The sequence below is a fragment of the Paenibacillus sp. RS8 genome (assembly GCF_041956825.1).
GTDB lineage: Bacteria > Bacillota > Bacilli > Paenibacillales > Paenibacillaceae > Paenibacillus_AQ.
This window is the reverse complement of record NZ_CP168131.1, coordinates 2643493-2758835: the sequence shown is the minus strand read 5'-3', so window position 1 is coordinate 2758835 and position 115343 is coordinate 2643493. Positions and strand designations below refer to the sequence as shown.

The 115343-nt window shown below is 45.1% G+C and carries 117 protein-coding genes, 1 riboswitch and 1 other annotated feature (2 of these 119 only partly in view); of the genes, 19 read left to right on the top strand and 98 right to left on the bottom strand.

What is annotated here, in order from left to right:
- The 38 genes from ACDZ28_RS13705 to ACDZ28_RS13520 form a co-directional block, all read right to left on the bottom strand.
- A protein-coding gene (locus ACDZ28_RS13705) for a hypothetical protein (RefSeq protein ID WP_375104042.1) crosses the window boundary here: on the bottom strand, window positions 1–89 show its start. Its footprint begins 298 nt before the window's first position; the window shows 89 of its 387 coding nt (coding positions 1–89); it begins with the start codon at window positions 87–89; the stop codon falls past the left edge of the window.
- The gene (locus ACDZ28_RS13700) at window positions 68–484 is read right to left on the bottom strand and encodes a hypothetical protein (protein ID WP_375104043.1); all 417 of its coding nucleotides are present in this window, start codon (window positions 482–484) and stop codon (window positions 68–70) included. The genes ACDZ28_RS13705 and ACDZ28_RS13700 overlap by 22 nt, the downstream gene beginning before the upstream one ends.
- Window positions 485–642: 158 nt before the next feature.
- Window positions 643–924: a hypothetical protein gene (locus tag ACDZ28_RS13695; protein WP_375104044.1), complete on the bottom strand. Its 282-nt coding sequence runs from the start codon at window positions 922–924 to the stop codon at window positions 643–645.
- Window positions 925–937: 13 nt separating this feature from the next.
- A complete protein-coding gene (locus ACDZ28_RS13690; protein WP_375104948.1) occupies window positions 938–2716 on the bottom strand; it encodes a right-handed parallel beta-helix repeat-containing protein in 1779 nt (592 codons plus the stop codon).
- A gap of 5 nt (window positions 2717–2721) precedes the next feature.
- Window positions 2722–3483, bottom strand: coding sequence for a distal tail protein Dit (locus ACDZ28_RS13685; protein WP_375105348.1), 762 nt, complete (start codon window positions 3481–3483; stop codon window positions 2722–2724).
- A 48-nt stretch (window positions 3484–3531) separates the two neighbouring features.
- A complete protein-coding gene (locus ACDZ28_RS13680; protein ID WP_375104947.1) occupies window positions 3532–6426 on the bottom strand; it encodes a phage tail tape measure protein in 2895 nt (964 codons plus the stop codon).
- Window positions 6427–6438: 12 nt separating this feature from the next.
- A complete protein-coding gene (locus tag ACDZ28_RS13675) occupies window positions 6439–6585 on the bottom strand; it encodes a hypothetical protein (protein ID WP_375104946.1) in 147 nt (48 codons plus the stop codon).
- Between the two features lie 83 nt (window positions 6586–6668).
- Window positions 6669–6980, bottom strand: a complete 312-nt coding sequence (gene gpG, locus ACDZ28_RS13670) for a phage tail assembly chaperone G (RefSeq protein ID WP_375104945.1) — start codon at window positions 6978–6980, stop codon at window positions 6669–6671.
- A 60-nt stretch (window positions 6981–7040) separates the two neighbouring features.
- Complete coding sequence (locus tag ACDZ28_RS13665; RefSeq protein WP_375104944.1) at window positions 7041–7937, bottom strand: major tail protein; 897 nt, start codon at window positions 7935–7937, stop codon at window positions 7041–7043.
- Window positions 7938–7939: 2 nt separating this feature from the next.
- On the bottom strand, window positions 7940–8296 hold the full coding sequence (locus ACDZ28_RS13660; RefSeq protein ID WP_375104943.1) for a hypothetical protein: 357 nt from the start codon (window positions 8294–8296) through the stop codon (window positions 7940–7942).
- A complete protein-coding gene (locus ACDZ28_RS13655) occupies window positions 8289–8717 on the bottom strand; it encodes an HK97-gp10 family putative phage morphogenesis protein (RefSeq protein WP_094876226.1) in 429 nt (142 codons plus the stop codon). Before ACDZ28_RS13655 ends, ACDZ28_RS13660 begins: the two co-directional genes overlap by 8 nt.
- Window positions 8717–9061: a head-tail adaptor protein gene (locus ACDZ28_RS13650; protein ID WP_375104942.1), complete on the bottom strand. Its 345-nt coding sequence runs from the start codon at window positions 9059–9061 to the stop codon at window positions 8717–8719. The genes ACDZ28_RS13655 and ACDZ28_RS13650 overlap by 1 nt, the downstream gene beginning before the upstream one ends.
- 1 nt (window position 9062) lies before the next feature.
- Entirely contained in the window at window positions 9063–9347 is a 285-nt protein-coding gene (locus ACDZ28_RS13645; protein ID WP_375104941.1) for a hypothetical protein, read from the bottom strand.
- Window positions 9347–9619, bottom strand: coding sequence for a hypothetical protein (locus ACDZ28_RS13640; protein WP_375104940.1), 273 nt, complete (start codon window positions 9617–9619; stop codon window positions 9347–9349). Before ACDZ28_RS13640 ends, ACDZ28_RS13645 begins: the two co-directional genes overlap by 1 nt.
- Window positions 9620–9657: 38 nt before the next feature.
- On the bottom strand, window positions 9658–10941 hold the full coding sequence (locus ACDZ28_RS13635) for a phage major capsid protein (protein ID WP_375104939.1): 1284 nt from the start codon (window positions 10939–10941) through the stop codon (window positions 9658–9660).
- Window positions 10942–10961: 20 nt separating this feature from the next.
- A complete protein-coding gene (locus ACDZ28_RS13630; protein ID WP_375104938.1) occupies window positions 10962–11603 on the bottom strand; it encodes an HK97 family phage prohead protease in 642 nt (213 codons plus the stop codon).
- On the bottom strand, window positions 11587–12846 hold the full coding sequence (locus ACDZ28_RS13625) for a phage portal protein (protein ID WP_375104937.1): 1260 nt from the start codon (window positions 12844–12846) through the stop codon (window positions 11587–11589). The genes ACDZ28_RS13630 and ACDZ28_RS13625 overlap by 17 nt, the downstream gene beginning before the upstream one ends.
- A 25-nt stretch (window positions 12847–12871) precedes the next feature.
- On the bottom strand, window positions 12872–14581 hold the full coding sequence (locus ACDZ28_RS13620; protein WP_375104936.1) for a terminase large subunit: 1710 nt from the start codon (window positions 14579–14581) through the stop codon (window positions 12872–12874).
- Complete coding sequence (locus ACDZ28_RS13615; protein ID WP_375104935.1) at window positions 14578–14907, bottom strand: hypothetical protein; 330 nt, start codon at window positions 14905–14907, stop codon at window positions 14578–14580. The genes ACDZ28_RS13620 and ACDZ28_RS13615 overlap by 4 nt, the downstream gene beginning before the upstream one ends.
- A gap of 135 nt (window positions 14908–15042) precedes the next feature.
- Window positions 15043–15726 carry an HNH endonuclease signature motif containing protein gene (locus ACDZ28_RS13610; protein ID WP_375104934.1) on the bottom strand — a complete coding sequence of 228 codons (684 nt, stop codon included), beginning with the start codon at window positions 15724–15726 and terminating at the stop codon, window positions 15043–15045.
- Window positions 15726–16472, bottom strand: a complete 747-nt coding sequence (terS, locus tag ACDZ28_RS13605; protein ID WP_375104933.1) for a phage terminase small subunit — start codon at window positions 16470–16472, stop codon at window positions 15726–15728. The genes ACDZ28_RS13610 and terS overlap by 1 nt, the downstream gene beginning before the upstream one ends.
- Window positions 16473–16713: 241 nt before the next feature.
- Window positions 16714–17274 (bottom strand): tyrosine-type recombinase/integrase, encoded by a 561-nt coding sequence (locus ACDZ28_RS13600; protein ID WP_375104932.1) that lies wholly within the window; start codon window positions 17272–17274, stop codon window positions 16714–16716.
- Window positions 17275–17756: 482 nt separating this feature from the next.
- Window positions 17757–18134: a hypothetical protein gene (locus ACDZ28_RS13595; protein WP_375104931.1), complete on the bottom strand. Its 378-nt coding sequence runs from the start codon at window positions 18132–18134 to the stop codon at window positions 17757–17759.
- A gap of 96 nt (window positions 18135–18230) precedes the next feature.
- Window positions 18231–18440 carry a hypothetical protein gene (locus ACDZ28_RS13590; protein ID WP_375104930.1) on the bottom strand — a complete coding sequence of 70 codons (210 nt, stop codon included), beginning with the start codon at window positions 18438–18440 and terminating at the stop codon, window positions 18231–18233.
- A gap of 2 nt (window positions 18441–18442) precedes the next feature.
- A complete protein-coding gene (locus ACDZ28_RS13585; RefSeq protein WP_375104929.1) occupies window positions 18443–18745 on the bottom strand; it encodes a hypothetical protein in 303 nt (100 codons plus the stop codon).
- Window positions 18742–18933 carry a hypothetical protein gene (locus ACDZ28_RS13580; RefSeq protein ID WP_375104928.1) on the bottom strand — a complete coding sequence of 64 codons (192 nt, stop codon included), beginning with the start codon at window positions 18931–18933 and terminating at the stop codon, window positions 18742–18744. The genes ACDZ28_RS13585 and ACDZ28_RS13580 overlap by 4 nt, the downstream gene beginning before the upstream one ends.
- Before the next feature lie 53 nt (window positions 18934–18986).
- Entirely contained in the window at window positions 18987–19184 is a 198-nt protein-coding gene (locus ACDZ28_RS13575; RefSeq protein ID WP_375104927.1) for a hypothetical protein, read from the bottom strand.
- Window positions 19185–19203: 19 nt separating this feature from the next.
- Window positions 19204–19380, bottom strand: coding sequence for a hypothetical protein (locus ACDZ28_RS13570; RefSeq protein ID WP_375104926.1), 177 nt, complete (start codon window positions 19378–19380; stop codon window positions 19204–19206).
- Window positions 19381–19448: 68 nt separating this feature from the next.
- The gene (gene dnaB, locus ACDZ28_RS13565) at window positions 19449–20819 is read right to left on the bottom strand and encodes a replicative DNA helicase (RefSeq protein ID WP_375104925.1); all 1371 of its coding nucleotides are present in this window, start codon (window positions 20817–20819) and stop codon (window positions 19449–19451) included.
- Window positions 20785–21132 (bottom strand): hypothetical protein, encoded by a 348-nt coding sequence (locus tag ACDZ28_RS13560; protein ID WP_375104924.1) that lies wholly within the window; start codon window positions 21130–21132, stop codon window positions 20785–20787. The genes dnaB and ACDZ28_RS13560 overlap by 35 nt, the downstream gene beginning before the upstream one ends.
- Entirely contained in the window at window positions 21110–21916 is an 807-nt protein-coding gene (locus tag ACDZ28_RS13555) for a DnaD domain protein (protein ID WP_375104923.1), read from the bottom strand. The genes ACDZ28_RS13560 and ACDZ28_RS13555 overlap by 23 nt, the downstream gene beginning before the upstream one ends.
- Before the next feature lie 21 nt (window positions 21917–21937).
- Window positions 21938–22126 (bottom strand): hypothetical protein, encoded by a 189-nt coding sequence (locus tag ACDZ28_RS13550; RefSeq protein WP_375104922.1) that lies wholly within the window; start codon window positions 22124–22126, stop codon window positions 21938–21940.
- A gap of 12 nt (window positions 22127–22138) precedes the next feature.
- Entirely contained in the window at window positions 22139–22444 is a 306-nt protein-coding gene (locus ACDZ28_RS13545) for a hypothetical protein (RefSeq protein WP_375104921.1), read from the bottom strand.
- A gap of 147 nt (window positions 22445–22591) precedes the next feature.
- Entirely contained in the window at window positions 22592–22816 is a 225-nt protein-coding gene (locus ACDZ28_RS13540) for a hypothetical protein (protein ID WP_375104920.1), read from the bottom strand.
- Window positions 22803–23084 carry a hypothetical protein gene (locus ACDZ28_RS13535; RefSeq protein ID WP_375104919.1) on the bottom strand — a complete coding sequence of 94 codons (282 nt, stop codon included), beginning with the start codon at window positions 23082–23084 and terminating at the stop codon, window positions 22803–22805. Before ACDZ28_RS13535 ends, ACDZ28_RS13540 begins: the two co-directional genes overlap by 14 nt.
- Before the next feature lie 9 nt (window positions 23085–23093).
- On the bottom strand, window positions 23094–23609 hold the full coding sequence (locus ACDZ28_RS13530; RefSeq protein ID WP_375104918.1) for a helix-turn-helix domain-containing protein: 516 nt from the start codon (window positions 23607–23609) through the stop codon (window positions 23094–23096).
- Between the two features lie 135 nt (window positions 23610–23744).
- Entirely contained in the window at window positions 23745–24062 is a 318-nt protein-coding gene (locus ACDZ28_RS13525) for a hypothetical protein (protein WP_375104917.1), read from the bottom strand.
- Window positions 24063–24302 (bottom strand): helix-turn-helix domain-containing protein, encoded by a 240-nt coding sequence (locus ACDZ28_RS13520; protein WP_375104916.1) that lies wholly within the window; start codon window positions 24300–24302, stop codon window positions 24063–24065. It lies immediately after the preceding gene.
- A 154-nt stretch (window positions 24303–24456) separates the two neighbouring features.
- On the opposite strand from ACDZ28_RS13520, the gene ACDZ28_RS13515 reads away from it, so the two are divergent.
- Window positions 24457–24801 (top strand): helix-turn-helix domain-containing protein, encoded by a 345-nt coding sequence (locus ACDZ28_RS13515; protein ID WP_375104915.1) that lies wholly within the window; start codon window positions 24457–24459, stop codon window positions 24799–24801.
- Here the strand turns inward: ACDZ28_RS13515 and ACDZ28_RS13510 are convergent.
- Complete coding sequence (locus ACDZ28_RS13510; protein ID WP_375104914.1) at window positions 24798–24920, bottom strand: hypothetical protein; 123 nt, start codon at window positions 24918–24920, stop codon at window positions 24798–24800. The two genes, ACDZ28_RS13515 and ACDZ28_RS13510, sit on opposite strands and share 4 nt — an antisense overlap.
- Window positions 24921–25025: 105 nt before the next feature.
- On the opposite strand from ACDZ28_RS13510, the gene ACDZ28_RS13505 reads away from it, so the two are divergent.
- Window positions 25026–25271, top strand: a complete 246-nt coding sequence (locus tag ACDZ28_RS13505; RefSeq protein WP_375104913.1) for a helix-turn-helix domain-containing protein — start codon at window positions 25026–25028, stop codon at window positions 25269–25271.
- Between the two features lie 188 nt (window positions 25272–25459).
- Here ACDZ28_RS13505 and ACDZ28_RS13500 read toward each other — a convergent pair whose 3' ends face one another.
- Complete coding sequence (locus tag ACDZ28_RS13500; RefSeq protein WP_375104912.1) at window positions 25460–25717, bottom strand: hypothetical protein; 258 nt, start codon at window positions 25715–25717, stop codon at window positions 25460–25462.
- 199 nt (window positions 25718–25916) lie between these two features.
- Between ACDZ28_RS13500 and ACDZ28_RS13495 the strand changes: the two genes are divergently transcribed.
- Entirely contained in the window at window positions 25917–27269 is a 1353-nt protein-coding gene (locus tag ACDZ28_RS13495; protein ID WP_375104911.1) for a tyrosine-type recombinase/integrase, read from the top strand.
- 79 nt (window positions 27270–27348) lie between these two features.
- On the opposite strand, the gene groL is transcribed toward ACDZ28_RS13495, so the two are convergent.
- The 7 genes from groL to ACDZ28_RS13460 all read right to left on the bottom strand — a co-directional run bounded on the left by groL (window position 27349) and on the right by ACDZ28_RS13460 (window position 32771).
- Window positions 27349–28977: a chaperonin GroEL gene (gene groL / locus ACDZ28_RS13490; protein WP_042124534.1), complete on the bottom strand. Its 1629-nt coding sequence runs from the start codon at window positions 28975–28977 to the stop codon at window positions 27349–27351.
- 79 nt (window positions 28978–29056) lie between these two features.
- Window positions 29057–29338 (bottom strand): co-chaperone GroES, encoded by a 282-nt coding sequence (gene groES / locus ACDZ28_RS13485; protein ID WP_036676506.1) that lies wholly within the window; start codon window positions 29336–29338, stop codon window positions 29057–29059.
- A gap of 458 nt (window positions 29339–29796) precedes the next feature.
- Window positions 29797–30567, bottom strand: coding sequence for a twin-arginine translocase subunit TatC (gene tatC, locus ACDZ28_RS13480; RefSeq protein WP_375104910.1), 771 nt, complete (start codon window positions 30565–30567; stop codon window positions 29797–29799).
- Between the two features lie 149 nt (window positions 30568–30716).
- Entirely contained in the window at window positions 30717–30959 is a 243-nt protein-coding gene (locus ACDZ28_RS13475) for a twin-arginine translocase TatA/TatE family subunit (protein WP_042124532.1), read from the bottom strand.
- Between the two features lie 137 nt (window positions 30960–31096).
- Window positions 31097–31582 (bottom strand): molybdenum cofactor biosynthesis protein B, encoded by a 486-nt coding sequence (locus tag ACDZ28_RS13470; RefSeq protein ID WP_020429419.1) that lies wholly within the window; start codon window positions 31580–31582, stop codon window positions 31097–31099.
- Window positions 31583–31658: 76 nt separating this feature from the next.
- Window positions 31659–32132, bottom strand: a complete 474-nt coding sequence (gene moaC / locus ACDZ28_RS13465) for a cyclic pyranopterin monophosphate synthase MoaC (protein ID WP_042124529.1) — start codon at window positions 32130–32132, stop codon at window positions 31659–31661.
- 3 nt (window positions 32133–32135) lie between these two features.
- Window positions 32136–32771, bottom strand: a complete 636-nt coding sequence (locus tag ACDZ28_RS13460; RefSeq protein WP_375104909.1) for a 5-formyltetrahydrofolate cyclo-ligase — start codon at window positions 32769–32771, stop codon at window positions 32136–32138.
- Window positions 32772–33015: 244 nt separating this feature from the next.
- On the opposite strand from ACDZ28_RS13460, the gene ACDZ28_RS13455 reads away from it, so the two are divergent.
- Window positions 33016–34956: an ABC-F family ATP-binding cassette domain-containing protein gene (locus tag ACDZ28_RS13455; RefSeq protein WP_042124525.1), complete on the top strand. Its 1941-nt coding sequence runs from the start codon at window positions 33016–33018 to the stop codon at window positions 34954–34956.
- 406 nt (window positions 34957–35362) lie between these two features.
- Here the strand turns inward: ACDZ28_RS13455 and ACDZ28_RS13450 are convergent, their stop codons facing one another.
- From ACDZ28_RS13450 to ACDZ28_RS13420, 7 genes are all read right to left on the bottom strand, one after another.
- Window positions 35363–36898 (bottom strand): 2-isopropylmalate synthase, encoded by a 1536-nt coding sequence (locus ACDZ28_RS13450; protein WP_042124522.1) that lies wholly within the window; start codon window positions 36896–36898, stop codon window positions 35363–35365.
- Window positions 36899–37136: 238 nt separating this feature from the next.
- Window positions 37137–37419: a binding site (T-box leader), on the bottom strand.
- Window positions 37420–37808: 389 nt separating this feature from the next.
- The gene (tsaD, locus tag ACDZ28_RS13445) at window positions 37809–38858 is read right to left on the bottom strand and encodes a tRNA (adenosine(37)-N6)-threonylcarbamoyltransferase complex transferase subunit TsaD (protein ID WP_042124518.1); all 1050 of its coding nucleotides are present in this window, start codon (window positions 38856–38858) and stop codon (window positions 37809–37811) included.
- Window positions 38855–39379 (bottom strand): ribosomal protein S18-alanine N-acetyltransferase, encoded by a 525-nt coding sequence (gene rimI / locus ACDZ28_RS13440; protein WP_076118049.1) that lies wholly within the window; start codon window positions 39377–39379, stop codon window positions 38855–38857. The genes tsaD and rimI overlap by 4 nt, the downstream gene beginning before the upstream one ends.
- A complete protein-coding gene (gene tsaB, locus ACDZ28_RS13435; RefSeq protein ID WP_375104908.1) occupies window positions 39376–40209 on the bottom strand; it encodes a tRNA (adenosine(37)-N6)-threonylcarbamoyltransferase complex dimerization subunit type 1 TsaB in 834 nt (277 codons plus the stop codon). The genes rimI and tsaB overlap by 4 nt, the downstream gene beginning before the upstream one ends.
- A 5-nt stretch (window positions 40210–40214) precedes the next feature.
- Window positions 40215–40697 (bottom strand): tRNA (adenosine(37)-N6)-threonylcarbamoyltransferase complex ATPase subunit type 1 TsaE, encoded by a 483-nt coding sequence (gene tsaE / locus ACDZ28_RS13430; RefSeq protein WP_375104907.1) that lies wholly within the window; start codon window positions 40695–40697, stop codon window positions 40215–40217.
- 212 nt (window positions 40698–40909) lie between these two features.
- On the bottom strand, window positions 40910–41095 hold the full coding sequence (locus ACDZ28_RS13425) for an H-type small acid-soluble spore protein (protein WP_042131867.1): 186 nt from the start codon (window positions 41093–41095) through the stop codon (window positions 40910–40912).
- Between the two features lie 31 nt (window positions 41096–41126).
- Window positions 41127–41297, bottom strand: a complete 171-nt coding sequence (locus ACDZ28_RS13420) for a hypothetical protein (RefSeq protein WP_156114724.1) — start codon at window positions 41295–41297, stop codon at window positions 41127–41129.
- 140 nt (window positions 41298–41437) lie between these two features.
- Between ACDZ28_RS13420 and ACDZ28_RS13415 the strand changes: the two genes are divergently transcribed.
- Together ACDZ28_RS13415 and ACDZ28_RS13410 are read left to right on the top strand one after the other, a co-directional pair.
- Window positions 41438–42406 (top strand): Ku protein, encoded by a 969-nt coding sequence (locus ACDZ28_RS13415; RefSeq protein WP_375104906.1) that lies wholly within the window; start codon window positions 41438–41440, stop codon window positions 42404–42406.
- A gap of 12 nt (window positions 42407–42418) precedes the next feature.
- Window positions 42419–43366 carry an ATP-dependent DNA ligase gene (locus tag ACDZ28_RS13410; RefSeq protein ID WP_076118054.1) on the top strand — a complete coding sequence of 316 codons (948 nt, stop codon included), beginning with the start codon at window positions 42419–42421 and terminating at the stop codon, window positions 43364–43366.
- Between the two features lie 47 nt (window positions 43367–43413).
- Here the strand turns inward: ACDZ28_RS13410 and ACDZ28_RS13405 are convergent, their stop codons facing one another.
- From ACDZ28_RS13405 to ACDZ28_RS13390, 4 genes are all read right to left on the bottom strand, one after another.
- Window positions 43414–44217: a hypothetical protein gene (locus ACDZ28_RS13405; protein ID WP_375104905.1), complete on the bottom strand. Its 804-nt coding sequence runs from the start codon at window positions 44215–44217 to the stop codon at window positions 43414–43416.
- Between the two features lie 29 nt (window positions 44218–44246).
- Window positions 44247–45062, bottom strand: a complete 816-nt coding sequence (locus tag ACDZ28_RS13400; RefSeq protein ID WP_375104904.1) for a hypothetical protein — start codon at window positions 45060–45062, stop codon at window positions 44247–44249.
- Between the two features lie 656 nt (window positions 45063–45718).
- The gene (locus ACDZ28_RS13395; RefSeq protein WP_375104903.1) at window positions 45719–46903 is read right to left on the bottom strand and encodes a hypothetical protein; all 1185 of its coding nucleotides are present in this window, start codon (window positions 46901–46903) and stop codon (window positions 45719–45721) included.
- Complete coding sequence (locus tag ACDZ28_RS13390; protein WP_375104902.1) at window positions 46867–47445, bottom strand: RNA polymerase sigma factor; 579 nt, start codon at window positions 47443–47445, stop codon at window positions 46867–46869. Before ACDZ28_RS13390 ends, ACDZ28_RS13395 begins: the two co-directional genes overlap by 37 nt.
- Before the next feature lie 146 nt (window positions 47446–47591).
- On the opposite strand from ACDZ28_RS13390, the gene ligD reads away from it, so the two are divergent.
- Window positions 47592–48476, top strand: a complete 885-nt coding sequence (gene ligD / locus ACDZ28_RS13385) for a non-homologous end-joining DNA ligase (protein ID WP_375104901.1) — start codon at window positions 47592–47594, stop codon at window positions 48474–48476.
- Between the two features lie 217 nt (window positions 48477–48693).
- Here ligD and ACDZ28_RS13380 read toward each other — a convergent pair whose 3' ends face one another.
- Together ACDZ28_RS13380 and cls are read right to left on the bottom strand one after the other, a co-directional pair.
- Entirely contained in the window at window positions 48694–49533 is an 840-nt protein-coding gene (locus ACDZ28_RS13380) for a YitT family protein (RefSeq protein ID WP_231574223.1), read from the bottom strand.
- A gap of 240 nt (window positions 49534–49773) precedes the next feature.
- Entirely contained in the window at window positions 49774–51204 is a 1431-nt protein-coding gene (gene cls / locus ACDZ28_RS13375; RefSeq protein WP_081953996.1) for a cardiolipin synthase, read from the bottom strand.
- 207 nt (window positions 51205–51411) lie between these two features.
- Between cls and ACDZ28_RS13370 the strand changes: the two genes are divergently transcribed.
- Both ACDZ28_RS13370 and ACDZ28_RS13365 read left to right on the top strand, forming a co-directional pair.
- Complete coding sequence (locus tag ACDZ28_RS13370; protein WP_375104900.1) at window positions 51412–52530, top strand: peptidoglycan DD-metalloendopeptidase family protein; 1119 nt, start codon at window positions 51412–51414, stop codon at window positions 52528–52530.
- A 40-nt stretch (window positions 52531–52570) separates the two neighbouring features.
- On the top strand, window positions 52571–53020 hold the full coding sequence (locus tag ACDZ28_RS13365) for a polymer-forming cytoskeletal protein (protein WP_076119891.1): 450 nt from the start codon (window positions 52571–52573) through the stop codon (window positions 53018–53020).
- 8 nt (window positions 53021–53028) lie between these two features.
- On the opposite strand, the gene ACDZ28_RS13360 is transcribed toward ACDZ28_RS13365, so the two are convergent.
- From ACDZ28_RS13360 to ACDZ28_RS13340, 5 genes are all read right to left on the bottom strand, one after another.
- Complete coding sequence (locus ACDZ28_RS13360) at window positions 53029–53817, bottom strand: ABC transporter permease (RefSeq protein ID WP_042124498.1); 789 nt, start codon at window positions 53815–53817, stop codon at window positions 53029–53031.
- On the bottom strand, window positions 53810–54721 hold the full coding sequence (locus ACDZ28_RS13355; protein ID WP_375105347.1) for an ATP-binding cassette domain-containing protein: 912 nt from the start codon (window positions 54719–54721) through the stop codon (window positions 53810–53812). The genes ACDZ28_RS13360 and ACDZ28_RS13355 overlap by 8 nt, the downstream gene beginning before the upstream one ends.
- A 212-nt stretch (window positions 54722–54933) precedes the next feature.
- Window positions 54934–59529: a glutamate synthase large subunit gene (gene gltB, locus ACDZ28_RS13350; RefSeq protein ID WP_375104899.1), complete on the bottom strand. Its 4596-nt coding sequence runs from the start codon at window positions 59527–59529 to the stop codon at window positions 54934–54936.
- Window positions 59530–59892: 363 nt separating this feature from the next.
- Window positions 59893–62247 (bottom strand): YhgE/Pip family protein, encoded by a 2355-nt coding sequence (locus ACDZ28_RS13345; RefSeq protein ID WP_375104898.1) that lies wholly within the window; start codon window positions 62245–62247, stop codon window positions 59893–59895.
- A 204-nt stretch (window positions 62248–62451) separates the two neighbouring features.
- Complete coding sequence (locus ACDZ28_RS13340; protein ID WP_094871433.1) at window positions 62452–63027, bottom strand: TetR/AcrR family transcriptional regulator; 576 nt, start codon at window positions 63025–63027, stop codon at window positions 62452–62454.
- A gap of 267 nt (window positions 63028–63294) precedes the next feature.
- On the opposite strand from ACDZ28_RS13340, the gene ACDZ28_RS13335 reads away from it, so the two are divergent.
- Window positions 63295–64482 carry a glycosyltransferase gene (locus tag ACDZ28_RS13335; RefSeq protein WP_076119887.1) on the top strand — a complete coding sequence of 396 codons (1188 nt, stop codon included), beginning with the start codon at window positions 63295–63297 and terminating at the stop codon, window positions 64480–64482.
- A 69-nt stretch (window positions 64483–64551) separates the two neighbouring features.
- Here the strand turns inward: ACDZ28_RS13335 and ACDZ28_RS13330 are convergent, their stop codons facing one another.
- The 3 genes from ACDZ28_RS13330 to thpR form a co-directional block, all read right to left on the bottom strand.
- Window positions 64552–65235, bottom strand: a complete 684-nt coding sequence (locus ACDZ28_RS13330) for a metal-dependent hydrolase (protein ID WP_375104897.1) — start codon at window positions 65233–65235, stop codon at window positions 64552–64554.
- Between the two features lie 74 nt (window positions 65236–65309).
- Window positions 65310–66215, bottom strand: a complete 906-nt coding sequence (locus ACDZ28_RS13325; protein WP_375104896.1) for a cell wall hydrolase — start codon at window positions 66213–66215, stop codon at window positions 65310–65312.
- Between the two features lie 77 nt (window positions 66216–66292).
- The gene (gene thpR, locus ACDZ28_RS13320) at window positions 66293–66895 is read right to left on the bottom strand and encodes an RNA 2',3'-cyclic phosphodiesterase (protein WP_339289399.1); all 603 of its coding nucleotides are present in this window, start codon (window positions 66893–66895) and stop codon (window positions 66293–66295) included.
- An 88-nt stretch (window positions 66896–66983) separates the two neighbouring features.
- Here thpR and ACDZ28_RS13315 point away from each other — a divergent pair, with 88 nt between their 5' ends.
- Window positions 66984–67940 (top strand): D-2-hydroxyacid dehydrogenase, encoded by a 957-nt coding sequence (locus ACDZ28_RS13315; RefSeq protein WP_375104895.1) that lies wholly within the window; start codon window positions 66984–66986, stop codon window positions 67938–67940.
- 170 nt (window positions 67941–68110) lie between these two features.
- On the opposite strand, the gene ACDZ28_RS13310 is transcribed toward ACDZ28_RS13315, so the two are convergent.
- Together ACDZ28_RS13310 and ACDZ28_RS13305 are read right to left on the bottom strand one after the other, a co-directional pair.
- Window positions 68111–72883 (bottom strand): glycosyl hydrolase, encoded by a 4773-nt coding sequence (locus ACDZ28_RS13310; RefSeq protein WP_375104894.1) that lies wholly within the window; start codon window positions 72881–72883, stop codon window positions 68111–68113.
- Between the two features lie 308 nt (window positions 72884–73191).
- Entirely contained in the window at window positions 73192–74601 is a 1410-nt protein-coding gene (locus tag ACDZ28_RS13305) for a deoxyguanosinetriphosphate triphosphohydrolase family protein (protein ID WP_042124479.1), read from the bottom strand.
- A gap of 189 nt (window positions 74602–74790) precedes the next feature.
- Here ACDZ28_RS13305 and ACDZ28_RS13300 point away from each other — a divergent pair, with 189 nt between their 5' ends.
- The 4 genes from ACDZ28_RS13300 (at window position 74791) to ACDZ28_RS13285 (ending at window position 77620) form a co-directional block, all read left to right on the top strand.
- Window positions 74791–75105 (top strand): hypothetical protein, encoded by a 315-nt coding sequence (locus ACDZ28_RS13300; RefSeq protein ID WP_052414463.1) that lies wholly within the window; start codon window positions 74791–74793, stop codon window positions 75103–75105.
- Between the two features lie 42 nt (window positions 75106–75147).
- Entirely contained in the window at window positions 75148–75780 is a 633-nt protein-coding gene (locus tag ACDZ28_RS13295) for a class F sortase (RefSeq protein ID WP_042124477.1), read from the top strand.
- A gap of 52 nt (window positions 75781–75832) precedes the next feature.
- On the top strand, window positions 75833–76582 hold the full coding sequence (locus tag ACDZ28_RS13290; protein WP_052414462.1) for a polysaccharide deacetylase family protein: 750 nt from the start codon (window positions 75833–75835) through the stop codon (window positions 76580–76582).
- 66 nt (window positions 76583–76648) lie between these two features.
- A complete protein-coding gene (locus ACDZ28_RS13285) occupies window positions 76649–77620 on the top strand; it encodes a substrate-binding domain-containing protein (protein WP_375104893.1) in 972 nt (323 codons plus the stop codon).
- 123 nt (window positions 77621–77743) lie between these two features.
- On the opposite strand, the gene modB is transcribed toward ACDZ28_RS13285, so the two are convergent.
- The 5 genes from modB to ACDZ28_RS13260 all read right to left on the bottom strand — a co-directional run bounded on the left by modB (window position 77744) and on the right by ACDZ28_RS13260 (window position 82198).
- A complete protein-coding gene (modB, locus tag ACDZ28_RS13280; RefSeq protein WP_042185211.1) occupies window positions 77744–78406 on the bottom strand; it encodes a molybdate ABC transporter permease subunit in 663 nt (220 codons plus the stop codon).
- 34 nt (window positions 78407–78440) lie between these two features.
- Window positions 78441–79229 carry a molybdate ABC transporter substrate-binding protein gene (modA, locus tag ACDZ28_RS13275; protein ID WP_339289392.1) on the bottom strand — a complete coding sequence of 263 codons (789 nt, stop codon included), beginning with the start codon at window positions 79227–79229 and terminating at the stop codon, window positions 78441–78443.
- 239 nt (window positions 79230–79468) lie between these two features.
- Complete coding sequence (locus ACDZ28_RS13270; RefSeq protein WP_042124470.1) at window positions 79469–80434, bottom strand: YafY family protein; 966 nt, start codon at window positions 80432–80434, stop codon at window positions 79469–79471.
- A gap of 198 nt (window positions 80435–80632) precedes the next feature.
- Entirely contained in the window at window positions 80633–81319 is a 687-nt protein-coding gene (locus ACDZ28_RS13265; RefSeq protein WP_042124468.1) for a hypothetical protein, read from the bottom strand.
- Between the two features lie 192 nt (window positions 81320–81511).
- Window positions 81512–82198 (bottom strand): M50 family metallopeptidase, encoded by a 687-nt coding sequence (locus ACDZ28_RS13260; protein ID WP_076119875.1) that lies wholly within the window; start codon window positions 82196–82198, stop codon window positions 81512–81514.
- Between the two features lie 226 nt (window positions 82199–82424).
- Between ACDZ28_RS13260 and ACDZ28_RS13255 the strand changes: the two genes are divergently transcribed.
- Together ACDZ28_RS13255 and ACDZ28_RS13250 are read left to right on the top strand one after the other, a co-directional pair.
- A complete protein-coding gene (locus ACDZ28_RS13255; RefSeq protein WP_375104892.1) occupies window positions 82425–82892 on the top strand; it encodes a hypothetical protein in 468 nt (155 codons plus the stop codon).
- Between the two features lie 49 nt (window positions 82893–82941).
- The gene (locus ACDZ28_RS13250; protein WP_042124461.1) at window positions 82942–83646 is read left to right on the top strand and encodes an AIM24 family protein; all 705 of its coding nucleotides are present in this window, start codon (window positions 82942–82944) and stop codon (window positions 83644–83646) included.
- An 81-nt stretch (window positions 83647–83727) separates the two neighbouring features.
- Here ACDZ28_RS13250 and ACDZ28_RS13245 read toward each other — a convergent pair whose 3' ends face one another.
- Both ACDZ28_RS13245 and ACDZ28_RS13240 read right to left on the bottom strand, forming a co-directional pair.
- Window positions 83728–84183: a Dps family protein gene (locus ACDZ28_RS13245; protein ID WP_042124459.1), complete on the bottom strand. Its 456-nt coding sequence runs from the start codon at window positions 84181–84183 to the stop codon at window positions 83728–83730.
- Between the two features lie 188 nt (window positions 84184–84371).
- Entirely contained in the window at window positions 84372–85850 is a 1479-nt protein-coding gene (locus tag ACDZ28_RS13240) for a potassium/proton antiporter (protein WP_042124457.1), read from the bottom strand.
- 193 nt (window positions 85851–86043) lie between these two features.
- Between ACDZ28_RS13240 and ACDZ28_RS13235 the strand changes: the two genes are divergently transcribed.
- A complete protein-coding gene (locus ACDZ28_RS13235) occupies window positions 86044–87111 on the top strand; it encodes a GNAT family N-acetyltransferase (protein WP_375104891.1) in 1068 nt (355 codons plus the stop codon).
- Between the two features lie 99 nt (window positions 87112–87210).
- Here ACDZ28_RS13235 and ACDZ28_RS13230 read toward each other — a convergent pair whose 3' ends face one another.
- The 21 genes from ACDZ28_RS13230 to ACDZ28_RS13130 form a co-directional block, all read right to left on the bottom strand.
- On the bottom strand, window positions 87211–89916 hold the full coding sequence (locus ACDZ28_RS13230) for a discoidin domain-containing protein (RefSeq protein WP_081953995.1): 2706 nt from the start codon (window positions 89914–89916) through the stop codon (window positions 87211–87213).
- Window positions 89917–89967: 51 nt separating this feature from the next.
- A complete protein-coding gene (locus tag ACDZ28_RS13225) occupies window positions 89968–91479 on the bottom strand; it encodes a glycosyl hydrolase (protein WP_052414461.1) in 1512 nt (503 codons plus the stop codon).
- Window positions 91480–91631: 152 nt separating this feature from the next.
- A complete protein-coding gene (locus ACDZ28_RS13220; protein WP_375104890.1) occupies window positions 91632–93176 on the bottom strand; it encodes a glycosyl hydrolase in 1545 nt (514 codons plus the stop codon).
- A 12-nt stretch (window positions 93177–93188) separates the two neighbouring features.
- A riboswitch (cyclic di-GMP riboswitch) is annotated at window positions 93189–93268 on the bottom strand.
- Between the two features lie 136 nt (window positions 93269–93404).
- A complete protein-coding gene (locus tag ACDZ28_RS13215) occupies window positions 93405–94778 on the bottom strand; it encodes a sugar phosphate nucleotidyltransferase (RefSeq protein ID WP_042124450.1) in 1374 nt (457 codons plus the stop codon).
- Between the two features lie 691 nt (window positions 94779–95469).
- The gene (locus ACDZ28_RS13210; RefSeq protein WP_042124448.1) at window positions 95470–96810 is read right to left on the bottom strand and encodes a UDP-glucose/GDP-mannose dehydrogenase family protein; all 1341 of its coding nucleotides are present in this window, start codon (window positions 96808–96810) and stop codon (window positions 95470–95472) included.
- A 4-nt stretch (window positions 96811–96814) separates the two neighbouring features.
- The gene (locus ACDZ28_RS13205; RefSeq protein ID WP_042124446.1) at window positions 96815–97915 is read right to left on the bottom strand and encodes a glycosyltransferase; all 1101 of its coding nucleotides are present in this window, start codon (window positions 97913–97915) and stop codon (window positions 96815–96817) included.
- 61 nt (window positions 97916–97976) lie between these two features.
- Window positions 97977–99116, bottom strand: coding sequence for a glycosyltransferase family 4 protein (locus ACDZ28_RS13200; protein WP_042124445.1), 1140 nt, complete (start codon window positions 99114–99116; stop codon window positions 97977–97979).
- On the bottom strand, window positions 99116–100303 hold the full coding sequence (locus ACDZ28_RS13195; protein WP_339289382.1) for a glycosyltransferase family 4 protein: 1188 nt from the start codon (window positions 100301–100303) through the stop codon (window positions 99116–99118). The genes ACDZ28_RS13200 and ACDZ28_RS13195 overlap by 1 nt, the downstream gene beginning before the upstream one ends.
- Window positions 100290–101147: a glycosyltransferase family 2 protein gene (locus tag ACDZ28_RS13190; protein ID WP_042124442.1), complete on the bottom strand. Its 858-nt coding sequence runs from the start codon at window positions 101145–101147 to the stop codon at window positions 100290–100292. The genes ACDZ28_RS13195 and ACDZ28_RS13190 overlap by 14 nt, the downstream gene beginning before the upstream one ends.
- A gap of 26 nt (window positions 101148–101173) precedes the next feature.
- Window positions 101174–102502 (bottom strand): oligosaccharide flippase family protein, encoded by a 1329-nt coding sequence (locus ACDZ28_RS13185; RefSeq protein WP_231574048.1) that lies wholly within the window; start codon window positions 102500–102502, stop codon window positions 101174–101176.
- Between the two features lie 22 nt (window positions 102503–102524).
- On the bottom strand, window positions 102525–104003 hold the full coding sequence (locus ACDZ28_RS13180; RefSeq protein WP_339289381.1) for an O-antigen ligase family protein: 1479 nt from the start codon (window positions 104001–104003) through the stop codon (window positions 102525–102527).
- Entirely contained in the window at window positions 104000–104773 is a 774-nt protein-coding gene (locus ACDZ28_RS13175; protein WP_042124436.1) for a WecB/TagA/CpsF family glycosyltransferase, read from the bottom strand. The genes ACDZ28_RS13180 and ACDZ28_RS13175 overlap by 4 nt, the downstream gene beginning before the upstream one ends.
- Window positions 104770–106116: an O-antigen ligase gene (locus tag ACDZ28_RS13170; RefSeq protein WP_042124434.1), complete on the bottom strand. Its 1347-nt coding sequence runs from the start codon at window positions 106114–106116 to the stop codon at window positions 104770–104772. Before ACDZ28_RS13170 ends, ACDZ28_RS13175 begins: the two co-directional genes overlap by 4 nt.
- A gap of 9 nt (window positions 106117–106125) precedes the next feature.
- On the bottom strand, window positions 106126–107061 hold the full coding sequence (locus ACDZ28_RS13165; protein WP_339289379.1) for a glycosyltransferase: 936 nt from the start codon (window positions 107059–107061) through the stop codon (window positions 106126–106128).
- A 25-nt stretch (window positions 107062–107086) separates the two neighbouring features.
- Window positions 107087–107779 (bottom strand): sugar transferase, encoded by a 693-nt coding sequence (locus ACDZ28_RS13160; protein ID WP_042124430.1) that lies wholly within the window; start codon window positions 107777–107779, stop codon window positions 107087–107089.
- Window positions 107780–107809: 30 nt separating this feature from the next.
- Window positions 107810–108700, bottom strand: coding sequence for a UTP--glucose-1-phosphate uridylyltransferase GalU (galU, locus tag ACDZ28_RS13155; RefSeq protein ID WP_036676615.1), 891 nt, complete (start codon window positions 108698–108700; stop codon window positions 107810–107812).
- A 149-nt stretch (window positions 108701–108849) separates the two neighbouring features.
- On the bottom strand, window positions 108850–109491 hold the full coding sequence (locus tag ACDZ28_RS13150; RefSeq protein ID WP_076119863.1) for a CpsD/CapB family tyrosine-protein kinase: 642 nt from the start codon (window positions 109489–109491) through the stop codon (window positions 108850–108852).
- Window positions 109475–110215, bottom strand: a complete 741-nt coding sequence (locus tag ACDZ28_RS13145; RefSeq protein WP_375104889.1) for a YveK family protein — start codon at window positions 110213–110215, stop codon at window positions 109475–109477. The genes ACDZ28_RS13150 and ACDZ28_RS13145 overlap by 17 nt, the downstream gene beginning before the upstream one ends.
- 265 nt (window positions 110216–110480) lie before the next feature.
- Complete coding sequence (locus tag ACDZ28_RS13140; RefSeq protein WP_036676623.1) at window positions 110481–111116, bottom strand: response regulator transcription factor; 636 nt, start codon at window positions 111114–111116, stop codon at window positions 110481–110483.
- Between the two features lie 23 nt (window positions 111117–111139).
- Window positions 111140–112786: a sensor histidine kinase gene (locus tag ACDZ28_RS13135; RefSeq protein WP_375104888.1), complete on the bottom strand. Its 1647-nt coding sequence runs from the start codon at window positions 112784–112786 to the stop codon at window positions 111140–111142.
- A gap of 316 nt (window positions 112787–113102) precedes the next feature.
- Window positions 113103–113957, bottom strand: coding sequence for an AraC family transcriptional regulator (locus ACDZ28_RS13130; protein WP_042124422.1), 855 nt, complete (start codon window positions 113955–113957; stop codon window positions 113103–113105).
- 84 nt (window positions 113958–114041) lie between these two features.
- On the opposite strand from ACDZ28_RS13130, the gene ACDZ28_RS13125 reads away from it, so the two are divergent.
- Window positions 114042–115343, top strand: the 5' portion of a protein-coding gene (locus ACDZ28_RS13125; protein ID WP_375104887.1) for a glycoside hydrolase family 20 zincin-like fold domain-containing protein. 609 nt of this gene lie beyond the right edge of the window; only the first 1302 of its 1911 coding nucleotides appear in the window; it begins with the start codon at window positions 114042–114044; its stop codon lies off the right edge, out of view.

The following is a 115343-nucleotide window of genomic DNA, read 5'->3' as shown; positions in this document are numbered from 1 at the left end:
AGGAGCATAATGAGTGATACTTCTTTATGGTCTTCAATAATCATGTTATTCACTCTTTTAATCTCTTTCACCAATGACTCTTGATCCAAGGAAGAACACCCCCGTCCTCAGACTTAACAGCTTTTAGAAATGAATTCGAGGTGTTTTCCTGATCACCTATAGGTTTGTAGCGTAAATGTACAGACCATTTCGTTGTTAGTGACCAATTTTTCATAAATGCTCTGTCTCTCGCCTTCTTTATAGATAATTCTTCAGACAACCCCGCTAAATAAACAAGCGAATCAAAATGGTGTGTTTTAAACTTTTTTTCCTCTTCAGGATACTGATCTGTTTCGTAACTTTTACAAATTGCAGCTTTTAATCCGAACTCAATTATATAGCCTGAATCCTGATACGCGATATCATGAAACCCACTATCATTCAATAATTCTGCTGCGTTAAGTCTTCTCTGTGTTAAGAATTTTAATTCATCAAATGTTGGCAAAATTACTCCTCCCTTCGTCACATTATTTCGACAACAAAGAGAGGTTACCTTTAATTTCTTTTTATGTGCAAATGTTTTATTTTTAACACCCATACTCGCATTGATTGTAGAGTCAAAATTCTACTCGATCCCCTTTGAAAACTAAGATTTTAATACGGCTATTCTAGTACGTCGATAGCATTTTCAAACTTAGGTAGGGTTTTAAGGTATTCATATCCTTGTTTATGATAGTTCAGTGATCCATCAGCCACGGAAGGTTGGAATGTATGCCATTCCATTTCAAAGAAAGGTTTTCCTTCGCTGAAGGACTCTTGACTCACGTAGTAGCTCACTCCTATTGTAAGTGAGTTTTTATTTCCGTTTATTGTATCAATGCGAACATAGGACGACTCAACATCAATACCGCTGTCTAATGTTAGTTTTTCTAATGCTAATGCCACTTTAATTCCCCCTCTATGTTTGGAAAGTGCAATTTATATCTACACTCATCCCAGCAGTTATTGAGCTTGTACGTAGTTGTAAGCTTCCGCCAACTGAGATTGTAAATGCTGGAATAACGGAGTTGTTCGCAAAGGCTAACACTGGAAACGGCGCTCCTACAGGTCTGTATCCACCTGGTAGCACCGCAGCAATTGTATCTGCGGTTACACTTCCTGCAACTATTGTGCCTCTAACCCACACCTGACCTTGACCGTTTTTCCCGTAATACAATGTCCCTGTCCAACCGTTTTGAAGAGTTGCTGTGATTTGTTCCACAACATCAGCGCCAATAATAAGTCCTGCTGCCGTTACTGTGTTAGCGACTTTGTTAAGTCCGCCTGTTGCACCGATAGCTAAAATCTCTCCGCCATTATTAACGACAATATCACTAGTAGAGTCCACAGCACCTTTTCGGCAATTTGCATTTTGAACGTTGATTCGGCCGCCATTTACCGCATAAGCCCCGCGATCTGCTGCCCCGGTTACTACCGCTGCGGTAGCATTAATAAATCCGCCACGTTCTGCGTATACTCCCTGTGTTCCAGCGTTTTTAATACTGGACTGCCATACCGTAACAGTTGATCCATCCGTGCAACTAACCCCTCTTTGCCCTGCGTTATCTAGGATTGTTTTATCAGCATCCACGTTGGACGCACCATTACAAACAATACCGTTCGTTCCGGCGTAAGAGGCATCGCCATCGGGTATCGCTATACTAGACACACTGTCGCACCAAATTGCGGCTTGTGTAGCATGACTAACGTTCGCTCCTGACGCCTCAATATGCGAGTTGCTGTCAGCATACATACCGTTAACGCCTGCGTACGAACCGTTACCACCTCGGAAAGATATCCACGAACCCCGAAAAACAGATAATGCGTTTCCTTTGGAGTAACTTGCGTCAGCGCCCATTGCAACGATATGTGATGTTTGGGCTGCGTAAAGGGTCGTGCCACCCGCGTTCCTTACGCCACAATCCTTCATTACTGTTGCGCTGGAGTTGTTTATTACAAATACACCACCATACGATCCGCTGGCTCCAGTTTCATTCATTGTAAATAACGTATTTATTACGGGTAAAACAGCGTTATTTACTCCCATGAAAGCTGAGTTCATACCGATTGCTCCCGAAGATCCTGCGTATGATGGGAATTCAACACGACTTACTAAAGAAGCCCTATTTATCGTTACAGTAGCGTCTTCGGATGATATGATAATCCACCCTAGATTAATACCGCTAATGATAACTTGTTCTGCCATCACAAAACCACTTAGCAATTTAATCTCAGCCTTCAAACCTCTATTAACATACTTCAATGTTTTACGACTCAGATAGGCGAGCGCAGCATTTATCGTGGGGTAATTGCCGCCAGTTCCGACCGTTACTGTGATAGCAACATCCTGCGCAATATCCGCCAACTGCGCATCAAAGTTGTTCAAGCGATCACCCAAGATGGGGAATGCCGTACCCCCTGCCGGTTGCCTTGCATCCACGATTTCCGTGTTACTGTCGCCGGCGCTGGCAACGATGTTCGTAATGCGTTCATCCTGGTTAACAAGCTCTGTCTCAGCCTCGGCAATCCGGTTACTATGATCACTAACCGCCACTTCAGCCGTACCAAGCCGACCCTCATGGTTAACTACCTGAGTATTGATATTCGCCGTATTCTTGTTCACTTTGTCGTACATGATCGGCAGCGAATCCGATGGATTCCCGTTTGCCGCTCCTTTGATCAGCTGAATGTCAGCCATCTCCATCACCCCGCATATTTTGCTCTGAATTTAATTGCCATTGCGATATTGATCCCTGTTCCGGCAACCGACACCGCTGAGATTCCAGGTGGAAGCGTACCGAAACGAGCATTTGTGTTAAGCAGCGCATTTGTGCTGCCGATCCGGGCCGTGCTACGCTGGAAGTCTAGTACAAGAGTACCGGACATTGCCGCGCTGTATGTGGTAACCACACCGCCTACGGTCAGCGATAGAGAGGTAAAGCTGCCCACTATTTCAATGACCGGCTTAACGTTCAGACCGCCAAAATTATCAATTGCCAGTGTCGTCGGGCCAGTCAAAGCATAGTTATAGGCAGCATCTACAGATATAGGAGTATCAACCAGCACTGGAGTGTCAACGTTAATGTCGTCAGATTCGTAGGTGCTATAGGAAAACGGATCATACGCCACCAGCGGCAAGGAAAATTTACCTAAACCCGCTATGCGGTCAATAGGCAACTGACCGGATAACCGTACCATATACTGTCGATCCGGCTGATTGGCGAAGATCAATGGCAACGTGCGCGGTCTGCCATCACCATCCACTAAATGTGCGGCTAGTGCCGATACCCGCCGTTGCAACTGGTACGCGTTGCGTTCCATAAAGGCACATTCTAGTGGCAATGGTCGCGGCCCCATGTCCGCCCCGAAATCGTAGGCACCATGCATGTACGGCACCGTGTACGTCCGATCTACAGTTGGCGGCAGGATGGGCCGCTGTGACTCTCGAAGTGTTTGCAGGCCCAACTCCTGCGGGCGCTTATCGCCCAAGTATGAAACAACGCCGCTCAATGGCTACACCCCCGCTCCGCGCAGAGCACCAGTGATTTGCCCGCCGAGCAGTTGCCCCAGCACTGTCAAATCATCATCACTCCGCACATTAAAATTAGCCCCCCGGAACATGTCCGCGAGACTGATATGATTCGTTGTTCCTGATGTACTAGCTCCCGATCCCGCATTATTCATAGCAGGCAGAACACCTGTTACATTACCACTCAATTCCTGCATAGCTGCATTGACATGGCGTGCACTGTCTGCGATACCTTCGGCCATCCCAGCACCGACCATCATACCGACCTGATCACGCATGACGCGGGAAGGGGAATGGATGCCAAGCGCATCCTTCATACCGTCCACGATTCCGCCAGCAAAGTCAGATATCTTTTCCTTAATCCACCCGGTCATGTTTTTAATGCCATCCCATAGTCCGCGCACGATGTTTTCACCAATGTCCAGCATCTTGCCTGGAAGTTCCTTGAAAAAGTCAACGATAGTTTTGATTACCTTCGGGATTTCGGTTTTTGCTGTAGAAATTAGATCTGCACCCCAGCCAGTTACTTTTTGCAAAGCAGATGTTAACCATTGACCAATCTTCCCTGGCAACTCACTAAAGAAATTGACGATGCTAGAGATCAGTTTGGGTACCTCTGTCGCTATCCACGTTCCAATATTGATACCCCAGTTTTTTATACCGTTTATCGCAGAGGTTAAAGCAGATCCAATCTTCCCCGGCAACTGTGCAAAAAATTCTCCTACCTTCTGGATCAGCTTCGGTACCTCGGCAATGATCCATTTTAGAGCATCAGCTCCCCATTTAATTAGGGTTCCAAGCGCCAAACCAAGAGCATATCCGATTTTACCGGGCAACTCGTTAAAAAATTTAAAAATACTTTCGATGATTTTAGGCACTTCAGTAGTAACCCAGGTAATCGCATTGACTCCCCACTGTTTAATCTTCTCGATGATTGATGAAAAAACAGTTGATATCTTTTCAGGTAAGCTACCGAAAAACTCAGAAACTTTCTCGGGAAGTCGCTGAAACCATTCGATGGCCGTTGTAAAAGCCGCAGGAATATCCTCCGTAAAGAATTTCACTAACCAATCCCATACCGCTACACCAGCCGCTTTAATGGCATCCCACGCGCCAATAACAGCCTCTCTAAAATCTTCATTCGTGTTCCATAAAACGATCAAGCCCGCTACCAGACCCACCACGGCCGTAATGATTAGACCTATGGGGTTGGCTGCCATCGCTGCGTTCATTAACCACTGAGCAACTGTTGCACCCTCTGTAACTAGTTTGAAAGCTTTGTATGCATCTACAATGGAGGTGACGATTTTCACCGCCTCCATTGTGATCATGGCTGCTGCAATACCCGCCAGACCCGCCGCCACATTACCAGCGTTGTCCACTAGCCACTGCATAGCATTTACAAGAGGACTGAAGTCCATATTCTTGATCTTATCAATTAAATCGTTAACCGCTGGCATAACTACTTCTGATACAGGCACAGCAAGTTCAGATATCAGCGTCCGCTTAATTCCCTCAAGAGCTGAACCAATATCATTGTATTGAACGTCATTGAGCTGCTTCAGCGTGTCACGTGTCATATCGGCGTTATCGTCTATATCACCGAGTGCCTTGATTGCCTCAACACCCAAGTCTTCCCACATCGAGCCAAACAGAGCTACGCCAGCCTGATTTTGGGCAATCGGGTCTTTCATTGCACCGAGCCGCTCAACAACATCGTTAAAGGCTGCTGCTGATTCAGGCCCACCCGCTGCGAAGGTAGCGAACAATTTAGATGCATCCAGTCCCATATCTGTGAGCGCGGTCCGTGCATCGTCCGTTCCCTCACGAGTAATGATCCCGAATTCTTTGACGGCATCTCCAACCGTAGCAATTTCAAATGCACCCGACGATGCCCCTTGGATCAGGGTATCGGTAAATTCATTTGCGTCTAGACCCAACTGTGCAAAGTGAGGTGCGAATTCGTTCATGATGTCGAGTAAGTCGCCACTGGCGTTAGCGCCCATTTGTGTACCTTGGGCAATTAGTGCGTAAGCTTCGTCTGCTGTAATTCCAAAGTTGTTCATTAAGGTGTTGACCGTTTTGATACTATCAGCCACCTCAAGGCCAAATACATCCCGCATTAGCAGAGCGTTTTCAGTAGTGGCCTTTAGTTCATCCCCGGTTTGCTTGGTGACCTGGTTGATCGCTGCCATAGAATCTGCGATATCATCCACGGATTCACCAAAGTTGTCGCCATAAATATCATTGGCGACACTGCGAAACTCTTCCATTTCTGCTGCTGTCGCTCCGGTTTGAGTCTGAAGGTGGTTCATGGCCTTGTTCGAATCATCCCCAAACTTAACCAGGGATGTTATAGCAGCTATTGCAGCCGCACCAATTGCAGCAATACCGAGCGCTGCCTTTTCAGCTGCGTCTTCGCCCATTTCCCGCAGCGAATCGGAGGTTTCATCGGCGGAATCAGCCAACTCATCTGTTTGATCGGATGCATCTTCAGCGCCGTCACGAAGATCTCCAAGAGACTGGGTAACTCGTCCCAGCTCTTGCAAGTTCCGATTCAGCGCCTCCGTCTCGCGGTTGATTGTGATCTGAAGAGTTTGGGCTGCACGACTGCTTTCACCCTGCTCCGCTACAACTTGTTCATACTGTGCTGTCAGGTTGGCTACTTTTTGGCGCTGTAAGTCCGTGATACCATTCAAGGCATTGATTCGCTGTTCAAGGCCGTCCTGAGATGCTCCCCAATCATCCATACCCGCAGCAGCAGCCCGGAATCCGGTGTCTATAAGCTTAATCTGCCGATCAAGTGCAGCAATGTTTGCTTTAAAATCAGATGTATCTAGACTGACTCGCCCGCCGATGTCATTTTGATTATCTGCCATCTATTCGCCCCCTTATATCCAACTAGGCGCACTACTTGCGCGGCGATAGGTCTTGCCATTGATTACGCGGGTATTTGGATCGTCACTTGGTTTAAAATTGAGGAAAGAGAGCAAATTGTAGAAATCTGTCTCATCAATCGCATGTAGAGTCCAACCCATTTTTTTCACTAAGTTAAATTTCAGACTCAGCAGTGTTGTGCGATAACTGGCCGGGGAATCGTCTTTCGGTTGATCCCCCGGGGCTAGTTTTTTTTGACACCACTCATAACGTTTTTACACAGCGTTTGAAATACATTCATTAGTTCATCAGTTTCAACGCCTTCGTTTAGCTCGTCAAAAGTGAACTGCCTGCCGAACGCCGCAACAATGACCGTTTTGACTTCCCTGTAAAACTCTCGAACTTCCTGCATATTGGGATTACTTGACTTAAAGTTCTCTGCACGTTCTGCTATTTCAAAAACCGTGTCCATAATCCCCGTTTTAAGACTGCATGTACTGAATGTCTTCTCAGGTGCGCCCTGAGCATCTGTGAATTTGATAAATACTGCTTTCATAAATTCTCGCCTCCTGGATAAATAAAAATAGGGCAGATCGCTCTGCCCCCTCCAAATGAATTATGCCGTTGTAAAACTAATCACCGTCTGCGGTAGTATCTGTCCGTACACATCCGTCGCCCCGTTAATGATCACCGCATATTCTGTAGCTGCTGCTAGGTTTGCATTCGGGTTAATCGTCAGGATCTTGCCCGAAGCATCAAGCGTGATTGCCGAAGCAATAACATCAAACCCCCCATTAAGCAGCACGGCTGAGTAAGACGCAAGTTTATTAGCAAATGTCAGAACCACATTGGCTCCTATTGCCACGCCTGTGGCGTTGTTTGCCGGGACACTAGACAATGTAAGCGCAGCAGGCTTCCCAGAATTATCCGGGGTCTGCACTTGTGCAAACCAGCCTGAAGGATCAAAGGCTTCGTGTGTTGTGTCGCCGGAAATTTTCTTGATTGGCTTACTTTCGCCATTCACATCAAATTGCCTAGTGGTTGCCACGGCGGTATAGGTCAGTTGATACGTGCGAATGTCCACATCTGCCGTTTTCGTTGCCGCCTCTTCAGCTCCACCTGAGAACGTGCCTTTGAGATACCACGTATACCGATAATCTGATCTCCCGATATTTGCACGATATCCGAATGCTACATCTGGTGGATTGGGTTGTCCGCTGTCGATTAGTCGTCCAGTTGTCGGATCAAAATCTTTGCCCAAAAGTTCTGCGGCCTTATACGCCGGAATGCCTGAGACTGTAATCGTCAAGGTGGTTACCCCTTCCGATACATAGTTGTTTCCTGGCGCGTTGTCATAATATGACGGCGTGTTACTTGTTTCCGCTTCTGCTGAGATTTCAGCAGTTGGAGCCAAGTATTTAGGGGCTTCCGCCGTGTACGCATCTTCTGTGTCGTTGACAATGGCATAGAATGGCTTATCTACACCCACGAATTCTCCATATTGCTTTTCCACGATTATTCCTCCATTTCATAGAACCTGTAATCACAGGTATATCCATAATGTCCGGTTGCCTCCAAGAACGGCAGATCACGTCCACCAACTCTCATGAATCCAGTTTCCAGCATAACCGCCTTAATCGTCTCAGAAGCGCCTTGCTTGATGGCGGGTCTCTTACTATACAGTGACACCTGAATACGCCACACGAGAGATGTGGGCTTGTTGTCTGCATGTCCCGCAGGACTATCATCAATTACCTGATAAGTCACAAAGCTTTCTGGGAGCTTTGCATTTGGAGCATATGAGCCCTGCTCCCGCACATCGTGCCCCAGCTGCTCCAGCGTGGAACAGGTCAGCTCATAGATGTTAATCAACCGGCAGCCCCTCCCGCTTCAGCACTTCGCGCTGAATCTTCTTCACCTTGTTCTTGTTCTTTTCAAAAGCTAGTCGGATTCCCGGGTCTGCGGGTTGGGTAGGTGTTCCATATTCGACAAACGTGGAGTGCCATGCTCCCGGAGATTTGGTATCATCAATACCGACCTGGACAACGATGTTGTTCCCGTACTGCTTCGGCTCCGCGACATCTACCCCGGCCAACGTGGTTCCGGTCAGCTCATGCTTCTCTGCCCACTTCTTAATGTCTGCCTGAATAGGTGCGGCACTCTCAGTCAGTGCCGCCTTCACTGCATCATCCACACTACGGCCAGCTGCTTGCACCCGGGCAAGGTAATCCTCAACGCCTGATACGTCCAGTGTAATAGTGCGTGAGTTGGTCACTCTGCGGCTTCGTGCCATTAACCATTCACCACCCGTTTGACCTTGACGATCATGTATTGATTCCGCATTTCCACGTTTTCAATATTGGTCACCTCATAGGCAAGATCCGCATTGTCTCGCAAAAGAATGCGGTCACGCTCACTTATATCTTGTCGATACCACATAGTCAGCTCTGCTGTATCGGCAACAACTAATGTCCCTGCCGAAACGCTCTCTGAACCTCCGCGTCCTTTCCAGTTACAGCAATCTAAAGGCAGAGCCGCATCCACATAGGAGATATCCGGTGCACCATTTACCCGGACTTCATGCCTGTGCTGCACTCGGATCTGTGTGTTAAACTGCTGGACTCCTGGCTTCCACATATCAAGTCACCTCCGGCAGGCTTCGACACGCCAGTTGAGTAAGAAGCACATGAAAAACAGCGGAGAAAGAAATATCCCCGCTGCTCAAATTGTATAAGTCCGTCACACCGACCACGATTGCACCAACCGCCAAATCATTAGCCAACATCTCAGCGGATACACCCGCTCCGGCCATGTATGACTTGACGGCCAGTAGTTTCGGCTTTAAAACTCCGTCAAATTGCGTACCGTCAATGGGCATGCCTAGACCAGCCTTACACTCGGCAAGCAGTTCTGTATCCGTCATTATTCATCCCCGCCTTGCGTTGGTTCTGTTGGCAGTTCCGGTTCTGCCGCTGGTTCAGCTTCACTCTGCGTGGTCACTTCTACGTCAACGGACAACGGTACTAGTACGATTTTAATCCCACTATGCTCCTGTTCCTGCTTGAGCTTGATAGAAAGCTGTTCGTGCTCGACTTCGGATAATTCGCGTGTGGCCTTCCAAAGCAATATAGTTTCACCTGTCAGCGAAGATGCTTCAACGCCGTCAATCTTCGTAGCCTGTGGCTTTTTAGCCATAGTTTTCACCACCTTTATGGGGCCATGTGGCCCCTTAATTAGGATGCAGCACCCTTCTTGACAATGACCACACCGTTCGGGTCGATCAGCTTACCATCAGCAATCAGGATTGCCTTGTCTACCCATTCGTTCGTTTCGTGGTCGAAATACCGGAACATGGTTATTTGCATATTGCTGTTCCATCCGTAGTTTTTCAGGTTTAGTAAAATAGCGACAACATCACCCGCCACCGCCGACTCATAAGGAGCAATAACATCGTCCTCAACTTGAATGACTTCCTTTCCAGCAAACCTTTCTTGTGGACCTTCTGTAATACCGTAGTTGACACGACCAATAGGCTGACCGTTATCATCTACCATGCCGTCAATGTATCCCTCGAACGTACCAGAAGCCATCATCCAAGTTGCTCCAGCTTTATAGGCAAGAGGCAGTTTGGAGGTAACTTTCTTTTTCCAACTCTCCCATGATGCAAATTCAGTAGGTGTCATGGTAACGACCTGTGAAGCCGGAACACGAGAGTCAACAGTAATGCCTTTTGGTTGACCAGTTCCTGTTCCTTTGACTACAGCTAGATCAATCGCCCTAACCATTGCTTCGACGATAAGATCTGTGATCACTGTTTCAAATCCAGCCAGCGTTACAGTGTCCGCCAACAACGAAATAGAAACTTTGCATTCCAGACCGAAATACGTAAAGGATACTTTGGTATTGGCTTGTGTCTTCTGCCTATCAGATACGGCAGACTCGCCGATCCAAGTAGCGACTGGTTTCAGTGCGCCAATCGGTATCTCTACACCGCCCTTGATATTGAGCTGCCGAACTCGGCTGAATACTTGCCCGTAGACCGTAAGCTTCTTGATGATCTCATTCAAGATAGTTGTCGGAATAACTGCCGATACATCTGCCGTGGTGGTTGTCGCGTTAGCCCGAAGCTCCGGTTTGATCTCGCCTGTCTTGGCGTAGATCATAAAAGCGTTCCGGTATTCAATAGTGCTGTATGGATCAGCCGGTTCGTTGGAACGTTCTTGCGATTGTGATCCAATGTTGAATGATTTCAAAAACTGTGCCATAGCCGCATTCCCTGCAGGAGGCTGTCCCGCTCCCCGTTGTTCTGGATCTGTCTGTGTATTTCCACCAGCAATCGGATCATCAGGCATTGACTCCAGTTGTTGCCGAAGCTCAGCGATTTCAGCATCAATAGCTTCCACTTGTGCACCAATCGAACGCACTTCTACAATGTCATTGCTCTTCAAGCCCTTGTCTTTAAGAGCAGAGCGAGCCTCTTCTTTATTTTTCAAAAGCTTTTTCAGGAAATCTTTCATTTTCGATAACCTCCAGTTAATTAGATGAATTTCAATTTCTCTTTTGCTAAATCCAAATCGCCCAATGAACTATCCAGTCCAGACCTCGCACTCTCCAGTGCGGTGCGGGCGCTATCCAGTGCCTGCTGGTCACGAGCATTTATATCAGTCCCGTCATAAGCCGGGAAGGATACCGCAGAGATTTCAATCACTCTACCAATGTCTTTAATGCGGCGGGTAGGAAGTTCTGTATCAAGCCCTTCCCAGGTTTCGTCCCGTACAGTAAAAATAAAGGACATTCCAGAAATGTCCCCTCGCCCAACTGCGCTGTATAAAGCTTTAGCCTCCATGTTGTTCTCAACATCCAGTTCAGCCCTCGTATTCAACCCCTGCTCGTCCACTTGAAGTTGAAGCGTGGAATTTGCATTGTTATTCCGGCTTCGAGCTAAGGGAATCCGCTTCAGATCATGATTAACACTCATGATCACATCCTTAAAATCGGTTTTGTCGAATGCTCCGCGCTCAATGATCTCCTTGAACCAGCCACCGATAACGGTTACCTGTTCAAACACAGCCGCATGTCCTTCCATGATATTCCCAGCCGGATCTGCTCGAAGGTCATTCATAACAAACGCCCGGCGCTCCGGTTCATGCATAACCGGTAGCTTATTCTTCTGCATCATCGTTCACCGCCTTTGTAGGTTGAGGCTTGGTGCCATTCAGCTGATAGATATTTATGATGGCACGATCCACATAGTTAAGGCTCTGCGTAATTCGGTTGCCGTCCGGGAGTGGAGGGTAACCAAGCAGAGCCAGCTTTTGGTTATCGTTGAGTAGCCCCTGCTCCCCTGCCGTCTTGATCAGTTCAAGCTTGGCCGCTGTACTGAGGTACATCATGTCCCGCTGATAAAAAACGATCTCATTCCCCATATCAAGCTCCCGGGGGCTGAAGATCGTTTTTGAAAAGGCTTGACTGAGTCCGATTAAAATAGGTTCTAAGGTGCTTTCGTAGAAAGCCTGATATTGCTCATCATTGTAATCGCGGGCAAGCATTGGTAAAGAAACGCCGAACCATTCTTGAACGCTGGTTTTAAGAAAATCCATTGTATCCTTATCCACCATCTTAGGATCAATGGATACGGGCGTGAAATCTCCCTTAAGGTCAATTGGAAGAATGCCAGAATCACCAGAAGCCATCAGCTTTTCAAAGCGCTCCCGCTCCTTACGCTGCGTCTCATCGTCCATCATGGTTGCTATCTTCAGCACTCCCCGGATGGACATGCTTGTCTTGATGCCTTTTTCGATACCTTGCAGCACGGTGTCATTAATGCGCAATATCTTCAGCAGCGCCTCATTATCCGGTTGGCCGTTCAACCCTCCGCCCATGATCTCATTCATTGAATAACGCTTTCGAATATGAATTACATCTGAGTAAGGAACCGTAAAGTTCTCGCCGGATGAAAAAAACATTTTTACATACAAGCTACCAGCTGGGTCTTGAAGGAAATCAACTTGGTAAGGGTTAAGCGGATAAAGCGCTGAATAACTTCGACTCTCTGAACCGTCTTCCCGCCGCTGTACGGTGTACACTGGATATACGAACACATTAAAATTCATGTAGAGCAACCAAACGATTTTTTCCAAAAAATCTTTTGTTGTCATTAACTCATTAGGCCCAAATTTGAAGAGTCTGTTCAGATTTCCGCGTGGAGTTGTCTGGATACCATTGTTGTCAGTACGGATATGCCTTGGCTGTAGCTTACTAATTTCCGTTGCAATTATATCAATACAATTCTGAACCACATCGGAGGCATAAATGTCGTTGCCGAATCGACTGAAAACAGGCATGTATCCGCTCAGCATCTTGGCTCTGATGAATTCCTTCGATTTTGTAACAAGCCCTTTCAAACTATCAATTAATGCCACATTTCAGCCCTCCTTTCTCCAATCGCTAAGCACACAAACGAAGAAAATCACTGCGGTTGTCAATATACACTCGATAAACAAAAACAAGTGTAACTGCACCGTCAATTTTCCTGTCCTCTTTACCCTGCACCTTGATTGGCATTTGCTCCATCTTGGAATTGACTGTAATCGCAGTGTTTTCCAAACACCATTTATCAAGGCTGTCATTGTTGTAATGAATAAGATCACTCTTCAAATCAGCCTCAACCAGCTTCATTGGTTCGGACATTGGTGCCCAATCCTGGACAACCCGAACCATGTCAAATCCATACTCTTCCATCTCCTTTACCCAATAGATCGCTGACCACTTGTCATATCCGACCTTTAAGAAGCGAATGCCGTATTCCTTGACTAGCTTTTTGAACCAAGCGGTCACCAATCGGAAATCATTTTCATTACCAGGACTCACCGTAATCCTGTCCTGACGAATCCATTCCTTGTACTTCTCTAAATCCTCTTTCGATAAATTAGACAGCTTTGACTCTGGAATGAAGTATTGCGAAACTGTAAACTTCTTTCCATCCTTCAGGAATAACGCCCTTGCGCAAGCTAAGTCACCAGACTTGGATAGATCCACGCCACCGATAGCTACACGTCCGCGCATTTCTTCCAGGTCAAAGGCTTGATCCTTGGCATTGACAATATCATTCATAGTTAACCAGGAAGCAGCATTGTTCTGCTTGATGTTAAAATCCTTCGCTAGAACGAAAATTCGAGTAGCCTTGTTGGTCTTAGACTCTTCCATCATCCCTCGAAGGAAGCTCCATTTCTTGATTGTTCCCAGCCCCGGATTACTCTTCATCCAAGTGCGTTCATCCTGCCAAACTTCCTGTTCACTATCCTGCGTGTACATCCACACTAGCCAGCGAGGGCGATGCAGCTCCCGGCTAAGCACCTGTCTAGCCTCAATCATCCGGCCATCAAGATAACCGTCATTCGTGAATCCCTCTGTCGTCAACTCATAGTATAGTGGCTCGTCCTGAGTGGATAAGGATTGGCGGATCGGCATCACCCCGCTGTTGTCCTTCATCTCGTGGACCTCATCCGCAGCACCTACAGCGATATTCCGGCCTTCCTTCGCGCCTGTCTTCGCGGATATCTTCTTGATGTGGCCCTTATTGCGGTAAGAAAATTTACTATTCTTCTTCCGGCGCTTCGGGTTTCCAAAGTAAATTCCGGTTAGGTTCTTCCGTGTAACCTTTTCAAGGGAAGGACTCTCTTCGCGCATGGCATTGATGGCATCAAACATGAGGGAAGCCTGCTCATAATCGTTGCTGGAGCAAAGGATCTTGATTCCCTCCGGCCCGCAGAAAAATTCTGCTAGGTTCATAGCGCCGATCAGCGGCGTTTTTCCATTCTTCCGGCCAACGACAAATAGTACGTCTTGGAAAAGACGTACCCAGCGCTGAATTTCCTCTTCGAACATTTTGAAAGCATGCAATGCAGTGATAAACGCCTTCTGAAACAATACCAGCTTGAATGGCTTTCCCGCATACGGCGCTTCAAAGTGACGGCATTTTTCTTCAATGAATCGAATTCGCTTGGTCGCATCTGCCGGTTCAAATCGGATGTTAGGATCTCTCAAATGTTCGTCCAAAATATCGAACGTCTGGAGTAATTCCTGACCAACTAATATTTCGTCACTTCGACATAGCGCCATGTATTCATGTAGCCATGAAGCATACGGCGCACTCACTCAAAATCCTCCAGATCATCATCATCTTCATCCATGATGTTCTTGTTCAAGATGCTATTAAGCGTCTTAATAATGACCGAATAGGAATTGACGTTCTTCAGGTATTGCCGAGCTGCCTCAACCGGCTTCTGTAGATCCGGGTTAGTGGGGTGAATCTTCACCATTCCCGTTGCTTCTAGCGCCTTCTTAAGTACGGTGTTTTCAGCCTTCAGGAACGCCGCATCCTCCAGCAGCCCCTCTACCAACTGGGCTTTTGAAGGATCAACATCGGCAAAGATGGCCTGCAACTTCGCCAACTCTTGACTGTAGACCTCCGATTTTTCCATAGAATTCAACACCTCGATCCAATTTCAAATTTTTTGGTCATGCACTAAAATTGTGTCCCCTCTACGGTTGCCCACGGCTTAAAAAATATTTTTGACCCGGGGGGTCTGAGAAAAAAATAAAAAAATATTTTTTATTTATTCCTGATATTTTTCAAACCACTTGTCGATATAACCACGCCATTCATCCTTCCGATACCGCAATGACTCGTCGTTCTCCAATCTTGCAAGGCAATCCTCTCGGCTAACTGGACAGTAGATCAGTTCAGCACCAGTGTCTTCGGCAAGCCGTTCCCGTTTGAACTTCTCAGGAAACCCACCGATGATCCACGCCGTACCCCATTTGCCCAGTCGTGTCTTGATGTTGTCGAGAAGGAAGTTATGCACTCCCATCACATTGGAGAATAGCGCATCCGGCTTGTCATAGTCAGGCAGGCCGGACAGCGCAGAGTATAGAAGATCCATATTAACGATCAGATCCCCGCGACTCATCTGCTGCCGCACAAATTCCACCATCCCAGCCATCGGTGGGCCGTAGACTAAGAACACCTCTTTCAGCGACTGATAGCCGAATCGCTTATGCTCCTTGTTGTGGCAATCGTAGCAGATCAGTTCAACCAAGTCCGGGTTAAGACTGATTGAATGATCATGAACATTCTCCGGTGTCAACTCCACCTTATGATGTCCGATGATATCTACGGGCCTAGCGATGATACAGCCGCAGCGCTGACAGGAGTTGCCGCGCTCCACGATCAGATTAAGCCGAAAGACTCGCCACTTCTCTGATGTGTAAAACGTCTGGAGTATTGCATACCTAGCCATCACCACGCCTCCGATCTGAGTTTATTCACTTCAAGTTGCATGCGCTCGATCTTCAAGCGCAACTCTTCATTGGTCAGCTCATTTCGATCAAACTGGTCAAGCAGTGCAATGCAGCGCATCTTCCTGCCCTGAACCGCCGTAAGCGCGTTATGTATCTGAAGGATACGTTCCAGCTGTTGCGGCTCTTTGGTCTTCTCTTCAACGATCTGCTTAGTCACAACCTTGACTGGCTTAAACTGCGGAACACCGTCTACAAACCGTAGTTTCTCAGCGCTGCTGTCCTCTGCTGGCTCTTCAAAGAACTGATATTTGCGCTCAATACTCAGCCTGTCCTTGCCCTCTTCGATATCCTTCATGTTCTTCATCATTAGGAACTCGCGGTATTCAAGAAGGGCAATCTCATTCAACAGAATCTCGCGCGGGTCTGTCTCCATCTTCATCAATTGCAGCTTATGCTCTACTGCAACCTGACTCATCCACATAGACTCATAGTTACCGTTCTTCCAGGCGTTTGAATTACCTGGTGGAGCAGCACCGCCCTTGTTGCCCACGGCATTCACGTTGCCAGGCTGACCGCCACGTTTCCGGCTTGGCTTCGCCTCCCATGCATCCTCATACTTCCACTTACGAATGAGTGAAGCTGATACTCCTAACCGCTTGGCAATATCGACAAGTGGCAATACCCTGCCGCTTTTTTCCCACAATTTAAACGCTTTGTCCCGGTTCTCACTTCGCCCCCTACTCACTCATCTCACCACCTCCGAACGGCATTCGTGTTTGAACAGTACACTTTTAACAGTTATTTACAATCGTTACTTTAACTAAGTAAAGCCTGCTGCTGCTAAACCCCTCAAAAACAAGCTTTGAGTGAACCATAAAGGAATTCTGGTGCAGTAGAACATTCCTCTATTTTTTCTGTTCCTTCATATAATGCATCTGGCTTCTCTTTACTGAGTGCGACACACGTCTATTTATGGTGCGGTAGAATCAACGCATACGCATGGTTGCACGGTCCAGAAGGTCTTGTGTCAGGCCAATATACCGTAATGTAACCCGCATATCGCTATGTCCGAACGCATCGATTAGTAACGGTAGGTTTCGCTCATCTTGATGATATAGCCTGTACCCCCACGTTTTACGTAGCGTGTGGTTGCCAAACTCTTCAAGCCCAAAATGTTTAGCTGCCTCGTTAAGAAACCGATAAGCCGTTGAACGATCTATCGGCTGTTGCTTGAGCTGGCTTATTGTTTTCTTCTGCCTACTCGCGAACAAAAATTCGTCATCCGCCTTGCCTGCAATGAATGCATCCAAATCTTCACGGATACTAGGATGGACAAGGAACCTCTTATTGTTCTTGTTCTTTTGTTCCACTTTACTAATATAGTTGTGCCTAGCTTCTCTGACCGAAAGCGTAAGTAAGTCTGAAACCCGAAGCCCTGAGTAAATTCCTAGGCAAAAGAAAAGATAATTTCGCATACTCCGACTCCGAAAATAATACTTCATACCATCAATGATCCGTTCATCTCGGATCGGCTGAACTACCTTCATACCACCACCCCGATATTTTGCACATAAAAAAGAGCCGCATTTAAGCGACTCTATAATCATAGTTTCAAACTTTATATTCTATTGTTAGTGAGGATTACCAACATCCCACACCTATTGTATAATTCCAAGTTACTTCCCGTATTTGCATGGTGACGGACGGTATTACCGACAAACATCCCCTATGCTAATATCGCGCCCAGGTGGAGCGCGTTGAGAGTGGTACTATAACTCTCTTCCCCCGTAACAGACCGCCGCACCCACTACTTGCTACTTGTGCTATCAGTTCCGCCACTAATATCGTTGCTATTGCAACAGGCATCATCACCGCTCAGCTCTGACGAGTCCTGCGGCGATAAGGGGCAGCAGGGACACCCGAGAAGAACTTCTTCTCTATGTCCCTACTGTAAATCCAATATACAGACGTAATGTTGACGCGAAACAGACGTAAAACAGACAGGTTACAGACGTAATACAGACACGTTTTAGATAATGCCGAGCAGTTTAAGTGTCCCGGCTACCGATACTGTTCCTTCCAGAATCTTTCTATCCAGCGAACGACCAGTGAATGAAGACCATTTAATTACAGCTGCTTTGCGTGGATAAAGATCAACAAAACGATATTTCATTATTTCTCTAATTTCAGCATCCGTTATGGATTTAATCGCTAACTCGATATTCATTATTATTGGATTCCATTTTTTTAACGTGGCTGCTTCTTCTGCTGTAAGCTCACTTCTACCCTTTAGGTCATTAACAATACCTGCCATTTTGGGATATTTGCGAAGCAGCACTTTGGTGACCATTACATCCGCCTTATTTGCCCTCGGAAACAATTCCCCTTGTTCCCACACCATTGCCATTCCCCTCGCCCCTTTATGTTATAATGGGTTCGAGGTATAAATTACCGTTTATTGACCCCCGAGCCGGCCAAGGATTAGGGGGTCTTTACTTTGTCATTATGCATATCTAGATCCACGCGGCATTTTCCCATCTTCGTCCAGAACAATATCACTGAGTATGATTGCTGATGATGCCGAAATATACTGACCTTTGAATTCTCCGAATGTTATGCTGTATCCACCTCGTTCACGTTGTGCTCGGAATGATACTCCAGAAACAATGCTTCCAGCTGATGAATTGATATTTTTTACTGTTTTGATGATCACTTCTACGCCTCCTTTTGCCGATTTTCTGTAATATTCGCCGTTTTTGGATAGGATACCCAGGCAAACCCTATCTCCTCGGCGATCAAATCTTCTCTTATATAAGAATAGCCTTTTGACAGGTACTCACTTGTACAGATCCGCAAATCTCCAAATGCCGTGTTTATTATTTGATGCTGAGCCAGTTCAGATCGAGGGCATACGTAAAGCTGCATGCGTTCGGCCTTCCTACCTTTACGGATTACGTCGGCAAGCGCCTTATTGATCATTTTCACGGCTTGTGGATGGATTGGGGATAATGTGCTCATGGCCGCACCACTTTTTCGCCCTTCCAAATCGTGTAGCCGGTGATGATGTTCCTTTGCCGATTTACTTGCCAAGTGTCTTTGGACTCATCATAAAATCCATCAAACATTTCATTCATTTCAGTAGAATTACCTTGATCCCAATAAATCAAGCGCTTATCTTTAAATACTGATAGAGTAAGTGTTTTCATGATCTCGCTCCTTCATAAAATCTTCGGACTGCGACACAAACTACCGATGCTTTTCAGTCTTCTAAATAATGAAGATCCCTTGAAAACATTGGAACTACCTTTCCGTCAGCGTCTCGCTTTACGCTATAGGTCGGAGCATGTGCCGCCACTACCTCTCCAGTCCAGGGCCCAGGCGGAACCTTTTCCTCCGTGGTGGTAGCACCCCATGACGAGAACCCAACTCTTGTACCTACTTTTGGTCTAATAGCCACATTGAACCCCCTATTCTGATCATTTAATTACTTGAACACTATCGTTTTCTATCCCTATAATCTCTTCATTTTCATCTGCACAAGATTTAACATCAGCGTAGTCGAAAAAGCATTCTGCTTCTCCCATATCTGGTCTATAAAAACCATCAGGATGTAAATACATATCTCGCCCCTTGAGTTTAAGCACGTAAATCATGATTTGAACCTCCTTCCTTGATGCGCCGTATGCGTCTACTCTGCACCAATGCCCGGCTTTCTTTATTTTTAGGCTGGCTGTGGCAAGTTATTGGCATGCGCCCGTTCGTAATTCACGAACTTATTAAAATTCTTGAGGAACACAAGTTCAACAGTTCCAGTAGGACCATTACGCTGCTTGGATATGATGATTTCGATAATGTTTTTCTTCTCGGACTCTTGGTTGTAATAATCATCCCGATAAAGGAAAGCAACAATATCGGCATCCTGTTCAATTGAACCTGACTCACGAAGGTCACTCATCATCGGACGTTTGTCCTGGCGTTCTTCAACTTTTCGACTGAGCTGAGACAACGCGATAACCGGCACATCCAATTCACGGGCAATCTGCTTCAACACTCGGGAAATTTCTGAAACCTCTTGTTGTCGATTTTCCCCACGCTTTCCACTACTTCCCTGGATCAGCTGCAAGTAATCAATGATGATCATTCCAAGACCTTGTTCTCTTTTCAAACGACGACACTTGGCTCGAATATCATGCACTGTGACAACTGGATCGTCAGCAATGAAAATGTTCTTGTCTGCAAGAGAAGAAATACCAATGGTCAACTTACCCCAATCATCGTCACTGGTGATATCGCCCATTCTCAGGTCATTAGCGTCGAGATTAACCTCAGCGCACACCATACGTTGCATAAGCTGTTGCTCTGACATCTCCAAGCTAAATACAGCAATAGGTTCATCATTTCGAGTTGCTGCATTCTGTGCAATATTTAAGGCGAACGCTGTCTTGCCAACAGAAGGACGAGCCGCAACGATAATTAAATCCTGTTTCTGAAACCCGCCAGTAAGCTTGTCCAGATCTGTAAATCCAGTTTCCTTACCACTAGTAGTTCCATTCAATCGATTACTTACACGCTTTTCAATGGTGTCGATATACTCAAGACCAATTTCCTTCGTGCTTTTGAAATCCTTTTTCGGCGCTGTCTGATCGGACAATGCCGCCGACTTGGTTAAGGCATTTGCTACCACGGTTCCAGCATCGTCACTGTCATACACAAGTTCGATCTGCTTATAAGCATCCCGAAGAGCTTGGCGTAAGGTGAATTTATCCGCAAGTACACCGATAAAAAAATCAATATCAGCCGCAGTAGGAGATGAAGAAGCGATTCGAGAAAGGTAATATGTACCCCCTACCTTTTCCAGACTTTTTTTATGATTCAGTGTGGATACAAGCGATCTGATATCCACCTGCTCACCATCGTTGTGCAAATCTCGCATAGCAGAAAAGATTGTCCGATTAACAGGGTTGTAGAACATTTCAGGATCTACAGAAATTGCTGTATCCATGGCATTACCTGTTTCGTCAATCAAAACTGCGCCAATCACCGCTATCTCTGCATTCTCATCGTGCGGAAGTTCCCTTATTGATCCTTGCATATAGTTCCTCCTTCCATCCCGGAGGTACTGGCTTAGCGGCAGCTCGGGATTTGTCTCTTTCGGCAAAGTAGTCTGATGTCTGATCCTTGAGTCGTCCCTTATCTAGTTGATCCCCCACCCCTCCACGAATTTGCGCAATCTTCGGAGGCCATGGATTAGTTAGCATGTGTTGACGAACATTCTCACAAGCAACGTCAAAAGGAAAATCTTTCAGGTTATCATAAAGCCGATTAATCTCTAAATCACTGGTGTCAACCTGGCTGTACTCTTCTGCAATTTTGCACAGTAAATCAATGACTTGCGCTCGCCTCAAGTTTCTCTTCCTCCTTCGCTTTCCGCCGCAGTTCTGCAATCCTGTCTACCTTGCCGCCCTGCCTTTTTGGTGTGTTGCCCCCCGATTTCGGCACCCAGGTAGTCGATTGCTGGGAAGCGTCATACGCAGCATCCAAGGCAACTGCAGCGGATAGCGTAATCGCCCCGGCGTGAAAGTAATCATCTAAAATCGTTGTAATAAGATTGAACCGGTACCCCTTGGAGGCTAAGCCAGCTCTTTCGATAGCTCTTATCACGACAGATTCTTCCAGACCGTCTTGGTCTATGTACACACCCAGTTTATTTGCCTGGAAGGGATTACACTCGAACCCGAACACTCTTTTGTGAGCCATGTAATAGGATTCGTATTCCTGCTGATCAGCAGATGAAGAAGTAGAAGAAGATTTAAGGTCTTTAAAAGATCTTAATAATGCTGAACCTTTTACCTCACCTTTTACCGCATACTTTACTGCACGGTTTACCTCACCTTTTACCGCATTATTTGAGGTAAAGAGGTTTAAACGATACTTCCCGGCTTGTTGCTTTCCTTGATTCTTGTATTCAATCCGACCTTTTTGGATCAGCGTGTTTCTGTGCTTGGTCAGTGAGTTTTCCGAAATGCCCACCTTCGCCATTAGCAGGGGATTGGTTACGGCAAACCACTCTGGATATCCACTCTTATTTGCAATCACCATGAGGTGCACGAGCAAAGTTTGTGCGGATGGCTCCAACGGATTTGTTTCGAGCCAATCTGTAAAGGCAGTCATTTCGTTTGCAAAATCCATAATCTCACCTCTGCTGTCTTTTCATCGTTTCCCTTTCTTAGCCGGAGGACGCTTAATAATCTCGGTCACATCCGTTCGAAGGATAAAGGCTAGCTTACCACCGTCCTGCCGGAGTTTAGCCCATGGACGAGCGATGCCCCATATATCCGTGATTTCACCTGATAGCCCGGAGCTTGTCCGAACAGTGTCTCCCTTGAGAACAAGTAGCATAAGCCCACCTCCTTATCTCGCTAAGCGAAGTAGCAGGGCTTCTTGCAGTATTTCCGTGTTCTTGTCGTCTAAGCGATCAGCTTGCGGGATGTCGATGGTGTTAATACCATTGAACAAATGAAGAGCACATGTGAGCATAAATCTCTCGGAAGGACTCCAACCTTTTGAAGCTTTAATCAATTCATCCACATGGACAGTAAGTTCTTCAAAATCAACAAATTCCGGCTTCGACAATAATTGCTTAAGCTTGTTATGATTCATAAAGATGTGAAGCAGCCCCCGCCAGTAACGATCCTGATGTAAATGATCAGGTATCATAATGCCATTCCCCTTTCAAATTAGTGTGATGCGTCAGCCGCATCTTGCAGCGCCAAACCGGAGGAAGGTTACTTCTAAGGTTCGACGTTACAAGATACAGCTGCGGCGGATATCCGCGACCCCTTACGGGGTTTCGGCCTGTATCCTTCAGGCCTCATCAGGCGGGAAACTATCGTTGAAAGCGTCATTCATAGCTCTAATTTCATTAAATTTTTCTTCATCCGATATATTTGTTCTCACAAAAACACTCTTGACCTTAAGAACAAAAAATCTGCTGCACATAGACCTTGCCTCATATTTACTTTCGTAAGCATCTTTGTACTCACTAAAAGTTTTCAAACTATGCCCATAATAAAATTCATAGTCCAACATATCCCTTGCCTCCCTTGCGCTCAGCGCGATCTACGGTTAAAATGGACACAACGAGGCTCATTAGGTGGGTTCTCAACTGCGATCGCCCTGCCAGGCGGTCGTTTTTCATTTCTGATTTTGCAATACGAATCATGGTATTCAGGTAAACTTCTGCATCCCCGATTTTTCCCGGTAACATCTTGTCCGGCTGCTTGCGAATCACCCTCAAATTATGCGTGGCGGTCTTCCCGGCTGCTCTCGCTTCGGCAACCAATGCTGTTCTTTCCATCCCTCTACCTCATTTCATATAATTTTTGAGCTTCAGCTCGGCGCGATGCTCTGTCCAAAGAGTTATGTATGAGAATTCATATTTGTGGCAAAGTGCGGCGGCGTTATGAGTGAGTGCCGTTATTGCCTCAAGCTGTTCCATGATGCCGTTTTTGATATTCTCTCGTTCCCCATCCTTTAGTTGTTCAAGGCTCTTAGTGATCGGTAGGGTAAGCAGCGCCTGCAATGCTTCCTGAATCTCTTCGATAGTTTTGATATGTGTTGAGCTGGGATGAAGATCGGCGTTATTGAGCCAGGGGACCGAAGCGCCCCCGGTTACCTCAGCTGCCGCTGCCAATAATAATTGAGCATCATCATAATAAGTCGCTGCTGCCTTCATCACCTGTTTAGATGCTTTACGGCTACCATTAACGATCTTGCCAATCTGTGATCCGTCAACATGGGCGGCTTGCCCAACTTTAGCCAAGGTGACACCCTTGCGCTGCATGACTTCTTTTAGCGCTTCTGGAAAATGTCCAACTGCCATATCAATTCCTCCTATATTTGTCCAAGTTATGGGGATTCTATTGGACAGAGGCATGATGTATGATTAATTCAAGCAATTCCCCTTGCCGAAGCCATTCCCCGCCCGCCGTTGCTTATATGCACGGCGGGATTTGTTCTATCCAATTGCACGTTTATCCCTGAATTTCCCTCCGGTGTTCGCTTCGACCCAGTCGGTGTGCTCATCGATCCAACGAAGCAACAATCCTGTAGGGATTCGTGGATTTCCAAACTCGCGATTTACGGGGAAATCTGGACGTTTCATCAGTTCAGTGGCTTTTGGAGCACTAATGTCTAACAGGTTCATGAATTCCATTCTATTCAGCACTGGCGGTAATGCACTGGGAACCTGAACGGCATATGCTTCAATTGCTCGGGAGACTACTTTATCGAGCAGGCGTTCCAGATCGGATTCTTCCATCACGATAAGAGCCATTTAGAACACCTCCTGGACATTTTCGTAACTCTTATTTTCTAAGAGTTTTTGATTAAAAAAATAACCCGGTTCAACTTTTAACGATGAACATATTTTTTCGTATTCATCAGTATCAATTTTTTGCTTCCCAGTCATCATTCGAGAAAACTTTTTCATATCAATCTTCGATTCGTTAGCTATATAAGTAAACTTAAGACCATTTTTCTTTATAAATTCACGAATATACTTATTGATTTCCATTGTCAATGCCCCTTTCTCTTAGATATTAAGATTTCATACCCATAATATAACTCTTAGTTTCTAATACGTTAAGTATAATATCTATATTTCTAAGAGTTAATTCTTTGTTACTAGGAATTTAGTTATAATTATTGAGTCAAGGAGGTGAGTGGATTTGTCAGTTGTATCGGATAGATTAAGAAAAGCAAGAAAAAAGAAGGGATACACACAAGTTGAAGTACAGAAGAAGACAGGCATCCATAACAAAACCTTAAGTGGATATGAAAATGAGGTTAGCGAGCCAGATATCGGTTCAATAAATTTATTGTCTGATCTTTATGAAGTATCTGTAGATTGGCTTTATGGCAAGACGGATGATCCCAAAAAAAAGAATGCTCAAGCATCATTAGAGATTGATCAGAACAGAAAATACCTCATTGATAAAATTATGCGCGCTTCTGATAAAGACTTACCGGATCTTACAATTATAGTGGACAGAGTTCTGCCGGATAAGGATTAAGCATCATCGTATCTTTCTTTTTTTTTAATCTCGTATTCTTTGAATAGCAATACAAGTTCATTGATTTCTTCATCCGTAGCAGCGTCAATTTTATTAATTAGATAATCTCTATCATTCATGTTGCACCATTCCATTCACAGGTGGATTATTTTATCATATTAACATACGAACTCATGTTCGTAAATGTTCCAGAAAAATAGTATAATAGTAAGGTGGGCAGTGCGATGGAACTTGTTCCCGTGCGCTGTCACATTCCTGCTTTACTCAGACGATTAGCGGCAAAGCAACCATCTAATAGCGAAATCAAAATTAATCAACAATGGCTTGCGGGTAAAGTAAACATAAGTAAACAACAACTCTCCGATTATATTCATCTCAGAACAAAAAAAATGAGTATGCCGCGAGCCGCACTAATTGCATATTACTTGGATTGCCTTATTGATGATCTGTTTGAATGGGAATGGCGATAGCTGAGTGGCTAAGCCGCTCTTACGGAACAAGTACCGATGTATCAGTACTGACGAATTCGTTCGATCACCTCTTAATATGTATTGTGCCGCTGTAATACATAGATTAACAGAGATATAAAGAAAACGTTGTCGAAAAAGGACGAACGAAAGCACCCCCTAAACACCATTGAAGGGGTTGACTTCCAACACTAAATTTGCTTTAGCACATACAATTCACTGCCATCCTTGAACTTGATCAATGATCCATTATTCTCAATCGAAATGATTTGAGCAATTTTGCATTCTTGAACTAACGCGGTCCTTCCTATCAGAACAAACCCTTGGCCTTTGTATGCCGCAGCTGCTTCAGCGAGAATATCAAAATCCTGAAATGATCCATTGCTCGTATGATATGCAAGTGCAGAATGTGAATTCCCTGTGCGCTGCCACTTGTCTATATAATTCACATCTTTGAGATCTACATCCCTACATTCAAGCCTATCCCTCTTCTCAATCTGGAGCCTCTTCATTCGTCTAATCATAAATGCACCTACCGATTCTGGATGATTACAAAATATGATACGACAAAATTCGACCTATATCATTGTATAAATTATTACAATCTTTAGAAACCAATAAATTTTATTAATCAAGGGAGTGATCAGCATGAGCAAGCAGAAGAAGAACCCACCCGTTCCGACTGCAAAGAAAGACGCTGATAATAATAAAGAGAGAAAGAGATCATCCGTTCCAACTCCAAAGAAAATACCCGCCAATAACAAGCAGGGATACAAATGGCGGCTTGTTATTGATGGGCCCCCTGATCCTGTTACCGGAAAACGTAAACAAATACCACGGGTAGGAAATACACAAGCAGAAGCTAGAGCTGCCTGTCAGAAAGAGTATGACCGACTGGCTGGAGGCATAAATGTCAAAAAGGCTAAGAAGACCACCGTTGAAAGTGCGGCCTTAGAATGGGTTGAAGAGATTTATCCCGCACGTAACATAAGTAAAGGTACTCTTCGTGTGCGTAATAAGGAAATAAAAATCATTAACAGGTATATGGGGAAATCCTTAATTGATTCAGTAACCAAAAAGCAACATCAGAAGATGCTCAACGAAATGGATTCTATCGGTTATCGTGTCAAAGACAAAGAAAATCCTGGACAGTTTATTTACAAGCCATACGCAAAAACAACCATCGAAGGAGTTAATACCACCGCTGGTATGATTTTTGAATGGGCCGTTTCAGAGGGGCTGCGGAAAGACGATCCAACTGTAGGTGCCGTTATACCCGTAAAGGCACTAACTGTAGAGGAAATCGAAGAAGATGACGATCTAACAACATCATATTTGGAGCGTCATGAACTGGAAGAATTTCTATTTGCGGTTCAATCCCACGGATTGGAGGGTGATCTGGAGACTTTTTATTTGTTGGCATTCAGTGGTATGAGATCTGGTGAAGTTTGTGCATTGAAGTGGTCGGACGTTAATTTCGATACAACCATGTTGCGTGTAACCAAATCATTGTATAACCCTGATAACAACATGATTAAATATGAGTTAACGCCCCCAAAAACAACAGGGTCCATTCGCAGTTTTAATATCGATGAATTCATCATTGATATGCTCCAGGCGTTGAAGGAACGCCAAGCTAAAGTTCATACACGATACAAAGCAGAATTTGAAGATTATCACGATAAGAATTTTATATTCTGCCGACCGAATGGTTATCCGTTCATACAGAAGAGTATCATCAACCGCATGAATCGAATTTTAAAATTCACGAGCATCACTAAACACGCAACACCCCATATCTTTCGCCATACCCATATCAGTATGCTCACAGAGGCTGGTGTGGATCTCGTAAATATCATGAAGCGAGTAGGCCATGATGATGCAAATACAACCATGAAGATATACACTCATGTCACGGACAAGATGAAACAAGACGATGCAAATAAGGTCAAAATAGAATACAGCAGTCTTCTAAAAATAGAGAAACCACCGGAGTTGTGATTTTCCTGTGATTTTATCAAAAATAAAAACCCTTGAAACGCCCGTAACACTAGGCCTATCAAGGGTTTTCTGAAAATTATTACATCATGCCGCCCATTCCACCCATGCCGCCCATATCAGGCATACCTGGTTTTTCTGGTTCTGGCTTGTCAGCAATTACTGCTTCAGTAGTCAAGAACATAGCCGCTACAGATGCAGCGTTTTGAAGAGCAGAACGAGTTACTTTAGCAGGGTCAACGATACCTGCTTCGAACATGTTCACCCATTCACCAGTAGCAGCGTTGTAGCCGATACCTACTGCTTCTTTTTTCAAGCGGTCCACGATTACGGAACCTTCTTGACCAGCGTTAGCTGCGATGGTGCGAATTGGCTCTTCAAGCGCACGAAGCACGATGTTAACGCCTGTTTTCTCGTCGCCAGTTACATCTACAGCAGCAACAGCACTATATACGTTCACAAGAGCTGTACCACCACCAGAAACGATACCTTCTTCAACCGCAGCGCGAGTTGCGTTCAGGGCGTCTTCGATGCGAAGTTTACGCTCTTTCAATTCAGTTTCAGTTGCAGCGCCAACTTTGACAACGGCTACGCCGCCAGCCAATTTAGCCAAACGCTCTTGCAATTTCTCTTTGTCGAACTCGGAAGTTGTTTCTTCCAGTTGAGCACGAATTTGGCTTACGCGAGCATTGATGTCCGCTTTGTCGCCGCTTCCGTCTACGATTGTAGTGTTTTCTTTAGTTACGCGTACTTGACGTGCGTTACCCAGTTGTTCAATGGAAGTGCTCTTCAGATCAAGACCGAGCTTCTCAGTGATCACTTGGCCACCAGTCAGAGCAGCGATATCTTGCAGCATAGCTTCGCGGCGGTCGCCAAAGCCAGGAGCTTTAACAGCAACAGCGTTGAATGTTCCGCGCAGTTTGTTCACGATCAACATAGCTTGTGCTTCGCCTTCGATATCTTCAGCGATAATAACAAGCGGTCTAGCTTGTTGAACGATTTTTTCAAGCAATGGAAGAATTTCTTGAGTGCTGCTGATTTTTTTATCAGTGATCAAGATGTATGGGTTCTCCAGAACAGCTTCCATTTTGTCCGTATCAGTAATCATGTACGGGGAAATGTAACCGCGGTCGAACTGCATACCTTCTACGACTTCAAGCTCAGTAGCGAATCCACGGGATTCTTCAACAGTGATTACACCGTCTTTACCTACTTTTTCCATAGCTTCAGCAATCAATTGACCCACTTCTTCGTCAGCAGCAGAGATAGCAGCTACTTGAGCGATAGCTTGGGAATCTTCGATTGGCTTAGCAATTTTTTGCAATTCTTCAACAGCTGCACGAACTGCTTTGTCGATCCCTTTGCGAATAACCATTGGGTTAGCGCCTGCAGTTACGTTCTTCAGACCTTCACGGATCATAGCTTGTGCCAGAACCGTTGCAGTTGTAGTACCGTCACCGGCTACATCGTTAGTCTTAGTAGCAACTTCTTTAACTAGTTGAGCACCCATGTTCTCGAATGCATCTTCAAGCTCGATTTCTTTAGCGATAGTTACACCATCGTTAGTGATAAGCGGGCTACCAAATTTTTTCTCAAGCACCACGTTACGGCCTTTTGGTCCGAGTGTAACTTTTACCGCATTTGCCAAAGCATCTACACCGCGCAACATAGAGCGGCGAGCTTCTTCACTAAATTTAATTTCTTTAGCCATTGTGTAATTACCTCCTAGAATTTTTTGTATATCACGTTACTTTTAAGTAGTTTAGATTTAGCTTATGATCGACTCTCGCTTAGTCAAGAATCGCGTGAATGTCGCTTTCTTTCATAATCAAATATTCTTTACCTTCGTATTTGATTTCTGTTCCTGCATATTTTGAGAAAAGAACACGGTCGCCTTCTTTTACTTCAAGCGCTACACGTACTCCATCTTTCAAAGCTCCGCTGCCTACTGCAATAATTGTTCCTTCTTGTGGCTTTTCTTTCGAGGAGTCCGGAAGCACAATCCCGAATGAAGTGGTTTCCTCCTGCTCGCTCGGTAGCACCAATACGCGTTCACCTAAAGGTTTGATCATGAAAAAATAGCCTCCTTTAAAATTATGTTATTTTGCTTCAAAACATAGTTTAGAACTTGCCGGCCTTACTTCTAACTCTCTGATGTTTATGAAAAATATCAATTGGACGCTACAAATCTCTGGTCCATCTCATATTTTTCATAAGCGTTAGCACTCGACGGTCTGTAGTGCTAACAACAATTTTTATGATACTCAACTTGAGCCCGAATTTCAAGTCCTTTTACACAAATTCGCATTTGTTTTCGTAAAAACAACGTTTCACTGGTTGTCCTAGGCGCACACTCTATAACATTCTATCCACAGGGTGTGAAAATATGCGTTTGATTCCCCGTAGTTTCAACTGTACCACCTACACTCGAACATTTCAAAAAGACTAAACACATCTTTACTTTGACGGCGTTTTAAAAATAAAAGAGCTGTCTCTTTCGTAGAAATATCTACTTAGCGACAGCCCTTAATCATTCTTCCTCACTCTTGACATACTGTTCTTCCCGCGCTGCATCCGCAGCAAGCTGTTTGCGATAGACAAATGCAGATAAGAATACACTGAACTCATACAAAATGAGCAGTGGAATGGTCACCAGAAAGTCCGAGATGAAATCCGGGGGAGTGATGACTACGGCGATAAAGACAAGCGTGAAATAGGCGTATCGACGCATTTTACGCAAGCGTATCGGATTAAGAACCCGCAGTTTGGTCAGAAACATCACCAGCAGCGGAAGCTCAAACAACAATGCTAAAGGTAGTACCAAACTGAACATGAAGTTAAAATATTGCGCAATTCCGTAGGTCTCTTCCAGCCCCATACTCCGGGTGATTGTGATCGTGAACGAAAGCGCCATTGGAAATACAACATAATAAGCAAAAGAAAGACCGATTAAAAAAAGAACAAAAACATATGGAACATAACGCAGTGTTGCACTACGCTCTTCCGGTCGAAGGCCTGGACTAATAAACGCCCACAATTGATAAGCAATAAAAGGGATTGAAATGACAAGCGAAACTGCCATCGCGATCTTCATATACATCCCGATACCATCCCAGAATGAGAACGCATGCAGAACAAAGCCCTGTGCTAGATCTGTACTAATTAAATAATCGTAAATGGGCTTGGCGCAGAACAGACCTCCTACCAATCCAAGAATAAATACAATCAGCACATAAATAATCCGTTTACGCAGCTCGGTGAGATGATCCACCACCGACATTTCTTCCGTTTCGAGAGACATCCTGACACCATCCCATGACAAGAGTAGAAACATTACACCAGCTTGTGTAAAGCTGTGCCCGTTTCTGCAGAAAGCAACAAGCAAATTAAAAAAGGGGCGTCTCCTAAGTCTATTAGACTTGTGAGATAGCCCCATTGTTAAACTTATTATTATTCCGGCAGGCGTTTGTCCTGAGGAATATCTGCAGCGACCGTCTGCGGGGCCGTCGGCACAGGAGCTTCGCTCTTCTTCACCGGATCAGTATCACCGATGATTTCACGTGCGCCTTCCTTAAATTCACGGAAGGTTCGTCCAACTGCGCGGCCTAACTCTGGCAGTTTATTCGGGCCAAAGAGGAGCAGTGCCAGTATAACCAACAAGATAATACCCGGAGTTCCAATTCCACTAAACATTATTATTCCTCCTTGTCCGTCTATCCGATCATGGCATCGATTACGATAATCTAATAATACCATAACTTATGTCACAGTTACATCCACTATCTTCTATAAATAGTTTATCCTTGTGACGTGACAAGAATATGACAATGTTATTGGCGGTATTGGCCAGTTACCATTAGTAACGCTTCCGGTAATTGATCCATAATGGCTGCCAAATTCTCATGAACACCCTTCGGTGTACCCGGTAAGTTGACAATCAACGTGCGTCCACGAATGCCGCATATCCCGCGGAACAGCATCACCGCACGATTTTTTTGCATCACCGTACTTCGCATCGCTTCTGAAAGTCCAGGTACTTCCCGCTCGATTACACGCCGAGTAGCCTCCGGAGTCACATCGCGTATCGCTAGATCAGTACCTCCGGTCGTCAATACCAGATCCGCCTGAAAATAATCTGTCAGTTCTATCAAAGCTGCGATAATCTCATCTTGTTCATCGGGCACGATTCGATATTCAACAATCTCGCCCCCAAGCTCCTCTTCCACCAGCTCCCGTATAACCTGGGCGCTCGTGTCTTCCCGTTCGCCCCTGGCCCCTTTATCGCTGGCCGTTAGGATTGCTGTTTTCCACGCCATAGGTTTGTCCTCCCTCTCTATGTATAATTGGCTGTACAGTGCAGCCCGCTTGCTTCAGCGCATCGAACAGATCTGATCAAGGTTCAAGCGCGTAATCTCCATTCTTGCCCCCGCTTTTAGACACTAATAGCGTTGGTCCGATAATCATGTCCTTCTGAAGAGCCTTGCACATGTCATATACCGTTAGTGCTGAGGCAGAAACAGCGGTCAACGCCTCCATTTCAACTCCGGTCTTTCCGGTAGTATGGACTGTTGCTTCTATATAAAGTTCATCTTCGCTGTTATCGGAGAAGCTGATGTCAATACCGGTAAGCGGGAGCGGATGGCACATCGGAATCCAGTCAGACGTCTTCTTGGCCGCCATAATCCCAGCGATCTGCGCAACGGCAAGTACGTCTCCTTTACTGATCTTACCTTCCTTGATGGCACTAAGCGTCTCCGTTGCCATCTTGATCTTACTCCGCGCGACAGCTGTCCGCTTCGTAATCTCCTTCTCACTCACATCCACCATACGAGCTCTTCCCTGCTCGTTAAAATGGGTCAATTCCACGGCTCACTCTCCTTTTCGGCAGTGCACTATGCCATTTTCAGTAATCAGCATGTCCATAAAGGCATCATGCTCATCCATGGGCACCTTCGGAACCAGCTGCATACCATAGGCTAGCCCGACCCAGACAGGCGGCTTCGCAGCGGCATACTCTTCCGTCTCCCATGTCGCACGCAATCGATCATAGTATCCTCGGCCGTAACCAAGCCTACCCCCCTGGAGATCAAAAGCCAGCCCCGGAACAAACACAACCTCGGGTAGTGTAACAACTTCAATTTCTTGTGAATCTTTGCCGGATACAATAGGTTCATGGATACCATACGCCCCCGGCTCAAGCTCACTCCACGCGCTCACCCTATGAACACTTATTGCACCACTTGCCGGAATAACACGCGGCAGCAGTACCCTGCGCTGATCCTTCCACGCCTGTGTAAGAAGCGCGCTGGTATCGAGTTCAGAACGGAAAGATACATAAGCCATCAGTGAGGCGATGTCCTTCGTCTTCACCCACTCTGATGCATGCTTGCAGACCAGAAAAGACAATTCCCTTCTCTGGTCCGAGGAGAGCTCGTTTCGGGCGATGGTCTTCTCAGTTCTTAGTTGTTGCTTTATTTTGGAGATCACCGACCCCTTACTTGACATCGTCGGTCACCCCCATATATTTATCCCAAGCTTATCCTTGTTTGTAAATCCAGTTTACCACTCTTCTCCCCGGTTCGCCAAGGTGGATAGGACTGTGTTTCCGAGCCAGGTCTTTATTCCTTGCTTCCGATATATCGAGCTCTCGCTTGGGAAACGCTTTTCATGTAAACTATAGAATAAGTTGTTCATACGGCTGAGGTATAAATACCAAGGCGAAATATGCAAGGGTGGAGGTTTCATCGTTATGCTTCTTCAAGCGACAGGAATTACAAAATCATATGGTATACAGAACGTACTAGACGGCATAAGCCTCCAGGTAAATGAAAAGGAACGTGTCGGACTCGTAGGTGTTAATGGTGCCGGCAAATCAACTTTTCTACAAATTCTGGCTGGTGAAATGTCCTACGACAGCGGTCAAATTCATAAATCAAAAGAAACTACAATCGGGTACTTAGCGCAAAATAGCGGACTTCAATCCGACAAAACTATTCATGAAGAGATGATGGCCGTTTTCGCACCGTTAATCGAAGCCGAGGCTGAGCTAAGAGAGATGGAAGTAAGCATTGCTGATCCTAAGCTGGCAGAAGACCCAAAACGGTACGAAGAGCTGCTCGAACGATATGCCCGCCGATCAGATTGGTTCAAGGATCACGGCGGTTATGAAATGAATACACGAATCCGAAGTGTCCTGCACGGCATGGGCTTCGGCGAGTTCCCACCGGATACACCCATCGCCACTCTTAGTGGTGGCCAGAAGACTCGGCTCGCATTAGCCCGCATTTTGCTTCAGGCTCCCGATCTTCTAATGCTGGATGAGCCTACGAACCATCTGGATATTGAAACATTAACTTGGCTTGAGGATTATCTTCGCAGTTATGCTGGCGGAATTCTGGTTGTTTCTCATGACCGTTATTTCCTGGACCGGCTTGTGACTACTATTGTAGAGATCGAGCGTCATCAATCTCGACGTTATACAGGCAATTACAGCCGGTATGTAGATTTGAAGGCTGCCGAATATGAAGCACGAATGAAACAGTATGAGAAACAGCAGGATGAGATTTCAAGAATGGAAGATTTCGTACAGAAAAACATAGTGCGAGCATCTACCACGAAACGTGCGCAGAGCAGACGCAAAGCGCTTGAGAAGATGGACCGCATAGATCGACCAATGGGCGATCTGAAGAAAGCCAGCTTCTCCTTTGAGCCTGACTTCATGTCTGGTAAAGAAGTGCTGCAGGTTCGCAATGTAGCCGTTTCCTTTAATGATGGTCCACCTTTGTTTAAGGATGCTTCTTTTGAGCTGCGGCGTGGAGAAACCGCGGCACTCATCGGTCCCAATGGTATCGGTAAATCTACACTGCTGCAGTGTATGACCGGAACCCGGGAGCCTTCCGCTGGAACCGTGAATTGGGGCACGAAAGTCAAGGTTGCTTATTATGATCAGGAACAGACACGCCTTAATCCGAAAAATACGGTAATGGAAGAGCTATGGAGTGAATACCCAATGATTGAGGAAGCCAGAATCCGTACAATTCTTGGCAACTTCCTCTTCAGCGGTGAAGATGTTCTTAAGAAGATCTCCGCGCTGAGCGGCGGCGAAAAAGCACGCGTGGCATTATCGAAGCTCATGTTGCGCGGCGCAAATATGCTCATTCTCGATGAGCCAACCAACCATTTAGATTTGGTCAGTCGTGAGGTGCTGGAATCAGCTTTAATTGATTTCGAAGGTACATTACTCTTCATTTCTCATGACCGTTATTTCCTCAACAAAATGGCTGAACGCGTGCTGGAGCTTCATCCCGAGGGGATCGACCAATACCTAGGTAACTACGATGACTATATCGAGAAAAAACGAGAATTAGAAGAGATTGCGAAAGATGCCGCCGAGTTAGCCTCCAAGAACGTCAACAAGGATGCTGCAGTTCCTGAAAAAAGCACTGTTTCCTCCTTCGAAGCGGATAAGCAAGCCAAGCGTGAAGAGCGCAACCGGAAGCGGCGTATCGCTGAGCTCGAGGAAGGCATTGCCTCACTAGAGGAGTCGATCGCTTTTATAGAGAATGAAATGACTAAACCTGAAGTTTATCAGGATTATTTAGCACTTCAAGGTTATGAAGAGGACCTAAAAAACAAAAAAACTCAGCTTACAGATTTATTTAACGAATGGGAAATCCTTGCTGACGAATAATGTAAAATCCACTTCATAAATATTTTTTCATATTTCTCGATTTGTTCATAATTAGTTATCCACAGCTCTATACACAGGTTTCGTGTATAACTACCTACTAAAAAAGCCCCTTAGGGGCTCTTTTTATGCGTTAAATCGGTATTTTCGAAGTACAGGAATTATTATCCACCGAATTATCCACATTATCCACAATTCCCACAAGGTTTCATTGCTAACAAAAATGGTTATAAGGGCATTTTAAAAAGAGCTGACATTGCTGATTTTACGCACTTTTTACACAACTGAGACAGAATATGTGGATAACGTTGTCCACAACTTGACAAAAGACGTAACCGCTCCAAAAACCCCTCATTTTATGATAAAAAAGAACCCGCTATCTCTAAATCAGACAGCGGGTCTATATATATTAAACAATTTGTGTAGAGAGCAGCGCAGCGTTACAGGCTGCAATGTAAGCAATTCCTGCTGCCATGATAATATCTTGATGCGTAGCTGTGCCTCTAAATTTAAGCCCTTCCCACTCTACCATCACAGCCGCTTCCGCTTGGGCATTCTCTCCACTTCCAAGTGAATGCAGTTCAAGTCCCGCAAAATCTATGTCCTCTGTTATCCCTTGGCCTATAGCAGCGATAATGGCCTCAAGCGGACCATCCCCAGTACTAGTATGTGAAGTTTCCTGTCCAGACTTCAAATGGCGAACCGTAACAGCGGCCACCCGGCGCTGGGCGCTACCTGCCAATACCTGAACCTCGCCCAATTCATAAACCTGAGCTTGTTGTCCAGTAGTAGTGCTTACCATTTGCAGCAGTTGGTCATCACTGACAACCTTTTGACGGTCAGCGGTCTCTTTAAACGATTCATACAATGCATCCAGCTCCGCAGGCTCAAGCGTAATGCCATACTTCGCCGCCCGGTCCTTCAGCGCATGTCTGCCAGAATGCTTGCCCAGAATGATCATGCTACGTGGGATGCCCAGCCGTTCCGGATCCATGATCTCATAGGTGCTGCGATCCTTCAGCAAACCGTCCTGATGAATCCCTGACTCATGCTGGAAAGCATTTCTTCCGACGACTGGCTTGTTATAGGCAATTGGAAAATGCATTGCTCCACTGATCATCCGCGAAGTATCGTACAACTTATCTAGCACAATGCCTGTCTCTGCCCCAATCGCATCCCCGCGGGTTTCGAGCGCCATCACAAGCTCTTCTAGTGCACAGTTCCCGGTACGCTCACCTACTCCGTTCACAGTGACTTCGATCTGTGTCGCGCCTCCATCAATCGCCGCCAGACTGTTGGCTACAGCCAGCCCCAAATCATTGTGACAGTGGGCACTATAGCTTACTTTGTCCCCGCCTCTTGCTCCCAGCCGCACTCGTCGGAACATTTCCCCGTATTCATGTGGCAAGGCGTAACCGACCGTATCGGGCAGATTGATAATAGAAGCGCCTTCCTCAATGACAGCTTCAACCATTTCAATCAGATCATCGATTCCTGTTCGCGCAGCATCCATCGCCGTGAATTCAACGACATCAGAGAATTGACGCGCGTAAGCCGTCATCTCGCGGGCTTTGGCTACGACTTCAGCTCTGCTCATACGCAATTGATGCTGCAAATGAATATCAGAAGAGGAGATGAACAGGTGAATCCGCCGCCGTTCAGCATCTTGGGTTGCCCGGACTGCCGCGTCAATATCCCCTTTAACCGCCCGTGCAAAACCGCAAATTTCCACATTTCGCACCTTACGTGAAATCGTCTGTACTGCTGCAAAATCACCAGGGCTCGATATCGGGAATCCAGGTTCCATCACATCAACACCCAGATCTGCGAGCTTATAGGCCAGCAGTATTTTTTGCTCTGGGGTCAGACTTGCGCCCGGAGCCTGTTCACCGTCTCGCAGAGTCGTATCGAAAATTTGTATACGTTTCTTTACTGGAATAATCATCTGAATTCCTCCTGTTTTCCTCTTATTAGATTCCTTACCCTAGCCTATGCTTCAGCGCAGATCCACACGTCGACTTGTAGTCCTGCTAAATTCCCCACCCACTGCTGCCGGCAGCTGATACGAATGAATCCACTGCACAATTTGGAATGTGCTGAGGGTTCACTCTTGGCGTCTTATGTAGCGTTGAGTCCGTAACCGGAACCGCTTCTATAAGAACGCAAAAACCCGCCGTCTCTAATAAAGAGACGGCGGGTTACCCCTCCGCGGTACCACTCTTTTTGACGCATAGGCTATTAAAATAATTCAAGCCGTTAAGCTGCGTCCAGCTCTTCTTCCCGGTCCATCCTGAGGATATCAGGAAATCTGGGAAGGTCCGATAACGGGGACAGCCGTAGGCAGCGTACTCTTCTTTCCGCCGCTCCGCTCCCGGGCGAGATTCAAGACATCCGGTGACTGCGTCGCACCACCCCGCAGCTCTCTGTTCACCATCATTCTCTACTACTCCCGTTCCTAGCGTGTTGTATATAAGTTACTCACTACTCTAAATCCATACAAAAAAGCCTGCCATCTCATTCAAGAGACGACAGGCTGTTAACCTTCGCGGTACCACTCTTGTTGATGCTCTGTACCGGTTAAATTACTGCCGATCCCAATTGAACATCCACTCTACGGTCCAGTATGTTAGATACTCGACCACCTTTTCACGGAGGTTACCCGTAAACAGTGTACGAACGTTCCGGCGACAATTGCCGGTAATGTTTCCACCGCTCCGCTCCTAGACGAGTTCAGGTCTCCTTCGACTGCGTCGCACCTACCCGCAGCTCTCTTATCCCAGAGTATCCTTACTACTTCTGCTCATCGCGTTTCCTTGTATAATTGAACTGATTATACTCGCTAGCTCCAAATGATGTCAATAGGCGGATACAGACCATTGTTCCAGTGAGAACCCTGGGTCTGCAACCATATCCAGCGGCGTACCGCCATCATGCTGCCACTTAACGTAAGCAGCCGCTCCAATCATCGCTGCATTATCCGTGCAGTATACCGGAGGTGGAATAATTAGCTCAATGCCTTCCGCTTCACAGCGCGAGATCAATGCCGAGCGGAGTCCAGCATTAGCAGCAACGCCTCCACACAGCAATAACTGCTTGGAGCCAGTAGCTTTAACAGCACGTACTGCTTTTTCCACCAGAACCTCAACCACAGATTCTTGGAACCCGCGGGCAATACCCGCCACATCTGGTGTGAGACCTTTCATCTTACTCTGATTCACAACGTTCAGCACAGCCGACTTTAGGCCACTGAAGCTGAAATCATAAGAATCCGGCTCAAGCCATACTCTTGGCAACGTTACAACCTCCGCCGCTTCTCGTGCAAGACGGTCTACATGAGGTCCGCCAGGATAAGGGAATCCCAGTGCCCGTGCCACTTTATCATAGGCTTCGCCTACCGCATCATCACGGGTGCGTCCGATAATTCGAAACTGACCTTCCCGCTCCATATGAACCAATTCAGTATGTCCGCCGGATACCACTAGTGTCATGCAGGGATACTGCAACTCTGCCACTAAACGGTTAGCATAAATATGTCCTGCAATATGATGAGTGCCAATCAGCGGCTTGCCCCATGCGAGAGCAAGACTCTTGGCTGCTACTACCCCGACAAGTAAAGCCCCCACCAAACCCGGGCCTTGCGTAACTGCCACCGCCGACAATTGATCTGGTGTAACCCCTGCTGTAGCGAGTGCTTCCTCTATCACCAGCGTAATCACTTCCACATGCTTACGGGAAGCTACTTCTGGTACCACGCCCCCGAAGGCGCGATGCGTCTCAATCTGACTCGAGATAATGTTGGATAACACTTCAGAGCCATCTTTGACCACAGCGACCGACGTTTCATCACAACTCGTCTCAATAGCAAGTATAAGTACAGGCTGAGCTGCGCCCGTTTCTGTCTTCATTTTAATTCCACGCTTCCTTCCATATTGCCATGCTCCTCGTACTCTGGCAGATCCGCCCACATAATGAGCGCATCCTCGCGATTATCGGAGTAATATCCTTTGCGTGTGCCGGCAGAACGAAAGCCTTTTTTACGATATAAATTCTGTGCTACCTCGTTCGATACCCGTACTTCAAGCGTAATCGATTTCATCCCCACATAAGACGCCGTCTTCATAAGCTCTTCGAGCAGGCGTTCGCCCCATTTACGTCCACGATAGGCTTCGAGCAAGGCTATATTCGTCACATGCGCCTCATCCACGATGGCCCACATACCGGCATAACCGATAATATGACCTGCCAGCTCCATAACCATATATTTTGCAAAATGATTATGTGTCAACTCGTTTCGAAAAGCTTCCTCCGTCCAAGGCATCGTGAAGGCTTCCCGTTCAATGATAAGAATGTCAGGAATATCCTCCAACTTCATCAAACGAAAAACAAGTTCAGCCTCCTGAGCTCCCATTGATTCCGCTTCCGTCATTGTTTCTTTAAGCCTCCTTCTCTGCTTAACCGCAGATTGGCCTCCGCTTCTGAAATCTGAGTATAGTTAGGGATCAAACTATGGATATCATCATTCTCTACCAGAATCCGCGCTTCTCCAAGAAATCCTGTCCAGCGGCCTTCCATTTCATAAGGAACTGCAATAGAAGCACCAAGATCCTTCAATGGACGAAGCGATTCCTCGCTGCCATGCACAGCAGTCTCCCCAACAAACCAAAGAACAGCGGGCTTATTACCCTCAACTGACGCCTGTTCTAAACGTTCAGCTAAATAATCTACCCAGTCTGCCATCAGACGGATGGCATCAGGTTCAAGACGGCTAGGAGCGTTATTTCTCTCAGCTGCGAAAAGTCCGGTGTATACCTGTCCTCGACGTGCATCCATCAGTGGAATGATCCAATCAGGCCCGAAGCCACTGTTCTCATTAGCTTGTCCTAACTCTTCTTGCACCTTATTCTTGAGGGCTGTTTGATATCCGCCCCATGCCACTGCATGTAGACTCGAAATACCAACTACCGGGACATTCCATGCCCATGCCAGCGTTTTGGCTGCAGTAACTGCGATACGTGTTCCCGTATACGATCCAGGACCCACACCTACAGAAATCCCTCCCAGCATTGCAGCAGTAGTTCCCGTAGCTTGCAGCGCCTGCTCTATAATCGGCAGTAAATGTACTGAATGATTCCGTTCTCCGGAAGCATTAATTTCATGCAGTAGTTCCCCATTCTCTGTAATTGCCACGCCTAATACTGCAGTTGATGTATCCAGCGCTAAAAGCCGCTTGCGCGGCTCTGTATTCTGATTCGTCATCTTCCTTAACCCCACTTCTGGATCAGCTTCCGGCAAAGCTCACCATACGGCTCCCCAATTCCGGTCACCGAAATCATTCTTTCATCCGGCCCGACTGTTTCCATGTATATGTGCATATGCCGCGGCGGCATTAAATCCGTAATAATACTGCTCCATTCCACCAAGCAGACGCCTTGCCCGTAGAAATACTCATCTAGTCCAAGCTCGTCCGCTTCCTGAAGCGAAATCCGATATACATCCATATGATATAGCGGTAGACGGCCCTCATACTCTTTAATAATTGTAAAAGTAGGACTGTTTACGATCCCCTTTACGCCGAGATGCCGAGCGTACCCTTGCGAGAATGCCGTTTTTCCTGCGCCCAGATCGCCATCCAAACCTATAACCATCCCAGGCGACGAAGCAGTAGCTAGAGCAGCTGCAAGCAACTCTGTATCCTGGAGGCTGTATGAACGGTAAGTGAACACCGTTTCGTCTGTATTGTCCAACTACAACTACCACCTTTTAATATATACCTGCCAAAAACCATTACATTTAATTATATCGGTATGCTCCATCCACCGCAACAACTGTCCCTGTTCAATCTTACATGTCAGTATGCTTACAATAGAAAAAGAGACCTCTACGCAAAAATAAGCATAAAGAGTCTCTTTTATACAGGTTTGATTTCGCTTATTCACACACTCTGAGTAGTCATTCGTTAATGTTCTTGCTCCTCTAACCGTTCCACGCCTACTGTATGCGTATTGGTTGGTCTTGAGCCTACTTGCACCGTAGCCATTCCGTTCTGTGCATCCACATGCTCAATCCATACAGGTTCTCCATCCAAATGTACACTTACCGTCTCTTTTGAAGCATAAATATCCTGTGCTCGTTTGACGTCCACCACTGTTCTCCTCCTTTATTGTTCTCAAAGTTTACGATTCTAAGGGTGATGTATCTTCGATCGTTCGCTCTGCATCCAGCTTCTCCGAATCGGATACCTGACTAGCCTCCGGGGGAGCAATTATGCTGTCCCAATCCACTACTGTTGCCGGTATATCCTGCTCGCTCAGCGCATCGCTCCAATCATTACCTCTTGGTTCCATCCCTTTGTATTCTCCTCCTCAGCTTTAAAGGCCTGATTTTATATTTTCCCATGCTTCTCAAAAAATGCACCCGGCTAGAAAAGCCTTTCCTGCCTCATACTAACCCAAAGCAGAATAACTTAGATCAGGAGGCGTTACTCATGCATACCGTTTGGAAAGGAGCCATCAGCTTCGGGCTAGTGCATGTTCCAGTTAAGATGTTCTCCGCTACAGAAGACAAGGACATTTCTCTGCGTTATATCCATAAGGAATGCGGCAGCCCACTGTCGTATGTACGTAAATGTCCGGTGTGTGACAAAGAGGTGGCTTGGGAAGAAATCGGCAAGGGTTATGAGTATGAAAAAGGGAAATTCGTTCTCTTCGACAAGGAGGAACTGGATCAATTAACTGACGAAAGCAGCAAAAGCATTACCATTCTCGACTTTGTTGACCTGACGGAGATCGATCCCATTTATTTTCAAAAAACCTATTACTTATCCCCCGATCAGGCAGGCACAAATGCCTATCGCCTTCTTATGGAGGCCATGCGTCAAACTGGTAAAATTGGCATCGCCAAAATTTCGATTCGCTCTAAGAGCAGTCTGGCAGCTATTCGTGTGCTGGAGGATTGCCTCGCCATCGAGACTATTTTTTATCCTGATGAAGTGCGTCCGGTCTCGCAAGTGCCTGGCCTGCCCGAAGCAGGGACGGTGAATGATAAAGAGCTGGATATGGCCAAGTTGCTCATTTCACAGCTATCCACGCCTTTTGATCCGGCAAAATATACCGATGATTATCGTCAGCGCATGCTTGATCTAATCTCACATAAGATAGCAGGCGAGGAATTTCATATCGCTCCCGCTAAACAGGAGTGCAATGTGATTGATCTAATGGCTGCATTGCAGGCCAGTATTCAGGCTGTACAGCATATCCCTACAGATCCTGGACCTTCCTTAGCAGGTACCAAGAAGACCAAGACTAAAGCGGCTCCGGCTGCCAAAAGAAAAACTTCCAAGACTAAGACAGCAGCTGAGCCTGCCGATCAGCAAAACGAAGCTTCCGGACCAATTCCAGTCATCACCCCAAAACCGAAACGCCGCAGTCCAAAAAGCAAAACCACCGTATCGTAGGAGGCTCTGCCCATGAAGCTTCAGCCCATTATTCCTTTTGAACCCATACTGGCTGAGCAGCTTCCAGCAGGCAACCAGTGGATCGCACAAATTAAATGGGATGGCGTGCGCATGTTGTCCTATTCCGACGGAAGCAATGCTCAGCTAATTAACAGACGTGGCAATTACCGTACCACGCAATATCCTGAGCTTACTGATGTAGCTGCTTACTGCAAGGCTGATTCCGTTATTCTTGATGGTGAGATCATTGCACTCAAAGACGGCAAGCCCTCATTCCATGAAGTAATGCGGAGGGACAGTTTAAAGAATGGTTCCACGATTTCCGTCGTTAGGCATCAGGTTCCTGTCATTTATATGATTTTTGATATTCTGTTCTACAATGGTCAATCGACGATGGATCAACCTTTATTCTCGCGGCAGCAGCTACTAAGCGATATTCTGCTGCCGCACCCCCATGTACAGGCCGTACCCAGTTATACCGATCCTACAGAACTGTTCGCGGCTGCTCAGAGTCAGAGCTTGGAGGGTATCGTCTGCAAGGACATCAACAGTACTTATGCTCCAGGTGGAAAAGATAAGCGCTGGCAGAAACGCAAAATCATTTCGGATATTACGGCAGTAGCCGGGGGTGTAACCTTCCGTGACGGCATCGTCAATGCGCTACTTCTTGGGCTGTATGATGATAAAGGGAATTTGCATTATATCGGACATGCCGGGCCAGGCAAATTGACTGTACAGGATAAACGCGACTTAACTGCAGAGGTACAGCATTTAAAAATAGATCAAATGCCCTTTACAGCTGATCCCCAGCGAGGGAAGGGTGCTTTTTGGATAAAACCGAAGCTTGTCTTCAAAGTTCATTTTTTGGAATGGAATACCTCAGGCACTCTTCGTCAGCCGGTTACTCAAGCGAGGGTAGATCTTCCTCCCGAATCATGTACCATGGAACAAAAAGGATAAACTCTTCCCCAAAAAACGTCCTCCCGAATTTATCGAGAGGACGTTTCTTATTGCGCTGTAAGAGTCGTCACAATAGCCTCCAGCTCTGCTTTAGTCTGCGTTGTATTTTTCGTATTCGTCAGAGTATAATCAATACTTCCATCCGCACTGGACCATACAAGCTGAACTTTTAGATCTCCATGGTGAGGACCAAACACCGTGTAGACTGCTTCAACCCCGTTGATGGTCAAATTTTCATCCTGGTCACCAGGCAGCTGCGCTAAAGTAACCCCTTCCGGAAGCGTATATGCTGGAGCTGATTTTAAATTTAATCTCTCCCCATTTCGTAGATAAGTGATAGAGGTTTCTGTATCACTCCACTTAAAGCTTTGTGAAATCACTTTTTTACCAGCAGCTTGTGCTTTAGCTTTTACCTGATCTCTGAGGGCTTTATACTCTGCACTGAAAAACTTCGGAAGCACTGGATTTAAAACGACATCCTGCAGCTTATAATCCTCCGGGAGCGAAACTGGTATCAAGAGTGACTTTCCGCTTAATGAGGATAACTTCTGCGCCGCTTCATTTGTAGAACTGAATCTGTACGGCATATATCTTATACTCAAGGTTTCATCTGGATTAGATTTCTTGTCGTTTACATAAAGGACTTTAACTTCGCCCGCTTTTAAGGGAACTATATTTTCTTTGGCAATCAAAGCTTCAATCGTTGGCGATACCGGCGTGTTCTGTTCAATGGGTGCAGTAGCTTTGCTTTTATTATTACTCCCTGAAGGCACTGCGCCTGCCGTTCCACTTACCGCGCTCATTAACACTAGCAGGCTCAAACCCGTGATGGCCGCACTTTTTTTAATCATCTTTATAATATCCTCCTTTAACTTCTTGGTTATTTGATCATGCTTTTAGCTACAGCCAACATTTCATTTGTCGTCAGTTTACTGACCCGATTGTCTGAAAGGGTATATTGTATCGCGCCTGATTTATCCAGCCACACTAGCTTAGTGTTGAAGCTTGCATCTTTAGCCGAATCGGTTGTAAAAATTACTTTCCTACCGTTGACCGTCATTTCTTTCTTAGTTTCCGAAGCTCGTACAAAAGGCACAGCTCCTTCGGGGAGTTTGGCGGGCGGCACTCCAGTTACAATGCTAAAACTGGCCTTTCCTTTGGCATACAGCTGCATAGACAAGTTCGTTTGGCTCCAACTGATGATCTTGCTAAACAACTGTTTGTTGGGATCACCTGCCGCCGCTTCTGCCTTTAGTTCCTGCTCTAATTGTAAATACAGCTCTGAATCGTTTGCTACAGACGGTGGATAAATGATGGCTGTCGCCAGAGCGAAGCCCTTAGGAAGATTTCCGGGCTGTGGAGTAGCCGGGCCCTTCAACGCTTTGAATTTAGCAGCAAAGGATTTGTAGTCTTTAAAAACAAATCCTTTGCCAGAGAAGCTGATCGTATCCTGAGGGTTAGAGACTTTGTCACGTACGTAGTAGGCCAAGTACGTACCTTCCTTCAATCCTGCAACCAGGGTCTGCAGTTCCTTCTGGAGCTTCTGATCGGTTGGTACTGCAGTCAGCTGTCCAGAGGCAGCTGCGATCGAAAGGGACAAGCCAGACGCACCCCCACTCACAACTACTCCTGTTCCTAACAAGGTTGCTGCCGAGAGCACGATCAGTGTTTTTTTGAGTTCATCATTTAGCTTCAATTTCTAAATCACCTCCTTCTAATTACACTTCTATAACACTCCAGCATGAGAAAAAGGGACATTTTCTTACAAAAAAAAGAAGCCGCTCCAAGCAACCATCATGGCTTTTGGGACAGCCTCTTTTTTTGTTCTTAACATTACAAGTGACGCGCCAAGGGATGCAATATGTGAAGCACCTATAGAGTAATTGGGAATTCCTCCCTAAAATTCAGAAATTTCTGTTCATCGGACTTATAATTAGGGAAAACTTCCCTGAAATTTGGCCTATTCGGCAACGAATAAAGAAATTCCTATGATTATTAGGGAGGAATTCCCTGATTCCGTTCATTTAGAGCGAATATCGGTTATTTTTAGGGAGTTTTTCCCTAATTAATTTAAAGGACTCTATACATTGCATAGACACAGAACGTATCGCCCATAGTCCACCGTCACATATATCAGTAATCCACAAATCATCTACTGCAAGCCGCAAGTAAATCATACATAGCACATCGCCCACCGCCCCAACCAGTAGCATAGAACACTACGCGTGGCATATTGTCACATGGTACAGTAAAATCCATTACTTTTCCTATTCCATAAAAAAAGCTGCCTCCCAAGTAGATTTCACTACTTTTGAGACAGCTTCTCATATTGTACGAATAGAACAACAGTAGCTAGCGAATAAAACTGTTAGCAATCACTTGCCATTGTTCACGGGTTAAACTCTCATTCAGTCCATCATTTAGACTACGAATCGTCTGGCTGGCTTCATCATACCAATACAAAAGATTCCGGGAAGACCAAGTCTGCTCCCCCTTCTCTGTACTCGCTGCGATAAAAACTGCTTCTTTACCAGTACCTGTCATTGACCATTTTTCGGCAGTCTGACCTTCCAAGATAGACACTTGCGATATACCACCCATATAGGCGCTCTGATTTAAGGATAGTTCAATTGTTTGATCCCCCTTATGGTAGGTAAGCTCAGCACTCTCTATGGCATTCACAGCTATCTTCTCTATAAATAGCTTTTGGCCTGTTTTATCGACCTTTGCTTTTTTTTGAAATTGTTCAAGCATTTCTTTATATTCCTTGTCTATCGGCCAGTAAGGAGGAGCAGCTTTAAAAGTGGCGTACTCAAATTCATAACCATTAGCGAGTATGGAAGGCAGCTCGGGCCAGAAATCCCCAGTCCCTTTTAATTTTTTCACGAAATCTTGATGATTAGAATACACCGGAGAACTGAAAGCGAACTGCAATTGATTTCCATAGCCTAAACCTTTGGCCAACTTAGTAAACTCAGTATCATTCACATAATAAGCAGCCATTTCTCCAGCATTCAAGTGAGCAAGCACCTGCTCTTTATAAGTCGCCAATAAACTCAGATACTTCTCTATCGCAGGAGAGGTCGAAGGAATAGGAGTATTATAGTGCACCGTCTGTACAATAGCCTTCCCTCCGCTGTTCACTAGCGTAATAGCTCCATCCGGAGGTTGCGTGATATCAATTGTAGACTGGCTACCATGTTCCGTTAAATCTCCAAGTCCAGACAGCTGAAGGGCACCAAATCCGAGCATCCCCAGCAATACAGCTGCGGAGACCCCTGAGAGAAGTCTTTTTCTAAATTTAGATGGATGCGGGAGTATCTTCGCTTGCTTCTGCATAACGGGATCTCCCGTCTCTGAGAATGGCTCCCGTTCGTCTCTGAGATTCGTCATTTCTCCGCCCATCGTTTTCTGTTGATCATGAATTGCCATTACCCGATTCATAACTGCTGCTTTTACATCTAGTTCGTCGCAGTTCCTTAATGCGTCCATTTTCTTTATCATTTTCTCTTCAACACAGCTTCGTTGCCCCACCATTCCTTCCCCCCTTTCTGAGCATTCATCGTTTTGCCAAGCTTTGCAATCGTACGCCTGTATTTCTTCTTCACAGCATCCGTATTCTTATCGAGGATCTCCGCAATTTCCGGAAAGCTCTGTTCCTCAAAGATTCGCAGCACTAACAAGTTTCGCTCCTCTGTCTTCAGCTTCGCGAGGGCAAAAGTCAGATGTTCGTTAAATATGTAACGGTCCATCAACTGTTCCGGGCTTTCTGCAGGCGGATCTGGTTGAAAAAGCGCCATAAGTCTCAAATGTCTTTGACGTTTGCGGATCAGGCTGAGGCAATGATGATAGGCAATTTTATATAACCAGGAAGAAAAGCTCGCGATGGGACGATACGTGCCTATATGCTGATATGCCTTCACCAGAATATCCTGCACCGCATCCTCCGCTTCCGTGCGGCTCCCAAGTAGCCGGCTGCAATAGCGGTAAATCGGTTTTTGAAAAGCTTCGACGATAAGGGCAAAGGACTCTACTTCGCCTGCCTGTACCCGAACGACGGTGTGTTCTATCCCGTCCAAAATCAGCAAACTCCCCTTTCACATAACCGTATAACCTTATAACTCTTATGATCATCCAAAAGGGACACTTTGGAAATATTTTTTTCATGAAAAGAAACAGACTGGCACATAATACCCTCATTCCTATAACAGAAAGGAGTTTCCGAATGCCAGCAGCCATCAAAGGCACAATTACCGTAGACGGCCAAGAGATAACCATCACCAACCCAGAGAAGCTGCTATGGCCGGATTGCGGAATTACAAAACGGATCTATCTGGAAAAGCTCGCCGCCCTCTCTCCCTACCTGCTGCGCTATTGCCGCGATCGGCTGCTTACCGTTATTCGTTATCCGCACGGTGTCTCGGGAATGTCCTTTTATCAGAAAAATGCCCCTGATCCTCTGCCGGCCTTTGTCCAGACCGCTGTTCACGAGAATATTAATTATATCAAGCTGCAAGGTTTAGCTGAGTTGATCTGGCTGGGAAATCTGGCTGCTCTGGAGTTTCACCCTTCTTTGCATTATGTAGGCAGCGATCTGCCTTGTGAGTGGATGATTGATCTAGACCCGTCACGTGAAGTCGAGCCCCGGATCATGGAAGCAACTGCAATCGTAGGGACGGTCTTAACCTCTCTTGGTTTATCTTCTGTGCCCAAAACCTCCGGCGCTACGGGGGTGCAGATCATAGTCCCTATCGAGACCAGTGTTACTTTTGACGGATTGCGAAAAATTGGACACTTTGTCGGTCGTTATGTCACCGAGAAGCACCCCAATTTATTCACCTTAGAGCGTCTGAAGAAAAATCGCGGAGATAAAATATATTTTGACTACCTCCAGCATTACAGTGGCAAAACATTAGCTGCACCTTATACACCACGCGCTAGGCCGCTCGCTACTGTATCCACACCATTGCTCTGGGAGGAGGTTCGGCAGAACGTATCCCCTACTGATTTTCATTTGCTCAATATTGAGGAACGCTTGCAACGTATGGGGGATCTTCTGGAAAAAGTGCCGCCGCAGCCTGTCCAACAGCTCATCGCTAAGCTTCCATAGGGGTAAACCCCACAAACAATAAACCCCAAAAACAGCAATAAGCCCGCAGCATCAATTCACGCTACGGGCTTATCAGGCGTCCCACTCAAGGACAGAAGGTATATTGTATAAGAATACGGCATATCGAGTCTTGTTCACCGTATTTATTGCTCCATTATTCGTAAAAATACCTTCTTTCAGATAATAATACTAAAGTGCCAAGCTAACATAATTTAAACTAATGAATTGCTTTCTTCTTGAAGCGGCCGCCTTTAACATCATGAATGTTACCTATTGCGATGAATGCACCTGAATCCCAATCCTCAACAATGGATTTAAGCTTAGCTTCTTCCAAACGGGTGATAACCACGAAGATCACTTTCTTGTTCTCCCCGGAAAATCCGCCTTCTCCATCTAAATAAGTAACACCACGTCCAAGACGCTCCGTCAAAGCTTCACCGATATCCCGGAATTTATCACTGATAATCCATACCGATTTCGACTGATCGAGACCCTCAAGTGTAATGTCAATTACCTTGAATGCAATGTAATAAGCAATTAGTGAGAACATCGCATTATTCCAACCGAACACAAATCCAGCTCCGGATAAGATGAACAGGTTGAAGAACATAACAACTTCACCTACAGAGAAGGGAAGCTTCTTTGCTACTAGAATAGCAACGATTTCTGTACCGTCTAAAGATCCGCCAAAACGTACAACTAACCCTACACCAACACCAAGAATAATACCGCCAAACACGGCAGCAAGCATGGGCTCAACCGTAAAGGCACTCACATGATGCAACAATGAAGTCCCAATAGACATAAGTATGATTGCATATAAGGTAGATAAAGCAAAGGTCTTACCGATTTGCTTATAACCAATTAACAAGAACGGAAGGTTTAACAGCGTCAATAAAATCCCCAGAGGAATATCGAAAAGATATGATAAAATAATGGAGATACCTGTAATTCCACCATCAATCATTTCATTCGGTACGAGGAATATTTCTAGTGCAACGGCCATCATTGCTGCCCCGATGGATAACATGATCATTCGCTGGGCGAACTTAGCCATTTTATGTGTTCCAGTCTTCTGGAGTTTGCTCTGTTCCTCGTTGGCAATCATTTGTGGACTCACATTCATAGAACTCCCCCTACAATTTAACAGTATAGTTTTGAAACATTCGGAAGTATAATTATTATCTATACTTTCTTACATTTCTTCTTATACAATTATTATATCACAAAATAAGCCCTAATAATGAATGGAACACGATATATCCTTCGAAAAATTCAGATTAAGTCCCCTTTCCAGTCATAATAGCGGAGATAACAACTGACACAGCCCTTCACCGAGTTTGACAATTCTCCCTCTCTCCTTAAACTTTACAGGATCAATAAATTCACTGTGCTTTTGATCCTTCTCAAATCCTCTGACAAGTGGAGATATAGCATCCGGATGCAGAAGCACAGCAGTCAATTCAAAGTTAGAATAAAAGCTGCGCATATCCAGATTTGCACTCCCCACCGTAGCGATCAGCTCATCGATAATCATGATCTTGGCATGCATAAATCCTTTCGTATAGCGGTAGAATTTCACCCCTGCGTCTTGTAAATTTTCTAAATAAGACAAAGAAGCATGATAGACAAGCATATTATCAGGCTTCGCCGGAATAATAATTCTTACATCCACTCCACGAAGTACTGCGCTTTTCAAAGCCCGGCAGATGGAAGGATCAGGAATAAAATACGGAGATGTGATCCAAATCCGATGTTTTGCTGCGCATAAAGCGGCAAAATACATCTCTTGAGAAGCGTCAATTGCAGCATCTGGGCCACTCCCAACAATCTGCACGGCTTCTTGCGCCTCACAAGCATGTTTTGGGAACAGACGCGGATGGCTCATACTTTCGCCAGAGGCCAATCTCCAATCCTTTAAGAAGACATGCTGAATATAATATACCGAGTCTCCTTCTAGACGCAGATGGGTATCACGCCAATATCCCATTTTGAGATCCTTCCCCAAATAATCATCCCCTATATTCATTCCACCCGTGAAACCAACGAGCCCATCCACCACCAGAATCTTCCGATGATTGCGGAAATTAAAACGACGCTCCAATAAAGAACTAATCGGAGGTAAAAAAAAGTGAAACTCTACTCCCGCATTTCTCAACACACGAATGAATCTTCGGCTTAAATGATGGCTGCCCAGACCATCACAAAGTAACCGCACCTTAACGCCCTGACGCGCCTTCCGAATCATAACATCTTGAAACTGCTCCCCAATTTCATCATCCCGATAAATATAGAATTCCATGTGTATATGTTCTTTCGCCTCTTCCATTGCTTCAAGCATAGCATCATATGCTTCTCTAGCAGTTGATAATACCCTGCTCTTATTGTGACCAGTAATCGGTCCTTCTGCGATTTTCGAGAGCAAATCCAATAGACCTTTATTATTCTCAAACTGAGCGTTTCCACTCTCAGTAACATCCTTTACTACCTTAATATTGCCAGAGACATGCGAACGAATTTCACGAAAGAGTGAAATACATCTTTTATTTAATTTTCGATTCTGTCTATAATCACGGCCCAGAAAATAATAGAATGCAAGGCCAAGCGGTGGACAACAGAATGAAATGAACAGCCATGCCATAGCTCTTTGTGGGCGACGGAACTCCATAAATACAATTACTGCGATCTGTATAATAAAAAGACTTAGAATTATCGCAAAGGTCTTCAATTCACTACCTCCTCCATTAATAAAACAGTTGCAATAGACTCGCTGCGACGACTCTAGTACAGGTTTTGCCGTAACTCTCTTTCTTTATTCAAACAAACCGTTGTCATGTTCCCGAAAGATATGGAATACATAGAGTAGTAAGACAATTCGGGATGAGCCTAATGGAAGTAAGGTCGTTAGCTTCGTGTATCGTAAGGCGGCTGCCATATGCCGCAGAAAGGAGAAGCCATGAAGAGTCAGCCAGATCATAACCGGATTACGCTGCTCGTCGTAAGGGATGCCGGGCGCCCCGTCAAACAACTCCAGATCTCCAAGCCACTTGCGTTCGCCCTGCCGGCAGCAGCAGCCCTGTCCCTCTCCAGTCTGGTCACCTCTATGCATTTCCATGCCTCGCAGTCGATCTCACAACTGGAAGCTGAGGCAGCCGCACTATCACTAACCAATCTCCGCATGGAAATGAAGGTCGCTGATAAGGATAAAGATCTTATGCAGCTACGTGATCAAGTCAGCGAACTATCAGAAGAGGCAGACAGTATTAAAGACAAGCTGAAGAGTGTAAACGCGCTGGAACAGGAGCTGCAGTCATTGATTAACAAAAGCAAAGACTCCGCCGCAGAAACCAATGAATCAAAAACTGATTCAACTGCTTCAAATTCAACCTTAGGCTTATCAAGCCGTAATGCTGTACCCATACCTAATGAAACATCCTTTAAAAGTACAATAACACCACAGGTAGGCGGAGAATATATCGCGGCCTATCAGAACGAATCGCTAAATCTGGTGGAAGAAACAAAAGACGACTTTGAAGAGATCCACAGTATGCTCGATGAAATGGTGGAAAGTATTACGCAGACCATCACTCAAGCGGAGCATGAAAATAACGTACAAGCAAATCAACAAGCAAAAAAGGCTAAGGCAGAACAAGCCAGACTAAATGCAGCAGTGCTCTGGCCTACTGATTCCAGGGTCATCTCCTCAAGCTTCGGCTATCGAACAGATCCCTTTAAGGGCTTATCAGCGTTCCATTCGGGTGTTGATATTGCCGGGAACTTAGGCGATCCTGTATATGCCGCCTTAGATGGAGAGGTCGTTACCGCCGAGCAGATGGGCGCAAGAGGCAAATATATCGTGATTAAGCATTCCAACGGTCTTGAAACCTGGTATATGCATCTGAAGGGAATGATTGTATCTCCAGGGGACAAGGTTAGCAAAGGCCAGAAGATCGGGCTACTTGGAAACACGGGCCGCAGCACAGGACCTCATCTTCATTTTCAAGTAGTGAAGCAGAATAAAACTGTGGATCCATTGAATTATGTTAAACCTTAAGCATTAATGTCTTAACTATATGATTAGGAGGAATATATACATGTGGAACAAGCGGCAGCAACGAGTCCCTTTCAAGTCTACTGACTCTCTAATCGGGCACGGGGGTACGCTCGAGGGTAAAGTGCATTGCGATACGAACCTGCGGATTGAAGGTACCTTTAGCGGTGAAATTATATGCAGTGGTGTAGTCACTGTAGGTGAGGAAGGCACGGTGCGCTCCAGTATTAGAGCAGAAGAAATCGTTATCGCTGGTAAAGTATATGGAGATGTTACTGCGGATCGTAGGCTCATTATGACTGGTACCGGCGAGCTACACGGTAATATTTCTGCAGGAGCACTCAGCATTATGGAGGGCAGCCTGCTTAATGGGTCCATCGCCATGCAAGAACAGCCCACCTCTGAACAAGCAGGTGAGCTCAAAAGTAATACGAAAAAGGACAAGACAGCCAAACGTTCCTCCAAAGCAGAAGAAACGCTTGAAGCCGGTTAAGTTTATTTTTATCCAGCAACGTCCCGTTTACGGAAGACAAACCAGGAAACTGCTAAGAATATCACATAATACACTGCCAGCACAGCAATGGAGAAGCCTAGTGTAGCACCACCTGGACCAACATCAGATCCCATGTAGACCCTTAGATCCATATGAGTGAAAATTAAATATCTCGCCCATTCGAACACATCCGGATTAAGCAAAGCCGCGAAAATACCTTGGGCAAACATAATAAACATAGATAAACCAATCGCCAATCCACTTGCACGGAATACGGAAGAGATCATAAAAGCAAGCGTAACCGTCAAGAAAAGAGTGACATAGCGGCATAGGAGATCCATAAAGGAATACTCAGCAGGGCTCCAAGCTACAATTGAAGACAGTGTGTCTCCAGTTGGCGAGGCGAAAACAAACGATGCAGCTAAACCAAAAACAATCAATACTGCAGTACAAAGCAAGCTAAACAACACAATGCTAATGTATTTTGAGAGCAAGATCTGGGAACGACTCCACGGGCGAATCAGCAGCATTTTTATGGTTCCCCAGGTAAATTCGCCCGCTACGGAGTCAGCGGCTATAACAACAACGAAGATCGTATTCAGGAAGAATACAACACTCACTATCATTTGGAAGCTGTCCCAAACGCCTAAACGTGATGCAGGGTTATCCGTTGTGAAATACATAAGAGCCGGAAGAAACGCACTAAATACTGCTAGAATAATCAGCATAATCCATGTGCGAGCACGACTATATATCTTGATGTTCTCATTATGTATCAACGCTGTAAAATTACTCAATTCCTTCACCTCCTGTAACCTCTAAGAATTGATCCTCTAGCGTACGGGCAAGTGATTTGATACTGTACACTTTAATCCCGCCAGCCACTAGTCTGGCATTAAACTCAGCAATATCTTCACGTGCCGCCTCAACTACAAGTCCACCGCTCTTAAATGTTCCTTGTCCTATGAGAGCAAGTGCAGCTTCGGCATCGTCAACCTCAAACAAGGTTTCTCCGATAGGCATTGTAACATTGCCTACCTCTTTTAGCTGTTTTACCTCAAGCAGTTGCCCATTCTGAATAATGGCTACACTGTCACACATGAGCTCCATTTCGGAAAGTAAATGGCTAGAGACAAATACAGTTGTTCCTTCTTCACGACAGAGTAGGCGCAGATAGTCACGAAGCTCACGTATGCCTTGTGGATCAAGTCCATTGGTCGGCTCATCTAGAACCAGTAGCTTCGGTCGGTTTAGTAGCGCCTGAGCCACTCCAAGTCTCTGACGCATACCTAGGGAATAAGTTTTCACTTTGTCATGAATTCTTTGACCAAGCCCGACCAGCTCCACAACCTCGTCAATTCGTTGCTTACTGACTCCCGGTACCATCCGTGCAAATTGTTTAAGATTCTGATACCCGGACAGAAACTTGTACATTTCAGGATTTTCTACAATAGCCCCAACACTTGCGATAGCCTCTTTATAATTATTTTTAATACTATGACCACTGATCAGGACGTCCCCACTGCTAATGGAAATTAATCCTACCATCATCCGTATTGTTGTCGTCTTCCCTGCTCCGTTTGGTCCCAAAAAACCGAATATTTGACCCGGTGGGATATCAAGTGTTAAATCGCTCACAAGCGTCTTAGAGCCTATTTTTTTGGTAACTCCCTGCAAACGTGCAACAGGCTCAGACATCATTTCTGTATTTGACACAGTATCACTCCCTTTCATTTACAAACAAGTTTACCATACCGTTTTTTTCAGAAAATTACAAAAAAGAAACAGTCTAACGTTGTTTAGACCGAGGCATTGATTCGATTTGAACAAAAAGGACCTGGCCTCCGCAAACGGAAAAGACCAAGTCCCTAATCTCACTTCATTCAATATTTCGTTATTTCAGCGGCAACTAATTAGCCACCTACACGTGCAAGCTCACGCATATTCGCTTCAAATGCAGCCATCAAAGCAGCTTCTCCGGTCAATCCGGTTTGCTCCACTTTGCGAATCTGCTCCATCATCCGTTTGTAATCCTTCGGAATAACACGAACAAACTTCGGCAAGCTATCTGCCCACTGATCCAGAACTCGCGCTCCTGCCTCACTGCCTGTAAGCTCTACATGACGGCTAATCAGCCCGTGCAGCTCTTCGATCTCTTCAAGCTCTTCTACTCTTTCGAGCAGTACCATTTCGAGATTGCAGCGGCCGACGAAGGATCTATCTGGGTCGTAGACATAAGCGATACCGCCAGACATCCCAGCCGCAAAGTTACGACCTGTTTCGCCAAGGACAACCACACGGCCTCCAGTCATGTATTCACAGCCGTGGTCGCCCACGCCTTCTACAACAACCTTCGCTCCAGAGTTACGAACGGCAAAGCGCTCACCAGCGATACCGCTGATATAAGCTTCTCCGCCTGTTGCTCCATAGAATGCAGTATTTCCGATAATGATATTGTCTTCAGCAGCAAAGGTAGCTTTCGGAGAAGGCTTGATAATAATCTTACCACCCGACAGTCCTTTACCAACGTAGTCATTGGAATCGCCTTCCACCGTAAGCGTGATCCCCTTAGGCACGAATGCCCCCAAGCTTTGACCAGCTGAACCAGTGAAATGAAGACGAATCGTATCGTCAGGCAAGCCGGATGCCCCGTATTTACGAGTCAACTCGCTGCCAAGGATGGTTCCAACAGCACGATTAACGTTCGTAATCGGCAGCGATGCTTCTACAGCCGTACCAGACTCTAGTGCAGGTGCAGCCAGATCCAGCAGTTTGGAGACATCAAGTGTCTCTTCCAGACCATGATTCTGACGTTTACTGCAGAAGCGTGTGCTTCCCTCTGGCATTTCAGGTGTATGCAGCAGACTGCTCAAATCTACGCCCTTCTTCTTCCAATGCTGCGAAGCTTGAGCAGCGTCTAAGCAATCTGTACGGCCAACCATCTCTTCAATCGTGCGGAAGCCAAGACTCGCCATAATTTCGCGTAAATCCTGCGCCACGAAGGTCATAAAGTTAACCACATGCTGCGGATCACCCGTAAAGTTCTTACGAAGATCTGGATTTTGTGTCGCAACGCCAACCGGACAAGTATCCATTTGGCAGACACGCATCATGATACAACCTACAGCTACTAGTGGAGCAGTAGCGAAGCCATACTCTTCAGCACCCAGTAATACAGCTACTGCCAGATCGCGTCCGCTAAGCATTTTTCCGTCTGTTTCCAGAACAACACGGTCACGCAGATTGTTCAGCATCAACGTCTGATGCGTTTCAGCCAAGCCAAGCTCCCATGGAAGACCTGCATGACGGATGGAGTTCATCGGTGAGGCACCTGTACCTCCGTCATAACCGCTAACCAGGATAATATCAGCGCGCCCTTTGGCTACGCCAGCAGCAATCGTACCTACTCCGACTTCAGATACGAGCTTAACATTAATGTTTGCACGTGGATTTGCATTCTTCAGATCATAGATCAGCTCTGCTAAATCCTCGATCGAATAAATATCATGATGCGGTGGAGGAGAAATCAAGCCCACACCAGCTGTTGAGCCACGCACTTCAGCCACCCAAGGATAAACTTTACGACCTGGAAGCTGTCCGCCTTCCCCTGGTTTAGCACCCTGAGCCATCTTAATCTGGATCTCATCAGCGTTAACAAGGTAGTTCGAGGTAACCCCAAAACGTCCGGAGGCTACTTGTTTAATCGCACTGCGACGGGAATCGCCATTGCTATCCGGGATATAACGGGCTGGGTCTTCTCCGCCCTCACCAGTATTACTCTTACCACCGATCCGGTTCATTGCAATAGCAAGTGTCTCATGCGCTTCCTTACTAATGGAACCAAAGGACATCGCGCCTGTCTTAAACCGTTTCATAATAGATTCAACTGGTTCTACTTCTTCTATTGGAATCGGTTCATAAGCGGACTTGAACTGCAATAAGGAACGAATCGTCAGATGCTTTTCACTTTCACCTTGAACAAGTGCAGCATATTTCTTGTAAATCTTATAATCTCCACTACGCACAGAGTGCTGAAGCAGATGAATCGTCTGTGGGTTGAACAAATGCTCTTCCCCATCATTTCGCCATTGATAATCACCACCGGAATCAAGCACTTTATCATTTCCGTCTTTATCCGTGAAAGCACGGTTATGATGAATAAGTGCCTCAGTTGCCACTTCCTCTAGGCCAATACCGCCAATGCGGGAAGGTGTCCAAGTAAAGTAACGATCCACGAATTCCGAGTTCAGACCCACAGCTTCAAAGATCTGTGCCCCCCGGTAGGATTGAATAGTCGAAATTCCCATTTTGGAAAGAATCTTAACTACGCTCTTAGTCGCAGCTTTAATATAGTTCTTCACAGCCTTCTCATGCGAGATTCCACGCAGTAAGCCCTGGCCGATCATATCATCCAGGCTTTCAAATGCCAGATATGGATTCACTGCACTCACACCATAACCGAGCAGAAGTGCATAATGATGGACTTCACGAGGTTCACCGGATTCGAGCAAAATACTAACTTTTGTCCGGGTTCCTTGACGGATTAGATGGTGATGCAGACTCGATACCGCAAGTAGAGCTGGAATCGCAGCATTCTCACTGTCTACACCGCGGTCCGTCAGAATCAGAATGTTATGCCCTTTAGCCATAACGCGATCAGCAGCCTCGTTCATACGTTCAAGCGCGATACGCATTCCTTCTGCACCGAGCTCCGCTGGGAAAAGAATTGGAATAGACATCGACTTGAAGCCCGCACGGCGAACATGACGAATTTTAGCAAAATCTTCATTCGAAAGAATCGGTGTGTGCAGCGAAATTTGGCGACAACTTTCTGGTTCTGGTTTTAGCAAGTTACGCTCAGGACCAATCGTAGTTGTTGTGGAGGTAACCAGCTCTTCACGAATAGCATCGATTGGAGGATTCGTTACTTGGGCAAACATTTGCTTGAAATAGTTATATAAGCGCTGCGGACGGTCCGAAAGCACAGCGAGCGGTGCATCATAACCCATGGAACCGACAGCTTCAGCACCGGTAGATGCCATTGGCTCAAGCACCTTGCGCAAGTCTTCAAAAGTATAGCCGAATGCTTGCTGTAGCTGCTGCACATTGTCATGCTTAGGATTTGGCAGCTCAGGCGCATCTGGAAGCTCCTCGAGACTGATCAAATGCTCATCCAGCCACTGGCGGTAAGGCTTCTCGGAGGCGATAGCCGATTTGACTTCCTCATCGGAGATAATACGGCCTTCTTTGGTATCCACGAGCAGCATGCGTCCAGGTTTCAGACGGTCTTTATATAAGATGTCCTCTGCTGGAATGTCCAGAACACCCGCTTCGGAGGAGAGAATAATCATATCGTCCTTCGTTACATAATAACGAGCAGGACGTAAGCCGTTACGGTCTAGAATAGCGCCAATTTGTACGCCATCCGTAAAGCCCATTGCAGCAGGCCCGTCCCACGGCTCCATCAAAGTGCTGTGGTATTCATAAAAAGCTTTTTTGTCAGCGTCCATACTGTCATGATTGCTCCATGGTTCAGGAACCATCATCATAGCTACCTGCGGCAAAGAGCGTCCGCTCAAGTACAGAAATTCAAAGGTATTATCGAACATTGCAGTGTCCGATCCATCCGGGTTAATAACAGGTTTGATCTTGTTCAAATCTTCGCCGAACACTTCACTCTTGAACAGCGACTGGCGAGCATGCATCCAGTTCACATTACCCCGCAAGGTATTAATCTCACCGTTATGGATCATAAAGCGGTAGGGATGCGCACGTTCCCAGCTTGGGAAGGTATTTGTACTGAAACGGGAGTGAACTAACGCGATCGCTGATTCCAGCTCTTCGTTCTGCAAATCCAGGTAGAATTGTCCGACTTGTTCTGTAGTCAACATGCCTTTATATACGATCTTACGGCATGATAAGCTTGGAATATAGAAGGATTCAGCCTCTTCTACACCACCGTAGCGAATCGCAAGCTCTGCACGCTTGCGGATGACATAAAGCTTACGCTCAAAAGACAATTCGTTCGTAACTGAGGACGAGCGACCGATAAACACTTGGCGCACAAAAGGCTTAGCAGCTTTCGCTGTCTTGCCAAGCATTTCATCATAGGTAGGTACATCACGATAGCCGAGTACTTCCTGACCTTCTTCAGCAATAATTGTGCTTAAGAGAGTTTCATGTTGAGCCCGAACCTTTTCATCATGAGATAAAAAAATCATACCCACGCCATAATGGCCTTGTTCAGGCAATGCAAAGCCTAGCTTCTCAGCTTCACTTGCAAAGAAACGGTGCGGAATTTGCAGCATAATACCTGCTCCGTCACCAGAGTTGGGTTCGCTACCTTGTCCTCCCCGATGCTCCATGTTAAAGAGCATTGTCAAAGCGTTACTAACGATATCATGGGACGGTTTGCCTTTAATATGGGCTACAAATCCCATGCCGCAAGCATCTTTTTCGAACTGGGGATCATACAGGCCCTGTTTTCCGGGCAGTTCAGTGTGTCTCATCGAACGCAACCTTTCTATTATAAAGTATGGCGTAATCTTAGGAAAATTTTTCAGATTAAAATTTTAATAATTATTCAAGCCAGATTAGTGCTATTATTTTATCACCGAGGTGACAACAGCGCAATTTAAACTTTTTTATGATGCTGATTAACATTTCTTTTTGCGACACAGCTTTAGTGGACAAAAGTTTAAAAAAACCTCACTCTGCATAATTATGCACAAAGAACGCATAAGAACTTATGCAATGAAAGCGTTTCAAGGATTTTCATCACCTATGAATGTTTGCAAGAAAAAGGGTTTTAATGATTTGAACTCAAAAAAAGCGCCTCCCGAAGGAGACGCTTTTTTTATACTTTTTTCAAATTATACAGTCATAGCTTGTTCACTTTTCATTCCAGCTTCATTGTCCCGACTGCGGGTCATGAAGTAAGCGAAAGTAAGAGCAAGGAATCCAAGACCGAAGATTGCAAGTACACCTACGTCACTCCACATTGCACTGAAGTCCCCTGTAGAAATTACTGATTTAAGACCACTAACTGTGTAAGTCATTGGAAGCAGTGGGTTAAAGAATTTCATCCAGTTCGGGATCAATTCAAGCGGGAATGTTCCGGCACTAGTTGTTAATTGGAAAATAAGAATAACGATAACAACAAAACGTCCCGGTTGATCCAGCCAAGTAACAATGGATTGAACTACCCATGTGTACACTAAACTAGTCAAGAATGTAAATAGGAAGAACAATGGAACACTTTGTACTTCTAGTCCAAGTCCGTACAATACAACCACAGCAGCCAGCATAGACTGGATAAAGCTCATGATTGAGAAAGTAAGCGTACGGCTGATAAAACGATTCAGGCGGCTAGCGCCAATAACTGCTGATTCACGCATTGGAATAACAATCGTAGAAATCAGAGCACCTACGAACAACCCAAGGGATAAGAAGTAAGGAGCAAACCCTGTGCCGTAGTTCGGTACATGATTTACAACTTGATCCTCAACTACAACTGGTTGTGCGAACATTTCCATCATCTTATCTGACTTATTCACGCTGCCTGTTTGTTCAGCAGCTTCACCAAGCTTAGTTGCTAGTTCTGTTGATCCAGATTTCAGATCATCCATCCCATTCTTCAACTCGCCTGCACCGTCAGCCAATTGTTTGGAACCGTCAGCTACAGCACCAATACCGCTGCCTAGTTCACCAACACCACTGAGTAATTTCGTTGTACCATCTCCGAGAGCTTTACCACCCTCAGCAAGTTTGCTACCCCCAGCTGCAGCTTCACTAAGCTTCGCGCCGAATTGTTGCATACCTGCTTGCAGCTTATCGCCACCCGTTACAAGTGCAGATGCACCTTGTGCTAATTTTTGTTGTCCTGCCAAGAGCTGAGTGCTACCAGCATTTAATTGCTTTGCTCCGTCATGCAATTGAGTTACACCAGCATCAACCTGCTGCGAACCAGCATGCAGCTGAGTGGCACCTTGTACAAGCTGCTCTTGCCCACTGTGAAGTGCGCTTGCTCCTTGTACCAACTGTTGTTGACTTTGTTGCAGTTGTTCACTACCTTGTGCAACAGCTGCACTGGCTGCTAGGAGCTTCTGTACGGCTGGATTTTGTGCCAACTCAGGACTAGCCTGTGCCAATTGCTGCAAACCTTGAGCGACCGCTTTAGCGCCCTCAGTAACCTTAGTGCTGCCTTCTGCGGAAGCCTGTAATCCTGCTTCTAGCTTCGCGCTGCCATCAACGGAAGAGGTTAGACCTTCTTTCAGCTTCGCGCTGCCGTCAACTAAAGATTGTGTTCCTGCTTGTAGTTTAGTAGTACCATCTACAGCAGACTTCGTTCCTGCTTGAAGCTGTGTAGCACCTGTTACAGCTTGCTGCAAGCCATCACTAAGCTGTTTACTACCGGCAGCACTTTGTGCAACACCATCTTGAAGCTGTGTATGAGCGTCTGATAATTGTTGCAAACCGCCTGCCAATGTACTAGATCCAGTTTGCAGAGCCGTAGCACCTGCATTCAAGTCAGATACACCTTTAGTAAGTGGTTCTAAACCATTTTGAAGCTTGCCGGTTCCTTCAGTCAGTACAAGAAGATTCTCTTTCAGCTTCAAAGCGCCGTCATCCAGCTTGCCTGCACCGTCGGCGATCTTATTAGCTCCATCTCCCGCTTCACCGAGTCCTTTAGATACATCAGTGATCTGATTGAATACAGACTCTACATAAGCCTCTGTTACCTTAGCGGATACTTTAGATTTAATTTCTGCTACAGCCGTTCCACCGATTTGACCGGCCAAGAAGTTGTAGCCTTCATTTGGCTCATAAATAATTTTTGCCGGCTGTGGTTCATCATCCAAAAGCGTAGTTGCTTTAGCAGAGAAGTCTTCTGGAACAATAATCGCCATATAATAGGTATTGTCCTTCATTCCTGCTTGCGCTTCTTCTAGTGAAACAAAGTTCCATTGAAAGCCATCGGTTACCTTAAGCTCTTCAACCAGATCATCTCCGGCCTGAAGTTGTTTTCCTTCATAATTAGCACCGACGTCTTGGTTGACCACAGCAACCGGTAATTCATTCATCTTGCCATACGGATCCCAGAATGCCTTTAGGAAGAATCCGCTATACATCACCGGAATAAATAGGATGGCAATCATCGGAATCAGCACCTTTGGATTTCTCAGGGCTGCGCCAAGATCCTTGGTAAATACGGATAATGATTTCATTCTGGTTCTCTCCTTATGAGCTTATGCTCTCTTTAAAATGCTTTGTTTACGAAATATTGCGTAACACTAAGTGACTGTTTTCCCCATTTGGTCAATTTAGGGGATAAAAAAACGCCTTTCGGCTCTTCTTCAATGCCTAAAACAGCTTGAAAATTGTTAAGGGAAAGCGAATCTGATAACGCCATCCCTATCCTGAATCAACGCTTACTGTGCCAATCCTTCGGCGAGAAACAAATGAAAATACATCTTAATCTGTTCCTTGTCCAAGGGAGTATGTGTTTTATTCAGTTCAGCAGTCAATACAATATATAACCTGAACATGACTACAGATACGATTTTAGGATCGCAAGGTTTAATTTCTCCCTTTTGGAGCGCTTGTTGCACCTCCCGTTCTAAATATTCTAAAACTAAGTTCTCGATCTTCTCGAGCCCTTCTCCTGCCTGCGGCGTTCCGAATTCGCGACTCTCCTGGGAAAGCTTGATGAATAACTCCTGCTCACTTCGAAATTCCAGCAGGGCATCCAGCACACGATGCAGGTTATCAAAGAAAGGTCTGTCTCGCCTGATCTCGCGATCAGCAATCATCTTCATTTCTACCATCATATCGCGCAGGATCTCATCAAACAATTGCTCCTTGTTTGTAAAAAAGGTGTAAATGGTTCCTTTTCCAACATTTGCGATCTTTGCAACCTGATCCATGGTAGTCGCCTTATAGCCGAATAATGAAAAGGATTTTGCTGCGGCCTGAAGTACCTGCTGTCTTCGATCCACCACTGCCACCCGTGCCCACTTCCTTTCTCCAGAAAATATCATTACCGCCGACTTTCTGACCACTTTACTAATCCGGTCAATTGGTCATTCATTACTTTAACATGTAGCTCAGCAGTTTGCAATACTTTAGAAAATCTTTTATTTTTTTATTTATTGCAGGGTTTTAACTTTCTATTTACGTCTTATTTGTATAATGTGAGTAGAGAACAGTTTTCCCTAATCTATGTTAGAAGAAATTCCGCATTTCTATTGAAAAGGAAAGTAGCAGGTGAACTTATGCGAAAGAAAAGAGTACTGCTGTTTTCGGAAGGCTTCGGTACGGGCCACACAGGAGCAGCCTATGCTCTGGCCGAAGGGATAAAGCTACTGAATCCGGATGTCCAGTGCCGAGTCATCGAGCTAGGTAAATTTCTTAACCCGATGGTCGCCCCATGGATTCTTTCCGCTTACCGAAAAACAGTTAGCAGCCAGCCCAAGCTGGTCGGCATGATGTATAAGACACAATATCATAAATCATTGAACCCGTTGACTAAGATGGCACTTCACCGGATTTTTTATACACATGCCTCACAAGTAATCGAGCAGCTAAAGCCTGATTTGATTATTTGCACCCACCCCATTCCAGCCGCTGTCATTTCCAGACTAAAGCGTCGCGGATTGGAGGTACCGCTGTATACGTTAATTACAGATTATGATGCACACGGTAGCTGGGTAAATTCCGAGGTCAACCGATATCTCGTCTCTACCCCGCGCGTCAAATCTATTCTGACAGGCCGTGGGATCGCTCCAGAGCTTGTAACAGTCACCGGCATTCCAGTGCATCCGAAGTTCTGGGAACGTTCCAACAAGACGCAGCTCCGTAAGGAACTAGGTCTAGCAGATATCCCTACTGTACTCATAATGGGTGGAGGCTGGGGACTGATGTTCGGCAAAGAGATTATGAATTCACTCACAGCTAGAATGGATAACATCCAGCTTATCTTTTGTATGGGTAGCAACGAGAAGCTTATAGCCAAAATGAAGTCCAATCCAAGACTCAATCATCCTAACGTCAGGATTCTTGGATACACCAGTGAAATCAATAAACTGATGGATGCTTCCGACCTACTGATCACAAAGCCTGGAGGCATGACCTGTACGGAAGGTCAGGCGAAGGGAATTCCAATGCTCTTCTATAAAGCTATTCCAGGCCAGGAAGAGAAAAACTGCCAATATTTCGTAGAGCTAGGACTAGCAGAGGTGCTCGACTCTGAAGTAGTGGACAAATGGTTCTCTATGATGCTCCATGAGTATTCTGTTCTCGAAGAGCAGCGTAAACGCCGTCTTGCTCCAGATAAGCATCAGCCGCAAACCTGCGCGACTACTGTTCTGCAGATGTTAGGCAATCCGGTAGACAAAACAGCTGACATCAGAGGGGCAAGAGCTCAAGCCCGAGGCGAAGAAGCTGTGTGTATTACACCATAAAGAAAAGCAGGTAACCGGGGAACTCCCTAGATACCTGCTTTTTTTGTGTTAACATGTAATCTGGATTTACTATATTTCTATACCTTCGCCAGCTTTAAGCGGGAATCCTTCTACCCCTTCTTGACGCAGCCGATCACAAAAACCCACAGCATCCTGAGCAATATCCGGAAATGTATTGTAATGAAGCGGTATGACCTTATCTGCTCGCAGCCAGCGTGCAGCAAGGAGCGCATCATCCGGTCCCATGGTCAGCATATCGCCTATTGGCAGAGCTGCCAAGTCAATCGCAGTTCTCTCACCAATCAGACGCAGATCGCTGAACAGTGCAGTATCACCTGCATGGAATACCGTCTTCTCCTCTATCGTCAATAAAATCCCAGCGGGCTGTCCAGCATAAATCCAAAGGTCGCCTTCCTGAATCGATGAGGAATGAAACGCCTGAGTATATTTAACGGTAATGGCACCATAAATATGACTGCCACCTATATTCATATGTTTAACCTTGGCACCCTTCATTCGACAGTATTCTGCAAGCTCAAAAACAGCAAAGATCGGACAATCATTCTGTTTGGCAATTTGCACAGCATCTCCAAAATGATCAGAGTGACCGTGTGTCAGCAGAACAGCATCTACAGTAATGTCATCAGGTGAAATACCGGAGTTCGGATTTCCTGACAAAAAAGGGTCAATAATAACTTTCGCTTGCTCTGTCTCTACCAGCAGTGCTGAGTGTCCGTAATAAGTGATCTTCATGACAATTGTTCCACCTCCAGGGTTATATAGTCTAGTTTACCCTATAAATAGCTGAGGTTCACAGAATCGGTCATTTATTTATAAAAAGTATGATTGCCAATGGTCTTAACATACTCCTGTGAATGATGCACGGTAAGATCCTCCGCAAGCTTAAGTGATAGGAAAAAATAAGTATCATCGGGAACTTCTTTCACGCCAGAAAGCGCAGCGTTCACCGCTTTAATACTATCATCATTAGGCTTCACACGTTTAAGACGCCCGTTAGCTACAGGACTGAACTGGTGCTTTTGATAAATGACCTTATATATCGTGTCGGGGAAATTGGCTGACCGTAGCCTATTCAGAACAACGTTGGCAACTGCCACCTTGCCCTGGTACGGTTCACCTTCCGCCTCTGCCATTACAATTTTTTGTAGCAGAAGCAGTTCTTCTTCGGATACTGCGTAGCGCCGGGTTGCTTTACTTTGCTGCTCCTGGCTTAATAGCTCGGTCCGAGAGAAGTACAATGTTGTGAGGGGGTTTTTCTGAGATGCTGAGGCTGTCTTAACTACAGTCTGAGCACTCTTTGTTGCTGTTTCCGCCAATTGCGTCGCTTTCTGCGCAGTTGGACTAGATTGTACTACATCAGCCTTTACCCGAACTATGGAAGCTTGCGATGTATTTTGTAGCTTTATTTTATTCTTACTAAGCCATTCTACACCCTGCTCTGGTTTCCAAGCGGAACTGAACAGGTTAACTGTGTTATAAAGCTTATTCGTTTGTGAAACTTTATTAGTGCCCCTCGTCTTACTAGCTTTTGATTCTTCTTGCAAATAACTAATTATCGATGCTCGGCTGGTGGATTGCAACTTATCCATCTGCACACTATCTATTTTCCCCTCGGCAACCTGGTTAGGTTGCATTAAGCTTATGGCAGAGAAACACACTAGTATAACGCCAACAAGCAACGCGATATAGCGGTTTTGTTTAAAGATTAACATGATATTCCTCCTATTTCACGGCACATTCCTATTGTATGTAACCGAAAACGGAAGCTTTGAAAACTAAAAAACTGATTTTAAAATGTAATATTTTCAATCATTTCATACATAGGAATGGCATACATTCTGGTAGCATACAACACAAAACTATCAATCGTCCAGTCTCTATGAAAGATTTCTGATCTTTTTTCATCATCCAATTTCAGTAAGTTTTCCAGCAATTTATCATCAAATGAAATTTTTCCAAGGTACTTTCGTGCCACTGTGAGATGCGGTTTGTACTCCCTAGATTCGGCTGAAAATCCTAATGGAAGTGTCGCAGTGTGTACTCTCTCAGCTAGTAAATTCAGCTCCTCTAATTCGCCAGAAACCCCTACCCATAACACTCTTGGAGCCTTTGGAAGACCAAATGTATTCCATTTGTCCAAGGATAGTTTAAAGGGGCGGCATTGCCCTGCCATCTGCTTCAACGCCATGATTAAATCCGGGATCTTCGTCTTTGGAGTGTCTCCCAAAAATTGCAGGGTAATATGATAATCCGCTGGATGAGTCCATTTTGCAAAATGAAACTCTTGAGATAGTTTAGAGCACTCTTCCGCCAAAACTTGTTGAAGTGCTGAGGGTAATTTCACAGCAATAAACAACCGTTCTGAATCTTTATCCGACACGTTAGCGTTCATATCAATTTCACCTTCTCCTATAGATTTGGTATCCTTATCCTATAACATTATCCATTTTCATCAAACCGTAGAGCAGGAGGAATACATCATGACTAAGTCCATAGTATGTTTACAACCACTTACCGCCGAGCAACAAGAAAGGGTCAAAGCAGCAGCACCCGGTTATACATTCACTCAAGGAGACGGGAAAAATCCGGATTTGCAGCTGCTCGCTGATGCTGAAATCGTAATCGGTTGGGGCAAAGGCATCGCCGATACCCTTCTTCGTCCAGCTTCTCCCCTTCGCTGGGTTCAATCCTGGTCTGCAGGAATTGAGAAGCTTCCGCTGGAGCGTTTTAAGGAACGTGGAATCCTGTTAACTAGCGGGAGCGGAGTGCACGCCGAACCTATTTCTGCGGTAATCTTCGGCTTCATGCTTCTCTTCACGCGTAATTTGCATACAGCTGTTCGTAATCAGATGAACCGCTACTGGAATTCTGACGGCAGTGAAAGTGAGTTATTCGGTAAGACAGCCGTTATTGTCGGGACTGGAGCCATCGGCAGCGAAACAGCCAGAATTGCTAAAGCTTTCCGGATGAAGACGATCGGAGTAAGTCGCTCAGGCAAGCCACTCGCTGATTTTGATCAAGTGTATACCACGGACCACCTGCCAGAAGCTGTGAGCCAAGGTGACTTTATTATCAATATACTCCCAATTACCGATGAAACTAAGCATTTATTCGATACTGCAATCTTCTCTGCCTTCAAACAAGGCTCCTACTACATTAACGTTGGACGTGGTGCAACTACGGATACTGAGGCTCTAATTGATGCACTGAACCGCGGGCAGCTTAGAGGTGCCGGATTAGATGTATTCGAAACCGAACCGCTTCCGCAGGATCATCCGCTTTGGACTATGGACCAGGTAGTCATCACTCCTCATTCCGCTGGCGTAACCGATCAATACGCTAATCGGATCGTAAATATTTTTACCGAAAATATGAATTCCTATTTATCTACTGGCACTCCATCCCTGAATCTCGTTGATTATGCCCGCCAATATTAAATTTAACATTTGATTTTTAAGAACACTTGTTCTATAATGAAAAAAATCCTGGGATCACACTTAAAGAGAGCTTAGCTATAAACTAACCATACGAAACAGTCCCTGCTATCCATTAGGACAATCCTAATGGATAGCAGGGACCCTTATTTCACACATTAATCGCAGTGCTCTTATTTAGAAGCTATAATCTCGTCAATATAAGCTGTAGCCGTACCAGCTGTAGAAGGTGTAACAAACTGAATGCCAATAGCGTCTACTTTTTTCAAATTTTCAAGAGATAGATTGCTGAGATCAATTGTGAACTCCGTGAATCCATCTTGAGAAGCTATCTTAGCACCCGAATCTACCCATACTGCATAGCCTCCTAATTGAAGATACAGCTTAGCTTGTACGTCAGGATGATCGGAGACGATTCTAATTTTAGCAGCAAGCTTAGAGAATGAGCTCAGATCAAGAGCAGCTGCTTTTGAGACTGCTATAAAAGGATCTTTATCCTCTCCGTTCCACGTGAAATCAAGTTTCAAAGATTGCTTCCCTTCCGCATACACATCAGAAGATACTGTAGCTGAACCAGAATTCAAGGACCAGCCTTCATTTCCTGTTTCGAAGCCATAATGAACAGCTGGGACAGCTTTCTCCAGAGATACTTCCTTCAGATATAGATTCGAAGTTCCTCCATCATTGGAAACTTCTTCAATGATAATCCCAATCGTCTTCACAGCAGCCAAGTCTACTCCTGCGGTCGGTAGTGAGATAGATAATGTCGTATAACCCGTTGAATCTACAAGAACAGGATTGCCACTATCGGTCCATTTCCAGTCCGCACCTGTCTTGATGAACAGACGCGCTTTAGCTGTACCACCCGAAAGCTTAATCTTAGCACTGATTGAATCCAACCCTGTGATATTTAGCTTCTCAGGATTAATAGCAAGTTCAAAGGATTCTTTGGAGCTGCCATTTGCATTATTACCGGTATTAATCAAATCGAATTGTACGCCTACCGCTTCTTCATTGGCATCAAATACTGGAAGCTGAGCATTGGCAGACGAGTGGTCTATAACCCATCCTGCAATATCAGATTGTTTAGTGAAGGCGTATAACACGCCAGGCGCATGTCCCTGTGAGCCTCCATTTCCTTCTTCCGACATATCCGGAAGTGTCCCATCATAAACCGCTTGAATATCATCAAAGTAAAGCGAACCTTCGTGGCTCTGTCCGTCCATCGCATTCACATACAAATTGAAGCTCTGAACTTGCTTCAGTCTTTCCTGAGTAAGCTCTCCGGCTTTTCCCCAGCTCATCTCAGTCAAATTCTTCAGACTTAGTACTATTTTACCGTTCTTGTCAGGATTAATGACCGGATAAGCTTCGAAATATCCTCCATCAATGACAAGCTGTACTACTAGCTTAAGCGGCTCACCTTTCTCAGCATAAGCGTTGTCTCCATCAGAAGCTACCCACATACTGAGTGCATTATAGTCGGACCAGTCCAATGAACCAAGACTTTTACCTACTCCGGTATAACCTGCATTATTAATCGTATAGTGCAACTGCATCCCGTAATCCCCGGATGCTTTATGCTCAGTGCTTAAAGATACGCTCACATCATCTCCACCAGCCTTAGGATATTTCGCTGCTAAAGCTTCATTACTGGAGCCATAAGCTTCAAAATTATCCACCAGCGCCTTATCAGCAACAGGAGCAGTATACGTATTATAAAGACCGATTTGATCTACGTAGATTGGCAATTCACCTTCGACTTCCAAACCACTGCCAACAATAGATATTGCTAGTCCTGTCGCTTCCGCTGATTTAGCGGCATTATCCAGATCAATCGAAACATCAAATTTATAATATTGTGTTCCATCTACGATAACTTTCTCTAAATCGGACAAAGATTTATAGGATGAGTCCATGCCATACTTCGTATCCCAATCTGGCGGCAACTGAATCACACTGCGTACCGCAGCATTGTTAGCGCCATTTTGTGCAGTCTCCGGAATCAACACTGTGAACTTCACACGTGTAACTTGGGAGAGATCTACTCCATCCAGCGCCAGATCATTCAATTGTAGCTTCAATTCCTGCCAAGTATCCTCGGCGGATAGCCCTTCTGTAATGTTAATAACGAGCTTACCGTCAGCATCAAGTGACGCATGTTGTAATACAGTCTTGATCGTTTCTGCGTTATTTGTAAGCCCAGACCAAGTACCATTGTTTTGGATTTGCTCCAAATCCTTCTCCGTATCAAAAGTAATCACTTTTATTGGCACTTCTTTGATTTTTAAGAATACGGAGTTAGTTTGCGTAAGAGTAGCATCTCCGGTTCCGTATGCTCTCACTGTAATCTCAGTTGAACTGCCGTTGAGACCAGCGTCTGGCTGCCATGAAGCGCTATAGTAACCATCCGCACCTAGCGTCATTTCCACCTCTACTCCAGAATCAGCCACAGTATAAGTCACTTTGCTAGGCACTGCATTTAATACCTTGGCCCGAATGACGGTTACGGCATCTGTTATTGTACTGATATTATTTGGAGTTACGACGTGCATGAAAGGTTTCTTTCCTGCTACTTCAACCTCGAGATTGTACTTATTATCATCCTTCACATCACTCGCAAATGCCGTGAAATCATCTTTATAGAAATTCACAAAATCGGGAAGCAACTCATGATCTGCTTTGTTAGGAACACTCTTATAAGGAACATACAGATTATTACCTTCACCGAAGTTTGCCCAAGTCAGCATATACGATATTTTTGCCGCATCAGGGTCAGCCTTGATCGCATTTAATACTTTAGTGAACCATTCCAGCTCATTATTGCCTGTTGTTTTCATACCAGCAGCACTATAACCATATTCAGATAGGGTAACAATCTTACCTTTGTCTTGAGCAAGCTGAGAAATCATCTTAAGGTCTTTAACAAGACCACCCAGGAAAGCTTCCGAACCGGCATTCTCCTTATTGTCATACTGGTCCATTCCAAGAATATCAACAAACTGATCACCTGGATAAGTCGTTAAATATTCACTTTCATTTCCATTAAAAGATCCGTTTGGTGAGAAGACATAAAGGAAGTTATGAACGCCCTTAACATCGCGCAGGTATTCAACTGTATATCTGTACAGTTCCGCGTATTCACTCTTCGTCGTTGTAGCCGCACCCCACCAGAACCAACCTCCGTTTTGTTCATGGAAAGGTCGGAACAGGACCGGAATCAGGTCGCCCTCATCATCTTTTAGATTATTGGCAAAATTAGCGATACGATCGAGGTATTTATTAAGCTCTCCATTCTTATCTCCGCCCGGCAATATACGCGATACCACCGAATGACTCGCTCCCGGAGTATTACTAGTATCCTTAAAATCTCCACCCGTCACCATGTTATAAGGATGTGTACTTAGCGTCACAATACCACCCAAATCATGTGCCTGCTTCATGGCAGCGGATAGTCCTAATCTACTCGCTTCATAATCTCCGCTAACTCCAGGAGGATTCTCATATCCATCTAAGCTAAGTGTATCCCAACCAAAAACTGCAGGATAATCACCGGTGGAGCTGTATACGTCAGAAATAACATTTCCATTCTTATCCTTACCAGCAAAAGAGACAGTAGTATCATGCTGATGCCCGAACATGATCTGTTTGCCGCTCATGCTGTCCAGATAAGCAAACAGCGATTTGGTAGCGGCCGATGCATCAACGTCAACGATATGAATTCCAGCTTCCGGTGTTGCCGTTGGAGCAACTGTTGCCGTAGGTTCTGGAGTAATCGTCGGTACTGGTGTTGCTGTAGGCGCTATACCCGTACCCCCTGAGCCACCAGGTGCTGGCGTGCTTGTTCCTTGTCCAACAAGAACTCCATCCTTCACAGTGTATGTTCCCGCTACTAAAGTCACTCCATTCAAGACAACAGAGGAAGCACCTACTACAAGCTTACTAATGGTACCTTTAGTTGTAATCAATGTTCCCGTAGCAGCACTACCAATCACAAGCTGATCAATTATAGAACCTGAACCTACTTCTATAATAGAAACGCTATCAATAGTCAACTGAGTGATTACTGTCCCGCCATCTACAACGACCCGTACTTTCCCTTCAGGACGATTCACTTTTACAGAAGCCAATTTAGAGTTTTTCAAATGAATCGAATGCTCTCCACCACCAGATACAAAAACATTACCTTTCACAGTTGCATCCTCTAAAACACCCTCACCATTACCTATCCCGGAGGTTAAATAAAGATTACCTGAGACAGCCGCATTCTTAAGTTCAACCCCACTACGGTTAATGACAACATTCCCTTGGATATCTCCTCCAGTGAATGTACCCGCTGTATTGTAGTAGCCGCTAACCAATCTGTCCACGATAGTAACTACCTCTGCTCTTGTAATCGAGTCGTTTGGACGAAATGTACCGTCTGGATAGCCGGATAGAATTCCGCTCAATGCCCCGATCGCATCTTTAGCATAAACGCTGATGGATGCTTGATCTGCAAATGTACTCGCTTTAGTCCCTGGCTCCAGTGAAAAAACAGAAGCAAGTAATGTTGCAGCATCTTGACGAGTGACTTCAGCATCCGCTTTCGCTTTATTGTCAGGAAAACCTTTATAATAACCAGCTTGTTTCGCAATAGATAAAGCGCTTGCATACCAAGCTTTAGCAGGCACATCCGAGAATGACGTTTCCGAAAGAGTGCTAAATCCAAATAGCTTATTAATGATACTTACAAGCTCAGCACGCGTAACTTTATGATCCGGCTTAAAAGAACCGTCCGGATAACCTTGAACAACACCGTTACCTTGCCACTTATCTACACTTTCTCCAGCCCAGTGCGTCTTGAGGTTTTCTTTTGTTTTTCCGTTAGCTAACGCAGGTGCAGCCATTGTAACAAGCATTATTGCTGTAAGAAATAGAATCAAGCTTTTTTTGAACCTCTTCATTCAATTTACCTCCTGTTTTGTAAAGGTTTTCATTTTGTTCAAGTACAAAACTCGACTTCTTTATCAACCTCCCAATTTATTTCCAATAACAATTTAGTTATTATATTAGCACCAAATACCTATATTAACAATAACTTATTCACAAAAATAATAGTTTTGTTAGAAAATAGAGTCGTTAAGCGGGTTAATTGGCATTTATACATTTAAAGAATAGATAACAAAATACTAACAAAATATATATGGTTCACCAAAAGACAAAAAAACAGGTCTCCAATTCATTGGAGACCTGCTTTAATCTTCACCTTTATTTAATCCAAATCATAAATCGATCCGACTTTCAATCCATATAGCTCATTATATATTTTTTCAGCAAAGGCATCCGTCATCCCTGCGATATAATCAATCACCATATGTTCCCAAGTCCAGATGGGATTGGCTTGTTTCTGATCTTTCTCGAAGCGTTGCAGCCAATCTGAGGGAATAATGGCTTTGGACGTCTGCGGATCAAGAAAAGCTCCCCATAAACGGCGTAAAATCCACTCACTACGCTTCTGTAGCCGCTGCACACGTAGATCACGAATCATCGTAACCCAAGCAAAGCTTTTCAGCACGCTTACGGTCCGCAGCATATCCTCATCTTCTTTTCCTTCCTTTATAAAGGTGACCTTCTTCCAGTCTCCATCAGGAATCACACCTAAACTTGCAACAAAGGTGCTTACCCAATAAGCCTTAACTTCACGCCGAGTTCTGGAATAGTCATTCTCGCAAGTTGGCATCTTTTCCATCCATACTCTAAGAAATGAACTAAGCACCTCTTCAACCTTAGCGCGAATACCTTCCTCCTCCCAACCCTTCCAAAAGAAATCCTCTAACGTTGTGATCTTCTCCACGATTAGTCGTTGAATATAGGAATCATGCATAAAGTGTTCATGCACTTCAATCTTTCCAGCCTTAATTCCATCCTCCAAATCATGTGCAGAATAGGCGATATCGTCGCAAAGGTCCATCAGTTGAGCTTCCAACGTTTTCTTCCCTGCCGGGATTCCCCACTCTTTGCGAATCTCCGAAATATATGCCCACTCATGAAGGTACATCCCCTTTTTTAACGAGGTGCCGGGAAAAGGATATTTGTTAACTCCGAGGAGCACGGCATCCGACAGATTTAGTCCATCAATGTTCTCACGCTTCTCTAGAAACATAATCAATCGAAAGTTATGAGCGTTGCCTTCAAAATGTTCATAGCGCTGCTTCATCTGCTCATGAATGAACAACTTATCAGCACCAGTTGCACCAGCTTGTTGTGCAGCCTCATTCGTCTTTTTTTCAATTAGCTGCTCCAGTATGCTATCCAGCACCTCTTCCCCTTTATGACCGAAGGGCGGATGACCAAAGTCGTGTGCTATGGCCGCGCATTCTACGACCTCTGGATCTATAACAAGCCCCGGATTCTCCGCCTTACTTGTCTCCACCTCTGGGTAAGATCTAAGCAGACTTTTCGCTGCCTCTCGAGCAATTTGTGCGACTTCAAGTGAATGAGTTAGGCGTGTCCGGTAATAATCACCCGTGCCAGCCCCGAACACTTGAGATTTGCCTTGCAGCCTACGAAAAGTAGGCGAATGAATCAAGCGTGAGTAATCACGCTCATAAGCAGCTCTCGACGTTTCTAGGCGGGTAATTTCCGGATACTGCCGGTGTTCTCTTTTCTCAATAAGTGTCATATTCCCACCCCTAACCAAATGTCTGTATATTGAACTTCATTATAAGGCATTTTCATAACAATTTTCACATCAAAATACAATTGCTATGCCAATCCCAAACTCCAATGGAAGTAATCCACCAATCTAAAAGCAACTGAAATGGAGATATTAATCTTCGTAGGGAAAAAACATCTAGGAGGAATCCACTAAATGATTATGAAGAAATTGTCCGTAGCTCTTTTATCCACTTGCTTAATGCTATCCGTTGCTTCTGCGGCTTCCGCTGCACCAGTCGAAACGAAACATGAGAAAAAAGTACATGCTGAGAAAATAAAGAAAGAAAAAGAACATAAAATGCATGAAAAGAAAATGAATATGAAGAGTCACTCCACTAAAGGAATTCATGCAAAGAGCATGAAGGCTAAGAGCTTAAAAGCAAAAAGCATTAAAACTAAAAGCATTCAAATGAAAGCAACTAAAATGCCAAAAACAGGCCACGGCGGTGCTAGCGAACAAACTGAATAGGGAGGATGAAAGAGGGGGAATCCCCTCTTTCTTTTCTTAAACATGAAAAAATGGATATATTCATTAATCTTGATTGTCATCACTTTAACCACTGCCAGTTGTAATGACTCACACTCACAGGAAAGCAGTCCAGAAACTAAGCCGTTGCAAACAAAGCAACAAGAAATGATAATAACTCCTACTACAGCTATTCGAAAGAATGATATTAATATTAAACCATCATTACCCAAACCTATTATGCCTACTCAGCTAAACATTCCAGCGATTAAGGTAAGCGCCAAAATAGAACCGGTTACTTTGCTCTCTGATGGACAAATGGACGTCCCTACAGACACCAATATTGCCGGAATTCTATACCCAGGAATTTTGCCAGGTGCAAAGGGCAATGTAATTATAGACGGACATGTGGACAGTTATATAGGTCCAGCTGTCTTTTTCAAACTCAAAAAGCTCAAGCATGGCGATGAAATTACCGTCTCTAATTCAGACGGACGAAAACTAACTTATATTGTAGAGTCTGTAGAAATCTTCAATACTGCTGAAGCACCCTTGGAACGAATTTTCGGAAAGTCTACTGAAGCTAGAATGAATCTTATTACTTGCACAGGCAGATATAGCAGAAAGAAGAAAGAACATGAAAAAAGGCTGATTGTCTTTGCAAAACTGAAACTATGAATATTTTGACCATTCAAAGGAGCATTCTAAAATAAAAAAAACAGGTGAATTCATGAAAACTAGCAGCAAAATTATGATGACTACCCTCTCTCTCTTGTTATGCTTCACGAACTCTGCTCTAGGTAGCCCAAGTAAAAACCGCGACTACTACGAAAAAAGAGGAGACATGATTTGGGAAGTACATACTAACCAAAAAGTGATTGCATTGACGTTTGATGACGGTCCTGACCCTTCTGAAACCGATCAAATATTAAAGGTATTGAGTCAATATCATGCAAAATGCACCTTTTTTGCTATTGGAAAAAGAATTGCAACATATCCAGATGTGGCGAAACGAGTCATTTCCGAAGGGCATGAATTAGCTAACCATACCTACAATCACGTTTATTTTAGAAAACCTATTAATAAGGCCCAGTTTGAGCGAGAGCTGAAATTAACTGAGGAAGAAATTATAAAGGTCTCTGGAAAGCATAGCTCTTTGTTCAGACCTCCAGGTGGAATGTATGATGAGACACTAGTTGATATTTCGAATAATATGGGATTAAAGCCTATTTTATGGTCCTGGCATCAGGATACACGCGACTGGAATCGCCCTGGGGTTCAGAGTATCGCGAATAAGGTTATTCGAAATGCACATAATGGCGACATCGTTCTGTTTCATGACCATGTACATGGTCAATCTCAGACCAGAGAAGCGCTTAAAATTATTTTACCGGAATTAGAAAAGCAAGGTTATCGATTTGTCACCGTATCAGAATTGATCAAATTATCCAACACACAGCAGGCGGGTAAACCACAATAGCCTAATTGCACAGGACTTCAAAATAAGGTAGTCTTGTCCTATTATGAAGTTCTGGAGGCTTTTATCATGTCTGATAATACATCCTATACGGCTGAGGAAATTGCCCGCTTACTGAAGATCTCTAAATTAAAAGTATATGACCTGATCAAAAAAGGGGAGCTTCCCTCCTACCGTGTAGGAAAACAGATGCGAGTCGATCAATCCGATTTAGAAGCTTACAAACAAAATACCCGGAGTGGCATTGCCCCATCGAAATTACCACTGACTTTTGCTGGGGCGAATCTAACTCAAGTTGCCTCATATTCTGGCCACGTTAACAGTAAAGCTGCAGGACATAGCCTCGTGATTACGGGTCAGGATATGTCACTCGATATTCTAGCCACATATTTGGAACGTTCCTTACCTACTGAGCGCCCTCTTCGTTCCTACGCGGGCAGTCTCGATAGTTTAATTGCCATGTATCATGGAGAATCGGACATCGTCAGTACTCATCTGCTCGACGGAGATACTGGAGAATATAACATTCCCTATATCCGTAAAATACTTGTGGGCTTCCCTTATGTTGTAGTCCGTCTGTTGACTCGAAGTGCAGGACTATATGTTCAAAAGGGAAACCCTAGAGGTCTCCATGAGTGGTCTCATCTCCAACAGGATGGACTTACACTGATCAATAGAGAACGAGGCGCAGGCGCACGCGTGTTATTGGATGAACAGCTTCGATTGCACGACATTCCTGCTGCAAGCCTATCTGGATATGAGCAGGAAGAGAATAGCCATTTAGCGGTCGCTGGTAAAGTGGCACGAGGAGAAGCCGATGTGGCCATCGGTACCGAAAAAGCTGCCAAAATTGTCGAAGGCATTGATTTCATCCCCTTGATTCAAGAGTGTTATGATCTCGTAATGCTAAAGAAACCGGAGCATGAGCAGTGGATCACCGCCGTAATTGATATTTTGCGCTCGCCAGCCTTTCAAAGTGAGCTTGGGTCCATTCACGGATACGATCTCACTGAAACAGGGACGATTATTTACGAGACTTGATAAAAAGGGTACATCCGTTAAAAGTACAAAGGAGCTACTCTCCAAATTACCGGAGAATAGCTCCTTTATTATTCTAATGATTGATGGAGCAACAGTTCGCGGAGCGACTTCTCACGCCGCAAATTAAGTACGCCGGTTCACAAACATCAACATCACAGCAGACATAACAATGATGGAGCACACCCACATCCAAGCAAGCGTCATGTTGCCGCCATCCACCGCGACATAGATCGCTGTAGGAACAGTCTGCGTACGGCCAGGAATATTACCAGCTACCATGATCGTAGCACCGAACTCTCCTAGCCCTCTGGCAAAACCCAGCACATACCCTGCAGCTAGTGAGCGACCTGCAAGAGGCAATGTGACATATCGAAGTACCTGTAGTTCACTCGCTCCCTGTGCACGCGCCGCATCTTCAAGATCTGCTTCCACGCCTTCAAAGCCCGCCTTCACCGTGCGGTAGACGAGGGGAAAGGCTACAACAACCGCGGCGATAACCGCAGCCCCCCATGTGAAGAGAATCGTATGCTCCGTCATCTGTTCATACCATCTACCAATCCAGCTGCGTCGACCTAAGACGACCAACAGAACAAATCCTACAACGGTCGGCGGCAATACGAGAGGGAGTAGCATTACAGTCTCGACCAAGCTATAACCTGGGAATTTCCGACCTGCCATAGCCTTCGCTGCAGCTGTTGCCAGAATGAACACAATAATACTGGTAATTACTGATATTTTAACGGAAAGCCATACCGGGGCGAAGAAATCAGTCCAGTTTATTTCCATCCTTATTCACCCCGCTTCTACTCATGATTTCATATTAAGGAAGCAAGAAGCCATAGCTTGTAAAAATATCACTGGCTTCCTTGCTCTGAAGATAACTGTAAAATTCCTTAGCTTCCTTCTGATTCTTCGAATTCTTCACGATACCTGCCGGATAATTAATGGCTTTGTGAACATGCGGACCCACGGTAAGAGCAATCTTCGTCTTCTTTGAAGTCAATGCATCTGTCTTATAGACAAAGCCTGCATCGACATTCCCCGTTTCGACGTAAGAAAGAACCTGACGGACATCCTTTGCAAATACAAGCTTGTTCTGCAGCGTATCCCATACCTTCTTTGCAGTTAACGATTGCTGAGCGTATTGACCTGCGGGTACAGATTCAGGCTGTCCTACCGCTATCTTCTTAAACGATTTGTCCGTAAGCTGAGTGATCGTATTTAATGAAGCTTTTGAATTCGAAGGGACGACCAGAACCAACTGATTCTTAAGCAGCACCTTATGGTCAGAGATCAGTCCAGCATCCACTAACGCATTCATCTGTTTATCCCCGGCAGAGAAGAATAGATCAGCCGGAGCACCTTGTTCAATCTGCTTCTGTAATGTGCCGGATGCAGCATAATTAAAGACCAAATCAATATCGGGATGCTTCTTCTCATAGAGAAGCGCCATTTTATCTAAACTATCCTGCAAGCTGGCTGCAGCCGATACTATAATCTCTGTCTTCTTGGCGGCTGCCTCTACCTCTACCACTGCGCTCGCAGATAAATTCACAACCAAAAAAATTGCTAATGCGCCAAAGATCCGGATTGACCATTTCTTAAACATTTCCATTCCTCCCATTTTCATATGTATATATGTAGATGCTATTCTAGCATACGTTTTTTCGATTTTCTATAGATTGAGTTGTGTTTAGTTATGTTTAGTTATATATTGTTATGATTAGAGAGTTATAAAGGATTACATCTTCGACCTACTCGCAAAAAAAGGATGCCTCCGGCAACCATTTAAATGGTTGCACAAGCACCCCATCTTTCGAATTGAACGAAGGTCAAATGAGCGTATCACTATTTATAGTGCGAACTCCATTTTTCCAACTGCTGCCTGATTACTTCACGATAATAGTACGGTTCAATGATTTCCGCTTCCTCTTCAAATCTCTTAATCCAGCGGACAAATCCTATATCTTGTTCCACTGAAACCTTAAAGTGAAAGCATCTAGCTTGACGATCCACTTTACTTGGCTTAAAAGGCAATTCGTCCTTCTTAATTCCTTCCATTATCCGTTCCGAGAATTTCACTTTGAATTCTACCTGTAAACTATCCCGATCGAGTGACCATTTCTGCTTCATAAAGGCTTGCACATCAAATGCTTCCTTCGAAAAAAAACGATTTAATGGCTTCACATTAGAAAAATCGTTGATATGATATGTACGAATAACACCCTGGCGATGACAAAATCCTATGAGATGAAAACGACTTTCCAGCGGGACCAGACAATAAGGATCAATAGTGATCCCTTTCTCTTCTAATGCATTTTCACTATAATTCGCTTGTATACTCTTTTGCTTTAATAAAGCCTCCAGGATCGGAGTAAGAAAAGAGTGTTGTTCCATCTGCGAACTGTTCCTTTCTGCCCACCCCACCCCTACTTCTCTTCTTGCACGTTCTATTGTTTCTTCTCTTTCCGCCTTCCGTTTATATTCAGCTGCGACTACTTTTTCATACGCGCTTTCAAAATCTATAGGTAGTACCGGTTTTATATCTTTCATAATATAGCGTAATTGCGAAAATGCGGTTGCTTCTTCTTCCGACCAATCCAAGGGATAGAGTGCAAAATTCCCAATAAAAGCATAACCTTTTCCATGCCCCAGGTGGGTTATGGGAATATGCATGGCGCTAAGCGCGTCCATATCCCGGTATATCGTTCTCTCGCTGTTGCCGCAGCGTTCCGCCAATTCACGGGCTAATATCCCTGGCTTGGCTTGAACAAGTGTAATAATGCGCATCAGTCGGATTAATCGGTCTGTCATATTCAGTTCCCCTTGATTTATGGTTAAATAGACCCATTATTTTATGAAAAAAAGTAAATTGTGATAGAACTTTTTTACTATGTTACCACATTTTATATTACAATTCTTCTGAATATTTTCCGCCGAATCCGCTTGAAAATCCAATTTATGTATAGGTCTTTTTTCGTTTATGTGCATCCCCGATCAGCATGTCCTATATTAAATACCACCAACGGCTTTACTACGAAGCTGATGCTCGAAACCTATCTGCTTATACAACATTTCAGCCTCTTTCAGCAGCAAAGGATCTCCAGAGCGTACCGCGAGCAGCAAAAGCTTATCCGCATGACGATTGAGCTTCTCCCGAGCTTCACTATACTGTCCTTTATTTCGTAACGCAGCAGCCTCCTCAACCGTTTCAGACGTCTTTAGCAGTTCCAGATGCTTCTCAACATAAAAGCAGCAAGTATCGCTCAGAATGCGGGTATGATGCGCGTACTCCAGCTCAAGCACCTTCACAGGGAGTTCACGAACACGCTCTACAGTTGGCTTTTTATACTTCCATTGTAGGGAGAGCGCCTCATATTTACCGGCTACAGAACTAGAGGTACTGAACTCCAGCCCTATGAATTTGCGTTGTCCTGTTTTTATTTTGCCAAGTTTAAGCAAGAGCGAATGACCTTCTCCAGCCTCCATCTCACATCCATAACAGCGCTTAAAAGTTAGATGCGGCTCAAGCCAAACTTGTAGTTCAATATCACGTGCTACCACCTTATGGCTCATAGGTCGGCTATGTTCTGAAGGCATATTTCCTTTCCATTCGACAAGCAAAACAGCATCGCGATTGCCACCTGCAAAAATACGATCTTGACCCCACGTAAATGTAGGATGAATACTTTCCATCATATTTTCCACCTCTTTCTTTTTTTGGGTCTTCTATTAATGTACCAATATTGGCGGACAACTCCATGTCATGGAATGTATGTTCGGTTCTATATTATCGACAAAAAAAGAGCCATTCTACATACTAAGTAGACTGACTCTCACAAAAATAACCCCTTTTGTCTGTTTATGACGAAAATTTTAAGCTTTTTCTCTTTAACGGCTCTGAAGTTTAGGCTGCACTCGTTCTCGCTTAAAAAATAGGCCCAGCGCCCATTTGGCGCAAAGCAGAGAAAACATAAAAAATAGGATCGCCCAAAATATGGCCGGCACCGATGTCATCCTTGCTAGATTACTGGCATCTCCCGCGCGAGAAGGAGATACAGCGGCCGCGTATACCAGAAATAAACTCCCCATTACAGACTCTTCCAAGGTCAAAAAAGCTAATAACAGATAATAGAATTTGCTGGCCTTTTTCCAAACCACCAGCATTAAAACGTTCAGCGCAATAAACCCACTCAACCACGTCATTCCGAAGCTTCCCCGAACGTACATTAACAGCATTATCAATGCAACCGTAGTAGCCAAGATAAGGCCCCAATCATGCCGTCCTTTACTATAGAGATAGAAGAGCAGCAATGCGAATAAGGATGCCAGCAAATAACCGGACAGCGATACCAGAATCGCTCTGCCTCCATCTTGAATAGCTGAATAAGTGACACCGCTATGGTCCGCGTATAGCTCAATCCGCAGCACACTGCCTGACAACAGTAAAGTCACCAGCGCATGACCAAATTCATGTATCATCGTATCTAAATTCCGAAACAAAGATGAGAACGGAATCAACCTCGTCAAAAAAGCAGATCCGACCAAAAATAACATTGTCTTAAGCCATTTATTCATTTCGCAGCAGCCCCTTCCCGTCCAAAGTATACGATAAATAGTCCCTCTTCTCAATCATGAAGACTCCGCCAAATAGAGCTCTATAAGGAAGTGCAACATCGTATCTAGCAGGCAAATATTACTGACACTAGATACACCATTCACGCTTAGCGTACGCTGTCAGAAGCTGTCAAGCTGTGTTAAAATAAAAGAAATAAAAGGCCTAAATCGGGTGGTGATTATATAGATGAAACAACATAAATACCGTAAATATCTACAGCTGTTATGTTCGCTCCTGCTTCTGCTGACCGTTTCCATAGCACTTCCAGCCCCAGCAGCAAAAGCAAATATATTCAGTGATATCTATAATGGATTCAAAAGTTTCTCTGAGCTTCCAAACGAAGTCAATGAATTGAAAGAAGGATTTCAGCAGACAGCAGAAGAGCTACAGCAAGCTAAAGATAAGCTTGCGAATACCATGCAGGAAATGGAAGCCTACCAGACACAGAACGAAGCCCTGCAGGAACAGAATCGCCAACTGACGCAGATGGTTGATGCATTGCAAAATGACCGGACCGCACGCGAAGAATATTTTCATAAAATTAAAGTGACTATTTTTACGGGGATCGGTCTGATTCTAGGGTATTTTATACTCATCCGGATTATCCGTTTCAGCATGCTTCACCGTTCTAGAAAAGGAGACCGTCTGCGCTAATCTTGAACATTTAGTAAAGCTAACGCCTACAGCATGAGGGAGATGAAATATGAACATCGATGTCCAAGATGAAAGCGACAGCGGGAGCGGACAAGCCGTAGCCTTCACTCTCGTGGAGAAGGAAGAGGTTCATGTGCTGCACCCACAGCAAATTATCGCTTATCAAGGGCCTGCCACTGGACGAGCAGACAGATTTATGGATGTGAAGGGCATCTATCGCAAGCAAAAGTTAATTCGTTCAGATATGTCTGGTCCTTGCCATTTTGTCGCCGCCCTTCCACCGGGTTATCGGGTAAAGATTCTACAGCTTGATGGTAAGAGCGATTTGTTGTACGACTTTAAACATCTCTTCTTCTACAGTGAAGGAGTTACGATGAATACACGGGTACTGAGTATGAAGAATGTGCTCGTTACAAGAGATATTGTGAAGGTTAAATTTACGGGTAATGGTATCATTGGCATACTGACTGAAGGAACGGTTTGTGAAGCTGAGCTTCATCCGTACAATCCACTCTATGTGGATGCAGGCAGCATAATTGCCTATCCTGAGAACGCGAAGCTGGAGCTTACCGTTTACGGCAACCATTTAGCTAGCCAGCATATGAGTTATCACTGGAAGATGACGGGCCATGGACCTGTGCTTTTTCAAGCTGGACGCCAGAATCGCCGATTTGAAAGAGATAATAACGATGATGGTATTATTAAACGATTCCTGCGCGAAGCCGTGCCATTTGGTGGAGTATTTATTAAATAGAAGTATTCAAAAGAAAGAGCGCCATGCGTTAACGATACGCAGGCGCTCTTTGTATGTTCTATCCCTTATAAGGATATTGTCTTAACCGATAAAAGCATTCAGCATCCAAGCATGTTTCTCAATGCTGCTTCTGATGCCAATCAACAGATCCGCAGTTGGTTGATCACCTAGTTCTTCTGCAGCTGCAATTGCTTCTTGCAGTTCTTTAGCAACCGTCTTAAAGTCTCTAACGAGCTCGAGCACCATACCCTTAGCATCTTCGCCACCGCGTGCTTCTTGTAGGTCGGACAGTTCAAGATATTGCTTCATCGTGGAGGCTGGTTGTCCACCAATAGAAAGCAAACGCTCAGCCAAATCATCCGCATAACCTGCAGCTTCATTATATAACTCTTCAAACTTCTCATGCAGTGTAAAGAATTGAGATCCGCTAACATACCAGTGATAATGATGAAGTTTTACTCCGAGCAGGAACCAGTTTGCGGTTTGGCGGTTCAATGCAGCTTGCAGTTCAGTATGGCTCTTTAGTTGTGTTGTCATTAATAAAACCTCCTATGGTTCATTTATTGTAATTGTATTTAGACTCGTTCTAAATCTATATACAATTTAACACACTCTTTTGCGTTTTGCAACTATTCTGGAGATTATATATATTGTGCCGATTCTAGCACAACTTATGTTATTAGGCCTATTATGTGTGTCACACTTTGGAAAAAAGGTCCTCTTCTTTAGATTAAGGAAACATCCTCCTCCGCGGTCTTTCCTTTTCTACTGCGGAAGAAAGCCCTCATCTCATCGCGTTTGCTCTTTGGACTTAGTACATACACAGTATCCCCAGGCTCAATAACAGTACTGCCATGAGGGGTGACAATCTTTTTGTTGCGGATAATTGCCGTAAATAAGATATCGTCTGGCAGACCTATTTCTGAAATTTTCTGTCCAGCAATCGGCATATTAGGATTAATTCCAATATGATTGAACTCCGAGTCTGTCTTGCCAAGAGCAACCAGCTCCATCAGTGAAGGCTGATCTGAATCTTCTTGCCCCACAAGCTTCAATCGGGAAGCTAGCGGTGAAATACTAGTTCCCTGAATCACCGCCGAGGTCAGCACGACAAAGAATACAACATTAAAGAATAGTCGTCCGTGTGGCAGATCAGCCAGCAGCGGATAAGTCGCTAACACAATCGGAACGGCTCCACGTAGTCCGGCCCAAGAAATCAATGTCTTTTCACGAATTGAGAATTTGGAAAAATGCAGGCTTATAAATACACCGATTGGCCTTGCTACAACCATCAGAATGACGGATAACAAGATGCCTTGCCAAGCCACTTCCGCCAGTTCCTGAGGAAATACTAACAAGCCCAGCAGGATGAACATGAATATTTGCATCATCCAAGCAAAGCCGTGACTAAAATTCATAATGGTACGGTGATACATGAGCTCGGAATTGCCAAGAGTAAGGCCCATAACATAAACAGCCAGCAATCCGCTGCTGTGTACCCATGCAGATAAACCATAGGTCAGAACAGCAAAACCAATAGCCATTACCGGATAAAGACCTGTTGAATCCAGATTAATTCGATTGATGCAGTAAACTGCGATCTTACCCAGCACAAAACCCAGTACTAAGCCAATTCCCATCTCCCATATAAAAGACAACAAAAGCCCCCATATCGCGATATCCGGATGCTGTATCCATTCGATCAGCGATACGGTTAAGAAAACCGCCATTGGATCGTTACTTCCTGATTCCGCTTCTAACGTAGAGGTCAAACGTTTATCAATGTTCTTACCGCCAAGAACCGAGAAGACTGCAGCCGCATCTGTCGATCCAACGATCGCTCCAAACAGAAAGCTTTCTGCCCATGACACATCGAGAATTAGCTTGGCGAATACCCCTACGATGACTGTCGTCATTATTACGCCTACCGTTGATAAGGATAATGCTGGACGAATAACAGGCTTAATATCCTTAATATTCGTCTGCATCCCCCCCTCGAATAGAATGACAACCAGTGCGAAGATCCCGGCCATTTGTGTTAAGGAAGCATTGTTAAAAAAAATAAATTGGCTCAGCACCATACCCGCAGCAAGGAACAGCACTAAAGCCGGCATTCCAAATTTAGTGGAGAACTTGGTGGAAAATACGCCTACAAGCAGGAGCGCAGCCAGTAATAATATAATATTATCTGCAAGTTGGGACACCGATTATTCACTTCCCTTTCACTTCTAGCTTAAAATATAAGAAGCTTCCTTATTTATGTACTTTATTACCCTTATCCATATCCTTTTGAGACATTGAATAATATAAACAAGATTGGAGATTTCATTCCCCTGGCCTTATACTTTATGTAAATGCTTTCTCCCCATCGTGTGTACATATAGGAGGCTGAATGTTATGCAATTGAGATTAATTAAACCTGCGGAGCTGGATCAAGCAGCTCTGCTTGCAGATTCCATCTTTCGTGAACCGGGTGCCATTTCAATGAAAGAACTGTTTCCACTTATTTTCCGCCCGGGACTCAGTCATTCGTATGCGGCTATTACCGAGGACGGAACGGTTGCAGCTTTCATGGGACTCGTACCCTCTACGATCAAAACTGGTGATGCTATTCTGAATGTATTTTCCATAGGTGCAGTCTGCACCGCACCTGCATTTCGTGGACAAGGACTAGCCGGTCAGCTACTGGAGAAATGCCAGGCCCATGCTGCGGAAGCGGGCGCATCGCTGATTTTTGTCTCGGGTGATCGCTCACTGTACACCCGAGCAGGATGCGTACCGTTCGGAGGTACGCAATTTGCCGAGCTGAACGAAGGCTCGGCTCAGGCACTTGCAGCCGCAGCAGGGGAAGAATGGACCCTGCGGCCGATGCAGCCGGGCGACTTCTTCGCCGTCAACCGGCTGCTGAATGAACGCGAAACCGGACATGTGTATAGTCCGGGTGAGCTGGCGCTGCTGCTGGGGACCGAGGCTTACGCGGGTGTGCTGGGCTTAGCCCAGCGCACACTCGTAGCCGTTCGGGACGGCAGCATCGAGGGGTTCGCCGCGGTGGCTGTGCCAGCGGCGGCAGATGTGCCCGCGCCGAGCACGGCGACGGCGGTGGAATGGGCCGGCCAGCCGAGCGCGGTAGCGGCGCTGCTGGCCAAGGCGGCACTGTGCGGCGGCGTAGGCGCGCTGCAGGTGCCAGTGCCGTGGCAGGAGCGCGGCTTGCTCGCGCTCCTGCGTGAGGCCGGCGCCTCCTTAAGCGCCGGCGCGAACAGCGGGACGGTCTGCATCGCAGACCGGGCAGCGCTTTTGCGGCAGACCGAAGGCTGCCGCAAGGGTCACGACTTGTCGTCCGTCCAGGACGACAAGGAGCTGATATCGCTGCTCTTTGATCCAGCGAGTCCGCTTCACACCTCTGATCCCTCGGGGGAGTCAGAGGCAATTCCCTTACCTTATATGTCAGGTCTCCATTTTATTTAGAAGCAACTTAAAGCATAAAAATAACCTCTGCGAGAGAATTGTCTCGCAGAGGTTATTTAGTATGCGCTATAAATGATTACATAAATTCAAATGGTAGCCTTATTCTCTGGAATACACCTGAAGCTCTTGAATGGACCAATAATTCCCGCCAGCTCCGTTCTGTACAATCTTGATATACCTCGTCTTCACTTTAGAGAAGGATATTTTAGTAAGCTCTTTCGTGCCTTTTCCAGAGGTAAGTTTGTTCCAGTTCTGAGCATCGTCAGAAATATAGACTACATAGTCTCTTGGATAATCAAAAGGTGAAAGCGTGCTATCCAAATCTATTCTTTCAATTTCATGTGCTTCACCCAGATCAATCTGAAAATACTCTCCGGAAACCTGATGTTTCCCCGTATCCCAGCGCGTGCGCCGATCCCCATCGATGGCAAGACTCGGAGCTGAGGCTGCCGTATTCACATTTGAGGTTACCTTCCATTTCGTACGATCCAGAGGAACCAGTCCGGTGGCTGTAATCTGAACTTTATCGGACAGTAAATTGGAGCCAGATACCCTTACCGCGTAGGTATATAACGTCCCTTCACGTAAATTATGATCCGTATATTCTGTAAGCTTCACATCAGTAGCTGCCACCTTCATTTCCCCACCGCTACCTTCAGCACGAAGCAGCTCGTAGCTTGCTCCCGGTGCCTCCAGCCAATTTAATTTCACAGATAAACCTTTTGTTGCCGCGGCTTTGAATCCCTTAGGCGCCGACGGTTTTACTTCAGAGGAAGGCTGCAAAATATACTGTACAGCCTCTCCCGGAGCAAGTTTCTCCGTAAAGGTTAACGTGGGAGTAGCCTTTTTCCCTGTTACATAACTTCTTGCTTTTTCATACGTATCCCCGTTTCCAAAACGTTCCCCTTCATATATAACGTTTTTCGGCATAGTCACATTTACACTCACGGTCTGCGGAGTAGACTCAAAGTTAACGAAATTAACCAGTACCTTATTCGAGGTCGCTCCGCTTCCCGCAAGAGGCTTCAACGTGGAAGTATCCACGGCCCGAACATAAACCAACTTATCGGCTAACACATCTTTATTTGCAACTTGATAAGTTAATGGAGCTCCATGCGTAGCATAAGCAAGACTAAGCCTTCTCATGATGCTGACACGTGAATCCTCATTTTCTTTTGTATAATAAATCTCTGTGGTCGCCGGATCATGTTCTTCTAAATTAAACCCGTATTTGAATAAACTGAAATCCTTAAAAAAAGCAGCATGCTGCACAAACATATCCGCATAACCGATATGTGCACGCATGATCCGATCGAATACCGCGGCTGTCCGCTCCGTTGCCCCGTATTGATAGGCGTCCACATGACTGTCCGAGGTACCAAATTCAGTGGTCAGCATTTTTTTGCCGAGTCCATTGTCTGCGCCAGCGAAAGTCTTCAAATTCTCTGTAAAGCTTCCCCCGTTACTAAAAATATAAGAGTCGCCGTACGAGTGTCCATTGGTCAAATCCGTAACCTTCTCCAGCTCCATACGCTGCTCTGGATCACGTTCCCATCCATCCGGATCTCCACATGCCTTCTCAGTTCCCTTCTGATTACCGCAGGAGTCCTCACTGTAGCCCGGCCAATACGCCCATCCTGGAGCAACAGTTTGTAAATGGGGCGCGATTTGCTTGCCCTTTTTATTTAGCCAGTCCGCAATCGCCAAATTTACTGCCTTAGAACGATTGAATAGCCCTGGCTCATTATCTACCTCATAGTATTGAAAATAGGGGCTATATTGTTCAAAATAATCTGTCAGCTTTTTCTCCGCATCAGCAGGCAACGATCCATCTGTCTTAAGCTTAATATCACCAGTATGCAAATACAGAGCAACCGCCTGCATGTTGTAATCCTGCAATACCTTGTAATATTCCATCATATTCGAGCAGGATCTCCCGACATCACTAGCACAGCTGGTACGCATCACATTACCGCTATAAGCCATACCTAGCCATTTGATAACATAAGGCAAGTGCGTAACTGCACCTTCATCAAAATAAAACTGCTTATTATTCACTACTGTTCCGGTCAGTGTGTAGCTGCCATGAATAGGCTCGGAAATTGGAGCGTTAAGAGACTCTAAACGGAGATTATCCCATGTCCACCAGGAATATTCGTCTTCTTTGTCACTGCAATATAAACAGCGAACCGTTTGCAGCTTCAATTCGTTTGATCCTATCTTTAATTGCTCCTTGGGGATATATAATTCATAGGTCTTTTGAAAGCTATATTTACTTTCTGTGCCAGCAACGCCCGCAATTTGAATGATCCCCGACAATTGATGATTGGAAAACACACTCATTTGCGGCACAGATTTATAAGCGTCTAGAATACCTACGCTAAATAAGACCCCGTTCTCCGGGATCTTATTTAGCTGATATGTGATCGTTAATTCCGGCTGGGTCTTTCCATTCAAGCCTGCAGGCAAGCTCTGAAAAGCCGATGATTTGAGCACTGAAGAAGTAACATTAAATTCCTTCTTGCTGCCGGAAGTGCCACTCGCAGCAAATTCAGCTGCTGAGCCATCATGTTGTCCCAGATTCCAGATCACAGTACCATCCGGTATTTCTGCTGCAAGATCACTTCCTGTAGACAGTCTCGGTATATTGGCACCTACCTTATAATCATTCGTTCTATTCGTTCCGAAAACTGAGACAGACAACAGAAACAAGACGGTTAATGCGGCGAATTTTAGTAATAACAGTAATGGTTTGTTTGCTGATATCTTATTTTTTCTATTAGATATTCTCCTCGTTATTCCCATCCATAGGTCCTCTCTTTCTTTCGGAATGTCTTGCCCTATCATTTCATTAGATTAAGGAAGGTACAATGCCCCTTGTGGAATCACCTGCTGCTTCTGGCTGGAACTCTCCCATAGCAAGCGAAGATTGGCATCCCCTTCATTCTCATAATATTCAATTTGGATATCATAAAGCGTTCCTGCTGTGAGCGGGATACTACCTTTATGAAGGGTTGAACTTTGATTTTTCCAATTGTCGATAATCAGCTTTCCGTCAATCCAGACACGGACTCCATCATCAGAGGATGCCGAAATCATATATTTTTCACTGAATTTGGGTTTGAGTTTCCCTTTCCAGCGTACAGAAAAGTGATCTTCATTTATCTCTGATGCAGGTGACCCACCATGCCAATTAAAATCAATCTTACGGTCATTGCGGATAAGCACCGGTTCTCCCTCTAAATCAGTATTGTTATAGTATTCTCCAGTTAAACCCGTTGGGGTTACCGGTGCTATCGAAGGGACTTCTGTTGTGAGAACATAATCCTCTCTCGATACTATAAACGAGTTATTCATGAAGCTTTTGATGGACTGTGGCGTATTATTTTCTGTCAGCAATTTGCCCCAGGTCATCATATAAACCCATTTATTTTGTTTGTTGGTTAATACATCCGGGTTCGGCAGCTGCCCACTTTCCCCGATTCCGATAGGTTTATCTTCAGCAAGTGTGAGCAGGTCCTCATAGTAGGACTGCTTATAATCATTATTGTAGATATCCGCAGCCAGAACATCGACTTTATCTGCACTGGGATAATAGGCGGCATAAGAATCTGCCCATTCATTCGGCGCGTTTGGATTCCACACCCACAGTAGATTATTCAGTTTGTGTGTGTTTACAAAACGATCATAGACAATATTCCAAAGCGCTGAAAAATTGTCCTTTTTCCCCCACCAAAACCAACCGCCATTCATTTCATGGTAAGGTCGCCATAAGACTGGAACCCCAGCATCACGCAGCTGTTCTAAATATCCAGCGATCTCATCTAGATCAGAGATTAGACTCTTATACTGAGCCGTCCCAGGCGTAACATAAGCATTAAACTTCTCTTGACTGAGACTTCTGTTTACATTGGACCATTCTGGAGAAGTTCCTGGCAAACTCTGATGGAATGTCATGGCTACAATGCCACCCGTCTGATTCCACTCCATTGCACTGTCAATTACTGCTTGCCGCTGTTCGGCGATTGTCCTTTTGGATTGATTATTAATCGCCCCTAATTCATAACCATGTAGAACGGCATTTTGTCCCGAAGTATTCTTCAGCTTATGAACCAGTTCATCTGGACTTTCTAGATAATCATGCTGACCAGACAGGATACCTTTGCCACGTAGATTCACCAAATTACTCAACAGTTGCTTGGCTTCTTCAGAAGCTGATGGATTGCTTGGTATAGCCGGGGGAAGAGAGGAAGAAACACTCATAGCCTTCGGAAGACTCTTAACCTCTCCCCAAGGCAGCAAGGAAAAAATAATAAACACCGGTAATATAGTAAACAACAATCTGTTTTGCTTATAATATTTACGCAAATAAATCCTCCTTTCGGTAGCTGTACTGCCTCCACAGGTAATAAATAACATACCTGTTATCGGACAATCGTCTTCTGACCTAATGAGGACTATAGCTTAGTAGCTCTGCAATAACGCAGAGCTACTAAGGATCGACCTTTAATTTTCATCAATCAGGAGACATCCGGAAGAAAAAGCGCACTTGCTGGAACTGTCTCTTTAACTTGACTAGCACTTTCCCACATCAAGCGGACTCTCGCATCGCCTTCATTTTCGTAATACTCCACCTTGATATCATATAGCTGACCAGCCTTCAGCGTAATATTGCCCTTACGCTCAGTGCCACTTTGCTTCGTCCAACTATCAATCACAGATTCCCCATTCACCCAGACACGGATGCCATCATCTGATGTAGTGTAAAATGTATATTGTTCATCATATAAGGGCTTAACTTTACCGCTCCAACGTATGGAGAAACGATCAATCCCAAGGGCGGCATCCGGCGATCCTTGCCGCCAATTGAAATCGATTATTGCATCGGTTCTAATAAGAGCTGCTGCTCCCGATAGCTGCATGTTGTTGTAATACTCTCCTGCAAGCCCCTTCGCGAGAGGAATTGCTGCCTCTCCCTCTTCTTCGGGAGGTGCCGGTGCGGCGCTAGGTGTGGGTACCAAGCTATTATTTAATTTATCTCTAGTCAGGGTATAGCTGCTATTCATAAAAGTTTTGATTGTATCTGCACTGTTATTCTCATAAAGCATTTTTCCCCAGCTCATCATATAAGTCCATTTACTTTGTGATTGTTGAAGCTTCTCCAGATTAGGCATTTCACCATTTTCCCCGATCGCAATCGGTTTGCCCGTGGCTAGACTCAACAAGCTATCATAGTATTTTTGCTGGTAATCATTTTCGTATATGTCTGCTGCCAGGATATCTACTTTATCAGCTCCTGGATAAGTTAACGCATACGGATCTGACCAAACATTGGGAGCATTCGGACTCCATACCCATAACAAATTATTTAATTTATGAACGTTAACAAAACGGTCATACATAATATTCCAAAGTTTAGAAAAGTTATTTTTCTTCCCCCACCAGAACCAGTTCCCGTTCATTTCATGATAGGGTCTCCAAAGTACCGGGACGTTCGCATCTCGCAAGCTTTTTAGAGATACTGCCACCTTGTCAAGTTCAGCAATCAGACTGTTATATTGCTTGGTACCCGGTGTAACGTAACTATCGAATTCACTTTGGCTAAGCGTTTTTTTAACATTATCCCAGTCATAAGAGGTGCCCGGCAGGTTAGCATGAAAAGTCATAGCTACGATCCCGCCCGCTTTATTCCAGTTGATGGCGCTGTTTACCACATTTTGACGCTGCCAGGACATCGTTCCTTCAGACTGGCCACTGATCGCACCCATTTCATAACCGTGAAGAGCTGCATACTGTCCGCTGGTTCCCTTAAGCATATTGTTAATTTCATCTGGACTTTCTAAATAGTCATGCTGGCCAGCAAGGATTCCTTTTCCTGAGATTGAGTAAAAATAGTTAAGCAGCTTTACGGCTTCAGGTGAGGCTCCCGGGGTAACTGGCGTTCCAGAATTTGAAGCAGCTATGACAACAGACGGCGAAATTCCAACAGTAAGCGGAAGTGCAGTCAGAAACAGGACGAGTGACAGAAATGCACCAAACAATCGATACGTACGGTAAGCTTTCAAAATAATCTCCCTTTCGGTAGCCAGGCTGCCACTCTTTCGAAGGCCCTATAGCTTTGCGTCCCTACCTTTCGATAGGTTTGCCTTTTCAATTTAAGAGAAATAATCTCTCTTACCGTAAGTATCGACGACAATTAATGATATATTTAGTGTTTTTATGACTTTTTTTGATAATTGAGTCAATTTACCTGTTTTAAGAAATTCCGAATTGGTTAAATAGATAGGTTAGACCTATGAAATGAATTGTTGTAGTTCTATATCATTCCAGTCTAAAGTAATACGAATATTATCTTCTTCTACTAATTCAGAACCCGTCTGTACCTCTATAAACTCAACATCCGTCAAAGCAAGGATTGCGTGCTTCGTTCCTTCCGGTATACGTACCACGTCCCCAGCCTTCACATTATGTTTTTTCTCATTCAGCACAATACTTGCTTCGCCGCTGACGATTGTCCAAATTTCACTACGTTTGCGATGTAACTGATAGCTGATATTATTCCCCTCGGATATAAAAATCCGTTTAGTCAGCACTTCATTGCCCTCGTCATATTTCACATAATCAATAACTTTGTAATGGCCCCAGCGGCGTTCCTCGTACATCGGTCTCTGTTCAAAGGTCTTCAGCACTTCTTTAATCCGTGGACTCTCGGCTTTATGGGTAACTAGAATCCCATCCGGGCTAGCCGCGATGATCAGATCCTTCGCACCAATTACCGTAATTGGAATATCCAGCTCATTAATCAAGCAAGTCCCCTCAGAATCCGCCGTCACAAAACCCTTGCCTACATGCTTGCTGCTCATTTCCTCTGTTAGCGTATTCCACGTTCCAAGATCCTTCCAGAATCCATCATACGGCTGTACCACAATATGTTCTTCTTTCTCCACCACTTCATAATCAAAGCTGATGGAAGACAATAGCTTATATTGCTTCTGCAATTCTTCATATCCTAAAGGCAACCCTTTACGCTGCAAAATATCTAACAAGTACCCTAGACGGAAGGCAAATACTCCGCAATTCCACAATGCATTTTGCTCGATAAGCTGTTCTGCTTGTATGCGGTCTGGCTTCTCTTGAAAGTGACTCACCTTCATAAAACCGTTCTCCCCCGCCTCTTCGGTGGTAGGAATGATATATCCGTATTTCTCTGAGGCGTGTTCAGGAATAACACCCATTAGAGCCAGATTTGCTCCACTTTCTAGCATAGTCCCTTCAAGCATAGCTATGGTATCGAAAAAGGATGCTTCTACATAAGGGTCAACAGGCAAAATCGCTACCGTCTCCGCTGGAGAAACACCTGCAACCGAATAAAGATAGGTAGCTGTTAAGGCGATAGCCGGAAAAGTATCCCGACGCTCCGGTTCAACGATAATCGGCACATGACTTCCCAGTTGGCTTTGTATCATTTCTACTTGGCCGCGGCCGGTGGCCAGATAAGATGATTCTGCCATCCCCGCTTCCTCCAGCTGTCTCCATACACGTTGTACCATGGATTCTGGTTCACCTTGAGGGCTTTCAAGTACCTTTAGAAATTGCTTTGAACGTGAGTCGTTGGACAACGGCCATAACCGTTTACCTGAACCGCCTGATAGAAGTACCATTTTCATAGATGAACCCTCCCTGAATTATGGAAATCGAGCATATTTGAATTGTTATCAAAACGTCAGCTTCCGCTTAGCCTTATTTCGAGCGGATGCATTAAAAAAATTTGTTAGGTATGAACCACTCCAAGGGATTTTGGACTTCCGATCGCTGTTATCCTCAGATTTCCTGATTGAACCGCTTCTCGCGGTAGAAATCCGAGGATAAAGGCGAACGCTAACGCTTCTACAGTTCCAAATTCCCTTTCCGTTCTTTACCTAACCCATTCCAATCCGTGCTGCACCGGGCTGTGCCAGCCGGAAACGAGCACGTTTTTCTAAAGATTTGCTCCTGCTCCGGGGGAGGCAGCAGCAGCAACTGCAAGAACAACGGCAAGAGCAAGACTAGTTGCCACCACGGGACAAAGACAGAGACAGAGACAATGACAACTACAAATGCTACTGCTACTGCGGTATATAATCAGAGTACCTAACTTTATAAATTGCTTAGAAACTTAAGATAAGGGAACGGAGTGGCGGGGGATAATTTTGGAACTGGAGGAGCGATAGCGTCCGCCTTTGTCTGCGGATTTTAACCGCTATTAGCGGTTAAAATCAGGAAATCTGCAGACAACAGCGGCTGGAAGTCCAAACATTCTCTGGAGTCACGCCTCATCCTTAAATAGAAAAATCACAAGTTCAATCAATATAACTCAGATTAAACCGCTCCAGCCACACTAGCAGAATAACCGCTCAATCCACCCATCTGCGGGCGGCCAACAGAATGATAAACGAGGCCGGTACCCTCGATTTGCTCCTTGGAATACACATTGCGTCCATCGATCAGCACCCCATTACGCATGCTTTTCGCCAGCTGATGCAGATCAATGTCCTTGAGTAGGCTCCAATCGGTAAGCAGGCATACGGCATCGCTGCCCTCAGCCGCTTCCTCTGGCAGATTGCACCAACGAAGCTGCGGATGATCATATTGCTGCCTGAAATTTGTAGCTGCGATTGGATCATACAGTTTAACCGTAGCCCCTTCAGCCACCAGCGCCTCAACAATCTCTCTGGCGGGAGCTTCGCGGACATCATCAGTGTTAGGCTTGAAAGCAAGCCCCCAGATCCCAATCGTCGAACTGCGCAGACTGCCAAGTGATTCATGCAGCTTGGAGATGATCATAAACCGTTGTCCTTTGTTCACTTCGACTACAGATTTCAATAATTTGAATTCGTAATCGACGTTGCCCGCAATTTGAATGAGCGCATTAGTGTCTTTCGGGAAACAGGAGCCTCCATAACCGATGCCAGCCTGCAGGAAGGATGACCCGATTCTTTGGTCCATACCCATTCCTTGTGCTACTTCGGTTACATCAGCTCCCACTTTTTCGCAAATATTGGCGATCTCGTTAATAAAGGAAATCTTCGTGGCCAAAAATGCATTCGAAGCATATTTGATCATTTCAGCACTGCGTATATCTGTTACAAATACATTTACTGTGAAACCCTTATGAAGCTCGCGCATAGTTGGTTCCAGCTCTGGATTATCGAGACCAATGACAATTCTATCGGGATGGAGGGTATCGCGAATCGCTGACCCTTCACGTAAAAACTCAGGAGCAGACACGATATCAAAAGAATGATGGGTAGATTTAGAAAGTATGTTGGAGATTTTCTCATTTGTTCCTACGGGAACTGTAGATTTTGTCATTATAATTTTGTGCCCTTCCATCGCTTTAGCGATTTCAACAGCTGCATTCTCAATGTAGGTTAAGTCTGCTTCACCATTAGGCAACGATGGCGTACCTACTGCAAGGATGATAATATCTGAACGACGTACCGAATCCTGCAGATCCGCAGAAAAGGATAATCGTTCCTCACGAAGATTCAGTTCAATCAGTTCCTCAATTCCCGGCTCATAGATGGGTGATTCCATCCGTTTCAGCTTCTTAATCTTTTCCTCGTCCTTATCCACACAGATGACATGATGTCCGCCCAGTGCAAAACATACGCCAGATACAAGACCCACATACCCAGTACCGATTACTGTCAGCTTCATACAATCATCCTCCTTTTAGAAAATTGACGTAGGCCTGCTCAACATACTGCTTGAACTTAACCATAAACGCCTGCTCATCAAATTTACGTGCATGCTCCATAATTTGATCGATATCCCAAGCGTAGGACTCTACCTCGTAAATAGCCTTTAGTAGATCCTCCACTTCTTGATGCTGAAAGAACACACCATTTACATAAGGAATAATAGTATCTAGTGCACCACCTGCTTGATAAGCAATGACCGGTCTTCCCGCAGCGTTCGCTTCCAGCGGTGTGATTCCAAAGTCCTCTTCTCCCGGAAAAATAAATGCTCTACACTGTGCCATCATTCCGGTTACTTGCTCATCTTCTAGCCGGCCTAGAAACGATACATTGTCCTTAGCCATGCCTTCGAGACGTTTACGATCTGGTCCATCCCCTACGATGTACAGCTTAAGACCGTTACGGTTAAAAGCCTCTACAGCTAAATCAATCCGTTTGTAAGAAACAAGTCGAGATACAATTAAATAATAGTCACCAATACTAGAAGAGCTTGTGAAACGAGCTGTATTAATCGGTGGAAATATGACATCTGCATCCCGGTGATAATAGTTCTGAATCCTCGTCTTCACTACTGAAGAATTGGCTACGAACTGATTCACATTTTTAGAAGTCCGCTGGTCCCACGATTTGAGCTGCTGCATGTATACCTTAAGCATTTTCTTGAACAACCCGGAATTCGACTGACGTTCCATGTAGGTATCATAATCCCATGCAAAGCGCATAGGCGTATGGCAGTAACAAAGATGAAACGTATGTTTAGGAACTTGAATACTTTTCATAAAAGCACTGCTCGAACTCAGGACGATATCGAAACCGCGAAAGTCCAAATCACGGATGGCCATTGGGTAAAGTGGCAGCACCCCTTTAAAATTGGTCTTTACCCCCGGTATCTTTTGCAGCCAGGAGGCACGTATATCCGCATCTTTGAGATTGTCAGTAAGGCGGCTTCCGTTAAAAACCGTTGTGTAGATTGGAGCCTCGGGATACATGTGATGAAAGACTTCCACCACTCTTTCCGCGCCGCCCATTTGGATTAAGTAATCGTGCGCTATCGCAATTTTCATGTGAATCATCCTCAAAGTTTTATGGAGCATCATCTTCAGAATTACCGTGTCATCTCATCTGTCAGGTGCTCGCCAACAAACCTTTATAGTAGTCAACGATGTCCTTGACCGTATTCTCGATAACAAACTGCTCTTTCACTCGTTTCATCCCATTGTCCGCCATCCGCCGTCTTTCTTCTGGGTGATCCAGCATCCATTTAATGGAGTCTGCCAGTATCGCCGCGTCTCCAGGCTCTATCAGTAATCCTGTCTCACCTGGAACTACAATTTCTACCGGCCCGCCTTCATTGGAGGCAACAACCGGTAATCCTGCTGCCATTCCTTCAACGATCACTTGGCCAAAAGGCTCAGGAGTTACCGAAGTATGAATCAGTAAATCAGCGGTATTCATAAGGCCTTGAATATCATCCACATGCCCTAGCATGCTTACATTAGTAAGCTCGTCGTTTTTTATCTTTTGAAGCAACTCCTGCTTATAAGCCTCTTCTCCAAAGAGAGCGTCTCCGGCCAGCCAGAACTTCACGCGAGGTTCGTTCTTAAAGCTTTTTGCGGCTTCCAGCACAATATGCTGGCCCTTCCAATGCGCCAATCGACCAACTAGCAATACGTTAAATTCCTTCTGATCCCGCATGCCGATCCCATTACCAATCGCTTTAGCGAATGCGGAGTATACGACCAGCGTTTTCTTCGAACGCGGCAGCTCCAAAGCATTCAGCGTAGAATGTGAATTCGCGATGACTCCATTTGGGAGCAGGCGCGACAGTAAACGAATTCCTTTAGCAACAACAGGCTTTAAATAAGGAGCTCCAATATGGTCCCGGATGTGCCAAATCAATGGAACGCCCGCTATTTTAGCAGCGATGGCTCCGTATAATGCAGATTTCAGAGAATTGGTGTGCACGCAATCTACCTTCTCCGCTTTTAAGAGCGGAGCAAGCTTACGACCGTAAGCCAACAGCTTGAAGGCTGCAGCAGGTGCTCCCAAGTTGACTGCATTTCTACCACGACTTCTGATGCTCTCATCTAGCGGAATAATACGGACATCCATTCCCTTTTCACGTAGCCGTTCAGCCAGCGCACCATCCTCGGCCAGGATTACAAGTGGATCAATCTGTTCTCCAATATGGGTAAGGATGTTAAATAGGGCAACTTCTCCACCACTCCATTTAGCAGTGTGATCTATATAGGCCACTCTAAGCATTACGTGGTCACCTCCTCTCCTAAGGCTTGTAGGAACACGGATTCTACTTGATCCGTAACATGCTCCCAGGTATATCTCTCCAGTACATGTTCTCTACATTCATCCCGGCTCGGAAGCAGCTTTCGATTGCTAAGCATATGGATCATGCCTTCGGCCATGTGGTCACTACTTGGACTCTTAAATAGCAATTCCGGCCGGAAGCCTTGCAGGATTTCCTTATTGCCGCCAATCGGTGTAGCCATCACTGGCAATCCTGAAGATAAGGCTTCAACGGTAATCAAACCAAAGCCCTCCAATGCCTGTGAGGGAACCACGAACATGTCCGCTGCCTGATAATAAGAGGCTAGTTCATGATCGGGAATGTAGCCTAGCAGTCTTACCTTGTTGCTTAAGCCATAGTCTGCGATCTTTTCTTCAAGTTCCCCCCGCAGCGGCCCTTTGCCACCAATCAGCAGCATCGCATTCGGGAAACGCTCCGCAACTTGCTTCCAAGCTTCAAGCAGCTGGAGTAGTCCCATCCGATTGACCAACCGCCGGACAGTCAGCACGGTTGTTGCTCCCTCAGGTAAATTTAAGCTTCGGCGAATCGCCAATCGATTCGTAGCGGGAATAAAACGTTCCACATTAGCTGCTCCTGGTATCACTATAATTTTGTGTAGAGGCACTCCGTGCAGCTTATGGAGAATATCGCGGAACGTCTCACTAAGCACGATGAACTTATCCGCTAGCTTATAAGCTCTATGTTCAATGGATTTGGCGATAGTTGTCTTGACCCGGTGCTTAATGCCTTGGCCTTCAATTTTCATTTCTTCATTCCATGGACCATGAAAAGTCATCACTACAGGAATCCCACGTTTTTTTGCTTCCAGCGCTGGACCAATACCGTAAGGAGCGAAGTGAGTGTATAAAATATCTATACGGCCACTGCCCTCTCCCATCAGATCAGCCGCTTTACGCTGGAAAGCATCCTTACGTTTCCAGATCCCATCCTTTGGATCTCCGGCATTGTGAATAATCAATTCCTCGGGTGTAGCAGGCGTTTCTTGACTGCAAATCAACGCATGCACCCGATTACGTGAGGAGAGTTGCTCGCAAACGGATTTGAAATACGTGTTAAGCCCACCCGGCTGTAGCGACGGCCAGCTAAGACCAGTCGTCATAATGTTCAATCCGTCACTGTACGGCATAGCTTCTCTCTCCTTTATTCTCCTTCTCAATCTGACTCTTCTTCGCATTGTGCTGAGTCAGCTTTCCCGATCTAATTAATTCGTAAAGCTTGAAGCCGACCATGAATTCATACATGACCCAGAATACGGATACACCGAAACCTGACATTCCCTTCTTGAACAACCCGTGTAAGAAATACTTTTGCAGGAACCGGGCTGGCGGTCTTACCAGCAGATGACTGACCCGAAATCGTTTGCCCTTGGCATACGCACTTTCAGCTTCCAAGTCAGTGTACTTATTGAAGCGTGCCACATGATCGTTAATACTGCGGTACCCATAATGCCAGAGCGTTCCTGTCAAACGTATAGTTCGCTCTTCAGAAACCTCGGGCATTTCGTGCACCAAGCTGTTTCGAATGCCATAAGCTTTACGGTTGTAAAGGCGCACTAGATATTCGCCACGATCCAGCCATCTGCCCATAAAGTCGCCGATCCGATAGATAGAATAGGCAACCGATTGATCGATAAGCCCCGGTTTCAGTTCAAGAATACTTGCGGCCAACTCGTCGCTCACCACTTCGTCAGTATCAATAAGGAAGACCCAATCATGAACCGCGCGTTCTACTCCGAACTCCCTCTGTTTCGCATATCCGGGCCATGGGTTGACATATACTCGACAATTTAAGCTTTCGGAAAGCTGTACTGTCCCGTCCTTGCTGCCTCCGTCAATCACAACCACTTCGTCGGCGAATAACCTGCAGGATTGTATGGCTTTAGATATTCGAACTTCGTCATCCTGAGCGATAATGACAGCCGATATTGGATAATCGCCTTGGCCGCCTACCACGCTTTTTACTGAATCCATGAAGGTTTCCTCCTTTGTCTTTCGCATTATCCATTCATATCCATCGGTTTCTTGCGAATGTAAGAATTCATCGTCGTCTTCATCCACTGGATGTCCTCCCGGGTAATGAGTAACCGTGGAAGTTTAACTTTTAAGGTGTACTTTATATTGAGAACAATGAAGAAGAATCGCAGGATTGATGATGACAACATCGCTATCCCTGCTCCGAGTAAGCCAAATTTAGGGATGAGCAGGAACAACATTGGGATAACCAAGAGTAAGCCGAAACCTTGAAGCATCGAAACAATTTTCGGCTTGCCTAGCGCCATAAAGGCCTGCGCCAGAATGATCGTCCCTCCGCTAATGGTCACTTCAAGGAGCAACAAGCGAAACACGGTTAATGCTGCATTGAAGTCTTTGCCGTACATCAGCGGAATCACTAAAGGGGCTAAGAGCATCAGGACTACTCCGCCAAACATGGTGAAGGTCGTACTTATTCGGAAGGCTTTGAATGTTAACTCAACTGCCTGTTCTTTTGACAGCTCAGAAGCCTTAGGAAACAACACGACCGTAATCGAGCTTGAGAAAAAATTAACCATTCGCGATAGACTCACAGCCACTACATACAGCCCCAGATCAGCAGGTCGTAACAAACCGGCAATTACGATCTGATCGATATAGGTAGAGAAATTACCAAGCAAGTCATTGCCGTAAGAACCCAGCCCGTAAGTGAATAATCTTTTTAAATTCTGAAAGGCCCCTCTCATCTTCACCTTATAGGTGCGAAGCAAGGAAATCGTCATTCCGATAAACAGTGGCGCTCCCGGAAGGAGATAGGCAACTGCAGTTGTAAAAGGATTCATCTGATCCAGCGCGATCAATATCCCAATCATTATCAGTGTAAGCAATGGGACTAGATAGCGAATCCAATTAAACCTCTTGTATTCTCCTCTGAATTGAAAAGCTGCATTGTTAATTTGAGAGATCACTATAATCGGACACAGAATCATAGACCACTGAGCAAAGGTCACGACCTCCGGACTGAAGGATTTCAGCCAGTAAGGCAAGACCACGATACCAATAATCATCGCTATGACCCCAAAAATGATACCAAGCAGCAATGCCATACGATAAAGCACTCCGGCATCATCCGGGTTTTTCTTAGCGTTATAGATCAGAGCTGACGGAATCCCAAAGCTCATGCTAAACGCCAGAAACTGTGACCAGTTAATCATTGCCGTCTGTTCCCCACGCCCTGTCGGCCCAAGATAACGGGCGGTCAGTACACCCGTTAACATGTTAATCAGTAGGATCATGACACTGACAAACATAGTTTTTACGGCTGCCGAGCTGTTGTCCTTACTCTTTGTGAACATTCTAAAGGATGACCAGATTGTTCTAGTGGGGAGAGACTTTGCATTCAACTGCTGCATACGGTGTTCCCTTCCTTCTACTCTGAGTAATCTCCCTTGCGCTGAGGCCAAGACCGATTAGCATCCAGATTAAGTATCCCTTGAGTCCGGGAAACCCATTATCTGACACCAGACTGACTATCGCACCGGTCCAAGTAGCTAACGCAAGTCGGGCGTATGGCTGCAATTGGTCCCTTCTGATTACTCTAGCGAATATCTGTTTGACAACTGCGCCTAAAGCTCCGAAGAAGAAAATAGCACCCAGAACACCAAAGGTTAGCAGTAAGGCGATAACTCCGTTATCCATAATTCCATACTCTCCAAGCTCACCGTCGTTACCAAGCTTAGTCCCTTGACCTACACTACCAATTCCCTGACCTACTGGATTGGCGGCGACCATCGGCAGCATGTTTTGCCATAAACTTAGTCGTTCATTATAAGAGTGATCTTCCTGAACAGAAGAAAGTGTCTCTACCCGGGCCACCAGTCCTTCGGCACCAGGCAATTTCGGTACTACCCAGAACAACGCAGCAGCCACAAAAGCTAATTGGATCAAGGTTTTCCATTTTCCCTTAGAAGGAGAGGTTCCAATGTACATGAGCAACATCACCAGAAGTATCAGCCATGCCGCGCGTACTAAGGTAGTCAGAAGGCAGATTACAACCAGCAGAACACCAATCCAGCGCAATGTTCCCCGCCATTTTTTCTCCAGTATCATTGGAACTAAAGCAAATGCTAAGAATGTTGCAGCCGGACCCGGTGAGTTGAGTGTGGAGAACACTCGAATTTCCAATGGATATGGATTTCCGATGGACATCATGTCCGCATGTTTCATCCAGAACACATCCCAAGGTGGCACAGTCAAATACTGAACAATCCCGTAAATGGCAACTAGGACGGCAATATTGGAAAAAGCCTTAAGCAATCGATCGATATCCCTCGGCTTGAACTTTGTGACGGCAAAGTACGGCAATAGCAGCAGTGGCACAATATAATTCGCTAAGTCATAAACTGAGCCCATACCATTCTTGGCCAAGCCGATTAAAGCTCCATAACCCAGCGCAACTGCGAACAGTAACATGATCCGCGTGGAGGCTTTTTGAATATTGTGAATCTCCTTCAGCAGCGGAATAATCAAGGTTACACCGGTTAACAAGGGGGCTAAACTTAGCAAGGATACAGAGTGATACACTCCTTCTGACCAGTCAGCAATGCGGCGTAGCTCTGGAGCAACTGCCCAGATTAGCAAGGTATACGCAACCAGCATTTTGGGTCTAAGTATGGCTAACAAGAAGGCTGGGAATAGGATGGCTGAGAGAATGGCTCCCTGCAGACTGTTCGATGAACTCAGCAGCGCACTGGAGAATCCGATGATCAGCGGAAGAGAGACACCTACAGCAACAGTTCCCCCTGTTATACCAGCTGCCTTGATAAACCTAACAGATGGGGGCGTAAATACACTCATTCCAAGCCTCCTTCCTTCACCTTATCCCGCTTACGCAGTTCCTTAAGTAATAAAAGTAGAAATTGTGCATCATCTACAAGATATCTTTTCCAGAGTCGACCCGGCTCTTGGCTAAGCCGCCAGAACCATTCGAACCCTGTTTTTTGCATGAAGCTAGGCGCTCGTTTCACTGAGCCTGATAGAAAATCAAAGGTCGCTCCCACTCCGATCGATATCGGAGCTTGATAAGAGGTATAGTGGCGATAAATCCACTTTTCCTGCTTAGGCGCTCCTACACCAACAAACACGATATCTGGCTGGCACTCAGTCAGCATCTCTATAATGCGTTCATTCTCCTCCTCATTGTGCTCGAATCCATAGGATGGAGAATAACAGCCAACTACATTTATTCCGGGATGCGCTGTTTTCAAATTCATCGCTGCCCGTTCCGCTACGCCTTCAGCTGAGCCTAAGAAGAACAGCCGGTACTTCCTTTGCTCAAAGGCGTTGCCCAATCGATTAAATAGATCCGCTCCGGATACCTTTTGCTTAAGCGGCTTGCCTAGCATTTTGGATGCCCAGATCAGTGGCATTCCGTCAGCAACAACTGCGCCTGCCTTCGAATACACCGTTTGAAATTCTTTATCCTTACGAAGCTTGATCACATGGTCTACATTGCAAGTGAGGATATAAGACTGATTCCTCTCCTGAATGGTTTTATCAATGTAATCAAGCAGATCCATAAAATCATAATTATCAAAATTGACATCGAACATATTCACTTGATTCATCGTATCACTTCTTTTTGTGGGGAATCGGTTGGCTGTGAAGATCGATACAGGCAGTTCAGGTACCAACAGAACGGAATAATAAATTGGACCGTCGACAGCGTGTTATCGGAGAATGAGTAGATTAAAAACGCTGCAATAAATAACAGATAATAAGGTTTGATCGGCGGAGCCAATGCTCTGTACACCAGAATAAATACAGCCAATAAAGAGAACATCAACAGAATAGCGCCAATATATCCCCCATCGAAGTAAAAGCGGATATACTCGTTGTGCGGAACTACAAAACCCTTGTACAACGTTCCATCATTTGCTACCGTAACTGCTCCAAGCCCTCTGCCAGACCAAGGAGAATCCGCAGCCTTATTTAAGAAATACTCCCATGCCTCCGACCTTCCTGATAAATCAACAGCCGTATCTGTCTGTCTCTCAAAGGAACGTTTCTCAAAATTATCGAGCTGCCAGAAGACAGCGACCATAATCAGGAAAAATGCACCCAACAACGGAATTAGCAGATAGGTTCTGCCCTTCAAATATTGACGAAGAATATCATAGAAGTAATAGAGAACGGTAAGTCCAAGTGCCAATATAGGCCCTCTTGTTCCTGTTCCAATCAAGATAAAGAAATTTAGAACTAACATGATATAGAAAAAGCGTGCTTGCTGCGGATTCCGCTTCACCTCTATAAATGGAATCGCTACTCCCATAAAGGCCAGCATCGCTAGATGCGCAGGAATATTAGCCCCCTGAATCCGTACAGCGCCTGTATACTCGATGTTGAGAAAATTATGAACATGCGCAAGCTGCAGCAACAAACCAACCACTACGCTAACAAGGGGAAGCATACAGATAATTTTGATTTGCAGCTCGGCTACATTCTTTTTCCAGTTAATTAATAAAAATACGAATGGAATAGATAGACCGATAAAAGCTTTAACTGCAATGGATGAGGTCATTTCTGGCAGCCAAATCGAAGATCCAAAGGTAATCACTAGAAGCGCCACCATTGCCCACAAGGGGTGACTCAGACGAAACCGCAAACCATTGACCAGAATACAAGGAACAAGCAGCATCACGATAACCAATTTATAAAGTGACAGTATTTCCATTCCGAACATGCTGCCATCATATAAAAAGTTAATCGATATTGCCGTCGTTATTAAAACGAAATAACTGATCCACTCCGGCCGTGAAATCGAGATTCCCAGCAAAATAATCAGAAGCACGGCAGCTATCGCAATCATCGGCTGGTAGATGACCGCCGTTCCAAAGAACAGGGCCGACATGAGATAGAGCATCCCGTATGGCAAAACATTTAATTTGGAGCCCCACTCAAAATTAGTCATGTTAATCCCTCACCCCGCTGCGGAATGCCTCTCCCGATTGAGAATCATATGAAGCGTTCCACGAATACTCTCCAGCCTGCATTTGTTCAAAAGTCTTCTCCCTTTGCTTCGTGAAAGAATAGAATCAGCCAGGATATACACGAGCTTAGCGGCTGTTTTTCCCATTAGAAGCAGCTTGCCTTTTATTCCTTCGCTTTTCATAGCATTTGAGATTCCTTGGCTATAGTACCGCCTCATGATCCAATCTTCCGTCAAACGAGCCGCTGGAACAAAATGATCAACGGCCATTTCCGGATGATAAAGAATGGAATGCCCTTCTTTTTGAATCTGTCCGAATAACCAAGTCTCTTCCCCAGAGAGGAGAGAATCTCCCTTCCTTCCTAGGTCTAAAGGAAAAAGACTGATGTCGAATACAAGCTTCCGCATTGCCATATTGGCTCCACAAGGGTGAAGCTGCTTGGGATATTCCTTAATCCGGCTGCCTAAATCAACAATGGTGTATGGAAGTTCGAAGGGCTTAATCAACCAATCCGGACGTTTACTTTCGAAGATAGGAGAGATTTTGCCTCCCATAGCCATAACCTCCGGTTTACTCTCAAAAGTACTGACAATCGTTGTAATCCAACTCCGGCAAGGTATCGCATCATCATCTAGGAAGGCGATCAGCTGGGATTTGGAAGCCAGAATCCCTGTATTCCTAGCCGCTGACAGCCCCTGTATAGGTTCCATCATGTAGCGGATATCCACATCAGCTCCATGTGTTCTTATGAACTTTTTGACGCACGCTTCAGTATCATCCTTGGAACAGTTATCCACAACAATGATCTCCGCCTGCTCTAAGTAATCCAACTTTAAAAGTGACTGAAGCGTCTTGATCAATAAAGGTGCTCTGTTGTAGGTACAGATGATAATGGAAAGCTTAGGAACGTCTCCGTATTCACGCATCGGCATTCACCTAATTTCCACATTATTAATAAGCATCTTTTGAACCGAGTAACATCAGCCCAGTTTTAGCAATGATTTTTAGATCCAGCATGGTACTCCTAATATGAATGTAGGTTAAGTCCAGCTGAACCATTTCGTCGAAGCCCACACTGTTTCGGGCATTTACTTGCCAATACCCGGTACAGCCTGGTGTAACCGTCAAACGCTGTTTGTCATATTCCGTATATTGGGCCACTTCTTCTGGCAGTGGAGGACGAGGACCAACCAGGCTCATTTGCCCTATCAGCACATTCCACAGCTGAGGTAGCTCATCGATGCTCGTCTTGCGCAAAAATCTCCCGATCTGTGTGATCCGAGGATCGTTCTTAATCTTGAACATTGCACCGCTCACTTCGTTATAGGCCATCAGGTTTTCCTTTAACTCCTCAGCGTTGCTAACCATGGATCTGAACTTATACATAGGGAACTGCTTTTCATTCTTGCCAACCCGGTTTTGCCGAAAGAACACTTTACCCTTCGGATCTTCCAGCTTGATCAGAATCGCCACGACAACAAATAATGGCATTAACACGAGAAGACCAAGAGCGGAAAAAAAGATATCGATCATCCGTTTCATTATCAGATAGGACTCCGCTTCTTTCCTTCTCTCATCGGTATGCAGCATGTAAAGTTTCGGCAGGACCGCCTCGTAGTCTTCCGGCAGTTTTTGCATGCTCATCCTCCTCATCTAAAATTTTGCGAACTCAACTTAACTACTCAAGCTGGTTTGTCCCATTTTATTCAGCCATTCCGACATTGCGTCCATTACCGGATAGCGCAAATCTTCGCTCTGCAGTGCAAATTCAAGTGTGGTCAAAATATATCCAAGCCGCTCGCCGACATCATATCTTGTTCCGTCAAAATTATAGGCATATACCCGTTCGCTCTGATTCAGCTTCTGAATAGCATCTGTCAACTGGATCTCTCCGCCAGCACCTTCTTCCATCAAATCGAGATACTTAAAGATCTTCGGAGTAAACACATACCGGCCCATGATCGCCAGATTGGAAGGTGCCGTACCCAGTGGCGGCTTCTCTACAAAATTGTTAACCCGATACAATTTACCGTCCTGCAAATCCGGTTCAATAATACCGTAACGATTCGTGAATTCATCAGGAATCTCTTGAACTCCGATAACCGAGTTTTGTGTTTCTTCATATTGATCGATCAGCTGCTTAAGGCAAGGTACGGCTCCTGTGACGATATCATCGCCTAACATGACACCGAATGGCTCATCTCCGATAAACCGTCTTGCACACCATACGGCATGACCCAGACCCTTTGGTTCTTTCTGGCGGATATAGTGAATTTCCACCTTGGCTGAACGCTGAACCTCTTTAAGCAGATCCAGTTTTCCATCTTCCAGAAGCCTAGACTCCAGCTCAAACGCATTGTCAAAATGATCCTCAATAGCTCTTTTACCTTTACCAGTAACAATGATGATATCTTCGATACCGGAAGCAATAGCTTCCTCCACAATGTATTGAATCGTTGGTTTATTGATAATCGGAAGCATTTCTTTAGGCATGGCTTTCGTTGCAGGAAGAAAGCGCGTACCTAGTCCTGCCGCGGGTATGATTACTTTTTTTACTTTTTTCATCGCACTTTACCTCCTAAAAGTTTTGTGAGCATTAGCTTCAATGATCCCACTTCATACAAAACTCACTTCGAAAGCATAAACTTAAGTTTTGTAAGTATTAGCTTCAATGATTTCACTTCGGGCAAAACTCACTTCGAAAGCATAAACATTTACTTCGCCTGGTTCATGGCAATTCCGATTAGATTAGAGCCGGTCTGTTCAAGCAGCGTCTTCGCTTTGCGAATCGATTCCCGTTTGGACTTTCCGTATCTGGCCACCAGGATTACGCCGTCCGCTTGTGGCGCCAATATACGAGCATCACTGAAGTCGACTGCCGAAGGAGAATCCAGTAGGATCAGATCGTAGTTTTCTTTTAGTTCCTCGAGCAAAGCGGTCATTTTAGGGTTACCTAGCAAATCCGGCGGACTAACCTGAGTCTTACCCGCCGGGATGACCGAAAGATTGGCCAGATTTCCGAGGACAGCGATGTTATCCGCTTCCTCTTGCCCACTTAAATAAGCCGCAAGCCCGTCACTACCCTCTACTTCAAACACTGTATGAAGACCGGGATGTCGCAGATTGCAGTCCACCACCGCTACCTTCTTCCCATCCTGGACGAAAGACACCGCCAGATTCGACAAAATCGTCGTCTTGCCTGCTCCAGCTTCTGCTGACGTAAAGAGCAGCACTTTCCCTCCGCTATCCTGTGCTAATCCAAGGTGGCGTATATATGTGCGTAGCGATCGGAACGATTCCGAGATATGCGAGGATGGATTAACGTCCGTAACCAGACTCTTATTTAGCCGTAACATAAGCACCCTCCTTCACTCTTGTGTTGCCGCCTGCCGCCTTACCCAAATCGCGTTTACGAATGGTTGCGATCGAAGCAATTACCGGAAGACCAAGGTCATATTCCGCTTCCTTTTCAGACCTTAATGTGCCGTTAAGTGTTTCCATCAGCAAAATAATTCCTAGAGCAGCCATAAGCGATACAACAAAGCTTATAATGAGATTCATCGCAAACCCGCCGTTCGAGGGCCCTGGAACATCAGTCGGATCGGCCGGTGTCAGCAAGATAACATTGTCTACCCTCATCAGCGATGGCAATACACGAATGAATGTCTGCGAAACCGCATTTACGATCCCGGCAGCTTTGGTGTAGTTTTCATCCTGTACATTTAGGTTGATCACCTGACTCTTCTCTGAAGTTTTAATCTCAAGCTTCTGACTTAGTTCATCAGCCGTCAGACCAAACTCCGTGTGATTTTCTATTACGCTTTTCATGATGGTCGGTGATTTCATAATTTCCTTGTAACTCTCAATTAAATTCAGGCTAAAGCTCAAATCGTTAAGTTTGTTGCTCTCGGGAGCCTTGGCAATGTTGTTGACAAGCAACTGTCCGGAAGCGGAATAGACGGGTTCAACGAAGTTTTTACTAACATAGTAAGTCGTAGCACAGGAGATCAAAACGAACACCATGATGAGCCAAAACCTTTTTTTAATCAGGTTAATGTAATCCAGAATCGTCTTTTCCACAGTAACCCTCCTTCCGCATAAATTACATTCTGAAATAATTCATGAAAGTTTCAGTTGTTGCTTTAATTCTATCAATCCACATCATTCGCCACATGGGTCATATCATTACTTTCCTGTTCACTTTGGAGTAAGGTGTTTTACACCGTAAGAGGGGGTGATGGTATACCTTAGTACCATATTTAGGGCTAATTTAAATTTTGACGTACAAAAAAACACGGACATCCTGTCCGTGTTCATGTACAATGCTTATGAATTATTTCAATTTTCACTCATAAGACATTTCATATTTGGTTAAACCGACAGCATTTGCATAAAGCGCCGCCTGTGTACGATCAGCCACCTGTAATTTTGCTAAAATCTGACTGACATGCTTCTTCACCGTAAATTCGCTAATGAAAAGGCGTGAGGCAATTTCTCTGTTGCAAGCGCCCTGTCCCAACTCGATCAGAACTTCCTTCTCTTTGGGTGTCAATTCATCCGTTGGGCTGCTTCCGCTCATGCGCATTTTATCTTCCATCAGACCAGGATCGTAATACTTCCTGCCTTTGTGCACTAATTGGATAGCAAACAGTAACTCCTCCGGCAACGCCTCTTTCAGTACATATCCATCTACCAGTACTTCTTCAGCCTTCAGGAAATCTTCTCTGCTCGCAGATGACGTCAACAGAATGAACTTACTAACGATACCACGAGCACGTGCTGTCTTGATGACATCCAGCCCCGATTCATCTGCTAGCTTAAGATCAATCAGTACGAGATCAGGCTGCGTCTCCTCAATCACAAGAAGCGCTTCTTGACCATTCGTTGCCTCACCCGCAAACTGCACATTCGGTTGCATGGAAATGACAGATGCCAGTCCTCTTCTAACTAAAGGATGATCATCAACAATGACGATTTTCACAGAAACGACCTCCCGCCTAAAGTTTATGCATTCTTTAATTCAGCTACACCGACAGGAATTGAAATCATAATTCTTGTTCCTGAACTTTCATTACTGGACAACTGAAAGTCGCCACCGAGCGACTGGGTCAAATATTGCATATTCTTCATGCCAAGCCCGCTTACACTATCTTCGGATTCAATCCATAACAAATCAGTATCAAAACCAACACCATTGTCACAAATCAATAATCGGATCCAAGTCGGCTTCAGAGATAGCTCTACATCCACTCGACTGGCAGCGCCATGCCTGATGGCATTTCCAGTGGCTTCAGAGATAATCCGAAAAAGCGCCTTGTGGTAAGGATAAGGGAGACTAAAATCATCTCCCGTTATTTTTAAATCAATATCAACATCATTTAATCTGGATAAGCTCTTCAAATGTGATCTTACCATGCCCAACCATGTAGGCCCGCCGCTCTTCTTGGAGCTAAGACTGTAGATCGTGATCCGCAGTTCTTTAGCAACCTTGGTAGCAGAGTCATGAATAAGCTCAATTTGTTCTTCTAGCTCATGATCTGACATTCTCTTCCACGATTCCTTCAGCGAATGCGTCGCATACACAATGCCAAAAAGGCTCTGCGATACACTGTCATGCATTTCATCCGCAATCCGGTTCTGTTCGTTCGTGATGATCAACCGGTTCTCGATCACACCAAGCTCATGCCTTTCAAGAATATTCGCACTTAGCTCAGATAAGAATATCAATTGTTGAATATACCATCTGCGGCCTTCCAGCCCCTCTGCAGACTCCAGCCTGAGTCCAATCATCCCTACAAAACGGGTGCTCATCCGTACAGGCATCAGCAGGAAATCTCCTAATCCCGGAAGATTTCTAAAAATAGGCTCTCGCTGCAATCTCCATTCATGCTCATGTTTTCCCAGCTCTGAGAATAGGAACTGTTCCTCTTCCTGCTGCCAGCCGGTCTGCCTGCTCTGCGGAGCTGGTTCTCCGCTTTTCTTGGCGAACCAAAACAAAGCCTTGTCTAGCTTCGTTAGCTTAACAACATAATCGGTGATCACTTGACCGATATTCATGAAATCATGTTGGCTTGAGGTTTCCACGATATGGTACAGCGATTTGATATGCTCCATCGTCTCTTTCGTGCGAGCATTCGATTCTTCACGTTGCCACTTCATCCGATTAACGATCTGCATTATTATAACCGTAAGTACCAGTGTTAGAAACAGATTCCCATTTACAAATACAATTTCTAGAAAAGTTTTGTTCGCAGAATTGATAACAAAATAACAAAGCACCGCGAAAATACTGATGTAACTTAAGAGCAGCGACCATCCAAAATAAATGGACAATGAGCCCGCAGCAATCAATACAGGGTTTAGCACATAGAGCCTAAACGAACTCTCGTATCCACCGGTAAACAAGGTCAATGCAATAATTCCCACCATCTCTACACTAACAGCCAGGACGAGACTCTTTGGCCTGCTTCGTAACCTCCGATAACAAAATGAGAACGTTTGTGCAAACAGAAAGAGTATGGCAATAACAAGGCATTTATAAATTACGGAAGGTCCCGTTTGATCTAGAAGATACATGAGCGATGTGAGGGACAAAGAGAAGTACCTGTAATACGCAATCAGTTTGTCTTCTGCAGTTGGCTTGATTCTCATCCCACCACCCTATTCTCCAGTTTTTTGGAAAATGCGAGATTGTACTGTGTTCGATAAAAGCATCATACATGAGAAAAATCACAATAACAAGTTGACATTATCCATGTTTGCGCTTCCATTTGAAAAATAGTTACAAAAAATTTATTATTTTTTTAGAAGGATTTATTCCTAAATTTTGGTATTTATTCCGTTATAGTTAATAAGAACTAACATATATATGTAAAATACATCCATTATTTTCAACATAACTTATAAAACGACACCATTATACAAATTTAAATAATTGTCAATGGGACTCTAGTAGAGTCATGTCGTTTTATATGTTGCTTCGGCAAAGTTGGGGCGCGATCCCCATATATTTTTTAAATAAACGTGAAAAATAGAACGGATCATTATAATGAAGCATACCAGAGATTTCTTTCACTTGTAATGAGGTGTTGAGAAGCAGCTTTTTAGCCTCTGCCATTTTAAGACGGTGAATATATTCATGAAGCGGATAACCGCTACTACGACGAACAAGACGACGAAGTGTAGACATCGAAATATGATGTTTAGCCGCAATTTGTTCTAGGTCCATTTCACCATAAATGCATAAATTAAGGTCCTCACGGATTTGACGCATATAATCTGCCTGGGCATTCCAACTTTTTTCTTCTATTATAAATGAACACTCCAATAGCATTCTTTCAACGAGTAATGCGGCCCGATCCGCATCTGCAGGTTCTCCACTCTCCATACGCTCTAGCACTTCTTCAAATAAGGTCGAAAGACCCATGATCGAATTTGCTTGGAACACATTCCCGCCAGCAATTAGACCCGACTCCAGCCATTCCGATACACGTGTCCCATTAAAGTTAATATAATACTCATCCCAGCTCCCTCCAGATGGTGGACCGAAATTGTAACTGTATCCTGGGCGAAAAAAGAATAAGCTGCCCTCACGCACCTGCTGTTCTTTACCCGAAGTTTCCATATAAGTGCCGCCACCAGATACTATGTAAACAATTGCCCAGTGTTCAAAGATTACGCCCGACCGGAATAACGTTCTTCCCGGCAAATGACCGGCTTGTCCTACTCTTATATTTTTAAGCTTCAGCTTGGAGGACTCAACCTTCGGATCAATAATTCGTATTGGATATGGACTGATCATATAATCCATGTGCTTGGACATTATAGACATTCCTCCCCTTGTTTAGTAGTGATAAGGTTATTGTGAAGTTGATCATATTCTACATGAATAAGAGGTGTCCACGCTATGCTTAATCATTCTACACTACTGCTTGTACCTAATCCGCGTGAAATCACATTGTCCGAAGGTTCATTCCGTTTCCCAATAAGCGGAAGCATCGTGCTTCCTAGTACGGGAGAACAAGGTGCAATGCCGGCTGCACAAAAGCTGCAAGCTGTGATTAAACAAGCCTTAAATCTTCATTTAACCTTATCCATTGGCACACGCCCAACGGTAGTATCCGCTTGTATCTTTAGCTATGTGCCATCCTTATCTGAGCAGGCATATGAGATTGTTATTGATCAAAGCGGTATCGTTGTCTCCTATAGTTCACCTGTCGGGGCTTTCTACGCCGTAGCAACCCTGAAACAAATTATTGAGCAAAGCGGAAGATCTATTCCTCATCTGCATATTCACGATGAACCTGATTTTGGAGCTCGCGGGATTACCATTGATATCAGCCGCAATAAAATTCCGAAGCAAGAAACCTTGTACCGAATCATTGACCTTATGGCCGATCTGAAGATGAACCAAGTTCAGCTATATATAGAAGGTGCTCCGTTCGCGTATGAATCTTTCCCTCAAGTGTGGGAGCTTGAAACTCCGATTACTGGCGAGGAAATCTTGCTTCTAGATGCCTATTGTAAGGCGCGATATATTGAGCTTGTTCCCAACCAGAACAGCTTTGGACATATGGAAGGCTGGCTTTCCCGTCCTGAATTCAATGCTTTGGCGGAAATTCCAGAGGGATTCATGCTTCCTAAGGAATTGTACATGGCAGATGTATATCCAGAAGGGTTATTTATGCATCCCGGTACGTTTGACACCGAAGACCCTGCCGTACTCCCTCTGCTAGAAAAAATGTTCGATGATCTGCTTCCTTACTTTACCTCTAATCAGTTTAATGTAGGCTGTGATGAGACGTATGAGCTAGGTCTTGGCAAAAGCAAAGCGCTAGCTGAATCACAAGGCAAAGGTCAGATCTATTTATCTTTTCTTCAGAAGATTTATGAACTCGTTACGAAACGCGGCAAAACGATGCAATTCTGGGGTGATATTATTATCCAGCATCCTGAGCTGATTCCTCATCTTCCTAAAGATATTATTGCAATGGAATGGGGATATAGTGCGGAACATCCTTTCGAGTCGGATACCCTCAAATTCCGTGAAGCAGGTATTCCTTTCTATGTGTGCCCAGGCACCAGCTCATGGAACTCCATTACAGGGCGTAGCGACAATATGTTTGCCAATCTGCGTAGCGCTGCTATTCATGGCAAGAATAACGGTGCCATCGGCTATCTCATTACCGATTGGGGGGATCACGGACAC

Bases quoted from the DNA above. Each gene is read 5' to 3' on its own strand.
- ACDZ28_RS13585 (WP_375104929.1), bottom strand. From the start codon at position 18,745: ATGAGCACATTATCCCCAATCCATCCACAAGCCGTGAAAATGATCAAT.
- ACDZ28_RS13170 (WP_042124434.1), bottom strand. From the start codon at position 106,116: ATGACTAATTTTGAGTGGGGCTCCAAATTAAATGTTTTGCCATACGGG.
- dnaB (WP_375104925.1), bottom strand. From the start codon at position 20,819: ATGCAAGGATCAATAAGGGAACTTCCGCACGATGAGAATGCAGAGATA.
- ACDZ28_RS13615 (WP_375104935.1), bottom strand. From the start codon at position 14,907: ATGGAAAAATCGGAGGTCTACAGTCAAGAGTTGGCGAAGTTGCAGGCC.
- ACDZ28_RS13410 (WP_076118054.1), top strand. From the start codon at position 42,419: ATGAAGCTTCAGCCCATTATTCCTTTTGAACCCATACTGGCTGAGCAG.
- groES (WP_036676506.1), bottom strand. From the start codon at position 29,338: ATGATCAAACCTTTAGGTGAACGCGTATTGGTGCTACCGAGCGAGCAG.
- ACDZ28_RS13645 (WP_375104941.1), bottom strand. From the start codon at position 9,347: ATGACGGATACAGAACTGCTTGCCGAGTGTAAGGCTGGTCTAGGCATG.
- galU (WP_036676615.1), bottom strand. From the start codon at position 108,700: ATGAAAAAAGTAAAAAAAGTAATCATACCCGCGGCAGGACTAGGTACG.
- ACDZ28_RS13535 (WP_375104919.1), bottom strand. From the start codon at position 23,084: ATGGAAAGAACAGCATTGGTTGCCGAAGCGAGAGCAGCCGGGAAGACC.
- ACDZ28_RS13550 (WP_375104922.1), bottom strand. From the start codon at position 22,126: ATGCTACTTGTTCTCAAGGGAGACACTGTTCGGACAAGCTCCGGGCTA.
- ACDZ28_RS13310 (WP_375104894.1), bottom strand. From the start codon at position 72,883: ATGAAGAGGTTCAAAAAAAGCTTGATTCTATTTCTTACAGCAATAATG.
- ACDZ28_RS13680 (WP_375104947.1), bottom strand. From the start codon at position 6,426: ATGGCAGATAATCAAAATGACATCGGCGGGCGAGTCAGTCTAGATACA.
- gpG (WP_375104945.1), bottom strand. From the start codon at position 6,980: ATGAAAGCAGTATTTATCAAATTCACAGATGCTCAGGGCGCACCTGAG.
- ACDZ28_RS13265 (WP_042124468.1), bottom strand. From the start codon at position 81,319: ATGATGGAAAGTATTCATCCTACATTTACGTGGGGTCAAGATCGTATT.
- thpR (WP_339289399.1), bottom strand. From the start codon at position 66,895: ATGAACGCTAACGTGTCGGATAAAGATTCAGAACGGTTGTTTATTGCT.
- ACDZ28_RS13415 (WP_375104906.1), top strand. From the start codon at position 41,438: ATGCATACCGTTTGGAAAGGAGCCATCAGCTTCGGGCTAGTGCATGTT.
- ACDZ28_RS13655 (WP_094876226.1), bottom strand. From the start codon at position 8,717: ATGGCACGAAGCCGCAGAGTGACCAACTCACGCACTATTACACTGGAC.
- ACDZ28_RS13675 (WP_375104946.1), bottom strand. From the start codon at position 6,585: ATGGGTTGGACTCTACATGCGATTGATGAGACAGATTTCTACAATTTG.
- groL (WP_042124534.1), bottom strand. From the start codon at position 28,977: ATGGCTAAAGAAATTAAATTTAGTGAAGAAGCTCGCCGCTCTATGTTG.
- ACDZ28_RS13640 (WP_375104940.1), bottom strand. From the start codon at position 9,619: ATGGCTAAAAAGCCACAGGCTACGAAGATTGACGGCGTTGAAGCATCT.
- ACDZ28_RS13520 (WP_375104916.1), bottom strand. From the start codon at position 24,302: ATGGAAATCAATAAGTATATTCGTGAATTTATAAAGAAAAATGGTCTT.
- ACDZ28_RS13270 (WP_042124470.1), bottom strand. From the start codon at position 80,434: ATGACAGACCGATTAATCCGACTGATGCGCATTATTACACTTGTTCAA.
- ACDZ28_RS13215 (WP_042124450.1), bottom strand. From the start codon at position 94,778: ATGAAAATGGTACTTCTATCAGGCGGTTCAGGTAAACGGTTATGGCCG.
- ACDZ28_RS13460 (WP_375104909.1), bottom strand. From the start codon at position 32,771: ATGTCAAGTAAGGGGTCGGTGATCTCCAAAATAAAGCAACAACTAAGA.
- ACDZ28_RS13325 (WP_375104896.1), bottom strand. From the start codon at position 66,215: ATGTTAATCTTTAAACAAAACCGCTATATCGCGTTGCTTGTTGGCGTT.
- ACDZ28_RS13180 (WP_339289381.1), bottom strand. From the start codon at position 104,003: ATGAGTGTATTTACGCCCCCATCTGTTAGGTTTATCAAGGCAGCTGGT.
- ACDZ28_RS13175 (WP_042124436.1), bottom strand. From the start codon at position 104,773: ATGAATCAAGTGAATATGTTCGATGTCAATTTTGATAATTATGATTTT.
- ligD (WP_375104901.1), top strand. From the start codon at position 47,592: ATGCCAGCAGCCATCAAAGGCACAATTACCGTAGACGGCCAAGAGATA.
- ACDZ28_RS13315 (WP_375104895.1), top strand. From the start codon at position 66,984: ATGACTAAGTCCATAGTATGTTTACAACCACTTACCGCCGAGCAACAA.
- ACDZ28_RS13205 (WP_042124446.1), bottom strand. From the start codon at position 97,915: ATGAAAATTGCGATAGCGCACGATTACTTAATCCAAATGGGCGGCGCG.
- tatC (WP_375104910.1), bottom strand. From the start codon at position 30,567: ATGTCTCTCGAAACGGAAGAAATGTCGGTGGTGGATCATCTCACCGAG.
- ACDZ28_RS13455 (WP_042124525.1), top strand. From the start codon at position 33,016: ATGCTTCTTCAAGCGACAGGAATTACAAAATCATATGGTATACAGAAC.
- ACDZ28_RS13505 (WP_375104913.1), top strand. From the start codon at position 25,026: ATGGAACTTGTTCCCGTGCGCTGTCACATTCCTGCTTTACTCAGACGA.
- ACDZ28_RS13300 (WP_052414463.1), top strand. From the start codon at position 74,791: ATGATTATGAAGAAATTGTCCGTAGCTCTTTTATCCACTTGCTTAATG.
- ACDZ28_RS13495 (WP_375104911.1), top strand. From the start codon at position 25,917: ATGAGCAAGCAGAAGAAGAACCCACCCGTTCCGACTGCAAAGAAAGAC.
- ACDZ28_RS13545 (WP_375104921.1), bottom strand. From the start codon at position 22,444: ATGATACCTGATCATTTACATCAGGATCGTTACTGGCGGGGGCTGCTT.
- ACDZ28_RS13510 (WP_375104914.1), bottom strand. From the start codon at position 24,920: ATGAATGATAGAGATTATCTAATTAATAAAATTGACGCTGCTACGGAT.
- ACDZ28_RS13200 (WP_042124445.1), bottom strand. From the start codon at position 99,116: ATGCTTAGAGTGGCCTATATAGATCACACTGCTAAATGGAGTGGTGGA.
- gltB (WP_375104899.1), bottom strand. From the start codon at position 59,529: ATGAGACACACTGAACTGCCCGGAAAACAGGGCCTGTATGATCCCCAG.
- ACDZ28_RS13190 (WP_042124442.1), bottom strand. From the start codon at position 101,147: ATGGATTCAGTAAAAAGCGTGGTAGGCGGCCAAGGCGATTATCCAATA.
- ACDZ28_RS13380 (WP_231574223.1), bottom strand. From the start codon at position 49,533: ATGGCTAAGTTCGCCCAGCGAATGATCATGTTATCCATCGGGGCAGCA.
- modB (WP_042185211.1), bottom strand. From the start codon at position 78,406: ATGGAAATAAACTGGACTGATTTCTTCGCCCCGGTATGGCTTTCCGTT.
- ACDZ28_RS13210 (WP_042124448.1), bottom strand. From the start codon at position 96,810: ATGAAGCTGACAGTAATCGGTACTGGGTATGTGGGTCTTGTATCTGGC.
- ACDZ28_RS13540 (WP_375104920.1), bottom strand. From the start codon at position 22,816: ATGTTGGACTATGAATTTTATTATGGGCATAGTTTGAAAACTTTTAGT.
- tsaB (WP_375104908.1), bottom strand. From the start codon at position 40,209: ATGACGAATCAGAATACAGAGCCGCGCAAGCGGCTTTTAGCGCTGGAT.
- ACDZ28_RS13595 (WP_375104931.1), bottom strand. From the start codon at position 18,134: ATGGCAATGGTGTGGGAACAAGGGGAATTGTTTCCGAGGGCAAATAAG.
- ACDZ28_RS13250 (WP_042124461.1), top strand. From the start codon at position 82,942: ATGAACATCGATGTCCAAGATGAAAGCGACAGCGGGAGCGGACAAGCC.
- ACDZ28_RS13580 (WP_375104928.1), bottom strand. From the start codon at position 18,933: ATGAAAACACTTACTCTATCAGTATTTAAAGATAAGCGCTTGATTTAT.
- ACDZ28_RS13255 (WP_375104892.1), top strand. From the start codon at position 82,425: ATGAAACAACATAAATACCGTAAATATCTACAGCTGTTATGTTCGCTC.
- ACDZ28_RS13525 (WP_375104917.1), bottom strand. From the start codon at position 24,062: ATGGCTCTTATCGTGATGGAAGAATCCGATCTGGAACGCCTGCTCGAT.
- ACDZ28_RS13570 (WP_375104926.1), bottom strand. From the start codon at position 19,380: ATGATTTACGTGCTTAAACTCAAGGGGCGAGATATGTATTTACATCCT.
- ACDZ28_RS13600 (WP_375104932.1), bottom strand. From the start codon at position 17,274: ATGAAGGTAGTTCAGCCGATCCGAGATGAACGGATCATTGATGGTATG.
- ACDZ28_RS13470 (WP_020429419.1), bottom strand. From the start codon at position 31,582: ATGGCGTGGAAAACAGCAATCCTAACGGCCAGCGATAAAGGGGCCAGG.
- ACDZ28_RS13610 (WP_375104934.1), bottom strand. From the start codon at position 15,726: ATGGCTAGGTATGCAATACTCCAGACGTTTTACACATCAGAGAAGTGG.
- ACDZ28_RS13195 (WP_339289382.1), bottom strand. From the start codon at position 100,303: ATGCCGTACAGTGACGGATTGAACATTATGACGACTGGTCTTAGCTGG.
- tsaD (WP_042124518.1), bottom strand. From the start codon at position 38,858: ATGAAGACAGAAACGGGCGCAGCTCAGCCTGTACTTATACTTGCTATT.
- ACDZ28_RS13555 (WP_375104923.1), bottom strand. From the start codon at position 21,916: ATGGATTTTGCAAACGAAATGACTGCCTTTACAGATTGGCTCGAAACA.
- ACDZ28_RS13150 (WP_076119863.1), bottom strand. From the start codon at position 109,491: ATGTTACGGCTAAATAAGAGTCTGGTTACGGACGTTAATCCATCCTCG.
- ACDZ28_RS13185 (WP_231574048.1), bottom strand. From the start codon at position 102,502: ATGTTCACAAAGAGTAAGGACAACAGCTCGGCAGCCGTAAAAACTATG.
- ACDZ28_RS13260 (WP_076119875.1), bottom strand. From the start codon at position 82,198: ATGAATAAATGGCTTAAGACAATGTTATTTTTGGTCGGATCTGCTTTT.
- ACDZ28_RS13395 (WP_375104903.1), bottom strand. From the start codon at position 46,903: ATGGTGGGGCAACGAAGCTGTGTTGAAGAGAAAATGATAAAGAAAATG.
- ACDZ28_RS13335 (WP_076119887.1), top strand. From the start codon at position 63,295: ATGCGAAAGAAAAGAGTACTGCTGTTTTCGGAAGGCTTCGGTACGGGC.
- modA (WP_339289392.1), bottom strand. From the start codon at position 79,229: ATGTTTAAGAAATGGTCAATCCGGATCTTTGGCGCATTAGCAATTTTT.
- ACDZ28_RS13475 (WP_042124532.1), bottom strand. From the start codon at position 30,959: ATGTTTAGTGGAATTGGAACTCCGGGTATTATCTTGTTGGTTATACTG.
- ACDZ28_RS13355 (WP_375105347.1), bottom strand. From the start codon at position 54,721: ATGATGTCTGAGCCTGTTGCACGTTTGCAGGGAGTTACCAAAAAAATA.
- ACDZ28_RS13650 (WP_375104942.1), bottom strand. From the start codon at position 9,061: ATGTGGAAGCCAGGAGTCCAGCAGTTTAACACACAGATCCGAGTGCAG.
- ACDZ28_RS13285 (WP_375104893.1), top strand. From the start codon at position 76,649: ATGTCTGATAATACATCCTATACGGCTGAGGAAATTGCCCGCTTACTG.
- ACDZ28_RS13420 (WP_156114724.1), bottom strand. From the start codon at position 41,297: ATGGAACCAAGAGGTAATGATTGGAGCGATGCGCTGAGCGAGCAGGAT.
- ACDZ28_RS13230 (WP_081953995.1), bottom strand. From the start codon at position 89,916: ATGGGAATAACGAGGAGAATATCTAATAGAAAAAATAAGATATCAGCA.
- ACDZ28_RS13130 (WP_042124422.1), bottom strand. From the start codon at position 113,957: ATGTCCAAGCACATGGATTATATGATCAGTCCATATCCAATACGAATT.
- ACDZ28_RS13160 (WP_042124430.1), bottom strand. From the start codon at position 107,779: ATGAGCATGCAAAAACTGCCGGAAGACTACGAGGCGGTCCTGCCGAAA.
- ACDZ28_RS13235 (WP_375104891.1), top strand. From the start codon at position 86,044: ATGCAATTGAGATTAATTAAACCTGCGGAGCTGGATCAAGCAGCTCTG.
- ACDZ28_RS13630 (WP_375104938.1), bottom strand. From the start codon at position 11,603: ATGATGCAGAAGAATAAGCTACCGGTTATGCATGAACCGGAGCGCCGG.
- ACDZ28_RS13305 (WP_042124479.1), bottom strand. From the start codon at position 74,601: ATGACACTTATTGAGAAAAGAGAACACCGGCAGTATCCGGAAATTACC.
- ACDZ28_RS13345 (WP_375104898.1), bottom strand. From the start codon at position 62,247: ATGAAATCATTATCCGTATTTACCAAGGATCTTGGCGCAGCCCTGAGA.
- ACDZ28_RS13295 (WP_042124477.1), top strand. From the start codon at position 75,148: ATGAAAAAATGGATATATTCATTAATCTTGATTGTCATCACTTTAACC.
- ACDZ28_RS13530 (WP_375104918.1), bottom strand. From the start codon at position 23,609: ATGGCAGTTGGACATTTTCCAGAAGCGCTAAAAGAAGTCATGCAGCGC.
- ACDZ28_RS13370 (WP_375104900.1), top strand. From the start codon at position 51,412: ATGCCGCAGAAAGGAGAAGCCATGAAGAGTCAGCCAGATCATAACCGG.
- ACDZ28_RS13405 (WP_375104905.1), bottom strand. From the start codon at position 44,217: ATGATTAAAAAAAGTGCGGCCATCACGGGTTTGAGCCTGCTAGTGTTA.
- ACDZ28_RS13365 (WP_076119891.1), top strand. From the start codon at position 52,571: ATGTGGAACAAGCGGCAGCAACGAGTCCCTTTCAAGTCTACTGACTCT.
- ACDZ28_RS13245 (WP_042124459.1), bottom strand. From the start codon at position 84,183: ATGACAACACAACTAAAGAGCCATACTGAACTGCAAGCTGCATTGAAC.
- ACDZ28_RS13690 (WP_375104948.1), bottom strand. From the start codon at position 2,716: ATGGCTGACATTCAGCTGATCAAAGGAGCGGCAAACGGGAATCCATCG.
- ACDZ28_RS13290 (WP_052414462.1), top strand. From the start codon at position 75,833: ATGAAAACTAGCAGCAAAATTATGATGACTACCCTCTCTCTCTTGTTA.
- ACDZ28_RS13450 (WP_042124522.1), bottom strand. From the start codon at position 36,898: ATGATTATTCCAGTAAAGAAACGTATACAAATTTTCGATACGACTCTG.
- rimI (WP_076118049.1), bottom strand. From the start codon at position 39,379: ATGACGGAAGCGGAATCAATGGGAGCTCAGGAGGCTGAACTTGTTTTT.
- ACDZ28_RS13135 (WP_375104888.1), bottom strand. From the start codon at position 112,786: ATGAGAATCAAGCCAACTGCAGAAGACAAACTGATTGCGTATTACAGG.
- ACDZ28_RS13635 (WP_375104939.1), bottom strand. From the start codon at position 10,941: ATGAAAGATTTCCTGAAAAAGCTTTTGAAAAATAAAGAAGAGGCTCGC.
- ACDZ28_RS13165 (WP_339289379.1), bottom strand. From the start codon at position 107,061: ATGCGTGAATACGGAGACGTTCCTAAGCTTTCCATTATCATCTGTACC.
- ACDZ28_RS13330 (WP_375104897.1), bottom strand. From the start codon at position 65,235: ATGAAGATCACTTATTACGGACACTCAGCACTGCTGGTAGAGACAGAG.